Source organism: Burkholderia sp. Bp9015, from assembly GCF_003853505.1.
In the GTDB taxonomy this organism is placed as follows: domain Bacteria; phylum Pseudomonadota; class Gammaproteobacteria; order Burkholderiales; family Burkholderiaceae; genus Burkholderia.
Genome location: NZ_QTPZ01000012.1, coordinates 111,635 through 199,839, shown reverse-complemented (window position 1 = coordinate 199,839; position 88,205 = coordinate 111,635). Strand labels below are relative to the sequence as shown.

The following is an 88,205-nucleotide window of genomic DNA, read 5'->3' as shown; positions in this document are numbered from 1 at the left end:
TCAGGTGTGTAAGCGCAGTAATGCGTTCAGCTAACTGATACTAATTGCCCGTAAGGCTTGATCCTATAACAAGTCTGTTTCGCGCTACAGAGCGCGTCGGACGGTTGAATTCTCGTGTGTGATACACACAACTCAAAATTACTGCTTCTTCCCAGATTGGTCGCGTTGCCAAGCAACGTGACAACCCTCTTTGCCTGATGACCATAGCGAGTCGGTCCCACCCCTTCCCATCCCGAACAGGACCGTGAAACGACTCTACGCCGATGATAGTGCGGATTCCCGTGTGAAAGTAGGTAATCGTCAGGCTCCCTAAGCCAGAAACCCCCGCCCGAAAAGGCGGGGGTTTTTGCATTTGCACGACCGAAATGCACGGTACGCCTGGCATGGGTTGCAGCTCGTGCTGAAAGACTACACGGCAGCGGGCCTGAGTGGCCGGCCCGCTGCGATTGCAGCACGATCGTCGCTTGTCACAGTTACTAACGGTGCGGAGTATCGGGCACCGAGCTACCTAGACGGATGGTGACTTGCGACGCCCACCATGGGCAATGCGCCGCTCACATCGGCGTGATGATGAGTCGCTGGTGCTCGACAGTAATCCGGACGCGTTCTCCCGCCTCGAATCCGGCATCCTCAAGCCATACTCCAGCCAACTTGATCCACGGGTAATACGTTGTGTTCAGTTTCCGGTGTGCTCTGATGGCACGGAGGACTCTAGTCAAGGAGTGATGGCGTGCTGACTCTTGAATCTTGACGAAGCGTTCCGTTACGACGGGGCGTGACTTATGATTGGCGTTAGCCATTTCCGACTCCTGTTGCGAGTTGGTTGTGGTCAGCGGGTCGTGTGGGTGGCAGCCCATGCGGCCCGCGCTTTTTCGCGGTGATGCCGTTTGAGTCTACCTAACTGGGCATCTCGAAATATGGAGAATTCGAGGGATGGCCAACCGGCATAGCTTCTTGAGTTTTTTGCCGCAGGAAATTACGGCGTAGGCGCTGCCAGGCTTGATCGTGATGGCCGGGGGAGTGGTTGACGTGAACGACTACGTCCCGCCGGCAAGCGACAGAATTTCACTCCACCGAACGCTGATGGGTTCGCCATACTCTAGCCCTAGATTTTTGACATAGGTATCGATCGAATGTGGCGAAAGACTTTGAAGCCACTGATCATGAGCGAGCCACTGAATCTGCACACACCAGTAGTTTCCGCGAGGTACTGGATAACCAGATTCGCTCATCCCGGCTTCTGAGATCTTCTCTGCACCGGAAACGATGCGAGTCAACGCCACTTCCTGTGTCGACGGGCAGTAAAGAAGTAGAAGCTGGCTACTTAGTAAGGCTGCGCCAGCGTGAACACCACCGCGACGACCTTCAGCTCGTACGTTGTACGACCTCCGTTCTTGAATCCAGCTCCAGTGTTCGGGGCTCTTCACGAAACCCAGAAGGACGCTTGCCTCTGGCGACGGTGAAGTGAGTGCTTGGGTCGATCGCCCACGAAGTGATGTGTCATAGGCTTCGCTCAGCCAGTACCGGCCGCGCTCATGTCTGGTCAAACGCGTTGCTACGTGATCGAGCACGTCACTGATAAAACGTTGTAGCGCGGATGTGCCGCTCGCAATACCAGTATCTGTTGGCCGCAACACGAATGCCCCCAGTCCTGGCAGAAGTTCGTGATATTCCGGATATCTGAGCCCATCTCCTTCATCGTCGCCACCTGGATACAGAACATATGCCCCGGCGGTCCGATGGATAGCATCGCGGTATGCGTGCATCTTCAGTAGGTCATCGCGGAGCGGGCCGCCGCGCTGCAAGCGTGTCGGCGATTCGGAACCGACGGCGTTTTCCTCTTCATTGTCGGCGCCGAAAATTTCTCGAACGAAATCGATCCGATACTTAGCGTCGAAATGGAGCACAATTGGCTCAAAAGGTGACTGTTCGTCGTCGGCCGGGCTGATCAACAACGAATAGTCCGGCCGCATAGGTCTCGTCCATGATGCAATACCTGCTGAACCTCGCCGATAGGTCCGATTGAAGCAGAGCTCCACTCGCATGCGTCGCTCAAGGCGGTTAACCTCTCCGGCTAGAACAGTTTCTACGCCGGTACGGATGCCGACAGTTAATCCGTCGGATCGGGTCTGTACCAACGGGCTCAAGTCGAATGAGTGGCCAACAAGATTGGCCACCACCTGTGATAGCTGAACGAATGCCCAGTACTCGTAAAGTGTCGCGACGTCGCGCTGACCGGCACCGTAGACGTCGGGCGACGACTGCCAAGAGAGACGCGCCGCAAACTCCGTTTCCACGTAGGCCTTAAAGATATCCCGATAGCCTTCGCGCTTCTGGAGCACCTGATTGTCAGCAGGAAATCTCGTGAGTCGTCCAACGTCGGTAAACACGTCGTGATGTAGCACTTCTTCTAACTGAGACGTTACAACCGAAATTTCCCGCCGTCCGCGCGTTGTCGCTGGTGTCGCTTGGATCTTGGAAAGACCTCGATCGATGTCTCCGAGTATCCGAAGCCAATGCTCCAGGGCAAATTTAACGAAGCGATTTGGGACGGTGTCGTGCGTCGCTTCGGTCTGCGCAAGCTCGAAGTAGGACGGGACGGACTTGAGCGCCCCGTCAGGCCAAGCCGACCGGGATCCGCCCTTGGCGAATTGCCGAAGGACATGTGAGTCCGCTCGTATACCTGCACCAGCACGCACCATTTCGTTTGTTGTTTCCCACGCGGTGTGCGGACGACGAGTGATTTCGTGAAGTGCTCCTTGGAAGTTTTCGCTTTCGAACAAGGCGCGCAGAAACGTGAAGCGTTGATAGAGCGTGACGGCATCGCGGGTGTCGTCGAGTTCGAAGCTTGCATCGCTCACCGCAAAGCGGTCCATCACGAGCTCGGTCATTCGCTCGGCGATATCGCGCAGCATCCAGCGATACTCGGAGAGGTATGAGAGTTTGCGGGATCGGACTTCGAGCTCCAACTGGCCGAGTGTGCTGATGTCGGTACGTAGCACAACACGTATGGTGCCAGTCGAGAGCCCTGGACGTAGGCGACCCGACGTACCATACACGGTATCGGGTTGAAATACTTCTTCGGGATCGGCGAACAGCGGACTATCGCCCGGGCCGATGATCTCCCAGGTATACCGATATTCCGTACCCTCCAAGAGCTCGACCGTACCCGCAGAGCCGTTTTCCGTGCCGGCGCCGTCTAAGCTCCAAAGCGTTGCACGAGGAGCCCCAGAGCGACGAGGTAACACCGCAACGTGTAACTTTGCAGTGATGTTCCCCGTCGAATCGCGAAGGGGGGCAATAGCTTCTGAAACAGCGAGCACGGCTTATTCCGTAAAGCTAGCGAATTGATTGGCGCGCAGGCTGCGGAGCATGCGCTCCGCGTGTACGTGATGCTTCGCCGGGACGGCTGGCGAGACAACCATAAACGCGTCGAACGCGTGTGTATCGGGAACTGGGGCTTTTGTTGTGCCACAAACGACCTCACGCAACAAATCGGCTCGGCGCAGGCAGCCCAAACAGTCCGTCAATGCAGTCAATGAGGTCTGGAGTATGGATTGTGTGGCGGAAGCGCTGTTCGACGGCCGTCGGTTACGCACGCTCACGATCGCGGACAACTACACGCGGGAATGTCTGGCCATAGAGGTCGACGGCTCATTGCGTGGCGAGCACGTTGTCGCCGCGCCAACTTGGCTTGCGCAGCATCGTCCGCTTCCCCGCTATATCAAAAGGCAGACAATGGCAGCGAATTGATTTCGAAGGCGCTCGACAAATGGGCGTACGAGAATGGCGTGGAGATTGACTTCTCGCCTCCTGGCAAGCCGACCGAAAATGCGAAGAATGAATCCTTTAACGGACGCTTTCGGGAGGAATGCCTCAACGCACACTGGTTCTTGTCGCTTGAGGACGCCAGACGCAAAATCGAAACCTGGCGCGAGTACTATAACGAGGCGCGCTCTCACTCTGCACTGCAGTGGATGACACCGGCGGAATTCGCCCGCCAGTGCACCGATCGGGCCGATTCGGCCTTTTGTGCCTCGATAGGCTAATCACAGAAACTTAGTCGCACAGTTGCAAACATATGGCGCCAGTCACACTTACTCTGGCGCCCCACGGCTGGCAGGGCGTTCAAACGTCAATATTCCCCGCCCGCAACGCATTCGACTCGATAAACGCCCGCCGCGGCTCGACATCATCCCCCATGAGGGTAGTAAAGATCCCATCCGCAGCGATCGCATCTTCGATCTGCACACGCAGCAACCGCCGCACTGCCGGATCCATCGTCGTTTCCCACAGCTGCTCGGGGTTCATCTCGCCGAGCCCCTTATAGCGTTGTTTGGAGACGTTGCGTTCAGCATCGGCCAGCAGCCACTTCATCGCGCTCTTGAAGTCCGCCACGGCCATGCTGCGCTCACCGCGCTTGATGACCGCGCCTTCCCCAATCAGCCCCTTGAACGTATTCGCGGTGGTCACGAGCTGCTGATAATCCGCCGTGTGCTGGAATTCCTGGTCGATGACCGAAACCCGCACGTTGCCGTGATGGGTACGTTCGACATGCAGCGACCGCTGTTCGCGAACCGGGTCATACGAAGGCACGACACGAACTTCGTTCTTCAGCGCTTCATCATGCAACGCAGCGTGCAGCGCTTTAGCCGAAGCCTCAGTCGAAGTCTCAGTGGAAAGATCGATCACCACCCCATCCATGACCGCTTCCAGCGCAGCCGGGTCATACAACCGGCTCAACCGCTCGATCACGCTTTGCGACAGCAGATACGACCGTGCCAACTCCCCAAGCGCATCACCCGAAATCGCCGCAGCATTCTCACCCGGCACCAGCTCCGACCCTTGCAGCGCCAACCGCAGCATATGCGCGTTGAGCTCCACGTCGTCCTTCAGATACCGCTCGTCCTTGCCCGCCTTGATTTTGTAAAGCGGCGGCTGCGCGATATACACGTACCCGCGCTCGATCATGTCCGGCATCTGGCGATACAGGAACGTGAGCAGCAGCGTCCGGATGTGCGCCCCGTCGACGTCCGCGTCGGTCATGATGATGATGCGGTGATAACGCAGCTTCTCGAGGTTGTAATCTTCCTTGCCGATCCCGCACCCGAGCGCGGTCACGAGCGTGACGATCTGTTCCGACGACAGCAGCTTGTCGTAGCGTGCCTTTTCGACGTTCAGCACCTTGCCGCGCAGCGGCAGGATCGCCTGGAACTTGCGATCACGCCCTTGCTTCGCCGAGCCACCTGCCGAGTCACCCTCGACGATGTAGATTTCGCACTTCGCCGGGTCTTTCTCCTGGCAGTCCGCGAGCTTGCCCGGCAGGCCAACGCCATCGAGCACGCCCTTACGGCGCGTCATCTCGCGTGCCTTCCGCGCTGCATCACGTGCGCGAGCAGCCTCAACAATCTTCCCGCAGATGATCTTCGCGTCGATCGGCGTTTCGAGCAGGAACTCTTCCAGCGCCTTCGCCACAACCTCTTCAACCGGCGCACGAACCTCGGAAGAAACCAGCTTGTCCTTCGTCTGCGAGCTGAACTTCGGCTCCGGCACCTTCACGGACAGCACGCACGACAGCCCTTCGCGCATGTCGTCGCCGGTCGTCTCGACCTTCGCCTTCTTCGCGATTTCGTTGTCGGTGATGTACTTGTTGATGACGCGCGTCATCGCGGCCCGCAGGCCGGTCAGGTGCGTGCCGCCGTCGCGCTGCGGAATGTTGTTCGTGAAGCACAGCACGTTTTCGTTGTAGCTGTCGTTCCACTGCATCGCGACTTCGACGCCCACGCCATCCTTCTCGCCGTTGGCGAAGAACACCGTCGGGTGCAGGTTGGTCTTCGTCTTGTTGATGAACTCGACGAAGCCCTTCACACCGCCGGCGAACGCGAAATCGTCTTCCTTGCCCGAGCGCAGGTCCGTGAGACGAATCCGCACGCCGTTGTTCAGGAACGAGAGTTCACGCATCCGCTTCGCGAGGATGTCGTAGTGATACTCGACCGTGCCGAAAATGGTCGGATCGGCCATGAAGTGCACTTCGGTGCCGCGGTTCTCGGTGTCGCCGGTGATCAGCATCGGCGAAACTTCCACGCCGTCCACCGTCTCGAGCACGCGCTCCTGCGCGACGCCGCGATGGAACTCCATGAAATGCTTCTTGCCGTTCCGGCGCACGGTGAGGCGCAGCCAGCTCGACAGCGCGTTCACGCACGACACGCCCACGCCGTGCAGGCCGCCCGACACCTTGTAGCTGTTCTGGTCGAACTTGCCGCCGGCGTGCAGCTCGGTCATCACGATTTCAGCCGCACTGCGCTTCGGTTCGTGCTTGTCGTTCATCTTCACGTCGGTCGGAATCCCGCGGCCGTTGTCGGTCACGGAAATCGAGTTGTCGGCGTGAATCGTCACGTGGATGTCGTTGCAGTACCCGGCCAACGCTTCGTCGATCGAGTTGTCGAGCACCTCGAACACGAGGTGGTGCAGACCGGTGCCGTCAGACGTGTCGCCGATGTACATCCCGGGGCGCTTGCGCACCGCTTCCAGACCTTCGAGGATCTGGATCGACGAGGCGCCGTAGCTGCTGTTATCGGGTTGCGAATTGTGCTGTTCACTCATGGATATCTTCCGGTTCTGCGAGGCCACTCAGGTGGCGGCGCGGTGCGTTTCAGCGAGAAATCGCCGGGCCGCTCCAGTTTCCTGGCCCGCCCGAAGTGCCGAAAAGGCACTAAAAGGGCGGGTTGTCGGTTCGCCATAAAAACGCCAAAGGGGCTTGCCGCCCCCTGGTGTGTGTCGCGATGTCGTGCGCGTCAGATGCGCATCGGCATCACGACATACTTGAACTCGTCGTTCTCGGGCACGGTAATCAGCGCGCTCGAGCTGGCGTCGCCGAGGCTCACCTGCACGGTGTCGACCTTCAGGTTCGCGAGCACGTCGAGCAGATACGTGACGTTGAAGCCGATGTCGACGGTATCGCCCTGGTAGGCGATTTCGAGTTCTTCCTGCGCCTCTTCCTGATCGGCGTTGGTCGACATGATCTTCAGCTGGCCCGGTGCGATGATGCAGCGCACGCCCTTGAACTTGTCCGAGGTCAGGATCGCCGCGCGCTGCAGCGAACGCTGCAGTTCTTCACGGCCGATCTCGAACGTGTTCTTGTGCGCCTTCGGGATCACGCGCTGGAAGTCGGGGAACTTGCCCTCGACGAGTTTCGACACGAGCTCGACCTGGCCGAACGTGAACTTGGCCTGGGTTTGCGCGATGTCGATGGTGACGGTGTCGTCGATGTCTTCGAGCAGGCGCTGCAGCTCGAGAATCGTCTTGCGCGGCACGATGACTTCCTGGCGGCCGAACGTGCCGCCTTCGAGCTTCATCGACGAGAACGCGAGGCGGTGGCCGTCGGTGGCCACGGCCATCAGCTGGTCGCCGTCGACGACGAGCAGCATGCCGTTCAGGTAGTAGCGGATGTCCTGCTGCGCCATCGCGAAGTGAACCATGCCGAGCAGCTGGCGGAACGACTTCTGCGGGACGGTGAGCGTGGCGCCGAAATCCTTCGCCTGCGCGACGGTCGGGAACTCGTCGGCCGCGAGCGTCTGCAGTGCGAAGCGGCTCTTGCCCGATTGAACGGTGAGGCGCTTGTCGGCGAGCGACAGCGTGACCTGGCCGTCAGGCATCGCGCGCAGGATGTCGAGCAGCTTGCGCGCGGCGACGGTGGTCGCGACCTGGTCGCCGCCGACGCCGAAATCGGCGCGCGTGGTGATCTGCAGCTCCAGGTCGGTCGACAGGAACGAAACGTCCGGGCCGTTCTTGGTGATCAGCAGGTTGGCGAGGATCGGCAACGTATGGCGGCGTTCGACGATGCCGCTGACCGTTTGCAGCGGCCTGAGGAGTGTGTCTCGTTCGGTCTTGACCAGTTGCATAGAGTTCCTTCGTTGAGTAACGGCCTGCAGCGCAGCAGCCTCGCAGCGCCCCGCCGGCCGGGCTCTTGGCCCGCCACCACCGGGGCGGTCAAACCAGTATTGTGCCTCAAAACCGAACCGCCCCCCTTAAATTGGGGCGGAGGCCGAATTATCAAGCGCGGTGCGCGCGCTCAGCCCTTCAGCGTCTGTTCCAGCACGTGCAGCTCATGGTTGAGCTGCGCGTCCTTGCTGCGCTCGTCGGCGATCTTGCGCACCGCGTGCAGCACGGTAGTGTGATCGCGCCCGCCGAACAGCTCGCCGATTTCCGGCAGGCTCTTCTGCGTGAGTTCCTTCGCGAGATACATCGCAATCTGCCGCGGCCGCGCGATGTTCGCGGGGCGCTTCTTCGAATACATGTCGGCGACCTTGATGTTGTAGAAGTCGGCGACGGTCTTCTGGATGTTCTCGACCGAAATCTGCCGGTTCTGCACGGTCAGCAGGTCCTTCAGCGCTTCCTTGGTCAGCTCGATCGAGATCTCGCGGCCGTGGAACTTCGAATACGCGAGGATCTTGCGCAGCGCGCCTTCGAGTTCGCGCACGTTCGAGCGCAGGTGCTTCGCGACGAAGAACGCGACGTCTTCCGACAGGTTCACGCCTTCCGACTGCGCCTTGCGCATCAGGATCGCGACGCGCATTTCCAGCTCGGGCGGCTCGATCGCGACGGTGAGGCCCGAGTCGAAGCGCGAGATCAGGCGATCGTCGATGCCCGAGATTTCCTTCGGATACGTGTCGCTGGTGATGATCACCTGCGCCTTGTTCGCGACCAGCGCCTCGAACGCGTAGAAGAATTCCTCTTGCGTGCGCGACTTGCCGGAGAAGAACTGGATATCGTCGATCAGCAGCAGGTCGAGTGAGTGGTAGTAGCGCTTGAAGTCGTCGAACGCCTTGCGCTGGTACGCCTTCACCACGTCGGACACGTACTGTTCCGCATGGATGTAGCGGATCCGCGCGCCGGCCTTGTCGAGCAGCAGCTGGTTGCCGATCGCGTGGATCAGGTGGGTCTTGCCGAGGCCGACGCCGCCGTACAGGAACAGCGGGTTGTACGAGATGCCCGGGTTGTCCGCGACCTGGATCGCGGCGGCGCGCGCGAGCTGGTTCGCCTTACCGGTCACGAAGTTGTCGAACGTGAGCACGGGGTTCAGCTTCGAGCGCTCGTACATCGAATCGGCTTCGCCGCCGTTCGCGGGTGCCGCACCGGGGCCCGGACGCCACGTGCGGCGGCCGGCCGCCGCTTCGTGCGCGGGCAGGCTCGGCAGGTCGATGTCGGCGTCGTCGGCGTTCAGGTGATGCGCGGCGGCAGCCGATGGCGTCATCGGCACGTCGGCCGGCGCGCTCGGTGCGGCCGATGCATTCGCGGTCAGATTGGCGGCGATCGCGGCCACCGTGGCGGCCGTGGCGGCCGGGCCGCTCGGTGCGAGCGGCGCACGCGGCGCGGCTGCGCCCGGTGCGGCGCTGGCCGCTGCACTGCGCATGCCTGCCTTCGGATCGAGGACGAACTGGACTTCGATCGGCGCATTCCAGAAATCTCGGGCCAGATCTGAGATCCGTCCCGAAAACTGGCTCTTGACCCAGTCCAGCTTGAAGCGGTTCGGCGCGGCGATGGACAGCGTGTTCGCCGACGCATCGAAGGCCACCGGGGCCAAGGGTTTGATCCACGTCACGTACTGCTGGGGCGTCAGCTCGCGCTCCAGCAGTGCGGAACAGTGTTGCCAGAAATCGTTCATCAAGTAACTGTCGTTTTTTGCGTGCACAGCGCGGCTCGCCGGCGCCCTTGTCGCGGTTGCGCAACAAGGCCCGAAGCGGTCGTGCGAGCGTGCCTCGGACGCCTGCGTCACAGTGTTGGAGGGGCAGGCGCGGGCCGAGGCGGCGTGCGGGATTCTTGGAGATAAGGCGAGATTCTACCGCCAAACGCGGCCACAGCGCGAGTTATCCACAGGCCGGGATTGTGGGTCGCGGGGCCGGATCGGCGCGGGCCGGCACAGGCGAGCGACTCCTAAAGTATTGACCGTCAAGAGAAAAACGGTTTAAATAGCGGGTTCCGCGAAAACCAATCCTGTATTCCCGGCGATTGCGTTCGCCCGAATGCCTCCGGTTAAGGGCACGCGGTCCCCTGAATTTCGACATTCTCGAACAAGTGAGAACATCATGAAACGTACTTACCAACCGTCCGTGACGCGCCGCAAGCGCACCCATGGCTTCCGTGTCCGCATGAAGACGGCAGGTGGCCGCAAGGTCATCAACGCTCGCCGCGCGAAGGGCCGCAAGCGCCTCGCCATCTAAGGCAGGTTGCGCGCTGTGTCCGCCGTCCGCAGTCCTGCGGAAGGTGCCGTCGAGCCGGGTGCGAATCCGTCGCAGACGAAAGCCGCCTTCCCGAAAGCTGCGCGACTTCTGAAAACGGATGAATTTTCATCCGTTTTTCGTTTGCGCCCCTGGCGGCGCTCCGCGCACTTCGTGATCTACGGCAAGCCGACCGGTCAGCCCGCGCGTCTGGGGCTCGTCGTCGGCAAGAAGTATGCGCCGCGTGCAGTAACACGTAACCTCGTGAAGCGGCTGGCGCGCGACGCGTTTCGCCTGCGCCGGACCGAATTCGCCGGTTACGACCTGCTGCTGCGGCAGCACACGCGCTTCGACAAGAAAGCGCTGCCGAGCGCGGCTTCCGCCCCGCTCGCGGCGATGTGCGCGGCCGAGATCCGCGAACTGCTCGACAGGGCAGTCCGGGAAATCGCCCGCCGGGCGTCGAAGCCCGCGTCCGAGTGACGCATCCGTGTCCGGTGCGGCGTTCGCGCCTGCCCGGCCGGTTTTGACGCGGCGTCTTACGGCGCCGCCCAAGGTATGGAAACGGTATTGATCGCCTTGCTGCGCTTCTACAAGGTTGCCGTGAGCCCGATGCTCGGCAACCGTTGCCGTTTTTATCCTTCCTGTTCGGATTACGCGCGCGAGGCAATCCAGTATCATGGCGCCGCGCGCGGCACGTATCTCGCCGTCAGGCGCGTGTGCCGATGCCATCCGTTTTCCGCGGGCGGCATCGACCTCGTCCCGCCGCCCAACTCCGACACTCGCGCTCGCGGCGAAGCCGACGCGCGGTCCCATCGACTCTGAGACAACGCATGGATATCAAACGCACCGTCCTATGGGTGATCTTCTTCATGTCAGCTGTCATGCTGTACGACAACTGGCAGCGCGACCATGGACGCCCGTCGATGTTCTTCCCGAGCGCCACGCAAACGGCCCCCGCGGCTGCGGGCGGTGCATCGGGCACGGGCGCGACGACGACGACCGTAGGTGACGCACCTGCCGCAGCCGCAGGCACCGCACCGTCGACGACGGCACCGGCCGCGCAGGCGCAGCTCGTGAAGTTCTCGACCGACGTGTATGACGGCGAAATCGACACGCGCGGCGGCACGCTCGCGAAGCTGACGCTGAAGAAGCAGGGCGACGGCAAGCAGCCCGACCTGTACATCACGCTGTTCGACCATACGGCCGGCCACACGTATCTCGCGCGCTCGGGCCTGCTCGGCGGCGACTTCCCGAACCACAACGACGTCTACACGCAGGTCAACGCGGGCCCGACGTCGCTGACGGGCGACCAGAACACGCTGAAGCTGTCGTTCGAATCGCCGGTGAAGGGCGGCGTGAAGGTCGTGAAGACCTACACGTTCACGCGCGGCAGCTACGTGATCGGCGTCGACACGAAGATCGACAACGTCGGCACGGCACCGGTCACGCCGACGGTCTACATGGAACTGGTGCGCGACAACACGGCCGTCGAAACGCCGATGTTCTCGCATACGTTCCTCGGGCCGGCGGTCTACACGGACGCGAAGCACTTCCAGAAGATCGACTTCAGCGACCTCGACAAGAACAAGGCGAACTTCGAGAAGTCCTCCGACAACGGCTGGGTCGCGATGGTGCAGCACTACTTCGCGTCGGCCTGGATTCCGCAGCAGGGCGCGAAGCGCGACATCTACGCTGAAAAGATCGATCCGGCGCTGTACCGCGTCGGCGTGAAGCAGCCGGTCGCCGCGATCGCGCCGGGCCAGTCGGCCGACGTGCAGGCGCGCCTGTTCGCCGGTCCGGAAGAAGAGCGCATGCTCGAGGGCGTCGCGCCGGGCCTGGAACTCGTGAAGGACTACGGCTGGGTGACGATCATCGCGAAGCCGCTGTTCTGGCTGCTCGAGAAGATCCACGGCTTCGTCGGCAACTGGGGCTGGGCGATCGTGCTGCTGACGGTGCTGATCAAGGCGGTGTTCTTCCCGCTGTCGGCTGCCAGCTACAAGTCGATGGCGCGCATGAAGGAAATCACGCCGCGCATGCAGGCGCTGCGCGAACGCTTCAAGAGCGATCCGCAGAAGATGAACGCCGCGCTGATGGAGCTGTACAAGACCGAGAAGGTCAATCCGTTCGGCGGCTGCCTGCCGGTCGTGATCCAGATCCCGGTGTTCATCTCGCTGTACTGGGTGCTGCTCGCGTCGGTCGAAATGCGCGGCGCGCCGTGGATTCTGTGGATTCACGACCTGTCGCAGCGCGACCCGTTCTTCATCCTGCCGGTGCTGATGGCCGTCTCGATGTTCGTGCAGACGAGCCTGAACCCGACGCCGCCGGACCCGGTCCAGGCGAAGATGATGAAGTTCATGCCGATCGCGTTCTCGGTGATGTTCTTCTTCTTCCCGGCAGGTCTCGTGCTGTACTACGTCGTGAACAACGTGCTGTCGATCGCGCAGCAGTACTACATCACGCGCAAGCTCGGCGGCGGCAAGAAGGCCTGACGCCCTTGGCACACGCGGGCGGCCAGCCGTCCGCGATGCACGTAAGAAAGCCGCATGGTTTCATCCATGCGGCTTTTTTGTTTCTGTCGCGTGGCGGCGCGGGGGCGTTGACCGCTGCCGTTCAGGCTTTCTTCGCTTCGATTTTCGTGTCGCCGCCGTAGAACTGCTCGATCAGTTCCTGAACGAGGTAACGCTGATGCGGCGGCAACGCCTCGATCTTCGACGCGAGTTCGATCGTCTCGGGTGTTGGCGGATAACGCTCGTCGCGCGGCAGCGGTTGCGGCGTCGTGTGTTCGGTCACGCTCGGCGACGGGCCGTAATGCAGCCAATGCAGTTCGACGCGCAACCAGTCGGCGAGCGTTTCGAGTTTGTCCGGCGTCGGAATCGTGCGGCCCGTCAGCCATTTGTGCGCGGTTTGCGGCGAAACCGGCTGCGCACCGCGGTGACGCAGATTGAACCGGTTCGCGAGTTCCGTCGCGCCGGTGACCTTGTCCGGGCTGCGCCGCAAGGCGAATTTCAGGCGTTCCGAGAACGCTGCTTTTTCTTCGGGTGTCGGCATGGGGGTGATTGTGCAATTCCGCCGACACGTCTCAGACAACCATATAGGCTAAACATAGCCTATACGGACGAATCCCAACCTGCCGTGGACCGTGCGGCGGAATTGGGGCCGCAGTGTCGGACCGTTCGGAAAGGCATACTCGTCCGAAATGGACAGGACGTGATTGTCCGGCATTGATACTCGACTTATCCCCGTCGGGATAAATTCGGGTAAGTTCGACGCCGATCAGGCGTCCGGTGGCGTGCGGGCCGGCAGGCTACAATGCCGGCGTCCCGATGCCCGAACTGTTGTGCGGGCGCACCACTGACGCTCTGTTCACCCGATTCATCCGATTCCCATGCTCGCTACCGATTCCGATCCGATCGTCGCCATTGCCACTGCTGCCGGCCGGGGGGGCATCGGCGTCGTCCGCGTGTCGTTCGGGCGCGGCGGCGAGGCGGCCGCGCTGCCGCTGATCGACGCGTTGTGCGGGCAGCGGCTCGCGCCGCGCCATGCGAGCTATGTGCCGTTCCTCGACGCGCACGGCGCGCCGCTCGACCGCGGAATCGCGCTGTATTTCCCCGCGCCGCATTCGTACACCGGCGAGCACGTGCTCGAGTTGCAGGGGCACGGCGGGCCGATCGTGATGCAGCTGCTGCTGCAGCGTTGCCTCGATGCGGGGCGCGGCTTCGGGTTGCGGCTCGCGGAACCGGGCGAGTTCACGCGGCGCGCGTTTCTGAACGACAAGCTCGACCTCGCGCAGGCCGAGGCGGTGGCCGACCTGATCGAGGCGAGTACTGAAGCGGCGGCGCGCTCGGCCGGGCGCTCGCTCGACGGCGCGTTCTCGCGGCAGATCCACGCGCTCGTCGAGGATGTGATCACGCTGCGGATGCTGGTCGAGGCGACGCTCGATTTCCCGGAAGAGGAAATCGACTTCCTGGAAGCGGCCGATGCGCGCGGCAAGCTCGCGAGGATCCGCGAGCAACTGGCGCACGTGCTCGGTGACGCGCGGCAGGGCGCGCTGCTGCGTGAAGGGTTGTCGGTCGTGCTCGCGGGGCAGCCGAACGTCGGCAAGTCGTCGCTGCTGAATGCGCTCGCCGGCGCGGAGCTGGCGATCGTTACGCCGATCGCGGGCACGACGCGCGACAAGGTCGCGCAGACGATCCAGGTCGAAGGGATTCCGCTGCACATCATCGATACGGCCGGGCTGCGCGAGACGGAGGACGAAGTCGAGCGGATCGGGATTGCGCGCACGTGGAGCGAGATCGAGCGCGCCGACGTCGTGCTGCATCTGCTCGATTCGCGCACGGGGATGACGGCGGACGACGAGACGATCGCGGCACGGTTCCCGGATGGCGTGCCGGTGGTGCGGGTGTTGAACAAGACGGACCTCACCGGCGTGCCGGCGTGCGTCGAGCATCCGGCGGCCGAAGGCGACCTGACCGAGGTGCATCTGTCGGCCAAGCGCGGCGACGGCATCGACATGTTGCGCGCGGAACTGCTGCGGATCGCGGGGTGGCAGGCGGGGGCGGAAGGCGTTTATCTGGCGCGCGAGCGGCACTTGATTGCGCTGCGGGCTGCGCAGGAGCATCTGGCGCAGGCGGCGGATCACGCCGAGCAGCGCGCGCAATCGCTCGATCTGTTTGCGGAGGAACTGCGGCTCGCGCAGGAGCAACTCAATGCGATTACCGGGGAGTTCACTTCGGATGATCTGCTGGGCGTGATTTTCAGCAGGTTTTGTATTGGCAAGTAGGCGGGCATTTCAACGGAACACCGGCGCTTCGAATTCCCGTCCCCAGCGATCCGGATCAATGGACTGATCCGGACTGCGTCGTCGCGACAGCCGGGGTGCAATGCATCAATCCCAATGCCGATGATGATGGTGGTAATACCCGCCATCACCGTAATACCCATACCCGCCACCATCCGGCACCACGATGCAGCCGCTCAACAGCACGGCGACACCGGCAATCAGCAAAAGGGTTTTCTTCATCACGCTCACCTGCTCGGATTCGACATGAACCCAGCATAGCGAGCGCCTTCAACACCGGCTGTAAGCGATCGTTTCCCTGTGCGGCAATCCGTAACGGCGGATTATTCCGGTCACAATGACCGTAACAAATCCCCAATCCGCAGACGTTTTCACGCCGCCACGACGCGGTTTCTCCCCGCATCCTTCGCACGATACAGCGCGGCATCGGCGGCTTCGATCAACGCATCGGGCGTCGACAGGTCGTCGGCCGACACGGTCGCGCAGCCGACGCTGACGCTCACGCGCCCGGCCGGCGACCCGGGCATCGCGAGATCGATCCGCAGCACCGCTTCGCGCGCTTCCTCGGCAACGACCCGTGCCCCGCGCGCACCGGTGTTCGGCAGCACGATGGCAAACTCCTCGCCGCCGTAGCGCGCGACGATATCGGCCGGCCGCCGCACCGCGCCGGCCAGCGCATTCGCGACCGCGATCAGGCACGCATCGCCCTTCACGTGACCGAACGCGTCGTTGTACGCCTTGAAGTGATCGACGTCGACCATCAGCAGCGACAGCGGCTCGCCTTGCCGCCGCGCCTGCAGGAACAACGTGTGGAAGTGATCGTTGAAGTGGCTGCGATTGAACGCGCCGGTCAGCCCGTCGCGCGCGGACGAACGAACCAGCGTCGCGTGCGCCTCGAACAGCTGCTGATACAGCTTCGTCACTTCCCAGGCGAGCACGCACACCAGCACGCCCGGCGTGAACATGCTGAACACGCGTGCGAGATACCAGCCGACCGTGAAGCGGCTCGTGGTCAGCAGGTTCAGCGTCGTATCGGTGAGGCAGGCGAGCACCGCGATCGCGAGCCACAGGTCGAGCGTCGTGCGCAGTCGGCCGGAAGCCAGCACGGCGACGAGCGCGAGCGCATTGAGCAGCCACACGACCAGCGCGATCCCGTCGACGGGCAGCGCGGCTGCATCGCCCGGCGGATGGAACGCGGGCGGCAGGGCGACGTTCAGCGCGAGCACGCACAGCAGCGCGGCCGCGACGGCCGGGCCGCCGACCAGCGCGAAGGTCCACAGGCGCGTCTGCGCCGCGCCGACCGGCGCATGCGTGAGCCGCTCGCGCGCGAGCAGCGCGGCCATCACGAAGCACGGAAAGCCGGCGTGCCAGAAGACCCACATCCACGCGGCGCTTTGCGGACGCGCGCCGAGCAGGCCTTGCGGCGCGAACACGCCGGGGAAGGTGAGCAGCTGCAGCGCGACGGCGAGTGCGGTGAACGCATAGGCGCCGCCGAGCGCACCGAGCACGGGCTGGCGCGTGACGGTGAACTGCGCGCCGAGGAAGAAGGCGGCGATGCTCGCGGTGGTGAACACGGTCAGCGCGCACATCGGCATGAACGGCTCGACGGCCGGCAGCGTGACGTTTGCGTGCGGCACGGCGATCGCCAGCGCGAGCATGATGACGAGTGCCGTGAGCGCGCCGAACCAAAGCTGACGACGCGTCGTATGCTGGATCAGGATGCCTTCCATGGATTCCCCCGGGCACTCGTGCGGTCACGCCCGGTCTTGGCGCCGGGCAGCATGCATCCGGCCGCAGCGCAACCGGTGCGGCCCGATCCTATCGCGTTATTGGCGTGCGCTCAAATACCGAGGCCGGGGCCGAAGTTGCCTGCGACCCAGCGCGTGACGGCATCGACGTCCGCGTAGTCCTGTTCGGGCAGGCCGTCGAGCATCGACAGCACTTCGTTACTGGCGCCGGCGTCGCGTGCGGCGTCGACGATCGCATCCTTGTTGGCCGGGTAACGGACGGCCGCCAGCACGTCGGCAATCTGCAGGTCGATCGCTTCGCCGGGGATATCGTGCGGAGGGAGAGCGGGTTTGTCGTTCACGGCGGCGGCTCGCTGGTTGGACGGGATTCGGTTCGACGCGGTTCGTGGCGGAAAGCGGTTGCACCGTTTGCACCGTGTGCAGCGCCCCGCCCGCGCGGGTGCGCTGCGGGGATGGCGATCGGCTCAGTGTCCGCGCCGCACCCGGCGCCACGGATGTTTCCAGTCGATATGCGGTGCATTTTCGTCGCGCGGATGCTGGCGCCGATGTTCCTGCCACAGTTCGTCGGAGAACAGCGCAGCCACGATCATGAGTGGCAGCACGAGGAAGATGCCGAGTATGACTTGCTCGATCACGATAGCCTCCTTGCGGTGGCAGGAACCCTTGTGTCCATTCTAGGCTCTGACCTTCGCCCGCGGTCAACTTCTTACAGCGCGGAACGCGCCCCGTTCGCGGCGCCGCCGCACGGGTGTTTCATGCGCGCGCGGGCATCAAAAAGGACACGAACATGCAACTCCAGAACGACAAGCACACGCTTGCACTACGGCCGCTGGAGCGCCAGGACCTGCGCTTCGTTCACGAGCTGAACAACGACGCGAAGATCATGCGCTACTGGTTCGAGGAGCCGTACGAAACCTTCTCCGAGCTGTCGCAACTGTATGACCGTCACGTGCACGACCAGCGCGAGCGCCGCTTCGTCGCGGTCGATCCGCAGGACGAGCTGGTCGGCCTCGTCGAGCTGATTGAGCTCGACTACATTCACCGTCGCGGCGAATTCCAGATCATCATCGCGCCCCAATGCCAGGGGCGCGGCTATGCGGGGCAGGCGACGCGCCTCGCGATCGAATATGCGTTCAAGGTGCTGAACATGCGCAAGCTGTACCTGATCGTCGACACGTCGAATGCGGCGGCCATCCACGTGTACGAGAAATGCGGATTCCAGCACGAGGCGGAATTGAAGGAAGAATTTTTCGGAAACGGCGCGTATCACAACGCTTATCGCATGTGCATTTTCCAGCGCGATTATTTCGAGCGTCCGCAAGCGATCTAAATAAGGTGGGGTAAAAATACTGGCGAACGCCCGCTGCGGCTCCGCTGCAGCGGGCGCCAAGCCTGCCCGGAAAAATACGGGTAAATACGAGTGCGCTTATACCTGGCATTTTTCTTGTATCAGGTAAATCCGGTGCCGCACTGCGGTAAATTCAGATCATTTCGGATGACTTTATGTGCAACGCATCAAAACGGTCCCGCTATTGAAATGAATTATCCAAACCGTTCAGCCGATGGACTGTAGTTTCTCCGAAAGGCTTGCCGGATGAGGCTTTGCTTCCGGCGGCGCGGGCGAATCCGCCGGACGGCAGACGCCGCAGCAAGTGAAAAACCGGGCGCGCGCAGGGTGCGACAATTCGCCGCTATTGCGATCGCACAACAAATGTGCTTGATATCGCTTGCCGGTCTTCTAAAGTGAAAAACGCGGGTTCACGATCACCTTTAAACACATAGCTAACCGAGCCTGGTGCCCGCAAGCCTGGAGACAGAACATGATGAAGCGTACCGGTGTCCTTTTTGCCCTCGTCGGCGCATTTTCCGTGGTGTCGATCGCCCAGGCGGGCGGCGATGCGGCTGTCCAGCCGAAGCAGGAAATCCAGCTGACGAAGAATGCGTGGGGCTGTCTGTCGAAAGACAATCTGGACTCCGTACTGAGTCACGAACGTGACGGCAAGTCGCAGGCGAAGCAGCAGTACTTCGACGACTACCGTTGCCTGTCGGTGCCGGAAGGCCAGCGCTTCCGCGTGGTGTCGGTCGATCAGGGCGACGTCCAGTTCGTCAGCGCCGACAACAGCGACCAGCAGGGCCTCTGGACCGATTCGCGCTTCGTCAAGCAGTAACCCGCACGCGCACCTCTCGCCCCCGCGCGCCTGCCGCAACCGCCGGCGGCGCGACCCGAACGCGGCCCGGCCGATGCCGGGCCGTCGTGCTGTGGCGCGCCCGTCACGCGCCGGGCGGCGCGCATTCGGTATCATCACGGCCCGACCGAACCGAATGCCCGCCCGGGCCGTATCCGCATGGCGCTGAAATCCACGATCTACAAAGCCGAGCTGCAAATCGCCGACATGGATCGGCACTACTACGCCGATCACGCGCTGACGGTCGCCCGTCACCCGTCCGAAACCGACGACCGGATGATGGTGCGCATCGTCGCGTTCGCGCTGTTCGCGCACGAGCGTCTCGAATTCTGCAAGGGGCTGTCGGACGTCGACGAGCCCGATCTGTGGCAGAAGGACCTGACGGGGGCGATCGACGTATGGATCGAGGCCGGCCAGCCCGACGAACGGCGCATCTCGAAGGCGGCCGGCCGCGCCGGGCAGGTCACGGTGATCGCGTACGGCGGCAAGACCTCGGATATCTGGTGGCAGGGCGTGCGCAGCAAGGTGGAGCGGCTGCGCAACGTGCAGGTGCTGTCGCTGGCCGATGGCGTCGCGGCCGCGCTCGGGCGTCTCGCCGAGCGCACGATGCGCCTGCAGTGCACGGTGCAGGACGGCGCCGCCTGGATCTCGAGCGCCGACCACGATCCGGTGGCGGTCGAATGGACGGTGCTGAAGCCGTTCGCCGACGCTTGACCGCCGGCGCGCCGCTCAGCCGAACGCGGCGGGCGGCCCCTTGAATTCCAGCATGTTCCCTTCGGGATCGAACAGATAGATCGACGGCCCGTAGCCGCCGGCGCCGTAGCGATCGGCGGGGGCGCCGGGGCGCGCGCCATGCGCGGCGAAATGCTCGATCAGCGCGTCGGCGTCGAACGGCTCGACGCGCAGGCACAGATGGTCGAGGTTGCGGCCGGTGCCGGGCGGGCCGCTGTCGGGACGATCGATCGGGCCGCCGACCGCCAGCAGGTCGATCAGCGCGTCGCCGGCGCGCAACTGCACGAGGCCCAGGTCGGGCTGTTCCTTCTCCACGTGGCAGCCGACGGCATCGCAGTAAAAGCGCGTCATCGCAGCCATGTCGGTCACGCGCAGCACGACGTGATCGATCGCGCGGATGGTCGGTTTCATGAGCGGGGCACTCCTTCGGATGGCGTGCACCGAGTGTAGACCGCGCCGGCTAAGGATGCCGCAATGCTGCACGATCGACGGACGAAAAAAAGCCCGTTCACGCAGAGCGGAACGGGCTTAATCCATATCAGGAGGAGACATGGAGGAGACAGTTCCAACTATACACACGGCGATGGTGCGTTGCAATATTCCGAGTGTAAAAAATGGTCAGGACGGCGATTGGTCGCAGCCGCACTGCAGCAAAAGGGTGACGCGCCGATGACGAAAGCGGTGCCGGAGCAGCGCTTTGCGCGGTGTTTCGTCCGATTGATCGATTGCGATGTGCCCCCGGTTTCGCCGGTGCGAATCACAGAGCAAGATTCAGGGCGCGACGGCCCATGCCGATGTCTAGAGTAGGCACCATCTACACTAGAGAGTGCGAGGTTCAGATGAAAACCGCCTATCCGACCGACGATGCCCGCTGGGGCGCCGTGACCGCCCGCGACCCGCATGCGGACGGCGCGTTCTTCTACGCCGTGCGCACGACCGGTGTGTTCTGCCGCCCGAGCTGCGCGTCGCGGCTGCCGCGGCGCGAGCATGTGTCCTTCTTTGCCAGTCCGGCCGACGCGCGCGCGGCCGGTTTTCGTCCGTGCAAGCGCTGCCAGCCGGAAGGGCTGCCGCGCGAGCTCGAGATCGTCAATCGTGCCTGCGCGGTGCTCGACGCGCATGCGGAGCGGCTCACGCTGCAGCAACTGAGCGACGCCGTGCACGTAAGCCCGTTCCACCTGCAGCGGCTGTTCAAGCGCGTGGTCGGCGTGTCGCCGCGGCAGTACCAGGCCGCGCAGCGCGGCGCCGCCTTGCGCGAGGCGCTGCAAAGCGGGCAGCCGGTCACGCAGGCGGCCGTCGACGCGGGTTTCAACTCGCCGTCGCGGCTCTACGCATCGGTGCCGCGCGAACTGGGGATGGCGCCGTCCGCGTTCCGTCGCCAGGGCGCCGGCCTGCGGATCGACTACGCGACCGCGTCGACGCCGCTCGGCACGGTGCTCGTCGCCGCGACCGAACAGGGCATCTGCCGGATCGCGTTCGGCGACGAGCCTGCATCGCTCGTCGGCGAACTGACGGATGCGTTCGCGCGTGCCGAGCTGGTCGAATCGCCTTCGCGGCTCGCGCCGTTCGTCGCGCAGATCCGCGCCTACCTCGACGGCACGCGGCACGCGTTCGACCTGCCGCTCGACATCGCGCCGACCGCGTTCCAGCAGCGCGTCTGGGAAGCGTTGACGCACATCCCGTACGGCGAAACGCGCAGCTACTCGGAGATCGCCGAGGCACTGGGCGCGCCGCGTGCGGTGCGGGCCGTCGCATCGGCCTGCGCGTCGAACCCGGTCGCGCTCGCGATCCCGTGCCACCGTGTCGTGCAGAAGGGCGGCGCGCTCGCCGGATATCGCTGGGGCGTGCGCCGCAAGGCGACGCTGCTCGCGTCCGAGGCGCGCCATGCGCACGACGATGAAACCGAAGCCGTTGCGGAGGGCAACGCAGTTTGAGCATCGAAAAAAACACGATTACGTCGATCGCGGATGGCGGCCAGGTGCCGCCGTCCGCGCAGATGGAACTGCGCTTCAAGGCGCCGTACGACTGGGCGCGCGTGCTGCGCTTCTTCAGCGGACGGGCGATTCCGGGCGTCGAACAGGTCGTCGACGGCGTGTATCGCCGCATCGTCGACCTGCACGGCGACGCGGGCCGGCTCACCGTCACGAAGCATCCGCGCAGGCATTGCCTGATCGCGACGGTCGACGGGGCGGCCGCGCGGCATGTCGACGATGCATTCGCGCGCCGCGTCGCGTCGATGTTCGACCTCGGCGCCGATCCGGCCGCGATCGGGAGCGGGCTTGCACGCGATCCGTGGTTCGCGCCACTCGTCGATGCAGCCCCGGGGCTGCGCGTGCCGGGCGCATGGTCGGGATTCGAGCTCGCGGTGCGCGCGATCGTCGGCCAGCAGGTGAGCGTGAAGGCGGCGACGACGATCGTCGGCCGGCTCGTCCAGCGGGCCGGCGAGCGCGTCGCGCACGACGACGGCATGGCGGCGTCGGACGGCGTGCCCGCCTGGCGTTTCCCGACGCCGGACGCGCTCGCAGCCTGCGATCTGGAGAAGATCGGAATGCCCGGCAAGCGGGCCGCGGCGCTGACGGGCGTGGCGCGCGCGGTGGCGGCCGGCCACGCGCCGCTCGATCCCGCCCAGGCCGATCTCGCGACGCTGCGGAGCGCCTGGCTCGACCTGCCCGGCATCGGCCCGTGGACCGTCGAATACATCGCGATGCGTGCGTGGCGCGACCCGGACGCATGGCCGGCGTCCGATCTCGTGCTGATGCAGTCGATCACCGCGCGCGATCCGTCGCTCGACCGGCTCACGAGCCAGAAGCGCCGCACCGAAGGCTGGCGGCCGTGGCGCGCGTATGCGGCGCTGCATCTGTGGAACGACGTGGCCGACCGGGCCGGCGGCGCGCGCGGCGGATGACGGTCGCCGCGGCCGGCCGGCGGGTGCGCGGGGCAGGGCCGCGCTGCGACCCGCAAACGGCGCCGGGCCGGCAGCGATCGGTCGGTGGTGCTCACGGTTGCGACGCTTGACGGCGATCACCCCGTTCCGGCGGCCGTCATCCCCCGGCGTGCGGACGGCTCGAGCGTGACGGCGACGCATCGCGGGTTCGGCTGCGCGGGTTGCACCTGGCGGCGCCGTGGCGTGCACGGCTCATGTTACTTCCGACGAATTTCGCGTGATCGTCGCGTCCGGCGGTGCCGACGGACGGTCCGCCGCGCGCGCGGCGATCGTCGTCATCGGCCCGCCCGGCGGCCCGCCGCGGCGGGCGCGCACCACCCGGAGTCACCTCAAGCGCGCGTGACGGCGAGATGTTAAAGTGCCCGCTACCAACGAAGCGACCAATAATCCAGCCGGCCGCGCGGCATCCTGCGCGCGGCCGTCACGCACTTGCGTCTCCATGTCGAACACCATGACTCACCGCCAGTCCGAACTGCTGCTGAATCGTCTCGAAGCGCTGAGCTCGGGCCCGACGCGGCAGCATCTGCCCGACGGCCTGCGCGGCATCGAAAAGGAAAGCCTGCGCGTGACGCGCGACGGGATGATCGCGTTCACGCCGCATCCGCGCGCGCTCGGTTCGGCACTCACGCACCCGTCATTGACGACCGACTATTCCGAAGCGCTGATCGAACTGATCACGCCGGCGGAAGCCGACGCGTCGATCACGCTCGAACGCCTCGACGATCTGCACCGCTACGTGTATGCGTCGCTCGGCGACGAGATGCTGTGGAATAACTCGATGCCGGGCCAACTGCCGGCCGACGACGAAATCCCGATCGCCGACTACGGCACGTCGAACATCGGCCGCCTGAAGACGGTGTACCGGCGCGGCCTCGCGTATCGCTACGGCCGCACGATGCAGTGCATCGCCGGCATCCACTACAACTACTCGCTGCACGAGGAAGTGTGGCGGCGCCTGCATGCGGAAGAGGGCTCGACGGCCACGCTGGTCGACTACCAGTCCGAGCGTTATCTCGCGCAGATCCGCAACTTCCGCCGCCGCAGCTGGCTCTTGATGTACCTGTTCGGCGCGTCGCCCGCGCTTGACACGAAGTTCCTGCGCGGCAAGCCGCACAAGCTCGACACGTTCGACGCCGATACGCTGTACCGGCCATATGCGACGAGCCTGCGGATGAGCGACCTCGGTTACTCGAACACGACCGCGCAGGCCGCGCTGCAAGTCGACTACAACACGCTGCCCGGCTATCTCGACGCGCTGTCGAAGGCCGTGAGCGAGCCGTATCCGCCATACGAGGCGATCGGCACGCATCGCGACGGCGAGTGGATCCAGATCAACACGAACGTGCTGCAGATCGAGAACGAGTTCTACTCGACGATCCGGCCGAAGCGCGTCACGTATTCGGGCGAGCGCCCGCTGCATGCGCTCGCGTCGCGCGGCGTGCAGTACATCGAAGTACGCTGCCTCGACATCGATCCGTTCGAGCCGACCGGCATCGCGCTGGAGACCGCGCGCTTCATCGACGCATTCCTGCTCGCGTGCGCGCTCGACGAGAGCCCCGCGCTCGACTGCGACGCGTACAAGGAAGCGAACGCGAACTTCGGCAGCGTGACGATGGACGGGCGCAAGCCCGGGCTGACGCTGACGCGCGACGGCCAGCCGGTCACGCTGCAGGCGTGGGCGGACGACCTGATGACCGATATCGAAACCGTCGGGCGCCGTCTCGACGAGATCCGCGGTGGCGACGAGCATGTGCGTGCGATTGCCGCGCAGCGCGAGAAGCTCGCCGATCCGGAGCGCACGCCGTCGGCGCGCGTGCTGCGCACGATGCGCGAGAACGGGCAGTCGTTCCTCGCGTTCGCGTGCGCACACAGCGAAGCGCATGCCGCGCATTTGCGCGCGAACCCGCCGTCGGCGGAGACGATGCGCGCCGAGCAGGCGCTCGCCGCGAAGTCGCTGGCCGAGCAGGCCGAGCTGGAAACGAAGGAGGCCGGATCGTTCGACGCGTTCGTCGCGGCCTATCGTGCGTATACGCTGAACCGCTTCAGCGTTTGATGGCCGCTGCCCGCTGCCCGCTGCGCATTGCGCGGCGGGCAGGCCGGTTGCGCAGTCACGCGCCCGGCCCGGTTTCGTCCACTTCAGTGATGCGCGTACGTGTCGCGATCGACCACGTGCGGCAGTGCCGGTTTTCCTGATTCCACATTCGCATGGCCGTTGCTGCCGTAGCCGGCCGCGTCGCCGCGCGCCTGCGCGGCGCGCTGCATGACCGCCTGCATGTTTTGCGGAAAGTCCGGGCTGCTGGCGAGACTCGGCCGGTAGCCGGCGGCCTGCAGTTCCGCGAGTTCCTGGCGAACTTGCGCGCGCGTCAGCGTCGACGCTGCCTGGGCCTGGGCGGCGACAGCCGAGCCGATCAGCAGGAATGCGCACGCCGCAAGTTTTATGGTCTTCATCGTGTTTGCTCCGTGAGGTATCCGGCGCCGCGCCCTTCGTCGGCGCGGGCGGAATCGATGCAGCCAGTCTAGGCTTCGGACGCCAAACGAAACACCCCGCGTGCCGTCAGTCACCTTTGTCGCCTGAGCAACATTGCGCCGGCGGCATGCTGGCGTGCGTGTCAGTGCGGCGCCAGCCGCCGTTCAGCGTGCGGCGGATTCCGTGTGTCGACGCCGCGCGCATCGGGCTTGCCCTCCTTGTGCAAGCGCGATGCGCCTCCTAACCTTTTTTAAGCGACCGATCGGTCGGCGCTGCGGCATGGTTGCATGCGCAAGCGTCGGGTGATCTTCGCCGTCGTGGAACGCACGTTTGATACGGGACAGGAGCAAGCGCTAAAGCGCCAACTCCTGTTGACCGCGAAGCATGGGACAGGAGCAAGCGCTAAAGCGCTAACTCCTGTCGACCGCGAAGCATGGGACAGGAGCAAGCGCTAAAGCGCCAACTCCTGTTGACCGCGAAGCATGGGACAGGAGTAAGCGCTAAAGCGCTAACTCCTGTCGACCGCGAAGCATGGGACAGGAGTAAGCGCTAAAGCGCTAACTCCTGTCGACACGGAGACACGATGAATCCCACCGCAACCCTGCCGCCCGGCATCCTGTTCGCGCAGCCGTTGACGCCCGTCGCCAACTCGCTGTTCCTGTCGTTCCTCGTTGCCGTGATCCCGATCGCGGTCGCGCTGATCGCGCTCGGCGTGCTGCGCCGGCCGGCATGGCAGGCGTCGCTCGCCGGCCTCGTCACCGGCCTCGCGGTCGCGATCGGCGCGTGGGGCATGCCGGCCGGCCTCGCGTTCAACGCGGTCGGCGCCGGCATGGCGCTCGCGGTCGTGCCGGTGATGTGGATCGTGTTCAACGCCTTGCTGCTGTACAACATCGCGGTGAAGTCGGGCCGCTTCGACCAGTTCCGGCAGTGGATGCTCGACCACCTGCCCGACGACCGCCGCCTCGTGCTGCTCGTCGTCGCGTTCTCTTTCGGCTGCCTGCTCGAAGGGATCTCCGGGTTTGGCACGCCGGTCGCGATCACCAGCGCACTCTTGATCGCGCTCGGCTTCCCCGCGCTCGAAGCGCTCACCTACACGCTGCTGTTCAACACGGCGCCAGTCGCGTTCGGCGCGCTCGGCGTGCCGATCACCGTGCTCGGCGCGGTCACGTCGCTGCCGCCCGCGACGCTCGGCGCGATGGTCGGCCGGCAACTGCCGTTCTTCGCGCTGCTGCTGCCGTTCTACGTGGTCGGCGCGTACGGCGGCCTGCGCTCGATCTCGAAACTGTGGCCCGCGCTGCTCGTGTCGGGTGCGAGCTTCGCGATCGCGCAGTTCGTCACGTCGAATTTCCTCGGCTACCAGCTCACCGACGTGCTGTCGTCGCTCACGTCGCTGATCGTCACGATCGGCTTCCTGCAGGTGTGGAAGCCGCAGCCCGATCCGCAATACGCGCTCGCGCGCAGCGTGCCCGCGACGGCCGGCGCCGCGCGCGCGGGCTTCGGCGGCTGGCTGCCGTGGATCGTCGTGTCGGTGGTCGTGATCGTCTGGGTGCACGCGAACATCGCGGCGATCGGCGACGTGAAGATCAAGTGGCCGGGCCTGCACAACGCGGTCTTCGTGTCGCTGTACCACAAGCCGTATGCGGCGATCTGGGACTTCCAGCCGCTCGGCACCGGCACCGCGATCCTCCTGTCGGCGATCATCACGGCCGTGCTGACGCGCACCGGCGCCGGCGCGTTCCTCGAATGCGTGGTCAAGACGTGGCGGCAGACGTGGATCGCGATCATCACGGTGATGATGATCGTCGGGCTTGCGTACCTGCTGAACTACTCGGGAATCAGCTACACGCTCGGCACCGGTGTCGCGTCGACCGGTGCGCTGTTCCCGCTCGTGTCGGCGTCGCTCGGCTGGATCGCGGTGTTCCTGTCCGGCAGCGACACGTCCGGCAACGCGCTGTTCGGCAACCTGCAGGTGGTCGCCGCGCGGCAGCTCGGCCTCGATCCGGTACTGATGGCCGCGACCAACTCGTCGGGTGGCGTGATGGGCAAGATGATCTCGCCGCAGAACATCGCGACGGGCGTCTCGACGACCGACCTGAAGGGGCAGGAAGGCATCGTGTTCGCGCGCACGTTCTGGCACAGCGTGATCCTCACACTGTTGCTCGGCGTGCTCGTGTTCCTGCAGCAGCACGTGCTGACGTGGATGATCCCCGCGCTGCCGAAGTGACGCGCGGCGGGAAGCGGCAAGGAAGGCACGAGGAACACAACGACGGAAGGCGCGGGAACAACGCGGGAACAACGCGGGAAACGCGCCCGGAAAAGCGCCGGGAAGCGCGAAGGGAAAAACGCGAAGCCGACGAACGCGCGGCGGCTCAGCGCGCGTTCACCGGCCGCGTCGCGTGCGTTGCGTCGCGGGTCGCGGACTGCGCCGGTACGATGCACGCGAGGAACGCATCGATCGCCGGGCTTTGGCGGCGCGCCTTCAGGTAGTACACGTATTCGTCGATCGTCGTGTCGACGCCGCGCAGCGCGACGACGCGCAGGTCCGGGTGACGCTCGGCCTCGCCGCGCGGAAACAGGCTTCCGCCCACGCCATGCAGGATCGCCTCGCGGATCGCTTCGCGGCTGCCGATCTCGGCGACCGACGTGGCCGCGACCCCGGCCGCCGCGAGGATCGTCTCCGTGCAGCGACGCGTGACCGACCCTTCCTCGCGAATCAGGAGCCGCACGTCGGCGAGCTGCGCGGCGTCGATCGCGTCGAAGCGTGCGAGCGGATGGTCGCGATGCACGACGAGCACGAGCGGATCGGTCGAGATCACCTTGCGTTCGAGGCCGTCCGCGTCATTGCGCTGCGACGACACCGCGAGGTCGATGCGGAATTCGTGCAGCGCCTGCAGGATTTCCTCGGAATTGCCGATCCGGCACGTGAGCGCGATCGACGGATGCGCGTGCGAGAAGCGGCCGACCGCGTCCATGATGTAGTACGGCCCGGTCGCGCCGATCCGCAGATGGCCTTCGAACAGGCCGCCGACGTTGCGCAGCATGATGTCGGCCTGCGCCTCGAGCGCGATCATCTTCTCGACGAGCGGCAGCAGCTCGATGCCGGTCTCGGTGACCTCGAGCTTGCGGCCGCTGCGATAGAACAGCTCGACGCCGTACAACTGCTCGACCTGCCGGATCTGCGCGGCGATCGTCGGCTGGCTCACGCCCAGGTGGCGCGCGGCGCGCGTGATGCTGCCCTGCCGGACGGTCGCGTGGAACGCCTTCAGCTGATCGAACACGACTCGGCTTCTCCCCCCTCTTCATCGCGCGTCAGCGTAGCGCATGCGTGTGTCGGCCACGTGAAAGGTGCGTCGTGCGCCGCTTCGAAAAAAAGCTGGGGGTGACCGCAAGAAACCTGCTGGAACCGGTCACGGCCGGGACATGCCGGTGCGGAGTAATAGCGGCAACGCACCGACCGCCGGCCCCGCTCGACCGGCGCCACCCTTACCGACCCACAGGATCCTCCTCATGTCCGCCACCAATCGACGCGATTTCCTGCGCCTCGCCGCCCAGTCGGCCGGCGCGATGGCCGCCTACGCCGGCTTCCCGCCGGCGATCCGCAAGGCGCTCGCGATGCCGGCCGCCTATCGCACCGGCACGATCCGCGACGTCGAACACGTCGTGATCTTCATGCAGGAAAACCGCTCGTTCGACCATTACTTCGGCGGGCTGCGCGGCGTGCGCGGCTTCAACGACCCGCGCCCGCACCTGCTGCCGAGCGGCGCGCCGGTGTGGCAGCAGCCGCCGGCGTCGGTGTTCACGAAGAACTACCACTCGCGCGGGCTCGACCCGTCCGCGCCGTACGTGCTGCCGTTCTACCTCGACCCGAAGCAGACGACCGAATTCCAGCCGGGCACCAACCACGGCTGGAGCAGCGGCCACCTGTCCTGGAACAACGGCCAGTGGGACCAGTGGGTGAACCAGAAGCAGGACGTGCTGACGATGGGCTACCTGAAGCGCCAGGACCTCACGTACCACTACGCGCTCGCCGACGCGTTCACGATCTGCGATTCGTACTTCTGCTCCGCGCACGCCGACACGGCGCCGAACCGCATCTACCTGTGGACCGGCACGATCGATTCGCGCAACGTCTACGGCACGCAGCCGAACGGCCCCGGCATCGGCGAGCGCAACAACACGAACGGCTACACGTGGACGACCTACGCGGAACGCCTCGAGAACGCGAAGATCAGCTGGAAGCTGTACCAGGGCGGCACGGGCATCCCGGGCGACCCGACGGACAACTACACCGACAACTCGCTGATGTTCTTCAAGCGCTTCCAGGTGAAGGAAGGCGCGAGCGGCCCGCTGGTCGACAAGGGCGCGTCGGACCACACGCTCGCCGAGCTGAAGGCCGACGTGCAGGCGAACCGGCTGCCGCAGGTGTCGTGGATCGTGTCGCCGTACAAGTACAGCGAACACCCGCAGGCGTCGCCGACCGACGGCGCGTTCTACATCAACATGGTGCTCGAGGCGCTGACGTCGAACCCGGAGGTGTGGGCGAAGACGGTGTTCATCCTCAATTACGACGAAAACGACGGGCTGTTCGACCACGTCGTGCCGCCGGTGCCGCCGGTCAGGAGCGGCGTGGGCGGCCAGGGCATCGTGTCGTCGAACCTGCTGTCGAACCTCGGCGACGAGCTGCTCGACCTGAACAAGTACCCGGGCGAGATGAGCCCGCTCGTGCCGGGTGCGGACCCGGGCGGCATCCAGCCGATCGGCCTCGGGCCGCGCGTGCCGCTGATCATCATCTCGCCCTGGACGAAGGGCGGCTGGGTCTGCTCGGAGACGTTCGACCACACGTCGGTGCTGCGTTTCCTCGAAGCGCGCTTCGGCGTGCAGGAGCCGAACATCAGCGCGTGGCGCCGCTCGGTCTGCGGCGACCTCACGTCGGCATTCGATTTCTCCGCGCGACCCGATACGCGCACGGTGAGCTTCACGGTGCCGCAGCACATCCAGACGGCCGGCCAGGCGTACCAGGTGCCCGCGCAGCAGTCGATGCCGGCGCAGGAGCCCGGCACGCGTCCGGCGCGGGCGCTGCCGTACGAGCTGTTCGTGCATGCCCGCGTGAACGGCCGCGACGACAGCGTGTCGCTCGATTTCGCGAATTCGGGTGACGCGGGCGCCGCATTCTACGTGTACGACCGCCGCAATCCGGCGACGCCGCCGCGCCGTTACGCGGTGTCCTCGCACGACCGCTTCGCCGATACCTGGAGCACGTCGGCCGCGCGCGGCGACTACCATCTCGCCGCCTATGGCCCGAACGGCTATCTGTGCGAATTCCAGGGCAACACGCGGCTGGCCGCGGACGGCCGCCACGCGAACCCGGAAGCGAAGATCGGCTACGACGTGCGCAACCGCCACGTGTACCTGCAGCTGCGCAACAGCGGCGGCGCGGCGTGCCGCGTGGTCGTCGACAACGCGTACAGCCATGCGCATGCGCGCAGCTACACGCTGGAGCCGGGCGAGCGCATCGAGGATCACTTCGAGCTGTCGTCGAGCCACGGCTGGTACGATCTGACGATCACCGCGACCACGCTGCGCGGTGGCGACGACAAGGTCGTGCGCCGCTTCGCGGGCCACGTCGAGACGGGGCGGCCGAGCCAGAGCGACCCGGGGCCGGTGAAGCAGACGGCCTGACGGCGGGCCCGCATCGAGCGGTTCGGCGTGCTCACGCCGGCCGCACGATGCCGCGTGCCGGTTGCATTCCGGCACGCGGAACCGGTTTTTGGAAACTGAAAACTGTTGACAATATATCGGGCCGAGGGTATATAACGATCATTCGCCGACATGGCGCCCTCGTTTTTCTTCCGCAGCGTCGCTGCCTGCCCGACCATGACTGCCCCGAACGCGCTCAACGCCATCGAACTCCTGCAAAGCCAGTCGCTCGCGATGATTGTCCAGGACATGCTCGAGCGCGCGATCGTGTCCGGCGAATATGCGCCGGGCGAGAAGCTCAACGAAGTCGATATCGCGACGAAGCTGAACGTGTCGCGCGGCCCCGTGCGCGAAGCATTCCGCGCGCTCGAGCAGGCCGGGCTGCTGCGCAACGAGAAGAACCGCGGCGTGACGGTGCGCGTCGTGCCGCTGCGCGAGGCCGAAGAGATCTACGAAGTGCGCGCGATGCTCGACGAGTCGGTCGCGCGCGCGCTCGCGAAACGCATTTCGCCCGACACGCTGAAGGTGCTGAAGGGCATCATCCAGTCGATGAAGGATGCCGCGAAGACGCACGACGTCACGCGCTATACCGAGCTGAACGTGCAGTTCCACGACGCGATGGTGGTCGGCGTCGGCAATACGCATCTCACCGACACCTATCGCCGGCTCGTGCGCCAGCTCGGGCTGCTGCGCCAGGCCGCGATCGAGGCCGAGGAGGATGCGATCGCGGTGTCGGCGGCCGAGCACGACAAGATCGTGCAGGCGCTCGCGAGCGGCGACGAGGAGAAGGCGGTCGCACTGGTGCGCGAGCATGTCGCGCACGGCCTCGCGCGGATGCGCCGCACGCACGAGCAGGGGTTGCCTGCGGCGGGGAAGGCGGCGCGGGAGAAAGCCGGCGCGTGAGCGGGTTGCGGCGCGGGTTTCACCGCGCGTCGATGGCGACAGGGCGCTGAACCGATCGGTCAGCGCCTTTTGTTTTTTGCATCGCTGGCGCGGTTACTTGCGGTGCGTGATGTTCGTCGCGCCTGACGGGTTCAGTTCCCGCCGAAGGTGACGAGATCCGAGCCGATGGTGGTGATCGTCGGCGCGTTGATCATTTGCCGCTCCGTTTATCGAAGAGATCGTCCAGAACCCAGCCGGTGCCAGTCTCGCAGCTCACCTGTGTGTAGGCGTAAATTTTTGCGGCGCGATCCGTCAATGGCACGCAGGATTCGCCTTTCTTGATCGTAAAGACGGGCTGGGTTCGATCGTCATTCGGCTCGGCGAAGGCAGGCATGTCTTGAAGCGCCATCCATTTTTCATCTATGTGTTTCGAGCATGCGCTGATCATCACGATGAGTGCGGGCAATAGAAGAAACCGTGTCATTTCTTCGGATGTCGTCGGACGAGTTGATGAGGGAGTCGATGGTATCGCGTTGCATGCCGATTTGTTGGCAATGCAGATAATTCAAGACGCTATCGATGCAACGCCCCGCTTCGAACGTTTTCTGCTCGTACGACTCCATCGAACCCGATAGCGGCATGTTGGAATCGTGGACCCGAAGATATGGATCGTGTGCGGCAGGACGCGTCCTATATTCATGCGGCTATTTGCATGCAGCGCCGCCGGTTCGAGAGAAGACGCCACGCTGGTGATTTGACTTGTTCTATCGAAGGTTTTCGCGTGTTCGCGATCTGGTGAGGTGATACACGCGTTTCGATAAAAATTGGCGATGCCGCAACGTTCACGAGCGCTGTGCGTTACTTGCCCCTTTATTGCATGGCGCCCGCCATCACGCCTTGTCCGCCTTCCCCGCCGCGCTCGCGAACTTCGCGAGCCACGTATCGACCATCGCCGGCCGCCGGCTTTCGTCTTCCGCACGCTCCTTGCGACGAATCGCATTGCGCACCACGTGCGCGCCCACATAGCGGATCGGCTCCGGCGGGAAATGGCCGAGTGGGCCGCGCACGATCGGGCTGCGCGTCCACGCGTTGTCGAGGCCGAGCACCAGCGACGACAGGATCTGCCCGCCCATGTAGGTCGGCCCGACGCCGTTGCCTGAATAGCCGAAGCCGTAGAACACGTTCGGCGCGCCATCGAGGCGGCCGAAGAACGGGAAGCCCGTCACCGAGCGGTCCGACGGGCCGTTCCAGCTCGCGGTGACCGGCACGCCCGCGAGCGACGGGAAGAATTCGCGCAGGCTCTGCGAGAGCTGCGCCTCGTACGGCGAGCGCCGGTCGAACACCGGCGCGATGCGGCTGCGCCACGAGAACGTGTTGCCGCCCTTGCCGAGCATCAGCCGGCCGTCGGCGGTCGTGCGGTAGTAGTACACGAAGATCCGCGAATCGAGCACCGACACGCCGTCGACGAGCCCGGTCCGTTCCAGCAGTTCCGGGCATTTCTCGGTGATGACCATGTCGCTCGACACGACCGCGATCGTGCGCTCGAACTGCGGGAAACGGCTCGCCATCCACGCGTTGATCGCGAACACCAGCTTGCCGGCGCGCACGCTGCCGGACGGCGTCCGAACGACGGCCGGCTGCCCTGGCGTGAAGTCGACGAGCGGCGTGCGCTCGTAGATCCGGATCCCCATCTCGAGCGCGACGCGGCGCAGCCCGCGCACGAGCTTGCCCGGATGCACGGTCGCGGCGATCGGCGAGTACACGCCGTCGAGATTGCGGGCCGAGCCCGAACGGCGCGCGACTTCAGCTGCCGGCAGCGGCTCGTAGCTGTGGATACCGCACGCGGCGAGCGCGTCGAGCACCGGCGCGAGCGTGCCGACCTGCGCGCGCGACGTCGCGGTGTACAGCGTGCCGTCGAGCCGCAGTTCGGCATCGATGCGATGCGTGCGACAGAAGTCGGCGATGTGCTGGACGGCCGCCTCCGACGCCTTCACGAGCCGGATCGCCTCCGCTTCGCCGAACAGGCGCCGCAGCGTCAGGAATTTGGCTGACCACGTGAGCAGGCACCCGCCGTTGCGCCCGCTCGCGCCGGCGCCGCACAGGTCGGCCTCGAGTATCGCGATGTCGAGCGCCGGGTTCTGCTGCTTCGCCTGGATCGCGGTCCAGAGCCCCGTGAAGCCGCCGCCGACGATGCAGACGTCGGCCTCTATCGTGCCCTGCAGCGCGGGGGCGAGATCGCCGTCGTTGAACAGTGCTTGTTCGATCCAGAAGGGTCGCATCGGATGTCGTGCCGGTAAGGGTCGAGAGAATTGCCGTGCCGCACACGGCGGTAAAACGCAAAACGAAAGCGAACCCGCCGCACCGCAACGCACGGCGACCGGCCGCGCGCCGCGGTACGGCGGATGCAGCGCGTCAGGCCGCCGCTTCGGCCGACACGCGCCGCACGCCCATCGCCTTCAGCGTGTCGGCGATCGCGGCGACCGCGCCTGGAATGCCGGCCTCGCCGAAGTGGCCGATGCAGCCGACGCGGAACGTGTCGACCTCGGTCAGCTTGCCCGGATACAGAATGTAGCCGCGCTTTTTGACCTCCTGATAAAACCGCTTGAAGTCGTAGTTCGGATCGTCCGGCGCATGGAACGTGACGATGATCGGTGCCTGGATCGCGGAATCGAGGAACGGCCGGAACCCGAGCGCGCGCATTCCGTCGATCAGCGCGCGCGTGTTGCGCTGGTAGCGGCCGCCGCGCGCGGCGAGCCCGCCTTCGTCGACGTATTGCGCGACGGCCGCATCGAGCGCCGCAACCACGTGCGTGGGCGGCGTGAAGCGCCACTGCGTCGTGCGCTGCATGTAGACCCACTGGTCGTACAGGTCCATCGCGAGCGAATGGCTGTTGCCTTCGCAGCGTTCGAGCGCGGTGCGCTTCGCGATCACGAAGCCGAGCCCCGGCACGCCTTCGAGGCACTTGCCCGACGCGGCGATCACCGCGTCGAACGGCGTCGTGCGCGCATCGATGTCGATCGCGCCGAACGAGCTCATCGCGTCGACGATCAGCCCGCGGCCGTGTTTCGCGACGACCTGCGCGACCTCGTGCAGCGGGTTCAGCACGCCGGCGCCGGTTTCGCAGTGCACGAGCGCGACGTGCGTGATGGTCGGATCGCCGGCGAGCGCGCGCTCGACGTCGGCCGGATCGACGCGGCGGTCCTCGCTGTAGTCGATCGTCGTGAGCTTGCGGCCGAGCACGCGGCAGATCTTCGCGAGGCGCTGGCAGTACGCGCCGTTGTTCGGCACCAGCACGTGGCCGTCGCGCGGCACGAGCGTGCCGATCGCCGCCTCGACCGAGAACGTGCCGCTACCCTGCAGCGGCACGCATTCGTGCGTGCCTTCGCCGTGCACGATCTGCAGCAGCCGTTCGCGCAGCCGTGCGGTGATCGCGTTGAAGTCGCTGTCCCACGAACCCCAGTCGCGCAGCATCGCGTCGCGCGTGCGCTCCGAGGTCGTCAGGGGGCCGGGGGTGAGCAGGATGGGCTGGGTGGCGAGCGTCATGGTGTCTCCTTGGTGAAGTCGGGACGTCACGTGAATGCGGCGAACGGATCAGCGGCGGTGCGGGGTGCGCCAGGCCTGCGTGCGGCGCAACAGGCGGTGCGAGATGCAGGCGAACAGCACGCACGCGAACGACGAGGTCGCGAGCACGAGCGTCGCCATCGCGGCGGCCGGACCCATCTGGCCCGCGTCGTCGAGGTTCAGGATCGCGACGGAGGCGGGCTGCGTGTCCGGCGAGTACAGGAACGCGACGGCGGAGACCGTCGTCATCCCGTTGACGAACAGGTAGCGCGCGATCAGCAGGATCGCGGGCAGGCACACGGGCACGGTCACGCGCAGGAAGGTCTTGTAGAACGGCACCTTCAGCGACGCGGACACGGCCTCGAACTCGCTGTCGATCTGCCGCAGCGCGGTGACGGCGGTCAGGTGGCTCGACGCGTAGTAGTGGACGACCGTGACGATCGCGAGCAGCCACAGCGACCCGTACAGCCCGTTGAGCGGATTGCCGGGCGCGTTGAACAGGAAGATGTAGCTGATGCCGAGCACGAGGCCCGGCACGCCCATCGGCAGGATCGCGCACAGGCTGATGAAGCCGCGCAGCCAGCGTGCGCCGCGGGTCTTCTCGATCAGGTAGGCGCCGCCGAACACGACGATCGTGCCGCCGAGCGCGACGGTCGCGGCCATCCGCAGGCTGTTCTTGTACGCGTCGAAGATGCCGGCGCCGATCAGTCCCATCTCGTAGTGCTGCAGCCCGACGCTCATCTGGTACGGCCAGAACTTCACGAACGACGCGAACACCGAGATGCCGACCACCGCGATGAAGAACGCGCACACCAATGCGCAGTACGCGAGCATCGCGGCGTCGAATCCGCGTGACGGCTTCGGCTGGTACGGCGTCGAGCGCGCGCCGAGCTGCGACTGCTGGCGGCGGCGGATGAAGAAGTCGACACCGAACGCGACCAGCGCCGGGCACAGCAGCATCAGGCTCACGACCGCGCTGCGGTTGAAGTCCTGCAGCCCGATGATCAGCTTGTAGATGTCGGTCGACAGCACGTTGTACGAGCCGCCGATCACGACCGGCACGCCGAAGTCGTTGATGCACATCGTGAAGGCCACCATCGTCGCGCTGATCAGCCCGTACTTCGCGCCCGGCAGCGTGATCGTGAAGAACTTGCGCACGCGGCTCGTGCCCATCGCGTCGGCGGCTTCGTAGAGCCGGCCGTCCGCGAGCGACAGCGCGGTGACGAGGATCATCAGCACGTGCGGAAACGATGCGTACACCATGCTCAGCACGATCCCCGGCAGTCCGTAGATCGAGTGGCCGTGCAGCAGCGGCTTGAGCAGCCCCGCGTTGCCGAACCAGTAGATGAACGACACGGCGGACAGCAGCGTCGGCGCGAGCAGCGGCAGTAGCGCGATCGTGCGTGCTGCGTTCTTCAGCGGCATGCACGAGCGTGTCAGCGCATACGCGAACGTGAACGCCATCGGCACGACGATCATCGTGACGAGCGCGCCGACCGTCAGCGAATGAAGCATCGAGCGCAGCACGCCGCTGTCCTCGAGATACTCGACGAAGTTGTGTGCGCCGACGAAGCGGCCGTCCGTATCGACGAAGCATTTCTGCACGACGAGCGCGAGCGGCAGCAGCAGGAACAGCGACATCAGCGCGGCCATCGCGACGAGCGCGAGCTGTGCGAGGCGGTCGTGCCAGTGCGTGAGCTGCCGCACGTCGGCGGAGGCGGCCGCGCCGCGGCGGCGTTCGGTGAGGACGGCGCTCATTGCAGTCGCTCCTTCGCGCTCGGGAACACGCGGACATGCTCGCGATCGAGCGCGAGGTCGATGCGTGCGCCGGCCTGCACGCCGGTGCGGTCGACGTCGTGATACGACAGGTCGGCGACGACTTCCTGGCCGTCGAGCCCGTCGATCCGGAAGCTCACGCGACAGAACGCGCCGAGGAACTCGAGCTTCTCGACGCGGCCGGCCAGCACGTTGTCGGCCGTCTCGCCCGGAATGCGGATGCGCAGATCCTCGGGCCGCACGTAGACCGACACGGCCGCGCCCTGGGCCGGCCGGTTCGCGCCATGCCGGCAGTCGAAGCCGATGCCGCCCGCGCGCAGCGTGCCGTCCTGCGCGACTTCGGCGGGGATCGTGTTGACGCGGCCGATGAAGTCCGCGACGAACGGCGACGCGGGCTGGCGGTAGATTTCGAGCGGCGTGCCGATCTGCTCGATCACGCCGTGATTCATCACGACGATGCGGTCGGCCATCGACAGCGCCTCTTCCTGGTCGTGCGTGACCATGATCGTCGTCACGCCGAGCCGCTGCTGCAGCGCGCGGATCTCCTGGCGCAGCCGCACGCGCACGCGCGCATCGAGTGCCGACAGCGGCTCGTCGAGCAGCAGCAGGCCGGGCGACGTCGCGAGCGCGCGCGCGAGTGCGATGCGCTGCTGCTGGCCGCCGGACAACTGACCGGGATGCTTGCGATGGCTGTCGGGCAGGCCGACCAGCGCGAGCAGCGTATGCACGCGCTCGTGGATCGCGTCGCGCTTCATCCTGCGGTTCACGAGCCCGTACGCGACGTTGTCGAAGACGGTGAGGTTCGGAAACAGCGCGTACGACTGGAACACGATCCCGTAGTCGCGCAGTTGCGGCGGCAGCCGCGAGATGTCGCGGCCGTCCTGCATGATGTGGCCGGCGCTTTGCGCCTCGAGCCCCGCGATGATCCGCAGCAGCGTGGTTTTCCCGCAGCCGGACGGCCCCAGGAAGCAGATCATCTCGCCCTTCATCACGCTGAGGTTGATGTCGGTGAGGACCTGTGTGTCGTTGTACCGCTTTTCGATGCGTTCTACGCTCAGATAGGGTGCCATGCACGCCTCCACGCTGCGGGCGGCCCGGATGCGGGCCGGATACGACGATCGGAAGGGAGGCGGGGCGGCGCGTGTCGCGGCCCCGCTGCCTGGTGCGGCGTTATCGCCGCGTCATTGCTGTGCTTTCGCCCCGTAGCGCTTCTGCCAGGTATCGAGGATCGACTGACGGTTCTTCGCCGACCACACGAAGTCGTTCTTCACGAGCAGGTCCGCGTAGTTGTCGGGGATGCCGGCCAGCTTGCGCGCGACGCCCGGGTACGCGACGATCGCCCACCAGCGCGCGGTGATCTGGTTCGCGTCCTTGCTCGCCATGAAGTCCGCGAGTTTCTTCGCGGCGTCGGGCTGCCTGGTCGTCTTCATGATCGCGGTGCCTTCCATGTCCCAGCCGAGCCCTTCCTTCGGGAACACGAGATCGATCGGCGCGCCCTGCGCCTGCAGTTCATGACCGCGGAACTCGAACGAGATGCCGATCGGGAATTCGCCGGTGCCGGCGAGCGTGCACGGCTTCGAGCCCGAATGTACGTACTGCGCGACGTTCTTGTCGAGCGCGTCCATGAATTTCCAGCCGCGGTCGTCGCCGAAGGTCTGCAGCCACGCGGTGACGTCGAGATAGCCGGTGCCCGACGACACCGGGCTCGGCATCACGATCGCGCCTTTGTAGACCGGCTTCGTCAGGTCTTCCCACGACGTCGGCTTCGGGATGTTCTTCGCCTGCGCGGCGACGCGGTTGTAGCAGATCGTCGCGCCCCACACGTCCATGCCGACCCAGTGCGGCGGCGTGTTCGCGTCGCTGTACTTGCGCGTGAGCTGGTCGAAGCCCTTCGGCGCATACGGCATCAGCATCCCCTGCAGGTCGAGCAGCGTGAGGCTCGATGCGGCGAGGCCGAGGATGACGTCCGCGCGCGGGTTGTTCTTCTCCGCGAGCAGCTTCGCGGTGACCGAGCCGGTCGAGTCGCGCACCCAGCGGATCTCGATGTCGGGGTTCGCTTTCTCGAAGGCGTCCTTGTAGGGCTTCATCGCCTCGTCCTCCAGCGCGGTGTAGACGAGCAGCGACGTCTTCGCATGCGCCGCCTGCGCCGCGCCGAGCGCGACCGCGGCGGCCAGCGCGACGCGCGCCGCGCCCGTCGCCCATGCATTGAAACGCTTCTGTACCGGCACTTCGTTCATCTTCAGACCCCTTGACCGTGGCGCCGCGGCATGCGGCGGATGAGTGGAGACCAGCCCTCTTCGTACTGCCTCGTGTTTCCGTCTTTTGCTTTCTGTTCTCTGCATGTTGTTGACAATCTACAAATCATCAATTTTAATGTCAAGCATGGAAAACACCTCCTCGGCGCGGCGCGGGCGCCGACAGCTCAACCCCTTCGAACCGAAAGGACTGAACGTCATGACTGAAACGCCTGTATCCGTGGAAGTGAACGGCCGCCGCTACAACTGGATGCGCCGCCCCGTGGTGGTGGTCTGCGTCGACGGCTGCGCCTATGAGTATCTCGAGATGGCGGCCGAGGCCGGCGTCGCGCCGTTCCTGCGCACGCTGCTGAAGCCGGGCACGGCGCTCAAGGGCGAGTGCGTGGTGCCGAGCTTCACGAACCCGAACAACCTGTCGATTGTTACCGGCGTGCCGCCGGCGATCCACGGGATAAGCGGCAACTACTTCTACGATCGCGACACCGGCGCCGAGGTGCTGATGAACGATCCGAAGTACCTGGTCGCGCCCACCGTGCTCGCGACCTTCGCGGAACAGGGCGCGCGCGTCGCGGTCGTCACCGCGAAGGACAAGCTGCGCCGCCTGCTGGGCAAGGGGCTCAAAGGCATCTGCTTCTCGTCGGAGAAGGCCGACGAGGCGAGCCTCGAGGAAAACGGCATCGACAACGTGCTCGAGCTGGTCGGCAAGCCGGTGCCGAGCGTGTACAGCGCGGACCTGTCGGAGTTCGTGTTCGCGGCCGGCGTGCGCCTGCTCGAGACGCGCCCGATCGACCTGATGTACCTGTCGACGACCGATTACGTGCAGCACAAGTGCGCGCCCGGCACCGACGGCGCGAACGCGTTCTACCAGATGATGGACGCGTACCTGAAGCGGCTCGACGAACTCGGCGCGATCGTCGCGATCACGGCCGACCACGGGATGAACGCGAAGCACGACGGCGAGACCGGCGAGCCGAACGTGATCTATCTGCAGGAGCTGTTCGACGACTGGCTCGGCCACGACGCGGCGCGCGTGATCCTGCCGATCACCGATCCGTACGTCGTGCACCACGGCGCGCTCGGCTCGTTCGCGACCGTCTACGTGCCGGACGACGCCGATCCCGACGCGCTGCGCGCGCGGCTCGCCGCGGTGGACGGCATCGAGGTCGTGCTGACGGGCGCCGAAGGCTGCGCGCGCTTCGAGCTGCCGCCCGAGCGGATGGGCGACCTGATCGTGATCTCGAAGCAGGACGTCGTGCTCGGCACGCGCCGCATCAAGCACGACCTGTCGGGCCTCGACGTGCCGCTGCGCTCGCACGGCGGGATCTCCGAGCAGATCGTGCCGCTGATCTTCAGCAAGCCGGTCGCGACCGACGTCGCGGGCCGCGCGCGGCTGCGCAACTTCGACATCATCGACATCGCGCTCAACCATCTGCAGTGACGCGGACGCATCCGCCAGGAGACACTCATGAACGCCATTGCAGCATCGACGAAGGTTCGCACGGTTCATCGTGAAGCACTGCGAATCGATGGTGAAAGGATTCAGCGCGATGCGGTGATCGAGGTACGCAACCCGTACGACGGCTCGCTCGTCGGCACCGTGCCGAAGGCGACGCTCGACGACGTGCGGCGCGCATTCGCGGTCGCGCGTGCGTACCGGCCGTCGCTCACGCGCCACGAACGCGCGGCGATCCTGCGCCGCGCGGCCGACATCGTGCGTGCGCGCACCGCCGGGATCGCGGCGCTGATCACGGCCGAGGCCGGCTTGTGCATCAAGGATTCGACGTATGAAGCCGGGCGCGTGGCCGACGTGCTCACGTTCGGTGCGGGCGAAGTGCTGAAGGACGACGGACAGATCTTCTCGTGCGATCTGACGCCGCACGGCAAGAAGCGCCGCGTGTACACGCAGCGCGAACCGCTGCTCGGCGTGATTTCCGCGATCACGCCGTTCAACCATCCGATGAACCAGGTCGCGCACAAGGTCGTGCCGTCGGTCGCGACCAACAACCGGATCGTCGTGAAGCCGTCGGAGAAGGTGCCGCTGTCGTGCTACCTGTTCGCGGACATCCTGTATGAAGCCGGCCTGCCGCCGCAGATGCTGCAGGTGATCACCGGCGACCCGAAGGAGATCGCCGACGAGCTGATCACGAATCCGGCGATCGACCTGATCACGTTCACCGGTGGCGTGTCGATCGGCAAGTCGATCGCGGCGCGGATGGGCTACCGGCGCGCGGTGCTGGAACTCGGCGGCAACGATCCGATCATCGTGATGGAGGACGCCGATCTCGACGAAGCGAGCACGCTGGCGGTGTCGGGTTCGTACAAGAACTCGGGGCAACGCTGCACCGCGATCAAGCGGATGCTCGTGCACGAGGCGGTGGCCGATCGCTTCACCGAGCTGGTCGTCGAGAAAACCCGCGCGTGGGCCTACGGGAACCCGGCCGATCCGTCGGTCGACATGGGCACCGTGATCGACGAAGCGGCCGCGAAGTTCTGCGAGCAGCAGGTGAACGACGCGATTGCGCGCGGTGCGCGGCTGCTGGTCGGCAACGTGCGCGACGGCGCGCTGTATTCGCCGACGGTCGTCGATCGCGTGACGCCCGACATGCCGCTCGTGAAGTACGAGACGTTCGGGCCCGTGTCGCCGATCATGCGTTTTCGCGACATCGACGAGGCGATCCGGATGTCGAACAGCACCGACTATGCGTTGTCGTCGTCGGTCTGCACGAACCGCTTCGACAGCATCACGCGCTTCATCACGGAGCTGGAAGTCGGCAGCGTGAACGTGCGCGAGGTGCCGGGCTACCGGCTCGAGCTGACGCCGTTCGGCGGCGTGAAGGATTCGGGCCTCGGCTACAAGGAAGGCGTGCAGGAGGCGATGAAGAGCTTCACGAACACGAAGACCTACTCGCTCCCGTGGTAGGCGGTGTGTGATGCACACGCGCCGGCTCGAAGGCCGGCGCGTGCAATTTCCCCATGGCGGGAGGCGGCCGTGACGGCCGCCTCGCGACGGTCAATCGTCGTCGTGATGGTGATGACGCCAGCCGCGATGCCAGCCGTTGTCGTGCCGGTAGTAGCGGTAACGGTATTCGCCGTAGTACGGGCCGTAATAGACCGGCGCCGGCTCGTACACGACGGGCGGCGGCGGCGCGTAGTAGACAGGCGGCGGCGCCTCGATCACGGGCCCCGGCACGCCGAAATACACGCCGACGTCGGCACGCGCGAACGCACTTGCCGACAGGCAGGCGGCCGCGATGCCGACGGCACTGGACAACAGGATGCGTCTCATTTGCCGTTCACTCCGTCCGCGGGGACCAGGCCCGCGAGCAATCGTTTTACCTGCCTTCATGGTACGTAGCGCATGCCCAATGGGTGATACCGCAGTGTCGCTTCTGTAACCGCAGGTAACGGTTCGTCAGACGATCGCCGCGCTGCATCGCGTGGGATTTCGTCTGCGGAATGGGCGCGGCTCGCCGGCGCGTTATTCGACGCGCTCATATCGTTAGCGGATTTGCGTTTTTGCCGGATATCGGCGCGTCGGTAGAATTCGCGGACCTCTCGCGCGGCCGTTCGGGCCGGCGGGTCCACTCCCTTCCATCGTTCGGGGTCCGCACCATGAAATTCCTTCGCTCCATCCTGGTCGTCGCATTGCTGCAGGCCACTGCCGTCACGAGCGCGCTGGCGGCCGACGATCTCGCGCAGATCAAGTCGGCCGGCGTGTTCCGGGTCGGCACCGAAGGCACGTACGCGCCGTTCACGTATCACGATGCGTCGGGCAAGCTGACCGGCTTCGACGTCGACATCGCGAGCGCGATCGCGCAACGGCTCGGCGTGAAGGCGGAGTTCGTCGAAGGCAAGTGGGACGGGCTGATCGCGGGCCTCGACGTGAACCGCTATGACGCGGTCGTCAACGAAGTGTCGATCACCGATGCGCGCAAGGCGAAATACGATTTCTCGACGCCGTACATCACGTCCCGCGCGGTGCTGATCGTGCGCGCGGACAACACGTCGATCCGCTCGTTCGACGACCTGAAGGGCAAGAAATCCGCGAACACGCTGACCAGCAATTTCGGCAAGCTCGCGGCCGCGCACGGCGCGGACGTGGTGCCCGTGCAGGGCTTCAACGAATCGATCGACCTGCTGAGCGCGGGACGCGTCGACGCGACGATCAACGATTCGCTGTCGTACCTCGATTTCCGCAAGCACAAGCCCGACGCGAAACTGAAGATCGCGGCGACCGACACGAGCGGCGCCGGCGATGCATCGGGCGTGCTGCTGCGCAAGGGCAGTCCCGCGCTGGTGGCGGCGATCGACAAGGCGCTCGCGGACATCAAGGCCGATGGCACCTACGCGAAGATCTCGCAGAAGTACTTCGGCCGCGACGTGTCGCAGCCGTGACGCGAGGCTGACCGATGCCGCCCTGGCTGCACTTGATGGCGGAATCGCTGCGGCCCCTGCTGGTGGCAGGGCTCGTGTTCACGGTTCCGCTCACGCTCGCGTCGTTCGCGATCGGCCTGCTGCTCGCGTTCGGCGCGGCGCTCGCGCGCCTGTTCGGGCCGCGCTGGGCGCAGGCCGCCATACGTTTCTACATCTGGCTGTTTCGCGGCTCGCCGCTGCTCGTGCAGCTGTTCGTGATCTTCTACGGACTGCCAAACGTCGGCATCGTGCTCGATCCGCTGACCGCCGCCGTGATCGGCTTCTCGCTGAACGTCGGCGCGTACAACGCCGAGGTGATCCGCGGCGTGATCGAATCGATCCCGAAAGGGCAGTGGGAAGCCGCGTACTCGATGGCGATGACGCGCGCGCAGGCGCTGCGCCGCGCGATCCTGCCGCAGGCCGCGCGCGTCGCGCTGCCCGCGCTGTCGAATTCGTTCATCTCGCTGGTAAAGGACACGTCGCTCGCGGCCGTGCTGACCGTTCCCGAGATCTTCCAGGCCGCGCAGCGCATCGCGGCCGTCACCTACGAGCCGCTGATCCTCTATACCGAAGCCGCGCTGATCTATCTGCTGTTCAGCTCGGTGCTCTCGTCGCTGCAGCGTCGGCTCGAGCTGCGCTTCGGGCGCCATGCGCTGTTCCATGCGGAGTTGCGATGATCCGTCTCGAACGCATCGACAAGTCGTTCGGCGCGCAGCGCGTGCTGACCGGCATCGACCTCGCATTGCAGCCCGGCAGCGTGACCGCGTTGATCGGGCCGTCCGGCAGCGGCAAGAGCACGCTGCTGCGCTGCGTGAACCTGCTCGAAGTGCCGGAGGCGGGCGCGCTCACGGTCGGCGACGCCCGCATCGACTTCGCGGCGGGGCGCCGCCCGTCGCGCGATCACGTGTTCGCGGTGCGCCGTCAGACCGGCATGGTGTTCCAGAACTTCCAGTTGTTTCCGCACCTGAGCGTCGTGCAGAACGTGATGGAAGGGCTCGTGACCGTGCAGCGCTGGCCGCGCGAGCAGGCGCGCGAACGGGCGCTCGCGTTGCTGGACAAGGTCGGTATCGCCGACAAGGCCGACGCATGGCCCGCGACGTTGTCGGGCGGCCAGCAGCAGCGCGTGGCCATCGCACGCGCGCTCGCGCCGTCGCCGCAGGTGTTGCTGTGCGACGAGCCGACGTCCGCGCTCGATCCCGAATTGTCCGTCGAAGTCGTCGAAGTGCTGCGCCAGCTCGCGCGGGAAGGCACGACGATGCTGATGGCCACGCACGACCTGCGCCTGGCTGCGTCGGTCGCGCACGATGCGGTGTTTCTCGCGGATGGCCGCGTGGTCGAGGCCGGTGCGTCGCGCGAGCTGTTCGGGCGGCCGCGCGATCCGCGCACCGCGAAGTTCGTCGCGACGCTCGCGCAGGGCGTGCCGGCCTTCTGATTTGCTACGCTACGCGGCTGCGTGGGCGATCAATCCTGTCCGTGCGCGTCGAGCACCGCGGCGACGATCGCCTCGGGCGCATCCTCCTGGACCAGGTGCCCCGCGCGCGGCACGCGGATCAGCTTTCCGCCCGTGATGCGATCGGCGAGCGCCTGCCCCTGTTCGCGCGGAATCCACGCGTCGTCCTCGCCCCACACGATGCGCACCGGAAAGTCCGGCGGCGCATAACGGGCCTCGGCTTCCTCGATATAGCGTTGGCGCATCTGCGCGATCTGCCGATAGAACGCCGGCTGGCCGGCCGGCGTGAGCCACGGCGAGCGGTAGATCGACAGCACGTCGTCGCTCAACGGCCGTGCGACCGCATTGCCGATATAGGCCGACACGAGTGCGTGATGCGCGTACGCCGGCAGCCCGGTGAACGCGGCTTCGTGCTGCGCGACGTGACGCACGAACGGCGAGCCTTGCGGCGCGATCGCGACGGGGTTCACGAGTGTCAGGTCCGAATACGCGATACCGTCGAGGAAATGCGCGCGCAGCACGGTTGCGCCGCCGTAGTCGTGCGCGAGTACGCGCGGGCGTGAAAGTTTCCATTCGGCGAGCAGCGCGCCGAACAGCACGTTCTGCCGGCCGAGCGAGACGTCCGTGTCGGGCATGTCCGACTGGCCGTAGCCGAGCAGGTCGTAGAAGAACACGCGATGACGCCGTGCGAGCCACGGCGCGATGCGGCGCCACACCTGCGACGAGAACGGCGTCCCGTGCACGAGCACGAGCGGCGGCCCTTCGCCGAGCGTGCCCCATGCGATCCGGTGACCTTCAAAATTGTAGCGATTGGCGAGCTCGAGCATCGGCGCCTCCGTGCTAACCTGTTTTGGTTGTTAACAGGTTACGCCTGTTCGCTCGGATGTGAAACCGATAGGTGAAAATAAATGGTTACTCGACACGAGCCTGCGCGAGCGGCGCATACATGGCGTGCGGCCGATTTCGTCGGCGGCCATCCGGCGCTCGATTTCCTGAACACGGTGGCCGACACGGGCAAGACGCGCGATGAGGACAAACTCGTCGACTGGCCGGCCGTGCGTGCCTGGGCCGGGAAGTCGGGGTTGCTGGCGGAGGCCGACCTGACGCGGTTTCTGCGTCATCCCCGGCAGGACGGCGCGGACGAACTCGTCGCGCTGCACGGTTTTCGCGAGGATGCGTATGCGGCGCTCGCGCACCTGACCGCCGGCGAAGGCGGCAGTGCCGGCGCGCGAGCGGCGGACCGGCTCGCCGAGGCGATTCGCGATGCGATCGGGCGCAGCAGATTCGACGCGGTCGACGGCCGCTTCGCATGGCGGCCCGATGCGCGCGCCGCGTCGCGCTGGATCGACGCGGCCGCGCTCGGGTTCGAGCATCTGCTGCGCGGCGACGATTTCGCGCGCGTGCGCCAGTGCGGCCGCTGTACGTGGTTCTTCGTCGATCGCGGCCGCGGCGTCGGACGCCGCTGGTGCGACATGCGCACGTGCGGCAACCGAGCGAAGGTGGAGGCGTTCAGGGAGCGGTGAAGCCGTGGTCGCGACGTTGACGGCCCGGTTTTTCCGCGTTCGTCATTCGGCGAGTTCGTGCGGCCGAGGCTCGGGCCACAGCGCCCCGACGACGAACAGTCCGGCGACGAGGAACGGCGCGCCGATCGCGAACAGGATGGCCGTGAGCCCCCACCGGTCCCAGAACCGGTCGATGACCGCGCGCTCGGGCGTGACGGGGTCGTACAGCACGTCGACCACCTCGCCTTCGTACAGTCCGGGGCGCGACGAGGTCGAGCCTTGCGCGAACGTGACGGGGCGGCCGCTGTCGGTCGTGAACGCGATGGTCGCCGAATAGAGCGACGTGCGCGTGCGGGACGACTGGGCGGTTTCGGCGATCTCGACGACATGGCCGGTCGAGTGCGCGTAATGGCGGGCGATCTGCCACTGGCGCAGCCCGGCGGCGCCGGCGCCGGCCAGGAAGCCGGTGCCGATCGCGATCGGAATCAGCACGATCGCGATGTTCCAGCGGCGCCGGACCCCTGTGCGGGCGGCCGGCGCGGGCAGCGCGTCGGCCTGCCGGCCGCGGCGCGCACTCACATACAGCAGGCTGCCGATCGCCAGCGATGCGACTGCAAGCAGCGCCGGCACCGCGACGGGCAACCAGCGTTGCGTGAAATCGTCGATCAGTGCGGGACGGTTCGGATGGGCCGGATCGACCAGGACGTCCACGCTTTCGCCGATGTCGTAGGCCGGGACCACCGATGCGGTATTGCCGGCGACTTCGCGGCGGCGGCCGTCGTTCGCCAAATAGGCGACGATCGGGCGGTATGCACGCATCGCGTCGCTGTCCTGCACGATGCGCACGACCGTGCCCGGCGTACGGATCAGGTCGCCGGCCGCATGGCTCGCGGTGACGGCGAGCATGGCTGCGACCACGAGCAGCGCAACGCCGAGCGCGAGTGCGACGAGCGCGTCCTTACGCGGCATGGCCGGATCCGTAGTGCGCGTCACGCGACGGGCCCGGATGCGATCGGGGGAAGGAGGCGACACGATGTGCGTGCCGTTGTCGGCGTGACCATGCCCTCTGAATGGTCGCGTCTCGTTCACATGATTCCATGTCTGACGTCCCATGCTCTCTCAGTGCCGGCGGCGATACGGCGATCGCCGTCCCGGTCGTGTGATATTTTGTCGGACGATTCTAGCGGAAAGTACCTCGGCGAGGCATCAATGTGATTGCGTGTCGCGAGGAGGGGCCGAGGCCGGGCGGCGCCGGAAATGGAAAAAGGCCGGTCAGCTTGCGCTGACCGGCCTTTGGAATTCCTGGTGGGGCGTGAGTGACTCGAACACTCGACCTACGGATTAAGAGTCCGCTGCTCTACCAACTGAGCTAACGCCCCCAACAGAAGAAAGATTATGCCCGTGTATTTTGGACTTGGCAAGCCCTTTCTGCGAATTTCCTCAAAATATTTCGTGGCGGCGACGGCCGCCGTCGCCGCGGTAATGAGCCATCGCAGTTGGCGCGCTCCCGGTATGATGACGTCCACACCCGTTGCGCGGCGGTCGCGCAACGTTTTCTGGACATTCGAAGATGGACGAAAACGCAGTCCGCGAATTGCTGGATCGCCTGCTGGCCCCGTGGGTCCGCTCGCTCGGTCTGGTCCCCGTATCGATCGGCGACGACAGCGTCACGATGCGCCTGCCGTTTTCCGGCGAATTCCGTCATTCGGGCGGGGTCATCTGCGGCCAGGTGTTCACGGCCGCCGCCGACACCGCGATGGTGGTCGCGATCTCGGCCGCGCTCGGCGAGTTCCGGCCGATGACCACCGTCTCGCTGAACACGAACTTCATGCGTCCGGTGCGCAAGGGCGACGTGCTCGTCACCGCGCGCGTGCTGCGGATGGGCCGCAACCTGGTATTCGGCGAAGTCGAGCTGTTCGACGAGGACGGCAAGATGGCCGTTCACGCGACGTCGACCTACGCGCTCGTCAGCTGAGCGGCGCCATGTTCGACCAGATCGTCTTCGCGGGCGGCGGCAATCGCTGCTGGTGGCAGGCCGGCTTCTGGGACGTCGCGCAGCCGGCGCTCGGCCTGCGCCCGCGCGTGATCGCGGGGATCTCGGCCGGCGCGGCGACCGCCTGCATGCTGTATACACGCGACGCCGCGTGGGTGATGCGCTATTACGAGGAAGCGCTGCGCCACAACCGCAAGAACGCGTACTGGGGCAACCTGTTCGGCCGCGAGCCGGTGTTTCCGCATTACCGGATCTACCGTCAGGCGCTGCTCGACATCTACGGCGAGCCGTTCGCGCGGCTCGCCGACGCGCCGGAGATCCGCATCGGCGTGTCGCACGTGCCGCGCTGGCTCGGCGCGCGCAGCGCGGTCGCCGCGGGCCTCGTCGCATACAACATCGAAAAGTACCTGCGCAAGACGCTGCACCCGACGCTCGGGCGCACGCTCGGTTTCCGGCCCGAGTTCGTGCGCGCGCAGGCGTGCGCGAGTGTCGAGGAACTCGCCGACCTGATCCTGCAGTCGTCGTGCACGCCGCCGTTCACGCCGGTGCTGCGCCGCGGCGGCCGGCCGGTACTCGACGGCGGGATGGTCGACAACGTGCCGGTCGACGCGCTCGACACGTCGCCGGGCGACGTGCTGGTGCTCGTCACGCGGCTGTATCCGCGCCCGCAGATGTTCACGGTCGCGCACGGCGACCAGCGGCGGCTGTATGTGCAGCCGTCGAGCAAGGTGCCGATTTCGAGCTGGGATTACACGAGTCCGTCGCAGATGCGGCATGCATACGATCTCGGACGGCGCGACGGCGAGCATTTCCTCACGCGCGTCGACGCAATGACGGGCGGCCGCGTGGCCGCCTGAAGGCGGGGAAGGCGGGAAGCCCGGCAGCAGAGCCGCGCGGCGAGCGCGGCCCGTGCCGGTCAGCACCGGTCGGAGTCGGTCAACGCACGCGGCGCGGCGTCAGCGCTTCCGGATTGACGACGCTCGACATATCGCCCTGGTCGAACGCGAGGATGTTCTTGAACGCCGCGCTGAAATAGAGCTCATAGCTTTCGCGCTCGACGTAGCCGATGTGCGGCGTGCAGATCACGTTTTCCATCCGCAGCAGGCTGTAGCCCTGCAGGATCGGCTCGCTCTCGAACACGTCGATCGCGACCATCCCCGGACGGTTGTGCGACAGCGCGTTGACGAGCGCGTTCTCCTCGAGCAGCTCGGCACGGCTCGTGTTGACGAGCAGCGACGTCGGTTTCATCCGCATCAGGTCTTCCTGCTTGACGATCCCGCGCGTGTCGTCGTGCATGCGCAGGTGCAGCGACAGCACGTCGCTCTGCTCGAACAGCGCTTCGCGGCTCTCGGCGGCCGTGTAGCCGTCGGCGCGCGCGGCCTCGAGCGAATGCTCGCGGCCCCAGATCAGCACGTTCATCCCGAACGCCTTGCCGTAGCCGGCGACCAGCCGGCCGATCTTGCCGTAGCCCCAGATGCCGAGCGTCTGGCCGCGCAGTACCTGGCCGAGGCCGAAGTTCGGCGGCAGCGCCGACGTCTTCAGGCCCGACTGCTGCCACGCACCCTGCTTCAGGTTCGCGACGTATTGCGGAATGCGGCGCTGGGCGGCCATCACGAGCGCCCAGGTCAGCTCGGCGGGCGCGACCGGCGAACCCGTGCCTTCGAGCACCGCGATGCCGCGGTCGGTACACGCTTCGAGGTCGATGTGGCTCGAGATGCGGCCGGTCTGGCTGATCATGCGCAGGTTCGGCAGCTTGGCGAGCAGTTGCGACGAAATCGGCGTGCGCTCGCGAATCAGCACGAGCGCCTCGACTTCCGCCAGGCGGCTCGCGAGTTGCCCCAGGCCGCGTACCGTGTTGTTGAAGACCTTCACGTCGTGCTCGGCGAGCATCTCGAAGCAGTTCAGCTTGCGGACGGCGTCCTGGTAGTCGTCGAGGATGGCAATTTTCATGATCAGCGGGAGTCGCGCGTTGAAAGCGGCAGCGGCGGCGGCGCAGGTCGCGCACCCGTCCCGCCCGGCCGGGGCCGACATGATGCTACGTCGGCGCACGTCGTGGTGTCTTTTTAACAGGTTGTTACGCTCCGCCGCAATCGGCGCCGGCCTGAGCCGGCGCCGCTCCCCTCGGACGCGTCGGGATGCGATGTTGTGTCGCATCAGACACGTCCTTTCTGATTCGGCAGCTTACCGGAGGAGGTTCACCCAATTGTTGCTTCAATCAGAATAATTGGATCATCCATTCGCGATGAGTGAGGATTTTTGACTATTTTTATCGTCAAGGCGGCCCTTGTTGAGCAACTCTGCATCATTTCCGCTGTCGTAGGAGAATTACGCATTTGCTTCAACTTTTTGAAGTTGTAACAGCGGCAGGAGTCGTTATGGATCATTTGCAGTCGATGCGCGTGTTCGTCAAGGTTGCGGATCTCGGCAGTTTCGCGCGGGCCGCGAGTGCAATGGATATTTCCAACGCGGTCGCGACGCGTCACGTCGCCGATCTGGAAGGCCGGCTCGGCACGCGCCTGCTGAACCGCACCACGCGCAGCCTTTCGCTGACGGAGTCGGGCCAGGTCTATCTGGAGCGGGCGCGCCAGATTCTCGATGAGCTCGAGGATGTCGAGCAGATGGTCGTCGCGCGCAATCACGAGCCGGTCGGCACGTTGCGCATCGTCGCGCCGGTCGTGTTCGGCCTGCACAACCTTGCGCCCGTCCTGCAGTCGTACACCGAGAATTTCCCGAAAGTGGTGCCGGATCTGACGCTGGTCGACCGCCAGGTCGATCTCGTCGAGGAAGGTTTCGACGTCGGCATCGTCGTGACGCGCCAGATGCGCAGCGCGAGCATCGTCACGCGTCGGCTGACCACGGGCTGCATGACCGTGTGCGCGACGCCGAGCTACCTGGAAAAGCACGGCGTGCCGACCCATCCGGAGCATCTCGCCGAACACCCGGCGCTGAGCCTGCCGACCGAATACTGGGGCGACGAGCGCGTGTTCACCGGGCCCGACGGCGAAGTGCGCGTGCGCCCGACCAACGTGATCGTCGCGAACAATACCGCGATGCTGCGCCAGTTCGCGCTGCTCGGGATGGGCGTCGCGATCCTGCCCAGCTACCTGATCGGCAGCGACATCGCGCGCGGCGCGCTGGTCCGGCTGCTGCCGGATTTCCGGCTGCCGCAGGTCGAGATCAACATCGCGTATCCGAGCCGGCGCCACCTGCCCGCGAAGGTGCGCACGTTCATCGACCACCTCGTCGAATATTTCAGCCACTCGACCGACGCGATGATGGGCGAACAGTGGGCCGCACAGAGCGCGGCGCCTGCGCCGATCGGCGTCGAGATGCGTGCCGAGCCGCCCGGGTCGACCGACCCGAACCTGCAGCCGCGGCTCGCGCGTTCGCCGCGCGCGCGCGTCGCGGTGCCGTCGCCGCTGTAACGGCGCGGCGGCCGCGCACCGGCACGGCCGGCAGCAGGCACCAAGAAAAAACGCGGATCGAGTGATCGATCCGCGTTTTTTTATCGACGGTTCACCGGCGTACTGCGGGCCGGGCAGACCCCGGCGCTTGGTGCGTCAGGAGCCCGTCTTGCGCGCCGTCGTCTTGCGGGCGGCGGTCTTGCGCGCCGGTGCCGGTTTCTCGTCGGCGCCTTCCGTCACGGTTTCGGCGTCCTTCGTCGCCGATTTTGCCGTCTTCTTCGCGGCCGCGGCCTTCGGTTCCTTCTTCTCGAACTCGAAACCGATCTTGCCGTCCGGCTGCTTCACGAGGAATGCCTTGAAGTTGCGGCCCGTGCGCGACGACTTGAAGTTCGGCAGCAGATCCGTGCGGCCGTCGGCCAGCAGTTTCGCCATCTGCTCGCGCGTGATTTCCTGCTGCAGGATCACCTTGCCCGAACGGAAGTCGCAGGTCTTCGGATTCGCGACCGAGTGCTCGCACACATAGCTCATCCCGTGCTCGAACACGCGGCCCTTGCACTTCGGGCATGCGCCGACCGGTTCCTGCGCGGAGAAGTCGGGCGCTTCGCCTTCCTCGCCGCCCTGGTCCTGGCCGAAGTCGAACTCGAGCTTGTAGTTCTTCGTTTCGTCGTCGAACGAGAGCTTCAGGATCGCCGAGAACGGACGGCCCATCTTGCTGCGGAAGCCGGACAACGGGCCGATGGTTTTTTCCCGCAGCAGCTCCTCGACTTCCGCGATCTCGAACTGCCGGCTGCCCGGAATCTTCGAGATCGAGAACTCGCACTTCGTGCATGCGAAGCGGCGGTAGTTTTCCTTCACCTGGCCGCCGCAGTTCGGGCACGGCGTCTCGAGCGTCGCGTAATCGCCGGGGATCGTGTCGGAATCGTATTCCTTCGCGCGCTTGACGATCTGCTGCGTCATGCGGGCGATTTCCTGCATGAACGCGTCTCGCCCGAGGTTGCCGCGCTCCATCTGCGACAGCTTGTATTCCCATTCGCCAGTGAGCTCGGGCGCGGTCAGCTCCTTCACGCCGAGCCCGCGCAGCAGCGTCATCAGCTGGAATGCCTTCGCGGTAGGGATCAGCTCGCGGCCTTCGCGCACGAGATACTTCTCGCCGAGCAGGCCTTCGATGATCGCCGCGCGCGTCGCCGGCGTGCCGAGGCCCTTCGCGGCCATCGCCTCGCGCAGCTCGTCGTCCTCGACGAGCTTGCCCGCGCCTTCCATCGCGGACAGCAGTGTCGCTTCCGAGTAGCGTGCGGGCGGCTTCGTGACGAGCGCGACGGCGGCGATCTCGTCCGTCTTCACCTTCTCGTCCTTCTGCACCGGCACGAGGTTCGCGTCCGCGCCTTCGGCGTCGCGGCCGTACACCTGCAGCCAGCCCGGCTCGACGAGCACCTTGCCTTCGGTCTTGAAGTGATGGCCGGCGACTTCGGTGATCCGCGTCGTGACGCGGAACTCGGCCGCCGGGAAGAACACCGCGAGGAAGCGCTTCACGACCATGTCGTACAGCTTCTGCTCCGGCTCGGACAGCGACTTCGGCGCCTGCAGCGTCGGGATGATGGCAAAGTGGTCGCTGATCTTCGAGTTGTCGAAGATCCGCTTGTTCGGCTTCACCCAGCCCTTGTCGAGCACCTGCTTCGCATGCGGCAGGTAGTTGTGGCTCTCCTTGAGCATCTCGAGCGTGGACTGCACCGTCGAAATGTAGTCTTCCGGCAGCGCGCGCGCGTCGGTACGCGGGTACGTGAGTACCTTGTGCTTTTCATACAGCGCCTGCGCGAGGCCGAGCGTGTTCTTCGCGGAGAAGCCGAAGCGGCTGTTCGCTTCGCGCTGCAGGCTCGTCAGGTCGAACAGCAGCGGCGACAGCTGGGTCGACGGCTTCGATTCCTCGGACACCGTGCCGACCTGGTCGCGGCACGCGGCGACGATCGTTTCGGCGGCCGGCAGGCTCCAGAGGCGCGAGTCGCGCTTTTCCGGATCGAATTCGTCGCGCTTGAATTTCGGGTCGAACCACTTGCCTTCGTAGAAGCCGCCCGCGCATGCGAACTCGGCCTTCACTTCCCAGTAGTCGCGCGGGATGAAGCGGCGGATTTTCTCTTCACGTTCGACGACGATCGACAAGGTTGGCGTCTGAACGCGGCCGACGGTCGTCAGGAAGAAGCCGCCGCCCTTGCTGTTGAACGCGGTCATCGCGCGCGTGCCGTTGATCCCGACCAGCCAGTCGGCTTCCGAGCGGCAGCGTGCGGCGTCGGCGAGCGGCTGCATGTCCGAGTCGGTGCGCAGGTGCGCGAAACCGTCGCGAATCGCCTGCGGCGTCATCGACTGCAGCCACAGGCGCTGGACCGGCTGCTTCGCCTTCGCGTGCTGCACGATCAGGCGGAAAATCAGCTCGCCCTCGCGCCCCGCGTCACATGCGTTGATCAGGCGATCGACGTCCTTGCGCTTCATCAGCTTGGTCAGGACTTTCAGGCGCGACTCGCTTTTTGCGATCGGATTCAGGTCGAAATGCGGGGGGATGACGGGCAGATGAGCGAAGCTCCATTTCCCGCGCTTGACCTCGTACTCTTCCGGGGCGGCGATTTCCAGCAGGTGGCCGACCGCGGACGACAGGACGAATTCGTCGCTCTCGAAGTATTCGTCATGCTTGGTAAAGCCGCCCAAAGCGCGCGCGATGTCGTTCGCGACAGAAGGCTTTTCCGCAATGATCAGAGCTTTGGACATGACAGATGTGTGTTGGTAGACCGGGTTCGCCGGCGTGGGTCCCTTTTACGACGGCTTTATAGCACACGCCGCAGCGACGGCGGCTCGGCGTGCAAAAAGCGGCTCATCATAGAGGGGGGGCGCAACGGCGGCAAGCGCGCCCGGCGCGGCGGCACGCGCAACGGCGCGAAAAGCCGCCCGGCCGGTGCGCGGTTCACGCCTCGACGTTCAGGATATTGCGCAATTTCGGTGCGTGCGGCGCGCCGGGCACGGCGCTCAAGTCGGACAGCATCCGTTCGACGATCGTCGCGTGCGGCAGCACCGTGCCGAAGAAGCGCGCGGTGTTCGCGTCCTCGATCAGGATCGTCGGGAAATTCTCGACGTCGAGATCGTCGAGCCGGTCGGCATGGGTTTCGATGTCGATCCACGCGAAGCAGGCGTCGGGATGGCTATCGGCGAGCTGGTCGAAGGCCGTCCGGTAGTCGCGGCAAGTGCCGCACCACTCGGCGCACAGGCAGGCGACCAGCAGCGTGTCGGGATCGGCGAGGCGCTCGGCGATCCGATCGGCATCGGTGTCGAGATTCAGCGCGGGCATGGAATTCCTTGGGTAGCGTCGGCGGCACGGGCCGCCCTATGCGGGGGACTGTAGCACGCCGGACGCGGGCGGAGTGGGCGCCACGTCAAGCCGCGCGAAGCGTCCGCCGGGCACGCTCGCGACGCGGCCGGCCAGTTCGAGCGCGAGCAGCGCGCGGTGCAGCGCGTCATCCGACAGGCCGCTGTGCTCGGCGAGCCACTCGTAAGTAACGGGGCCGTATCCCAGTGCGGCGAGCACGGATCGCTCGGTCGGGTTGTCGGGCGGCACGCCTTCGTTTGCGGCCGATGCGATGGATGGAACGGCGCAATCCGGTTTCCCGACATGCTCACCCGCGCGTCGCCCCAGCGTGCCGGATGTTTCGCCGTTATCGGGGCGCGTACCCGAATTCGCCGCGGCGTGGGCGGTGTGCGCTGCCGGTTTGTCCAGCCCGTACTCCTCGAGCACGTCGAGCGGTGTCGCGGTGAGCTTCGCGCCGTCGCGGATCAGCGCGTGGCAGCCCTGCGCGAGCGGCGCGTGGATCGAGCCCGGCATCGCGAACACGTCGCGGCCCAACTCATTCGCGAGGCGTGCGGTGATCAGCGAGCCGGAGCGCGGCGCGGCTTCGACGACGAGCACGCCGAGCGCGAGCGCGGCGATCAGCCGGTTGCGCTGAGGGAAATGCGACGCCCGCGCGGGCGTGCCGAGCGGCCATTCGGACAGGATCACGCCGCGCGCGGCAATGTCGTGCGCGAGCGTGCGGTGCCGCGCCGGATAGACGAGATCGGTGCCCGTCGCGATCACCGCGACCGTGCCGGCGCGGCCGTCGAGCCCGCCGCGATGCGCGGCGCCGTCGATGCCGAGCGCGAGGCCGGAGACGATCGCGAGCCCCGCGTCGGACAGCGCATGGGCGAAGCGCGTGGCGTCGGCGAGCCCTTGCGGCGTCGCATGGCGGCTGCCGACCACGGCGAGCCCGCGTGCGTGCAGCAGGTCGAGCCTGCCCTTTACATATAGCAGCGGCGGCGGGTCGTGCAGGTCGCGCAGCCGTGGCGGATAGACGGGATCGTTGAGCGTGACGATCGCGTTGCCCGGTGTATCGAGCCATGCCAGTGCGGCGTCGGTGCAGGCGTCGAGGTCGTCCCGCTCGCTGGCGCGCACCGCCCGCGCGGCGGCGGCGCTGCTCGCCGCGCCGATGGCCCGGTCGGACGCGGCGAGCAGCGCCGCCGGCGAGCCGAATGCGTCGAGCAACGCATGCAGCACGGCGGGTGAGATGCCCGGCGCATGCGCGAGCTGCAGCCACGCGCGCAATGCGGAAGTCGTCAGCGCTTGCGGCGACATGAGGTTCCCCTCGAACGCGGCGGCCAGCGGAGCGCGTGGCGCCATGATAAAATTTTCATCATCCGAAATACTCGACAGGGCCGCGCGCACGAGCGCCCGGCCAATTGCAGGAGGCATGACCCGCGGCGTTGATATGCCGCGCGTCTGCCTCATCTTCATTGCATCCCGGCGGCGGCGCCAGCCGGCCGGATGGCCGATGCGGCACGCCGCTCCACCGAATACCGAACACCATGGCTTTGCTGAACATTCTTCATTACCCCGACAAGCGACTGCACAAGGTCGCGAAGCCCGTCGACAAGGTCGACGACCGGATCCGCAAGCTCGTCGCCGACATGGCCGAAACCATGTACGCCGCGCCGGGCATCGGCCTCGCGGCGACGCAGGTCGACGTGCACGAGCGCGTGATCGTGATCGACGTCTCCGAGGAGAAGAACGAGCTGCGCGCGTTCATCAACCCCGAGATCATCTGGTCGAGCGACGTGAAACAGGTCTACGAGGAGGGCTGCCTGTCGGTGCCCGGGATCTACGACGAAGTCGAGCGTCCCGACCACGTCCGTGTACGTGCGCTCAACGAGCACGGCGAGACTTTCGAGCTCGACTGCGAGGGCCTCCTGGCCGTGTGCGTGCAGCACGAGATGGATCACCTGATGGGGCGCGTGTTCGTCGAATATCTGTCGCCGCTGAAGCAGACCCGCATCAAGACGAAGATGAAGAAACTCGAACGCGCGATGTGACGCGCGTGTGCCCAGCCCGATCCCGAACGCTGTCATGACCCATACGTTGCGCGTGATTTTTGCCGGCACGCCGGAATTCGCCGCGGCCGCACTCGCCGCGATCCACGAGGCCGGTTTTCCGGTGCCGCTCGTGCTCACCCAGCCCGATCGCCCGGCCGGGCGCGGGATGAAACTGCAGGCGAGCGCCGTGAAGCGCTATGCCGTCGAGCACGGGATGCCCGTCGCGCAGCCGCCGTCGCTGCGCCGCGCGGGCAAGTACCCGGCGGAGGCGGCCGACGCGATCGAGCTGCTGCGCGCGACCCCGCACGATGTGATGGTGGTCGCCGCATACGGCCTGCTGCTGCCGCAGGAAGTGCTCGACATTCCGCGTGCCGGCTGCATCAACATCCACGCGTCGCTGCTGCCGCGCTGGCGCGGCGCCGCGCCGATCCACCGCGCGATCGAGGCCGGTGACGCCGAGACGGGCGTCACGCTGATGCAGATGGACGTCGGCCTCGACACCGGCGCGATGATCGAGGAAGCGCGCGTCGCGATCGCGTCCGACGACACGACCGCCACGCTGCACGACCGGCTCGCCGCCGACGGCGCGCGGCTGATCGTCGATGCGCTGGTGCGGCTCGAGCGCGACGGCACGCTGCCCGCCACGCCGCAGCCGGCCGACGGCGTGACCTATGCGGAAAAGATCGGCAAGCACGAAGCGGCGCTCGACTGGCGCAAGCCGGCCGACGTGCTCGCGCGCCAGGTGCGCGCGTTCGACCCGTTCCCGGGCGGCGTCGCCACGCTCGACGGCGCGGCAATCAAGCTGTGGGCGGCCGAGCCGGTGGCGGCGCGCGGCACGACTGTCGACATGGCGCCCGGCACGATCGTCGAGGCTGCGCCGGAGGGCGTGGTCGTCGCCTGCGGCAGCGGCGCGCTGCGCGTCACGCAACTGCAGAAACCGGGCGGCAAGCGGCTGCCCGCGCGCGAATTCCTGGCCGGCTCGCCGCTCGCCGTGGGCCAGCGCTTCGCGTTGCCTGACGCGGCCTGAGCGTCATTCGACACGGCATCGCGTCCGCGCGCAATCGGCCGGATGGCCGAGTCGCGCAGCGCGGCGGGCGCGCGTAGAATTTCCCTGCGCATTCCGGTTTCGAGGTTCTCATGCTTGGCATCACCCATTTCGGCTTCTTCGTGCTCGCGGTCTTCCTGCTGAACGTCACGCCCGGCCCCGATACGGCGTACATCGTCGGCCGCAGCGTCGCGCAGGGCCGTGGCGCGGGGCTGATGTCGGCGCTCGGCATCTCGGCCGGCTGCTGCGTGCACACGCTTGCGTGTGCATTCGGCCTGACCGCGCTGCTCGCGGCGTCGGCGGCCGCGTTCACGGCGATCAAGCTGGTCGGTGCCGCTTACCTGATCTACCTCGGCGTGCGCATGATCATCACGAAGCAGGCCGCCGCGCCGGCAGGCGCCGAGGCGGCGCAGGCCACGGCCGCGAAGCCGCTGCGCCAGTTGTTCATGCAGGGTTTCTGGACCAACGTGCTGAATCCGAAGGTCGTGCTGTTCTTCGTGTCCTTCTTCCCGCAGTTCGTGTCGGCCGACAGCCCGCACAAGGCGCTGGCGTTCCTGGCCCTCGGGTCGGTGTTCCTCGTGATGAGTACCGTCTGGAGCTGCATCGTCGCGTGGGTCGCGGGTAGCGTCACGCAGCGCTTTTCCGGCAAGCCGGGCGTCAGGAAATGGCTTGATCGCACGGTGGGCAGCGCCTTCGTCGGCCTCGGGCTGCGGCTCGCGGCGACGCAACGCTGAAATTGAATTTTTCCGGCAAGACCTTATCTAACAAATCGCTTACAATTTTCCGCCGTGCATTGTGAAGTCGGCGGGTCCCCTGACGGATAAGGAGTGGGTATGTTCAATTGGGTCAAAACGGCGATGCTGATGGCCGCGATCACGGCCCTGTTCATCGTGATCGGCGGCATGATCGGTGGCTCGCGCGGCATGACGATCGCGCTGCTGTTCGCGCTCGGCATGAATTTCTTCTCATACTGGTTCTCCGACAAGATGGTGCTGCGCATGTACAACGCGCAGGAAGTCGACGAGAACACGGCGCCGCAGTTCTGCCGGATGGTGCGCGAGCTCGCCACGCGCGCGAACCTGCCGATGCCGCGCGTCTATCTGATCAACGAGGACGCGCCGAACGCGTTCGCCACGGGCCGCAACCCCGAGCACGCGGCAGTCGCCGCGACGACGGGCATCCTGCGCGTGCTGTCCGAGCGCGAGATGCGCGGGGTGATGGCGCACGAGCTCGCGCACGTGAAGCACCGCGACATCCTGATCTCGACGATCACCGCGACGATGGCGGGCGCGATTTCGGCGCTGGCCAACTTCGCGATGTTCTTCGGCGGCCGCGACGAAAACGGCCGTCCGGCCAACCCGATCGCGGGGATTGCGGTCGCGCTGCTCGCGCCGATCGCCGGTGCGCTGATCCAGATGGCGATCTCGCGGGCGCGCGAGTTCGAGGCCGACCGCGGCGGCGCGCAGATCTCCGGCGATCCGCAGTCGCTCGCCACCGCGCTCGACAAGATCCATCGCTATGCGGCAGGCATCCCGTTCCAAGCGGCCGAAGCGCATCCGGCCACCGCGCAGATGATGATCATGAACCCGCTGCACGGCGGCGGCCTGCAGAACCTGTTCTCCACGCACCCGGCGACCGAGGAACGCATCGCGCGCCTGATGGAGATGGCCCGTACCGGCCGCTTCGACTAAGTCGCGCAGCGCTCGACACATCGCCCCGCATGCCCCGCGCTGCGGGGTGTTTCATTTGTGCGCCCCGTAAAGGGGCCGCATGACCTCACGCTACAATGCGCGGTTTGGAATCGCGGCGGCCATGCGGCCGCAGGGTTCCCGCCGCTCGCGGCACCCGTTTGCCGATTTTGCTCCGATGACACGAACCCGTTCCTCCGCCCCGTCTTCCTCCGGCCGCCCGGCGCGCCCGTCCGCGCTGCATCTCGCGCCCGATTCGCTGGGCTTCGCGCTCGACGCGGCCGCGCAGGCAGTCGATGCGGTGCGGCGCGGCACCGCGCTGCCGGCGGCACTGGCCGCGGTGTTCGCGCAGATGCCGGCCGGCACGCAGGCGCTCGCGCGTGGCGCGACGCAGGACGTTGCATACCGGACGATGCGTCGTCTCGGGAGCGCCGATTGGCTGATCGGCCGGCTCGTCAGCAAAGCGCCGCCCGCGCATGTGCATGCGGTGCTCGCCGGCGCATTCGCGCTGCTGCTCGATCCGGAGGAAACGGCTGCATATCCGGCGTTCACGATCGTCGACCAGGCCGTGACTGTAATCGGCGCGCGACGCGAATACGCGTTCGCGAAGGGGCTGGTCAACGCGGTGCTGCGGCGTTTCCTGCGCGAGCGCGACGTGCTCGTCGCGGCGCTGCAGGACGATCCGGTCGCGCGCTGGAATTACCGCACCTGGTGGGTCGACGCGGTGAAGCGCGCATGGCCCGACGCATGGCAGGCGATCCTCGCGGCCGGCGAGCGCCAGGGGCCGCTGACGCTGCGTGTGAACGCGCGCCGCGCGAGCGTCGACGCGTATCTCGACACGCTGCGTGCGAGCGGGATCGACGCGACCGCGATCGGCCGTCACGCGGTGCGGCTCGCGTCGGCGCTGCCGGTCGATCGCATTCCGGGCTTCGCCGATGGCGTCGTGTCGGTGCAGGACGCAGGCGCGCAGCTCGCGGCCGAATGGCTCGGTGCGCGCGACGGCATGCGCGTGCTCGACGCGTGCGCGGCACCGGGCGGCAAGACCGGGCATATCCTCGAACTGGCCGACGCGGAAGTCGTTGCGCTCGAAAGCGACGCGACCCGCGCGGCGCGCATCGGCGAGAACCTCGCGCGCCTGTCGCTCGCGGCGGACGTGCGCGTCGGCGACGCGGGCGCACCGGACGCGTGGTACGACGGCCGTCCGTTCGATCGCATCCTGGCCGACGTGCCGTGCTCGGCGTCCGGCATCGTGCGCCGTCATCCCGACATCCGCTGGCTGCGCCGCGAAGCCGACATCGCCGCGCTCGTCGCGGAACAGCGCCGCATCCTGAGCGCGTTGTGGCCGCTGGTGAAACCGGGCGGCGAACTGCTCTACGTGACCTGTTCGATCTTCCCCGAGGAAGGTGAATTGCAGGCGCGCTGGTTTGAAGCGGCCTGTGAAGATGCGGTACGATTGGACGCGCCCGGCCAACTGCTGCCGGGCGGCGTGCACGGCGGGGCGGCCGGCGCACGCGACCAGAACACCGATCACGACGGATTTTTCTACGCGCGGTTTCAGAAACGGTGACGATCAAACACCTTTTTCCACTTCGGCTTGCGGCCGTCCTGCTGGTCGCGTTGACGCTGTGCCTGACGGTCGTTCGGCCGGCGCGCGCCGAGTCGATCGCCGTGCAGCGTGCATCGCTGCAGGCTGACGGAAGCGGCTGGAGCCTCGATGCCCGCTTCGATTTCGAGCTGAATCCGAACCTCGAGGATGCCGTCAACAAGGGCATTCCGCTGTACTTCACGACCGATTTCGAACTGGGCCGCGCGCGCTGGTACTGGTTCGACGAGCAGCCGGTGTCGGTGTCGCAGACGATCCGGCTGTCGTTCCAGCCGCTCACGCGCGAGTACCGCGTGTCGACGGGCGGCCTGCAACTCGGCTTCCCGTCGCTGAAGGACGCACTCGCGGTCGTCCGGCACATCACGTCGTGGCACGTGATCGACCGCAACCAGGTGCGTGCCGGCGAAACCTACACGGCCTCGGTGCGGATGCAGCTCGATACGGCGCTGATGCCGAAGCCGTTCCAGGTCGACGCGGTGAACAACCGCGACTGGACGCTCGGGTCGGACTGGAAGCGCTTTACCTTCACGGTGACCGAACGTGCTAAATAAAGTGCGCCGCGCGGCCAGCGGGAAGAGCCTCCTCGTTCGCGTGATCGTCTCGACCGTCGCGATCACCGCATTGCTGCTGCTCGTGCTGCTCGCGGCCGCGAGCGCGAACACCGAATTCTTCGACCGCTACTACTCGTGGCTGTACGCGACGAATATCGTCGTCGCGCTCGTGTTCCTGCTCGTGGTGCTCGGGCTGATCGGGATGATCGTCGTGCGCCTGAGGAAGGGCAAGTTCGGCACGCGGCTGCTCGCGAAGCTCGCGGTGTTCTTCGCGCTCGTCGGCGTGGTGCCGGGCGGGATCATCTACATCGTGTCGTACCAGTTCGTGTCGCGCAGTATCGAGTCGTGGTTCGACGTGAACGTCGAGACCGCGCTGACGGCCGGCCTGAACCTCGGCCGCGGGATGCTCGACGCGTCGCTGTCCGACCTGCAGACGAAGGCGCGGCTGATGTCCGACCAGCTCGCGAGCGTCGATGCGAACACGAACGGCACGACGCTCACGCTCTTGCGCCTGCGCGACCAGTTCGGCGTGCAGGATGCGACGATCGTCGAGCCGAGCCGCGGCGGCTCCGGCGCGGCGCCCGACCTGCACATCGTCGCGCAGGCATCGGGCAATTTCGCCGCGCTGATTCCGGACGACCTGCCGACACCGCTGATGCTGAGCCAGGCGCGCGAACACGGCGCGTATGCGGCGATCGAGGGCGAGGTCGACGGCGACCCGCGCGCGCATGGCGCGAAGGGCGCGCTGCGGCTGCGCGTCGTGCGGCCGATTCCCGATGCGACGACGTCGCTGCTGCAGCCGGCGGAGCGGTTCCTGCAGCTCACGCAGCCGGTGCCGCCCACGCTCGCGCACAATGCGGACGCAGTGCAGCGCGCGTATCGCGAGTACCAGGAAAAATCGCTCGGCCGCACGGGCTTGCGCAAGATGTACATCGGCACGCTGACGCTCGCGCTGTTCCTCGCGACCTTCATCGCGATGATGCTCGCGCTCGCGCTCGGCCAGCAGCTCGCGCGGCCGCTGTTCCTGCTCGCGCAGGGCACGAAGGAGATCACGGAAGGCGACTACACGCCGAAGCGCGAGATCAAGTCGCGCGACGAGCTCGGCTTCCTCACGCAGTCGTTCAATGCGATGACGCGCCAGCTGTCCGAGGCGCGGCTCGCGGTCGAGAAGAACCGCGTCGCGCTCGAGCATTCGAAGACCTATCTCGAGAGCATCCTCGCGAACCTGACCGCCGGCGTGTTCGTGCTCGACCGCCAGTTCCGGCTGACGACGGCCAACCGCGGCGCCGAGCGAATTTTCCGCCAGCCGTTCGGCGCGATGATCGGCACGGCGCTCGACCGGATCGGCGTCGTCGCGGAATTCGGCGCGATGGTGCGCAAGGCGTTCGCCGATCGCGAAGCGGCGTCCGACGACGGCGGCGGCGACCGCGGCCACTGGCAGCAGCAGTTCGCGATCGAAGTGCCGGGCGAAGCCGATCCGCTGACCTTGCTCGTACGCGGCACGCGCCTCGTATCGACCGTCGAGGGCGAGGCCGACGATCCGCAGACGTCCGGCTACGTCGTCGTGTTCGACGACATCTCCGACGTGATTTCCGCGCAGCGTTCGGTCGCATGGGGCGAGGTCGCGCGGCGGCTCGCGCACGAGATCAAGAACCCGCTGACGCCGATCCAGCTGTCGGCCGAGCGGCTGCAGATGAAGCTGTCCGACAAGCTCGCGCCGCCCGATGCCGACGTGCTCAAGCGCGGCGCGACGATGATCGTCAACCAGGTGGCCGCGATGAAGCGGATGGTGGACGACTTCCGCGAATATGCGCGCACGCCGCCGGCGGTGCTCGCCAACCTGCAGCTGAACGAACTGGCGAGCGAGGTGCTCGGGCTGTATGGTGTCGGCGAAGGCAAGAGCGCGATCGTCGCCGAACTCGCGCCGTCGCTGCCGGTGATCCGCGGCGACGCGACGCAACTGCGCCAGGTGATTCACAACCTGCTGCAGAACGCGCAGGATTCGGTCGCGGAAGTCGCGCATCCGCGTGTGTTGATCGAAACCAAGACAGTAGAATATGGCGACCCCGACGCCGAGGGCAAAACGCGCGTCGCGGTACGTCTTACCGTGTCCGACAACGGGCCCGGTTTTCCGGCACGCATCCTGACCCGTGCGTTCGAGCCTTACGTGACGACGAAGGCGAAGGGCACGGGGCTCGGATTGGCCACGGTCAAGAAAATCGTCGATGAGCACGGCGCGCGGATCGATCTGCGCAATCGCATGCACGGCGAGACCGTCGAGGGTGCGCAGGTGTCGATCCTGTTCCTGCAGATGGCGAGCGATACGCCAGGCGTCGAATCCGGCGCGCAGGGCGGGGCGGCTCCCGCCAAGACAAAAGCAAGTGTGCAGACAAAGGCAGCGTAAATGGCAACCATCCTGGTGGTAGATGATGAAATGGGCATCCGGGAATTGCTCTCGGAGATCCTCAGCGATGAAGGACATGTCGTCGAGGCGGCGGAAAACGCGCAGGCCGCGCGGGAATACCGTCTGAATCAGGCGCCCGATCTCGTGCTGCTCGATATCTGGATGCCCGATACCGACGGCGTCACGCTGCTCAAGGAATGGGCGGCGCAGGGCCTGTTGACGATGCCCGTGATCATGATGTCCGGGCACGCGACGATCGATACCGCCGTCGAGGCGACGAAGATCGGCGCACTCGATTTCCTCGAGAAGCCGATCGCACTGCAGAAGCTGCTGAAGTCCGTCGAGCACGGTCTCGCGCGCGGCGCGGCACCGGTGTCTGCCAATGCGGCGGCGAAGGCGGGTGGCGGCCAGGCATCGGGCCAGGCGGCGGTCGCGTCCGCGGCCGCGCTGCCGACGCTCGGCGACGACATGGCCGCGGCGCTCGGCCTCGCGGGCCAGACGGCCGCGATTTCGTTCGACATCCCGTTGCGCGAAGCGCGCGACGCGTTCGAACGCGCGTACTTCGAATATCACCTCGCGCGCGAGAACGGCAGCATGACGCGCGTCGCGGAGAAGACGGGCCTCGAGCGCACGCACCTGTATCGCAAGCTCAAGCAGCTCGGCGTCGAGCTCGGCAAGAAGCCGTCGGAAGGGGCCGTATAAGAAATTTCACGAAACCCCTTGTGCGACTCAATAAAGCTCGATATACTTTGTTTCTTCGTTGGCCCGGTAGCTCAGTTGGTAGAGCAGCGGATTGAAAATCCGCGTGTCGATGGTTCGATTCCGTCCCAGGCCACCAGCAGTTCCAACCCCAAGAATCGGAAGGTTCTTGGGGTTTTTCGTTTGTGGTGGGTTCGCGCGGCGTCGGCGGTGCGTCCGGCAGCATTCGCCGGGGCGTGATAAAATCCGTGCCCGCTCAATGACTTAGCGCATCGCTTCATGCGCACGGCAAGGTTGCCCGCAGGCGCTGCCGTGATGTGCGGCAACGAAGCCGCGCGATGGGCGGTATAAGCGCTCCGCCGCGTTCGCGGCCGACCGCGCTGCCTATACTGGTCGAGCCGGCGCAGGCCGGCACGCGTCGGGCCGCCCGGCGGCAGCCGGCCCCGGGGCGCAGCGCGACGCGAGCCTACACATTCACGGAGTATCACGGTGATTCGGACAGACGCTAAAGACGGCGCGCTCGTGTTGTTTTCCGGCGGGCAGGACTCGGCCACGTGCGTGGCCTGGGCCCTCGAACGCTACCAGACGGTCGAGACGCTCGGCTTCGATTACGGCCAGCGCCACCGCGTCGAACTCGAATGTCGCGAAGGCGTGCGCGACGCGCTGAAGCGTCAGTTTCCCGCCTGGGCCGACCGCCTCGGCGACGATCACATGGTCGACCTGTCGGTGCTCGGCGCGATCAGCGATACCGCGATGACCCGCACGATCGAGATCGAGACCGCGGCGAACGGCTTGCCGAACACGTTCGTGCCGGGCCGCAACCTGCTGTTCATGACGATCGCGGCCGCGATCGCCTATCGCCGCGGCTTGCGCGTGCTGGTCGGCGGGATGTGCGAGACCGATTTCTCGGGCTACCCGGACTGCCGCGACGATACGATGAAGGCGCTGCAGGTCGCGCTGAACCTCGGCATGGACACGCGCATGGTGCTCGAGACGCCACTGATGTGGCTCGACAAGGCGCAGACCTGGCAACTCGCCGAGCAGCTCGGCGGCGAGGCGCTCGTCGAGCTGATCCGCGTCGAGACGCACACGTGCTACGTGGGCGAGCGCGCGGAACTGCACGACTGGGGCTTCGGCTGCGGCGAATGCCCGGCCTGCAAGCTGCGCAAGCGCGGCTACGAGGCCTACCTGAAGGGCGAGCGCGTGACCGAAGCACCGCTGTGACGCGGGTGCGCCGGCAGTGCCGGATGGATAACGGATTCTGATCGACAACGAGCGGCGCGAGCCGGACGAAGCACGATGACTTACGCGGTCAAGGAAATTTTCTACACGTTGCAGGGCGAGGGCGCGAACGCGGGCCGTCCGGCCGTGTTCTGCCGGTTCGCCGGCTGCAATCTGTGGTCGGGTCGCGAAGAGGATCGGGCGGACGCCGTGTGCCGCTTCTGCGATACCGACTTCGTCGGCACCGACGGCGAGAACGGCGGCAAGTTCAAGGACGCCGACGCGCTCGTCGCGACGATCGCCGGCCTGTGGCCGGACGGCGAGGCGCACCGCTTCGTCGTCTGCACGGGCGGCGAGCCGATGCTGCAGCTCGACCAGCCGCTCGTCGACGCGCTGCACGCGGCGGGCTTCGAGATCGCGATCGAGACCAACGGCTCGCTGCCGGTGCTCGAGACGATCGACTGGATCTGCGTGAGCCCGAAGGCCGACGCGCCGCTCGTCGTCACGAAGGGCAACGAACTGAAGGTCGTGATCCCGCAGGACAACCAGCGGCTGGCCGATTACGCGAAGCTCGATTTCGAGTATTTTCTCGTGCAGCCGATGGACGGCCCGTCGCGCGATCTCAATACGAAGCTCGCGATCGACTGGTGCAAGCGGCATCCGCAATGGCGGCTGTCGATGCAGACCCACAAATATCTGAACATTCCCTGAGCCACGGCTTTTGACATCGTGCTGATTACCCGAAAACTCGAATTCGACGCGGGCCACCGCATTCCCGATCACCGCAGCCAGTGCCGCAACCTGCACGGCCATCGCTACGTGCTCGAAGTCACGCTGCGCGGCGATCTCGTCGATACCGAGGGGGCGCCCGACCGCGGCATGGTAATGGACTTCGCCGACGTGAAGGCGCTCGCGGTCGAGCACCTCGTGAACAAGTGGGATCACGCGTTCCTGGTCTACGCGCGCGACGAAGTCGTGCGCTCGTTCCTCGAGCAGATGGCCGACCACAAGACCGTCGTGCTCGACCGGATCCCGACCGTCGAGAACCTCGCGGCGATCGCGTTCGACATCCTCGCGAACGTGTACGACGCGCACTACGGCGTGAACCTGCGCCTGGAGCGCGTGCGCCTGTACGAAACGCCGAACTGCTGGGCCGACGTCGAGCGCCAGCCCGGCCGCTGATCCTGCCTTCCCGGCAGCCCCGCCAGCCGGCGCGGGCTGCCTGCCGCCACGCCGCGCGGCCTCGCCCGGCGCCGTTCCCCGCCTGTTCCCACATTCCGCGTGACGCCGCGCTATGATCGTTGCGTGGCACCGGAAAACGCATCCGTGCGACATCGCGCGGCCCGCGCTGTCAGATCCGCTGCTCACGACCGACTGACGTTCCAGGGCCCGGTCCGGCGCCGCCGGGCATCGCGGCCCGGCGCATTGCGCCCGCTTCGCCCGTTGCTTGTCCCGTTCGATTGCCGTTCCGTCCAGGAGCCCGTATCGATGAGCACGCTCACCAATTCCCTCAAACAACGCCTGCACGACGGCGACGAGCCGCTGTACGGCCTGTGGCTGTCGCTCGGCTGCGATTCGGCCGCGGAAGCGCTCGCCCACGCCGGCTACGACTGGCTCTGCATCGACATGGAGCATGCGCCGAACGACAGCCGCGACGTCGCGTCGCAACTGCGCGCGCTGGCCGCCGCGCACCTGCCGAGCGAGCCCGTCGTGCGTGTGCCGGGGCGCGAGCCGTGGCTCGTGAAGCGCGCGCTCGACGCCGGCGCGCGCACGCTGATGTTCCCGTGCATCGAGACGCCCGACGAGGCCGCGCACGCGGTGCGGCTCACGCGCTTCCCGTCGCCGGATTCCCCCGACGGGTTGCGCGGCGTGGCCGGCATGGTGCGTGCGGCGGCGTTCGGCATGCGCCGCGATTACCTGCAGACGGCGAACGCGCAGGTCGCGGTGATCGTGCAGATCGAATCGGCGCGCGGTATCGACGAAGTCGAGCGGATCGCCGCGACGCCGGGCGTCGACTGCCTGTTCGTCGGCCCGGCCGATCTGGCGGCAAGCCTCGGGCACCTCGGCGACAGCCGCCATCCGGACGTCGAAACCGCGATCGCGCGCGTGCTCGCGGCCGGCAAGCAGGCCGGCGTCGCGGTCGGCATCTTTGCGAGCGATACCGCAACCGCGCGCCAGTATCGCGAGGCCGGCTTCCGGATGATCACGCTGTCGGCCGACGTGAGCTGGCTGCTGCGTGCGACGCGCCAGGCATTGCAGGAGGTGCGGTCATGAACGATGGCGACGGCGCGGGGCACGATGGTGTGCGGCTTGCGGCCGGTGTACGCGGGCGGATCGGCGCGCTGCTCGGGCTGTGGGCCGTATGCGTCGCGGCGGTTGCGCAGAATGCGCCGCACGCGAAGCCGGACCCGGCGCGCGAGACGCAATCCGCAGTGGCCGACTACAACGCGGGCGACTATCGCGCGGCGCTGGTGCAGTTCCACGACGCGGCCGAACGCGGCGACCGGCTCGCGCAGTTCAACTACGCGATGATGCTGCTCACGGGTGTCGGCGTGACCGCGAACGTCGACGAAGGGCTGCGCTGGCTGAAGCGGGCGGCCGACGCGAACATGTCGCATGCGCAGTACGTGTACGGGCGCATGTTCGACGACGGCGAGTTCGTTGCGCGCAACCCGGCCGAAGCGCACCGCTGGTTCCTGCGCGCGGCGAAGCAGGGGCACGTGCAGGCCGAGCTGTCGCTCGCGAACCAGTTCCTCGACGGGCGCGGCACGCCGCGCGACAACCGGCGGGCGTTCGAGTGGTACAAGCAGGCGGCCGACGCGGGCGAGCCGACCGCGCAGTACGTGACCGCGTCGTTCTACGAGCGCGGTGGCGACGGCGTCACGCAGAACCTGAACATCGCGCGCGCGTATTACGCGGCCGCGGCCGCGCAGGGCGACGAGACGGCCGGGCTGAAATTCAAGGAACTGAGCGCGCGGCTCAAGGCGCAGGAGCCTGCATCGGGCGCCGGTGCGGATCATGGGAGCCCGCGCGCGACGCCACCGCAGTGAGTAGGCAGCGCCGGCGCCATGCGATACGCGCAGAACGAAAAAACGGCGCCGAGGCGCCGTTTTTCATTACTTGCGACTGCGTGCCGTGTCGCGCCGCGCCGTCAGCTCTTCATCAACCGCCGCTGTCGCCCGACGCTCATGATCATGCCGATCGCGACACCGAGCGTCGCGAGTGCGGTGCCGCCGTAACTCATGAACGGCAACGGCACGCCGACGACGGGCAGCACGCCGCTCACCATCCCGATGTTGACGAATGCGTAGACGAAGAACGCGAGTGTGAGCGAGCCCGCGAGCAGCCGGCCGAACAGCGTCGCGCCCTGCGCGGCGATATAGAGTCCGCGTGCGATCAGCGCCATGTACAGCGTCAGCAGCACGAGGCCGCCGGCGAGCCCCCATTCTTCCGAGAACACCGCGAAGATGAAGTCGGTGTGCTTCTCCGGAATGAATTCGAGGTGGGCCTGGGTGCCCTTCAGGTAGCCCTTGCCGAGCGCGCCGCCCGAGCCGATCGCGATCACGGCCTGGATCGTGTGGAAGCCCTTGCCGAGCGGGTCGGAGGTCGGATCGAGCAGCGTGCACACGCGGTGCTTCTGGTAGTCGTGCATCAGCGGCCACTGCACTTCGGGCTGGCAGATGCGCTCTTCGAACACGGCGATCGAGCCGACCGCGATCACGCCCGCGACGAGCACCGGCACGATCAGCTTGAACGACAGGCCCGCGAGGTAGATCACGAAGAAGCCGGCCGCGAACACGAGCAGGCCCGTGCCGAGGTCGGGCTGCTTCGCGATCAGGCCGACCGGCACCAGCAGGATCGCGAACGCGGCGATGAAGTCGTACCAGCGCAGCCCGCCTTCGCGGCGCTGGTAGTACCACGCGAGCATCAGCGGTGTCGCGATCTTGAGGATTTCCGACGGCTGGATCACGACGCCGACGTTCAGCCAGCGCTTCGCGCCCTTCTTGGTCATCCCGAACAGCGCGACGGCGACCAGCAGCGTGACCCCGAACGTATAGAGCGGGACCGCGAAGCGCATCAGTGTCGTCGGCGGGATGTTGGCGATCACCCACATCAGCACGAACGTCAGCAGGATGTTGCGCAGCTGATCCTCGACGCGGCCCGGCATGTCGATCGACGCGCTGTACAGCGTGACGATGCCGACGCACAGCAGCAGGAACACGATGAGGGCGAGCGGGCGGTCGAAGCCCGCGAACATCTGCTTGATCTTGTCGAGCCAGGCGCGCTTGTCGAATTGCATGCCTTTCTCCGTTAATGAGCGGTGCCGGCGTTCACCGCTTTCGCGGAGGCCGTGACACGGAAGTTGTCGTCGCGCGGCGCGGCGGCGAGCGGCTGCGCGTCGCTGGCGGGCCGGCGCGGCCGGTGCGGGCGCCGGATCGGCGGCAGGCTCGCGGCCCTCGGCGCCGCGGCGCTCGCGTCGGCGGGCTGCGCCGCGCTTGCCGCGGCCGCACCCGACGCATCGGGCGCCGACGCGGCCGATGCCGCATCCGCCGCGCTGGCCGCGGCCGGCACGACGGGCTGCGGCAGCGCCTTGAAGCCGGCCGCGACGGACACGGCCTTCGAGGCATCGCCGATCACCGGTGCGCTGATCGGCTCGGTCGCCGACGCGGCGGCGGCGACGGCGGCCGCCTCGTTCTCCGGTTTCTGGCGCTCGACGAGATAGAAGTCGAGCACGCGGCGCGCGATCGGGCCCGCGGCCTGCGCGCCCCAGCCTCCGTTCTCGACGACCAGCGCGAGCGCGATCTGCGGATGGTCGACCGGCGCGTACGCGATGAACAGAGCGTGGTCGCGCAGGTGCTCGGCGAGCAGGTGGCCCTTGTAGTTCGAGCCCTGCAGCGAGAACACCTGCGCGGTACCGGTCTTGCCGGCCGCGAGGTACGACGCGCCGCGGAACACCTTGTACGCGGTGCCGGACGGATTCTCGATCACGTTCTCCATCCCGCGCTTCACGACATCGATGTCGGCCTGCTTGAGCGGGATCGTTTCACTTTCCTTCGGCACGGTCAGGTGGCGCCCGCGCGTGATCGGATCCTCGACTTCCTTCACGAGGTGGGGCTTCATCACGACGCCGTTGTTCGCGAGCGTCGCGGTGGCATGCGCGAGCTGCAGGATCGTGTACGAGTTGTAGCCCTGGCCGATCCCGAGGCTGATCGTCTCGCCGTCGAACCACTTCTGCTGCGCGGCCTTCTTGAACGCTTTCTTCTTCCAGTCGGTCGACGGCAGGATCCCGCGCGCCTCGCCCTGGATGTCGATGCCGGTGATCTGGCCGAAGCCGAACGGCTTCATGAAGTTCGCGATCGCGTTCACGCCGAGATCGCGCGCGAGCATGTAGAAGTAGGTGTCGTTCGACACCATGATCGCCTTGTTCATGTCGACCCAGCCCTGGCCCGAGCGCACGTCGTTGCGGAACGTGTGCCCGCCGAACGTGAAGTAGCCGGGATCCTGGAAGCCCCAGCCCGGCGTGCGCTTACCGAGCGTCAGGCCGGCCAGCGCCATGAACGGCTTGTACGTCGAGCCGGGCGGGTAGGTGCCGTGCAGCGGGCGGTTCAGGAGCGGCTTGTCGGGCGAGTTGTTCAGTTCGTCCCAGGTCTGCTGGTCGATGCCGTCGACGAACGAGTTCGGGTCGAAGCTCGGCGACGACACGAACGCGAGCACGTCGCCCGTCTTCGGCTCGATCGCGACGAGCGCGCCGCGCTTGCCGGCGAACGCCTGCTCGGCGACCTGCTGCAGCGCGATGTCGAGCGACAGCACGAGGTTGTTGCCGGGCGTCGCCTGCGTGCGCGACAGCGTGCGCACGGGCCGGCCGCCGGCCGTCACCTCGACTTCCTCGAAGCCCGTGAGGCCGTGCAGCTCGGTTTCGTAGCTCTGCTCGACGCCGATCTTGCCGATGTAGTCGGTGCCCTTGTAGTTGTTCGCGTCGCGGCGCGGATCGTAGTGTTCCTGGTCGCTGTCGTTGTCGTCGCTCATCGCGTCGATGCGATCCTGGTCGCGCTTCGAGATCCGGCCGATGTAGCCGATCACGTGCGCGGCCGTCATGCCGAGCGGGTACTGGCGGAACAGCCGCGCGCGCACGTCGACGCCGGGAAAGCGGAAGCGCTGCGCGGTGAAGCGCGCGACTTCCGCGTCGGTGAGGCGCGTGCGGATCGGCAGGCTCTCGAAGTTCTTCGAGTCTTCCTGCAGCTTCTTGAAGCGGCGGCGGTCGCGCGCGTCGATCGGGATGATCTCGGACAGCTTGTCGATCGTGTTGTCGAGCGTGTCGTCGAGCTTCGACGGCGTGATCTCGAGCGTGTAGGCCGAATAGTTCTTCGCGAGGACCACGCCGTTGCGGTCGGTGATGATCCCGCGGTTCGGCACGATCGGCGCGACCGAGATGCGGTTTTCCTCGGCCTGCAGCGCGTATTTGCCGTGCTGCATCAGCTGCAGGTAGAAGAAGCGGCTCGCGAGCAGCCCGAAGCAGACGAACACGAACACGCCCGCCGCCGCGACGCGCAGGCGGAACTTCGAGAGCTGCTGTTGGGTGTCGTTGAATTCGGTCATGCGGTTACGATCGATCTGGCCCGTGCGCGGCGAGCGCGCGCGGGCGAGGAGCCGCCCCGGAGCGCGGCGCGCGGGCGTGGGGGCGGCGGGTATTCAAGGTCGGTCCGGCTCAGATGGGGCGCGTATCGTCCGGGTCGACCGGGCGGCGTTGCGGCATCAGCAGCAGGTGGCTCGCGATCGGCCACAGCGCGGCCTCGACGAAGCCGTCCACCAGATAGCGCCAGCCGGGAAACGCGGCGCCCATCACGAGGCGGATCACGAACGGCACCAGCTGCGCGACGACGAGCAGCGGCGTGACGTACAGCACCTGCACGCCGATCGGCATCCACAGCACGCGGCGGTGGATCGTGATCGCGCCGTACGACAGCAGCGTATAGGCGAGCGCATGCTCGCCGAGCAGCCCCGCGTCATGCACGTCCATCAGGATGCCGAGCGCGAACGCGACGCCCATTCCGACCTTGCGCGGCTGGTGGATGTTCCAGAACAGCAGCACGAGCGCGACGAAGTCGGGCACGCCGGGCAGGCGGCCCCACGGCATCAGGTTCAGCAGGAACGCGGCGGCGAGGCTGAAGACGATGAAGTACGGGTTGACCGGCTGCAGGATGTATTGCGGGCGGTTCATCGCTGGGCTCCTGGTTGCCCGGCCGCGGGCTTCGCGGGCGCGGCGGCGGGCTTGGCCGGAGCGGCGGGGGCGGCAGGTGCAGCCGGCGCCGGTTTCGCGCCGGGTGCGGCCGCGGCGGCCGGCTTCGCGTTCGCGTCGGCCTTCTCGGCCTTGTCGCCCTTCGAGGCGGCCTTGGCGCCCTTCTTGCCCTTCGCGTTCTTGTCGGCCGGCTCGGGCTCGGCCGGGCGCGGCGGGACATCGTTCTGGTAATGCAGCACGAGCATCTGCCGCGCGCCGCGCACGGCGGCGACCGGCGCGCAGGTCACGCGCGCGAACGCGGTATCGGCGAGCTTGTCGACCTTCGCGACCTTCGCGACCGGCAGGCCCGGCGGATAGACGCCATCGAGGCCGCTCGTGACGAGCTCGTCGCCCGCGACGAGGTCCGAGCTCGTCGGCACGAAGCGCAGGTCGAGCGAATCGCCCTTCGGCGTGCCGTAGATCACGCTGCGCAGGCCGGTGCGCAGCACCTGCACGGGAATCGCGAGATCGCGGTCGGTGATCAGCGTGACTTCGGCCTGCAGCGGGAACACGCGCGTGACCTGGCCGATCACGCCGTCCTCGCTGACGACCGGCGCGCCGTTCTGGATGCCCTGCTGCGAACCCTGGCCGATCACGATCTTCTGCGTGAACGGGTCGCTGGTGTCGTACTGGATCTCGACCGGCGTCGAATGCGTCGCGATGTGCTGGCGCAGCTCGAGCACCGCGCGCAGATGCGTGTTCTCCTGCGCGAGCACCGCGGCCTGGTTGGCCTGCGTGGACAGCTGCAGGTTGCGCTTGCGCAGCGCGTCGTTCTCGTGGCGCAGCGACGCACCGGTGACGGCGATGTCGGCCGCGCCCATGAACAGGTCGCGCGGCACGAGCGCCGCGCGCTGCAGCGGGTACAGCACGGTGCCGAGCACGCCGCGGACGATTTCGAGCGTGCTGAAGCGCGCGTCCGATACGAGAAGCGCGATGGCGAGGGCGACGAAGAAGATGAGCCGCGCGAGCGCGGGCGGACCTTGCTTGAAGAGGGGCGGCGGACTGTATTCCATGGTCGGCGCCGGGCGCGTGGCGATCGGTTAAATAATGCTCAGACGCGCGAACGGCGTGGCGGTTCGTTCTGAACGAGCGATCCGGCCACGCCGCGGGTGCGCCATATCAAACGGGACTGCTTAGGCGATCACTCGTCGATCACTCGTACGAGAAGATGCTGCCCAGCTTGTCCATGCGTTCGAGCGCCATGCCCGAACCGCGTACGACGCAGGTGAGCGGATCTTCGGCGACGAGCACCGGCAGGCCGGTTTCTTCCGCGAGCAGGCGGTCGAGGTCGCGCAGCAGTGCGCCGCCGCCCGTCAGCATCATCCCGCGCTCGGCGATGTCGGCGCCGAGTTCCGGCGGCGTCTGCTCGAGGGCGATCTTCACCGACGACACGATCTGGTTCAGCGGATCGGTCAGCGCTTCGAGGATTTCGTTGCTGGAGATCGTGAAGCTGCGCGGAATGCCTTCCGACAGGTTGCGGCCCTTCACTTCCATTTCCTTGACTTCGGAGCCCGGGAACGCGGAGCCGATTTCCTTCTTGATCGCCTCGGCGGTTTGTTCGCCGATCAGCATCCCGTAGTTGCGGCGGATGTAGTTGACGATCGCTTCGTCGAACTTGTCGCCGCCGACGCGCACCGAGCCTTTGTAGACGATGCCGCCGAGCGAGATCACGCCGACTTCCGTGGTGCCGCCGCCGATGTCGACGACCATCGAGCCGGTGGCTTCCGACACCGGCAGGCCGGCGCCGATCGCGGCCGCCATCGGCTCCTCGATCAGGTAGACCTGCGATGCGCCGGCGCCGTGCGCGGCTTCCTTGATCGCGCGGCGCTCGACCTGGGTCGAGCCGCACGGCACGCAGATGATGATGCGCGGCGACGGCGAGAACATGCGCGACTCGTGCGCCGTCTTGATGAACTGCTTGATCATCTGCTCGGTGACGGTGAAGTCGGCGATCACGCCGTCCTTCATCGGGCGGATCGCCTCGATGTTGCCCGGCACCTTGCCGAGCATCTGCTTGGCTTCCTTGCCGACTGCCTGGATCGTCTTCTTGCCGTTGGGGCCGCCTTCCTGGCGGATCGACACGACCGACGGCTCATCGAGCACGATGCCCTTGCCGCGCATGTAGATCAGGGTGTTTGCGGTGCCGAGGTCGATCGCCAGGTCGTTGGAGAAGTAGCTGCGCAAAAAACCGAACATTCAGAATCCTGTTTCGCTCTGGGCCGGCCCTGCATAGCGAACGCTGAGGGCGGGCAGCGGAAAAAATAACAGCCTCGGGAAGCGTGGCGGAAGCGGCCGCCGCGGCGCACGAAGCTGCGAGTGATGTCTACCGGGAATCGCACGAAGCACGCACGGCTTGCCGAAGCGGGGCGAAACGGTGCGGGAAAAGGCTGCCGGGTTTGGGTCGAACGCGTAATGATACCTTATAATTTCGCGGTATTTGAATCGAAACGGACGGTATTTTTGCCGCTTCGGCCCTGATTTTTGAGGGTGGGATCGTACCCTCCAACCCCCCGCCGCAGCGCGCTTTTCGATGCGCTGCGCAGCCTTGTTTTTCCGGTGATCGCATGGCCCTGACCCTGACCGATGTGAAACGCATCGCGCACCTCGCGCGACTCGAAATGGCCGACGCCGACGCCGAGCATACGCTCGGCCAGCTCAATGAATTCTTCGGCCTCGTCGAGCAGATGCAGGCGGTCGACACCGCCGGCATCGCGCCGCTCGCCCACCCGATCGAACAGATCCAGGAAGTCGCGCAGCGCCTGCGCGACGACGCCGTGACGGAAGTCGTCAATCGCGACGACAACCAGCGTCCGGCGCCGGCCGTCCAGGACGGCCTCTATCTCGTGCCGAAGGTGATCGAGTAAGCATTCGATGAGAAGCGCGCCGGCCGGCCTGCGCCGCGCGCCACCCAGAATTCCCAGGAAAACCACTCAATGCACGCAAAAAGCCTGACCGAACTGCGCGCCGCGCTCGCCGCCAAGGAATGCTCGGCCGTCGAGCTCGCGCAGCTCTACCTGAAACGGATCGACGCGGCACGCGACCTGAACGCGTTCGTCCATGTCGATGCCGACCTCACTCTTGCGCAGGCGAAGGCCGCCGACGCCGAGCTCGCGCGCGGCGCGGGCGGCGCGCTGACCGGCCTGCCGATCGCGCACAAGGACGTGTTCGTCACGCGCGGCTGGCGCTCGACCGCCGGCTCGAAGATGCTCGCGAACTACGAAAGCCCGTTCGACGCGACCGTCGTCGCCCGCCTGCAGGCGGCCGGCATGGTCACGCTCGGCAAGACCAACATGGACGAGTTCGCGATGGGCTCGTCCAACGAGAACTCGGCGTTCGGCGCGGTGAAGAACCCGTGGGACACGAACGCCGTGCCGGGCGGCAGCTCGGGCGGCAGCTCGGCGGCCGTCGCCGCGCGCCTCGCGCCGGCCGCGACCGGCACCGACACCGGCGGCTCGATCCGCCAGCCCGCGTCGTTCGCGGGCGTAACGGGCATCAAGCCGACCTACGGCCGCGTGTCGCGCTACGGGATGATCGCGTTCGCGTCGTCGCTCGACCAGGGCGGCCCGATGGCGCAGAGCGCGTCCGACTGCGCGCTGCTGCTGAACGCGATGGCCGGCTTCGACGAGCGCGACTCGACGAGCCTCGAGCGCGACGACGAGGATTTCACGCGTCACCTCGGCCAGCCGTGGGCGGCCGGCAACGATGCGGGCAAGCCGCTCGCGGGGCTGCGCATCGGCCTGCCGAACGAGTATTTCGGTGATGGTCTGGCCGACGACGTGCGCGCGTCGATCGACGCGGCGCTCAAGCAGTATGAAGCGCTCGGCGCGACGCTCGTGCCGGTGTCGCTGCCGAAGACGGAACTGTCGATCCCCGTGTACTACGTGATCGCACCGGCGGAAGCATCGTCGAACCTGTCGCGTTTCGACGGCGTGCGCTTCGGCCACCGCGCCGCGCAGTACGGCGACCTGCTCGACATGTACAAGAAGTCGCGCGCCGAAGGCTTCGGCCCCGAGGTGAAGCGCCGGATCCTGGTCGGCACCTACGTGCTGTCGCACGGCTACTACGACGCGTACTACCTGCAGGCGCAGAAGATCCGCCGCATCATCGCGAACGATTTCCAGGAAGCGTTCAAGTCGTGCGACGTGATCATGGGCCCGGCGTCGCCGACGGTCGCATGGGATCTCGGCGCGAAGGGCGACGATCCGGTGCAGATGTATCTCGCGGATATCTACACGCTGTCGGTGAGCCTCGCCGGTCTGCCCGGCATGAGCGTGCCGTGCGGCTTCGGCGCCGGCGCGAACGCGAAGCGCCCGGTCGGTCTGCAGATCATCGGCAACTATTTCAACGAAGCCCGGATGCTGCAGGTCGCCGACGCGTTCCAGCGCGCGACCGACTGGCACAAGCAAGTTCCGGCAGGGGTGTAAGCAATGACTACGCAATGGGAAGTCGTCATCGGTCTCGAGACGCACGCGCAACTGTCGACCGTCTCGAAGATTTTCTCGGGCGCGTCGACGCAGTTCGGCGCGGAGCCGAACACGCAGGCTTGCCCGGTCGACCTGGCGCTGCCGGGCGTGCTGCCGGTGCTGAACCGCGGCGCGGTCGAGCGCGCGATCCGCTTCGGCCTCGCGATCGGCTCGACCATCGCGCCGCGCAGCATCTTCGCGCGCAAGAATTACTTCTACCCCGATCTGCCGAAGGGCTATCAGATCAGCCAGTACGAGATTCCGGTCGTGCAGGGCGGCCAGATCACGATCCAGGTGCCCGCCAACGAAAAGGCCGGCAAGGAAGCGTACGAGAAGACCGTCAACCTGACCCGCGCGCACCTCGAGGAAGATGCGGGCAAGTCGCTGCATGAAGACTTCGCCGGGATGACCGGGATCGACCTGAACCGCGCGGGCACGCCGCTGCTCGAGATCGTCACCGAGCCGGAAATGCGCAGCGCGGCCGAGGCCGTCGCGTATGCGAAGGCGCTGCACGCGCTCGTCGTGTGGCTCGGCATCTGCGACGGCAACATGCAGGAAGGCTCGTTCCGCTGCGACGCGAACGTGTCGGTGCGCCCGGTCGGCCAGGAAAAGTTCGGCACGCGTGCCGAGATCAAGAACCTGAACTCGTTCCGGTTCCTTGAAGAGGCGATCAACTACGAAGTGCGCCGCCAGATCGAGCTGATCGAGGACGGCGGCGAAGTCGTGCAGGAAACGCGCCTCTACGATCCGGACAAGCGCGAGACGCGTTCGATGCGCAGCAAGGAAGACGCGCACGACTACCGCTACTTCCCCGACCCCGACCTGATGCCGCTCGTGATCGGCCGTGACTGGGTCGAGCGCGTGCAGGCCGGCATGCCCGAGCTGCCGGCCGCGATGCAGCAGCGCTTCGTCGAGCAGTACGGCGTGTCCGCGTACGACGCGGGCGTGCTGACGTCGAGCAAGGCGATGGCCGCCTACTTCGAGGCGGTGGTCGCGAAGGCCGGCGCGGCGAACGCGAAGATCGCCGCGAACTGGCTGATGGGCGACGTGTCGTCGCAGCTGAACCGCGACGGCATCGAGATCGACGCGATTCCCGTGTCGGCCGCGCAGCTTGCGCTGGTGCTGCAGCGCATCGCCGACGGCACGATCTCGAACAAGATCGCGAAGGAAATCTTCGCGACGATCTGGGACGAGAAGGCGACCGACGAAGGCGCGGCCGACCGCATCATCGACGCGAAGGGCCTGAAGCAGATTTCCGACACCGGCGCGCTGGAAGCGATCATCGACGAGGTGCTGGCGGCGAACGCGAAGTCGGTCGAGGAGTTCCGCGCCGGCAAGGAAAAGGCGTTCAACGCGCTGATCGGCCAAGCGATGAAGGCGACCAAGGGCAAGGCCAATCCGCAGCAGGTCAACGAGCTGCTGAAGAAGAAACTCGGCTGAGCATGGCCGCGCGCCTGAACCGCGCCTGACCACGGGCCGCCGCCGAACCTGTTCGGGGCGGCCCGTCGTTTTGGTGCATGCGTTATCGTGTGCGCGTGTGCATCGCACCGTCCAACGGAGGAACGAATGGCGAAACAACCGTCGCTCGACGATTTCCGCGTGCCGTACAGCACGCGCGAGAAGGAAGCTGCCGCATTCAAGCTCGATGCGTTCGATCCGGCCGCGAAGCCGTTTTCGTCGGGGTCGAAGGACGCCGACCGCGAACGGCTGTCGGCCGTATCGACCGAGCTCGACGTCCAGCAGGAGCGCCTGCACACGCAGCAGAAGAAGCGCGTGCTGCTCGTGCTGCAGGGGATGGATACCAGCGGCAAGGACGGCACCGTGCGCGCCGTGTTCCGCGAGGTCGATCCGCTCGGCCTGCGCGTCGTGTCGTTCAAGGCGCCGACGCCGATCGAGGCCGCGCACGACTTCCTCTGGCGCGTGCATGCGCAGGTACCGGCCGCGGGCGAGCTCGCGATCTTCAACCGCAGCCACTACGAAGACGTGCTCGTGCCGCGCGTGATCGGCGCGATCGATGACAAGGAATGCGAGCGCCGCTACCGGCAGATCCGCGATTTCGAGACGATGCTGTTCGAGAACGGCACGACGATCGTCAAGTGCTTCCTGCACATCTCGAAGGACGAGCAGCGCGAGCGGCTGCAGGCGCGCATCGACGATCCGACCAAGCACTGGAAGTTCGACATCGCCGATCTCGACGCGCGCAAGCACTGGGAGGCGTACCAGTCGGCGTACCGCGATGCGCTCGCCGCGACGTCGGCCGAGCATGCGCCGTGGTACGTGATCCCGGCGAACTCGAAGACGCACCGCAACGTGATGATCGCCGAGCTGCTGCTGCGCACGATGACCGACATGAAGCTCGAATTCCCGCCGCCGAAGCCGGAACTCGAAGGCGTGAAGATCCGCTAGGCTGCGAACCTGCAACCACATCGAACTGAACTGAACAACGGAACCCGACATGATGCGAGTGATTACCGCCAACCTGAACGGCATCCGCTCCGCCGCGAAGAAGGGCTTCTTCGAATGGCTCGGCGAACAGAATGCCGACTGCGTGTGCGTGCAGGAAATCAAGGTATCGGCCGACGACCTGCCGGCCGAATTCGTCGAGCCGCACGGCTTCAGGAGCTACTTCCATCACGCCGAGAAGAAGGGCTACAGCGGCGCGGGCGTGTACAGCCGCCACGAGCCCGATGACGTGATCATCGGCTTCGGCAGCAGCGAATTCGACTCCGAGGGGCGCTACGTCGAGGCGCGCTACGGCAAGCTGTCGGTCGTGTCGGTGTATGTGCCGTCCGGCTCGAGCGGCGAAGAGCGCCAGCAGGCGAAGTACCGCTTCATGGACGAGTTCATGCCGCACCTCGCCGAGCTGAAGAAGAAGCGCGAGGTGATCCTGTGCGGCGACGTGAACATCGTGCACAAGGAAATCGACATCAAGAACTGGAAGAGCAACCAGAAGAATTCGGGCTGCCTGCCGGAAGAGCGCGCGTGGCTCACGCAGCTGTTCGACGATGTCGGCTACGTCGACGTGTTCCGCACGCTCGATCCGCGCCCCGAGCAGTACACGTGGTGGAGCAATCGCGGCCAGGCGTACGCGAAGAACGTCGGGTGGCGGATCGATTACCAGATCGCGACGCCGGGCGTGGCCGGCACCGCGAAGCGCACGTCGATCTTCAAGGACATCAAGTTCAGCGATCACGCGCCGCTGACGGTCGATTACGACTACAAGAAGTGAGCGTCGGCGCGACGCGCTGCGCGTCGCCGTCGAGTCGTCCGGTCGCCGGACGCAAAACGGGGCCGCATGTCGAACATGCGGCCCCGTTTCGTTTGGTGCGTCGCTTACTGCTTGATCGACGCCATGTCGATCACGAACCGGTACTTCACGTCGCTCTTCAGCATCCGCTCGTAAGCGGCATTGATCTGCTGCATCGGAATCGTTTCGATATCCGACGTAATGCCGTGCTCCGCGCAGAAGTCGAGCATTTCCTGCGTTTCCGCGATCCCGCCGATCAGCGAGCCCGCGAGGCGGCGGCGCTTGAAGATCAGGTTGAACACCTGCGGCGACGGATGGTCGTGCTCCGGCGCGCCGACGAGCGTCATCGTGCCGTCGCGCTTCAGCAGGTGCAGGAACGGATTCAGGTCGTGCTGCGCGGCGACCGTGTTCAGGATGAAGTCGAAGCTGTTCAGGTGCGCGTTCATCTGCGCTTCGTCCTTCGAGATCACGACCTCATGCGCGCCGAGACGCTTGCCGTCCTCGATCTTCGACGGCGACGTCGTGAACAGCACGACGTGCGCGCCCATCGCGCGCGCGAGCTTCACGCCCATGTGACCGAGGCCGCCGAGGCCGACGATCCCGACCTTCTTGCCGGGCCCGACGTTCCACTGGCGCAGCGGCGAATAGGTCGTGATCCCCGCGCACAACAGCGGCGCGGCGCCGGCCGGGTCGAGTGTCTCGGGCACGCGCAGCACGAATGCCTCGTCGACGACGAGCTGCGTCGAATAGCCGCCGTACGTGACGTCGCCGGTCACGCGGTCCTGGCCGTTGTAGGTGCCGACGAAGCCGTTCTCGCAATACTGCTCGAGGCCTTCCGCGCAGCTCGGGCAGGTGCGGCACGAATCGACGAGACAGCCGACGCCGACCAGCTCACCGACCTTGAAGCGCGACACTTGCGGGCCGGTCGCGGTCACGCGGCCGACGATTTCATGGCCCGGCACGACCGGGTAGATCGTGTTGCGCCATTCGTTGCGGGCCTGGTGCAGGTCCGAGTGGCAGACGCCGCAGTAGAGCACCTCGATCTGGACGTCGAGGTCGCGCAGCGCGCGGCGCTGGAATTCGAACGGGGCGAGCGGCGAGCGCGCGTCGGTCGCCGCGTAAGCGTAGGTTGTGCTCATGCAGGGGGCTCCTTGTCCGGCAAAAAGTCCGGCGAATCAGACTGCCGCCGCATCATGTGGCGACGCGGCGAGACAGGTGCCCATCGTAAGGAGCGGGCCGCGTCGGCGAAATACACGAAGGTCTCGAAGATTTGCCTATTCCTCTCGAAGTGCACGCGAACGGCCGTCAAAACGCTTTCAAGGTGCTACATTGCGAGCCTGATTCTCTTGCCGGACATGACGACGCCCGTGAGCTTCCAACCCCTTTTCGACGACACGGGCGACCGTGTGCGGCGCCGCATGATCGAGCTGCATGCGCGTCTCGCGCCGAACGAGGGCGATACGCCGGCGGCGCTCGACGGCGTGCGCTTCTTCCGCGTGAACCGCCCCGTGCCGCGCATGCCGGTGCTGTACGAACCGAGCATCATCGTCGTGTGCCAGGGCCGCAAGCTCGGCTATCTCGGCGACCGCTCGTTCGTCTACGACGCGCAGCAGTATCTCGTGCTGTCGGTGCCGCTACCGTTCGAATGCGAGACCTTCGCGAGCATGGACGAGCCGTTTCTCGCGATCTCGATCCGCGTCGATCTCGCGGTGATCGCCGAGCTCGCGATCCTGCTCGACGAGACGCTGGGTGCTTCAGTCAGCGAGCCGCACGGCGTCTATTCGACGCCGCTCGACGCGCCGCTCGCCGACGCGGTGGTGCGGCTGCTCGAAGCGCTCGCGTCGCCGCACGACACGTGCGTGCTCGGGCCGGCGATCATGCGCGAGATCGCATACCGCGTGCTGACGGGGGCGCAGGGCGACGCGATTCGGGCGGCGCTCGTCCAGCAGCATCATTTCGGCCGCATCGCGAAGGCGCTGCGGCGCATCCATGCGGACCTGAAGGCCGATCTCGACGTCGAGACGCTCGCGCGCGAGGCCGGGATGAGCGTTGCGGTGTTCCACGCGCAGTTCAAGCACGTGACGGCGACGTCGCCGATGCAGTATGTGAAGGCCGCGCGCCTGCACCAGGCCCGGTTGATGATGGTGCAGGACGGTCTCGGCGCGGGTGCGGCGTCGGCACGGGTCGGTTATGCGAGCGCGTCGCAGTTCAGCCGCGAGTTCAAGCGGCTGTTCGGCCGCAGCCCGGGAGACGAAGTACGCTGGATGCGCGAAATCGGCAGCCGGCCGGTCGAGTCGGAAGTCGGCGCGTAGCGCCTGGCCTCGTGCGCCGGTGATGCGTGCCGGTGATTCCCGGGGAAGCCGCCGGGTGCGGCGCTCAGCGCCGTACGACCTTGCGCCGCTGCGCGCTGATGCCCGCGTAGTCGGGCAGCGTGTCGACGCGTTTGGCCGTCGCCTTCGCATACAGCGGCATCAGGTCCGGCAGGCGGTTCAGCAGATCCTGCCGCCGCGCGGCGCTGTACGGATGCATGTAGATGAAGCCCGACGTCTTGTTCGCGCGCGTCGCCGCCGCGAGCTTGTCCCACAGCGTGATCGCCGCGCGCGGATCGAAGCCCGCGCGGGCGGCGATGTCGCCGCCGATCACGTCGGCTTCGGTTTCGTCGGTCGGGTCGTAGCGCAGCGTCTGCAGGCGTTCGCCGAGGTTCAGCGCCTGCGGCAACGGATCGCCGACGCCGAACAGCGGCGGCAGCGTGGCGGCGCGCAGCGACGTTTGCGACGTCGCGCTGAAATTGCTGCGCGCGTGTTCGCGCAGCGCATGCGCGATGCCGTGTGCGATCAGCACGCCGAACTCGTCGTCGTTCAGGCGGACGCGATCGAGCAGCCCGCCGTACACGAGCACCTTGCCGCCCGGCAGGCAGGTGATGCGGATGTCGCGCGAGCGGATCACGTTGACGTCCCACGCCCAGCTCTTCACACGATCGTTCCACTTCACCGAATACGGCGCGAGCTTCATGACGATCGCGCGCAGCCGCTTCACGCGCGGCTGGTTCGCGGGCAGCAGGCGGTCGCTGTCGGCGGCGGCCTGGACGATCTGCGCGTATTCGTTCGCGGTGAGTTGTTCGAGCAGCGGCGACGGGATCAGCGTGCGGAACGCGATCGCATTGCCGTAGCGAACCTGCTGCGGCGCCGGCGTATAGGCTTTCGCGGGCACGGCGGCGCCGGTCGGCTGCGCGGCTTCGGCTGCAGGCGGGGGAGCGGATGCAGCCGGTGTGGACGGCGATGCCGGGGCAGCGGGCGCGGAGCCGGCCATGGCCGCAACGGTGTCGGACGCATGAGCGCTTCCCGCCGCGCCAAGCGTCGCGAAGCCGACGCCCAGCGCGGCGGCGACGCGCGCCACGCGATGCAGGCGGTCATTGCGCACGGCTGGCCTCGCCGTTGCGCGCGGTGCCGTTCCACGGCGCGATCTTGAACAGCAGCAGCATGCCGGGGATCGCGAGCGCGGTGCACACGATGAAGTAGTCGAACCAGCCGATCTTCGCGACGATGAAGCCGCTCGCGGCCGATGCGAGGGTGCGCGGCACGGACGCGAGGCTCGTGAACAGCGCGAACTGCGTGGCCGTGTAGCGCGGATCGGTCGTGCTCGCGATATACGCGACGAACGCGGCCATCGTCAGGCCGGTCGTGAAGGTTTCGACGCCGTAGACGATCGCGAGCGCGACCGTCATCGGGCTGAATTGCGGCGTGACCGCGACGCCGAACACGGACAGCGCCGCCGCGATCGCATGGCTCGTCGATACCGTGAAGTCGTACAGCATCGCGAGCACCGGCGAGCCGGGGCCGAGTTGCGCGAGCCATGCGAAGCCGAGCGTCGACACCATCTGCAGCGCGCCGAAGATCCACAGCCCGCGGCCGATCCCGATCTTCACGAGCCAGACGCCGCCGATGATGCCGCCGGCGACGCTCGCGACGAGCGCGGTGGTCTTCGCGACGATGCCGATCTCGGTGCGCGTGAAGCCGATGTCGAGGAAGAACGACGTCGACAGCGTGGTGGCCATCGTGTCGCCGATCTTGAACAGGAAGATGAACGCGATGACGAGCAGCGCGCCGCTCCAGCCGTCGCGCTGGATGAATTCGCGGAACGGCAGCACGATCGCGTCGCGCAGGTTGCGCGGCGGCGCGCCGACGACTTCCGGTTCGCGCACGAGCAGCGTCATCAGGATGCCCGGCAGCATGAACGCGCCGGTGAGCGCGAACACGGCGTCCCATGGCATGTGGTCGGACAGGATCAGCGCGAGCGAGCCGGGGATCAGCGCGGCGAGCTTGTATGCGTTCACGTGCACCGCGTTGCCGAGGCCTTGCTCGGTGTCGCGCAGCAGTTCGCGGCGATAGGCGTCGATCACGATGTCGGAGCTTGCGCCGAAGAACGCGACGAGCGTCGTGAGCGCGGCGACCGTCCAGATCGAGTCGCGCGGCGACACGAAGCCGAGCGCGGCGATCGCGCCGGCGACCAGCACCTGCGTGAGCAGCATCCAGCCGCGCCGGCGGCCCGGCCGCCAGCCGGGCAGGCGCGGGATGTAGCGGTCCATCAGCGGCGCCCACAGGAACTTCCACGTATACGGGAACTGGATCAGCGCGAACAGGCCGATTTCCTTCAGGTTCACGCCCTCGGAGCGCAGCCATGCCTGCACGAGGTAGACGAGCGTGAACAGGGGCAGCCCCGACGTGAAGCCCAGGAACACGCAGATCAGCATGTGCGTGTTCAGATAGGCGCGCCAGCCGGGGTGATCCTCGTGAGCGGTGAGTGCGGGCGCCTCGTGTGGCGTTTTGGACATGGACGGAAACTGGGTAGCGTTGACTGATGGCGGCGGCAGCGCAGGCGGCGGCGCGGGTAGCACAGGAGCGCGGCCGTACGTGCGTGCGGGCCGTCGGCGTCCGTCAACGGCCCCCCGGCTCAGCTGCGCTTGACGCGATAGACAGCAAGACTACCACGCCAGTTCGCTCCCCATCGAATCGGCTGGCCTTCGTGCAGCACGATGCGGTCGAGGATCGTGACGCCGACTTCGGGCGCGAGCGCCTCGAAATCCTTGATCGTCAGCACCCGGACGTTCGGCGTGTTGTGCCACTGGTAAGGCAGCGACTTCGACACCGGCATCCGGCCGCGCAGCACCGACAACCGGTGCGCCCAGTAGCCGAAGTTCGGGAACGACACGATGCATTCGCGTCCGACGCGCGCGGTTTCGCGCAGGATCGCGGCCGTCTGGTGGATCGTCTGAAGGGTTTGCGACAGGATCGCGAAATCGAAGCTGTGATCCTCGAACAGGCGCAGGCCGTCCTCGAGGTTCTGCTGGATCACGTTGATCCCGTTCTTCGCGCTGGCGAGCACGCCCGCGTCGTTCAGTTCGATCCCGTAGCCGGACACGTCGAGTTCTTCCGACAGCAGCGACAGCAGCGAGCCGTCGCCGCAGCCGAGGTCGAGCACGGTCGCGCGCGGTTCGACCCAGCGGGCGATCGCGCGGAAGTCCGCGCGGGCGGACAGGGAATTCAGTGCTTGCTGGTTCATGCCCCCACCTCGATGGCGATTCGTTCGTAATACGCGCGGAGCAGGTTGTGATAGCGCGCGTCGTCGAGCAGGAACGCGTCGTGGCCGTGCGGCGCGTCGATTTCCGCGTAGCTGACCGTGCGCTTGTTGTCGAGCAGCGCCTTCACGATCTCGCGCGAACGCGCCGGCGCGAAGCGCCAGTCGGTCGAGAAGCTCGCGATCAGGTATTTCGCCTGCGTGTGCGCGAGCGCGGCCGTCAGGTTGCCGTCGAACGCCTTCGCCGGATCGAAGTAGTCGAGCGCGCGCGTGATCAGCAGATAGGTGTTCGCGTCGAAGTAGTCGGCGAACTTGTCGCCCTGATAGCGCAGGTACGACTCGACCTCGAACTCCACGTCGAAGCTGAAGTTGTACGCGTCGAGCGCGCCGTCCGCACGGCGCAGCGCACGGCCGAATTTCTCGGCCATGTCGTCGTCGGACAGGTACGTGATGTGGCCGATCATCCGCGCGACGCGCAGGCCGCGCTTCGGCTTCACGCCGTGTGCGTAGTAGTCGCCGCCGTGGAAGTCGGGATCGGACAGGATCGCCGAGCGTGCGACCTCGTTGAACGCGATGTTCTGCGCGGACAGCTTCGGTGTCGACGCGATGTCGATGCAGTGCGCGACGCGCTCCGGATACATCAGGCTCCACGCGAGCGCCTGCATCCCGCCGAGGCTGCCGCCCATCACGGCGGCGAAGCGCTCGATGCCGAATGCGTCGGCGACGCGCGCCTGCGCGTGCACCCAGTCCTCGACGGTGACGACGGGGAAGCGCGCGCCGTACGGCTTGCCGGTCGACGGATCGATGCTCATCGGGCCGGTCGAGCCGAAACACGACCCGAGATTGTTCACGCCGATCACGAAGAAGCGGTTGGTGTCGAGCGGCTTGCCGGGGCCGACCATGTTGTCCCACCAGCCGGTGCTGCGCGGATCGTCCGCGTAGACGCCGGCGACGTGGTGCGACGCGTTGAGCGCGTGGCAGACGAGCACCGCGTTCGAGCGCGCGGCGTTGAGCTCGCCGTACGTCTCGACGACGA

The 88,205-nt window shown here is 66.5% G+C and carries 80 protein-coding genes, 2 tRNA genes, 1 rRNA gene and 1 pseudogene (1 of these 84 cut by a window edge); 46 read left to right on the top strand and 38 right to left on the bottom strand.

Annotation, left to right across the window (positions count from 1 at the left end):
* The first annotated feature begins 193 nt into the window (after positions 1-193).
* A 5S ribosomal RNA gene (gene rrf / locus DIE12_RS15710) occupies positions 194-306 on the top strand.
* A gap of 248 nt (positions 307-554) precedes the next feature.
* On the opposite strand, the gene DIE12_RS15705 is transcribed toward rrf, so the two are convergent.
* On the bottom strand, positions 555-800 hold the full coding sequence (locus DIE12_RS15705; protein WP_124521010.1) for a SymE family type I addiction module toxin: 246 nt from the start codon (positions 798-800) through the stop codon (positions 555-557).
* A 237-nt stretch (positions 801-1,037) separates the two neighbouring features.
* Positions 1,038-3,323, bottom strand: coding sequence for a DUF2357 domain-containing protein (locus DIE12_RS15700; RefSeq protein ID WP_124521008.1), 2,286 nt, complete (start codon positions 3,321-3,323; stop codon positions 1,038-1,040).
* A gap of 51 nt (positions 3,324-3,374) precedes the next feature.
* Here DIE12_RS15700 and DIE12_RS15695 point away from each other — a divergent pair.
* A pseudogene (locus DIE12_RS15695) lies at positions 3,375-4,049 on the top strand (IS3 family transposase); the annotation flags it as partial.
* 79 nt (positions 4,050-4,128) lie between these two features.
* On the opposite strand, the gene gyrB reads toward DIE12_RS15695, so the two are convergent.
* The 3 genes from gyrB to dnaA all read right to left on the bottom strand — a co-directional run bounded on the left by gyrB (position 4,129) and on the right by dnaA (position 9,664).
* On the bottom strand, positions 4,129-6,603 hold the full coding sequence (gene gyrB, locus DIE12_RS15690; protein WP_124520607.1) for a DNA topoisomerase (ATP-hydrolyzing) subunit B: 2,475 nt from the start codon (positions 6,601-6,603) through the stop codon (positions 4,129-4,131).
* Between the two features lie 191 nt (positions 6,604-6,794).
* Complete coding sequence (dnaN, locus tag DIE12_RS15685; RefSeq protein ID WP_006756934.1) at positions 6,795-7,901, bottom strand: DNA polymerase III subunit beta; 1,107 nt, start codon at positions 7,899-7,901, stop codon at positions 6,795-6,797.
* A gap of 170 nt (positions 7,902-8,071) precedes the next feature.
* Positions 8,072-9,664, bottom strand: coding sequence for a chromosomal replication initiator protein DnaA (gene dnaA, locus DIE12_RS15680; protein ID WP_221623843.1), 1,593 nt, complete (start codon positions 9,662-9,664; stop codon positions 8,072-8,074).
* 421 nt (positions 9,665-10,085) lie between these two features.
* Between dnaA and rpmH the strand changes: the two genes are divergently transcribed.
* The 4 genes from rpmH to yidC all read left to right on the top strand — a co-directional run bounded on the left by rpmH (position 10,086) and on the right by yidC (position 12,706).
* Positions 10,086-10,220, top strand: coding sequence for a 50S ribosomal protein L34 (gene rpmH / locus DIE12_RS15675; RefSeq protein ID WP_004198824.1), 135 nt, complete (start codon positions 10,086-10,088; stop codon positions 10,218-10,220).
* Positions 10,221-10,235: 15 nt separating this feature from the next.
* Entirely contained in the window at positions 10,236-10,697 is a 462-nt protein-coding gene (rnpA, locus tag DIE12_RS15670) for a ribonuclease P protein component (protein WP_069746674.1), read from the top strand.
* Positions 10,698-10,772: 75 nt separating this feature from the next.
* Positions 10,773-11,039 carry a membrane protein insertion efficiency factor YidD gene (gene yidD, locus DIE12_RS15665; RefSeq protein ID WP_006750110.1) on the top strand — a complete coding sequence of 89 codons (267 nt, stop codon included), beginning with the start codon at positions 10,773-10,775 and terminating at the stop codon, positions 11,037-11,039.
* Between the two features lie 8 nt (positions 11,040-11,047).
* A complete protein-coding gene (yidC, locus tag DIE12_RS15660) occupies positions 11,048-12,706 on the top strand; it encodes a membrane protein insertase YidC (RefSeq protein ID WP_124520590.1) in 1,659 nt (552 codons plus the stop codon).
* A gap of 121 nt (positions 12,707-12,827) precedes the next feature.
* On the opposite strand, the gene DIE12_RS15655 is transcribed toward yidC, so the two are convergent.
* Positions 12,828-13,265, bottom strand: coding sequence for a helix-turn-helix domain-containing protein (locus tag DIE12_RS15655; protein ID WP_124486743.1), 438 nt, complete (start codon positions 13,263-13,265; stop codon positions 12,828-12,830).
* Between the two features lie 337 nt (positions 13,266-13,602).
* On the opposite strand from DIE12_RS15655, the gene mnmE reads away from it, so the two are divergent.
* Positions 13,603-14,997 (top strand): tRNA uridine-5-carboxymethylaminomethyl(34) synthesis GTPase MnmE, encoded by a 1,395-nt coding sequence (gene mnmE / locus DIE12_RS15650; RefSeq protein ID WP_124520589.1) that lies wholly within the window; start codon positions 13,603-13,605, stop codon positions 14,995-14,997.
* Positions 14,998-15,102: 105 nt separating this feature from the next.
* Here mnmE and DIE12_RS38630 read toward each other — a convergent pair whose 3' ends face one another.
* From DIE12_RS38630 to DIE12_RS38080, 4 genes are all read right to left on the bottom strand, one after another.
* A complete protein-coding gene (locus tag DIE12_RS38630; protein WP_257773917.1) occupies positions 15,103-15,237 on the bottom strand; it encodes a hypothetical protein in 135 nt (44 codons plus the stop codon).
* Between the two features lie 149 nt (positions 15,238-15,386).
* Positions 15,387-16,745 carry a sensor domain-containing diguanylate cyclase gene (locus tag DIE12_RS15645; protein ID WP_124520582.1) on the bottom strand — a complete coding sequence of 453 codons (1,359 nt, stop codon included), beginning with the start codon at positions 16,743-16,745 and terminating at the stop codon, positions 15,387-15,389.
* 110 nt (positions 16,746-16,855) lie between these two features.
* Positions 16,856-17,104 carry a DUF2795 domain-containing protein gene (locus tag DIE12_RS15640; protein WP_006756942.1) on the bottom strand — a complete coding sequence of 83 codons (249 nt, stop codon included), beginning with the start codon at positions 17,102-17,104 and terminating at the stop codon, positions 16,856-16,858.
* Between the two features lie 123 nt (positions 17,105-17,227).
* Positions 17,228-17,398, bottom strand: a complete 171-nt coding sequence (locus tag DIE12_RS38080) for a hypothetical protein (RefSeq protein ID WP_044848668.1) — start codon at positions 17,396-17,398, stop codon at positions 17,228-17,230.
* A 152-nt stretch (positions 17,399-17,550) separates the two neighbouring features.
* On the opposite strand from DIE12_RS38080, the gene speG reads away from it, so the two are divergent.
* The 3 genes from speG (at position 17,551) to DIE12_RS15625 (ending at position 19,663) form a co-directional block, all read left to right on the top strand.
* Complete coding sequence (speG, locus tag DIE12_RS15635) at positions 17,551-18,093, top strand: spermidine N1-acetyltransferase (protein WP_124520581.1); 543 nt, start codon at positions 17,551-17,553, stop codon at positions 18,091-18,093.
* Positions 18,094-18,583: 490 nt separating this feature from the next.
* Positions 18,584-18,931 carry a surface attachment protein Sap1 gene (gene sap1 / locus DIE12_RS15630; protein ID WP_044848669.1) on the top strand — a complete coding sequence of 116 codons (348 nt, stop codon included), beginning with the start codon at positions 18,584-18,586 and terminating at the stop codon, positions 18,929-18,931.
* A gap of 177 nt (positions 18,932-19,108) precedes the next feature.
* Positions 19,109-19,663: a YaeQ family protein gene (locus DIE12_RS15625; RefSeq protein WP_124486733.1), complete on the top strand. Its 555-nt coding sequence runs from the start codon at positions 19,109-19,111 to the stop codon at positions 19,661-19,663.
* 15 nt (positions 19,664-19,678) lie between these two features.
* Here DIE12_RS15625 and DIE12_RS15620 read toward each other — a convergent pair whose 3' ends face one another.
* Positions 19,679-20,092 (bottom strand): VOC family protein, encoded by a 414-nt coding sequence (locus DIE12_RS15620; protein WP_124520580.1) that lies wholly within the window; start codon positions 20,090-20,092, stop codon positions 19,679-19,681.
* 428 nt (positions 20,093-20,520) lie between these two features.
* Between DIE12_RS15620 and ada the strand changes: the two genes are divergently transcribed.
* From ada to gshA, 4 genes are all read left to right on the top strand, one after another.
* On the top strand, positions 20,521-21,612 hold the full coding sequence (gene ada, locus DIE12_RS15610; protein WP_044847321.1) for a bifunctional DNA-binding transcriptional regulator/O6-methylguanine-DNA methyltransferase Ada: 1,092 nt from the start codon (positions 20,521-20,523) through the stop codon (positions 21,610-21,612).
* Positions 21,609-22,583, top strand: a complete 975-nt coding sequence (locus DIE12_RS15605; RefSeq protein ID WP_124520579.1) for a DNA-3-methyladenine glycosylase — start codon at positions 21,609-21,611, stop codon at positions 22,581-22,583. Before ada ends, DIE12_RS15605 begins: the two co-directional genes overlap by 4 nt.
* A 256-nt stretch (positions 22,584-22,839) precedes the next feature.
* The gene (locus DIE12_RS38625; RefSeq protein WP_260426209.1) at positions 22,840-22,965 is read left to right on the top strand and encodes a hypothetical protein; all 126 of its coding nucleotides are present in this window, start codon (positions 22,840-22,842) and stop codon (positions 22,963-22,965) included.
* A gap of 96 nt (positions 22,966-23,061) precedes the next feature.
* Positions 23,062-24,675, top strand: coding sequence for a glutamate--cysteine ligase (gene gshA / locus DIE12_RS15600; RefSeq protein WP_185500353.1), 1,614 nt, complete (start codon positions 23,062-23,064; stop codon positions 24,673-24,675).
* Between the two features lie 83 nt (positions 24,676-24,758).
* Here gshA and DIE12_RS15595 read toward each other — a convergent pair whose 3' ends face one another.
* Positions 24,759-25,070, bottom strand: coding sequence for a DUF4148 domain-containing protein (locus DIE12_RS15595; RefSeq protein ID WP_124520577.1), 312 nt, complete (start codon positions 25,068-25,070; stop codon positions 24,759-24,761).
* A gap of 602 nt (positions 25,071-25,672) precedes the next feature.
* Here DIE12_RS15595 and DIE12_RS15585 point away from each other — a divergent pair.
* The gene (locus DIE12_RS15585) at positions 25,673-27,313 is read left to right on the top strand and encodes an L-lactate permease (protein ID WP_124486726.1); all 1,641 of its coding nucleotides are present in this window, start codon (positions 25,673-25,675) and stop codon (positions 27,311-27,313) included.
* Positions 27,314-27,458: 145 nt separating this feature from the next.
* Here the strand turns inward: DIE12_RS15585 and DIE12_RS15580 are convergent, their stop codons facing one another.
* Complete coding sequence (locus tag DIE12_RS15580) at positions 27,459-28,367, bottom strand: LysR family transcriptional regulator (protein WP_124520576.1); 909 nt, start codon at positions 28,365-28,367, stop codon at positions 27,459-27,461.
* Positions 28,368-28,596: 229 nt separating this feature from the next.
* On the opposite strand from DIE12_RS15580, the gene DIE12_RS15575 reads away from it, so the two are divergent.
* The gene (locus DIE12_RS15575) at positions 28,597-30,768 is read left to right on the top strand and encodes a phosphocholine-specific phospholipase C (protein WP_124520575.1); all 2,172 of its coding nucleotides are present in this window, start codon (positions 28,597-28,599) and stop codon (positions 30,766-30,768) included.
* A 195-nt stretch (positions 30,769-30,963) separates the two neighbouring features.
* Positions 30,964-31,689 carry a phosphonate utilization associated transcriptional regulator gene (locus DIE12_RS15570; RefSeq protein WP_044847361.1) on the top strand — a complete coding sequence of 242 codons (726 nt, stop codon included), beginning with the start codon at positions 30,964-30,966 and terminating at the stop codon, positions 31,687-31,689.
* Positions 31,690-31,879: 190 nt separating this feature from the next.
* Here DIE12_RS15570 and DIE12_RS15565 read toward each other — a convergent pair whose 3' ends face one another.
* The 7 genes from DIE12_RS15565 to DIE12_RS15535 form a co-directional block, all read right to left on the bottom strand.
* Positions 31,880-32,077: a hypothetical protein gene (locus tag DIE12_RS15565; RefSeq protein ID WP_124520574.1), complete on the bottom strand. Its 198-nt coding sequence runs from the start codon at positions 32,075-32,077 to the stop codon at positions 31,880-31,882.
* Positions 32,078-32,084: 7 nt separating this feature from the next.
* Positions 32,085-32,309, bottom strand: coding sequence for a hypothetical protein (locus DIE12_RS15560; RefSeq protein WP_124520573.1), 225 nt, complete (start codon positions 32,307-32,309; stop codon positions 32,085-32,087).
* A 249-nt stretch (positions 32,310-32,558) separates the two neighbouring features.
* Positions 32,559-33,947 carry an FAD-dependent oxidoreductase gene (locus DIE12_RS15555; RefSeq protein WP_124520572.1) on the bottom strand — a complete coding sequence of 463 codons (1,389 nt, stop codon included), beginning with the start codon at positions 33,945-33,947 and terminating at the stop codon, positions 32,559-32,561.
* A gap of 133 nt (positions 33,948-34,080) precedes the next feature.
* Positions 34,081-35,211: a 2-aminoethylphosphonate--pyruvate transaminase gene (locus DIE12_RS15550; protein ID WP_124486721.1), complete on the bottom strand. Its 1,131-nt coding sequence runs from the start codon at positions 35,209-35,211 to the stop codon at positions 34,081-34,083.
* Positions 35,212-35,259: 48 nt separating this feature from the next.
* Complete coding sequence (locus DIE12_RS15545) at positions 35,260-36,987, bottom strand: putative 2-aminoethylphosphonate ABC transporter permease subunit (RefSeq protein ID WP_124520571.1); 1,728 nt, start codon at positions 36,985-36,987, stop codon at positions 35,260-35,262.
* Positions 36,984-38,075 (bottom strand): putative 2-aminoethylphosphonate ABC transporter ATP-binding protein, encoded by a 1,092-nt coding sequence (locus DIE12_RS15540; protein ID WP_124520570.1) that lies wholly within the window; start codon positions 38,073-38,075, stop codon positions 36,984-36,986. The genes DIE12_RS15545 and DIE12_RS15540 overlap by 4 nt, the downstream gene beginning before the upstream one ends.
* Positions 38,076-38,186: 111 nt before the next feature.
* Entirely contained in the window at positions 38,187-39,242 is a 1,056-nt protein-coding gene (locus DIE12_RS15535) for a putative 2-aminoethylphosphonate ABC transporter substrate-binding protein (protein WP_124520569.1), read from the bottom strand.
* 217 nt (positions 39,243-39,459) lie between these two features.
* Between DIE12_RS15535 and phnA the strand changes: the two genes are divergently transcribed.
* Positions 39,460-40,698, top strand: a complete 1,239-nt coding sequence (phnA, locus tag DIE12_RS15530; protein WP_124520568.1) for a phosphonoacetate hydrolase — start codon at positions 39,460-39,462, stop codon at positions 40,696-40,698.
* Positions 40,699-40,725: 27 nt separating this feature from the next.
* Positions 40,726-42,180 carry a phosphonoacetaldehyde dehydrogenase gene (gene phnY, locus DIE12_RS15525; protein WP_124520567.1) on the top strand — a complete coding sequence of 485 codons (1,455 nt, stop codon included), beginning with the start codon at positions 40,726-40,728 and terminating at the stop codon, positions 42,178-42,180.
* 90 nt (positions 42,181-42,270) lie between these two features.
* On the opposite strand, the gene DIE12_RS15520 is transcribed toward phnY, so the two are convergent.
* Positions 42,271-42,546, bottom strand: a complete 276-nt coding sequence (locus DIE12_RS15520) for a hypothetical protein (RefSeq protein WP_124486715.1) — start codon at positions 42,544-42,546, stop codon at positions 42,271-42,273.
* 326 nt (positions 42,547-42,872) lie between these two features.
* Here DIE12_RS15520 and DIE12_RS15515 point away from each other — a divergent pair, with 326 nt between their 5' ends.
* Genes DIE12_RS15515 through DIE12_RS15505 form a run of 3 tightly spaced genes read left to right on the top strand, consistent with a single transcriptional unit; the run spans position 42,873 to position 45,105 of the window.
* Positions 42,873-43,655 carry an amino acid ABC transporter substrate-binding protein gene (locus DIE12_RS15515; RefSeq protein WP_124520566.1) on the top strand — a complete coding sequence of 261 codons (783 nt, stop codon included), beginning with the start codon at positions 42,873-42,875 and terminating at the stop codon, positions 43,653-43,655.
* Between the two features lie 14 nt (positions 43,656-43,669).
* Positions 43,670-44,350, top strand: coding sequence for an amino acid ABC transporter permease (locus tag DIE12_RS15510; RefSeq protein WP_044847337.1), 681 nt, complete (start codon positions 43,670-43,672; stop codon positions 44,348-44,350).
* Entirely contained in the window at positions 44,347-45,105 is a 759-nt protein-coding gene (locus DIE12_RS15505) for an amino acid ABC transporter ATP-binding protein (RefSeq protein ID WP_124486713.1), read from the top strand. The genes DIE12_RS15510 and DIE12_RS15505 overlap by 4 nt, the downstream gene beginning before the upstream one ends.
* 29 nt (positions 45,106-45,134) lie before the next feature.
* Here DIE12_RS15505 and DIE12_RS15500 read toward each other — a convergent pair whose 3' ends face one another.
* Positions 45,135-45,950: an alpha/beta fold hydrolase gene (locus tag DIE12_RS15500; RefSeq protein WP_124520565.1), complete on the bottom strand. Its 816-nt coding sequence runs from the start codon at positions 45,948-45,950 to the stop codon at positions 45,135-45,137.
* A gap of 81 nt (positions 45,951-46,031) precedes the next feature.
* On the opposite strand from DIE12_RS15500, the gene DIE12_RS15495 reads away from it, so the two are divergent.
* Positions 46,032-46,646, top strand: coding sequence for a CGNR zinc finger domain-containing protein (locus DIE12_RS15495; RefSeq protein ID WP_124520564.1), 615 nt, complete (start codon positions 46,032-46,034; stop codon positions 46,644-46,646).
* A gap of 42 nt (positions 46,647-46,688) precedes the next feature.
* Here DIE12_RS15495 and DIE12_RS15490 read toward each other — a convergent pair whose 3' ends face one another.
* Both DIE12_RS15490 and DIE12_RS15485 read right to left on the bottom strand, forming a co-directional pair.
* On the bottom strand, positions 46,689-47,738 hold the full coding sequence (locus DIE12_RS15490; RefSeq protein ID WP_124520563.1) for a DUF3592 domain-containing protein: 1,050 nt from the start codon (positions 47,736-47,738) through the stop codon (positions 46,689-46,691).
* Between the two features lie 190 nt (positions 47,739-47,928).
* Positions 47,929-48,004: transfer RNA gene (locus tag DIE12_RS15485), tRNA-Lys, on the bottom strand.
* Between the two features lie 191 nt (positions 48,005-48,195).
* On the opposite strand from DIE12_RS15485, the gene DIE12_RS15480 reads away from it, so the two are divergent.
* Both DIE12_RS15480 and DIE12_RS15475 read left to right on the top strand, forming a co-directional pair.
* The gene (locus tag DIE12_RS15480) at positions 48,196-48,600 is read left to right on the top strand and encodes a PaaI family thioesterase (RefSeq protein WP_044847342.1); all 405 of its coding nucleotides are present in this window, start codon (positions 48,196-48,198) and stop codon (positions 48,598-48,600) included.
* A gap of 8 nt (positions 48,601-48,608) precedes the next feature.
* Positions 48,609-49,475: a patatin-like phospholipase family protein gene (locus DIE12_RS15475; protein WP_124486709.1), complete on the top strand. Its 867-nt coding sequence runs from the start codon at positions 48,609-48,611 to the stop codon at positions 49,473-49,475.
* A gap of 79 nt (positions 49,476-49,554) precedes the next feature.
* Here the strand turns inward: DIE12_RS15475 and DIE12_RS15470 are convergent, their stop codons facing one another.
* Positions 49,555-50,568: a D-2-hydroxyacid dehydrogenase family protein gene (locus DIE12_RS15470; RefSeq protein WP_044847344.1), complete on the bottom strand. Its 1,014-nt coding sequence runs from the start codon at positions 50,566-50,568 to the stop codon at positions 49,555-49,557.
* Between the two features lie 425 nt (positions 50,569-50,993).
* On the opposite strand from DIE12_RS15470, the gene DIE12_RS15465 reads away from it, so the two are divergent.
* Positions 50,994-52,043, top strand: a complete 1,050-nt coding sequence (locus DIE12_RS15465; protein ID WP_124520562.1) for a LysR family transcriptional regulator — start codon at positions 50,994-50,996, stop codon at positions 52,041-52,043.
* Between the two features lie 135 nt (positions 52,044-52,178).
* Here the strand turns inward: DIE12_RS15465 and DIE12_RS15460 are convergent, their stop codons facing one another.
* The 3 genes from DIE12_RS15460 to dprA form a co-directional block, all read right to left on the bottom strand.
* The gene (locus DIE12_RS15460; RefSeq protein ID WP_044847346.1) at positions 52,179-54,776 is read right to left on the bottom strand and encodes a DNA topoisomerase III; all 2,598 of its coding nucleotides are present in this window, start codon (positions 54,774-54,776) and stop codon (positions 52,179-52,181) included.
* Between the two features lie 193 nt (positions 54,777-54,969).
* Positions 54,970-55,350, bottom strand: a complete 381-nt coding sequence (locus DIE12_RS15455; protein ID WP_124520561.1) for a thioredoxin family protein — start codon at positions 55,348-55,350, stop codon at positions 54,970-54,972.
* A gap of 36 nt (positions 55,351-55,386) precedes the next feature.
* Positions 55,387-56,664 (bottom strand): DNA-processing protein DprA, encoded by a 1,278-nt coding sequence (gene dprA, locus DIE12_RS15450; RefSeq protein WP_409364552.1) that lies wholly within the window; start codon positions 56,662-56,664, stop codon positions 55,387-55,389.
* Positions 56,665-56,894: 230 nt separating this feature from the next.
* Here dprA and def point away from each other — a divergent pair, with 230 nt between their 5' ends.
* From def to DIE12_RS15380, 14 genes are all read left to right on the top strand, one after another.
* Positions 56,895-57,398: a peptide deformylase gene (gene def, locus DIE12_RS15445; RefSeq protein WP_057924826.1), complete on the top strand. Its 504-nt coding sequence runs from the start codon at positions 56,895-56,897 to the stop codon at positions 57,396-57,398.
* A 34-nt stretch (positions 57,399-57,432) separates the two neighbouring features.
* Positions 57,433-58,425 (top strand): methionyl-tRNA formyltransferase, encoded by a 993-nt coding sequence (gene fmt / locus DIE12_RS15440; protein ID WP_124486706.1) that lies wholly within the window; start codon positions 57,433-57,435, stop codon positions 58,423-58,425.
* A gap of 110 nt (positions 58,426-58,535) precedes the next feature.
* Entirely contained in the window at positions 58,536-59,177 is a 642-nt protein-coding gene (locus DIE12_RS15435) for a LysE family translocator (protein WP_124520559.1), read from the top strand.
* A 99-nt stretch (positions 59,178-59,276) separates the two neighbouring features.
* On the top strand, positions 59,277-60,134 hold the full coding sequence (htpX, locus tag DIE12_RS15430; RefSeq protein ID WP_124520998.1) for a zinc metalloprotease HtpX: 858 nt from the start codon (positions 59,277-59,279) through the stop codon (positions 60,132-60,134).
* Between the two features lie 175 nt (positions 60,135-60,309).
* Entirely contained in the window at positions 60,310-61,698 is a 1,389-nt protein-coding gene (gene rsmB / locus DIE12_RS15425; protein WP_124486705.1) for a 16S rRNA (cytosine(967)-C(5))-methyltransferase RsmB, read from the top strand.
* Positions 61,695-62,285 (top strand): DUF4390 domain-containing protein, encoded by a 591-nt coding sequence (locus DIE12_RS15420; protein WP_044847362.1) that lies wholly within the window; start codon positions 61,695-61,697, stop codon positions 62,283-62,285. Before rsmB ends, DIE12_RS15420 begins: the two co-directional genes overlap by 4 nt.
* On the top strand, positions 62,275-64,689 hold the full coding sequence (esaS, locus tag DIE12_RS15415; RefSeq protein ID WP_044847353.1) for a sensor histidine kinase EsaS: 2,415 nt from the start codon (positions 62,275-62,277) through the stop codon (positions 64,687-64,689). The genes DIE12_RS15420 and esaS overlap by 11 nt, the downstream gene beginning before the upstream one ends.
* Entirely contained in the window at positions 64,690-65,391 is a 702-nt protein-coding gene (gene esaR, locus DIE12_RS15410) for a response regulator transcription factor EsaR (protein ID WP_124520558.1), read from the top strand. It begins immediately after the preceding gene.
* 60 nt (positions 65,392-65,451) lie between these two features.
* Positions 65,452-65,527 (top strand) — tRNA-Phe (locus DIE12_RS15405).
* 350 nt (positions 65,528-65,877) lie between these two features.
* Positions 65,878-66,612 carry a 7-cyano-7-deazaguanine synthase QueC gene (gene queC / locus DIE12_RS15400; protein WP_044847355.1) on the top strand — a complete coding sequence of 245 codons (735 nt, stop codon included), beginning with the start codon at positions 65,878-65,880 and terminating at the stop codon, positions 66,610-66,612.
* A gap of 75 nt (positions 66,613-66,687) precedes the next feature.
* Positions 66,688-67,320 (top strand): 7-carboxy-7-deazaguanine synthase, encoded by a 633-nt coding sequence (gene queE / locus DIE12_RS15395; protein WP_044847356.1) that lies wholly within the window; start codon positions 66,688-66,690, stop codon positions 67,318-67,320.
* 18 nt (positions 67,321-67,338) lie between these two features.
* On the top strand, positions 67,339-67,791 hold the full coding sequence (gene queD, locus DIE12_RS15390) for a 6-carboxytetrahydropterin synthase QueD (protein ID WP_044847357.1): 453 nt from the start codon (positions 67,339-67,341) through the stop codon (positions 67,789-67,791).
* A 306-nt stretch (positions 67,792-68,097) separates the two neighbouring features.
* Positions 68,098-68,883: an HpcH/HpaI aldolase/citrate lyase family protein gene (locus tag DIE12_RS15385; RefSeq protein WP_044847358.1), complete on the top strand. Its 786-nt coding sequence runs from the start codon at positions 68,098-68,100 to the stop codon at positions 68,881-68,883.
* Positions 68,880-69,659, top strand: coding sequence for a tetratricopeptide repeat protein (locus DIE12_RS15380; RefSeq protein WP_124520557.1), 780 nt, complete (start codon positions 68,880-68,882; stop codon positions 69,657-69,659). Before DIE12_RS15385 ends, DIE12_RS15380 begins: the two co-directional genes overlap by 4 nt.
* A 101-nt stretch (positions 69,660-69,760) precedes the next feature.
* Here DIE12_RS15380 and rodA read toward each other — a convergent pair whose 3' ends face one another.
* From rodA to DIE12_RS15355, 5 genes are all read right to left on the bottom strand, one after another.
* A complete protein-coding gene (gene rodA, locus DIE12_RS15375) occupies positions 69,761-70,909 on the bottom strand; it encodes a rod shape-determining protein RodA (protein ID WP_044847360.1) in 1,149 nt (382 codons plus the stop codon).
* Positions 70,910-70,920: 11 nt separating this feature from the next.
* The gene (mrdA, locus tag DIE12_RS15370) at positions 70,921-73,206 is read right to left on the bottom strand and encodes a penicillin-binding protein 2 (protein ID WP_124486701.1); all 2,286 of its coding nucleotides are present in this window, start codon (positions 73,204-73,206) and stop codon (positions 70,921-70,923) included.
* Positions 73,207-73,315: 109 nt separating this feature from the next.
* Positions 73,316-73,828 (bottom strand): rod shape-determining protein MreD, encoded by a 513-nt coding sequence (gene mreD / locus DIE12_RS15365; RefSeq protein ID WP_009687274.1) that lies wholly within the window; start codon positions 73,826-73,828, stop codon positions 73,316-73,318.
* The gene (mreC, locus tag DIE12_RS15360) at positions 73,825-74,898 is read right to left on the bottom strand and encodes a rod shape-determining protein MreC (RefSeq protein ID WP_124520556.1); all 1,074 of its coding nucleotides are present in this window, start codon (positions 74,896-74,898) and stop codon (positions 73,825-73,827) included. The genes mreD and mreC overlap by 4 nt, the downstream gene beginning before the upstream one ends.
* 139 nt (positions 74,899-75,037) lie before the next feature.
* The gene (locus DIE12_RS15355) at positions 75,038-76,081 is read right to left on the bottom strand and encodes a rod shape-determining protein (RefSeq protein WP_004189550.1); all 1,044 of its coding nucleotides are present in this window, start codon (positions 76,079-76,081) and stop codon (positions 75,038-75,040) included.
* A gap of 368 nt (positions 76,082-76,449) precedes the next feature.
* On the opposite strand from DIE12_RS15355, the gene gatC reads away from it, so the two are divergent.
* From gatC to DIE12_RS15330, 5 genes are all read left to right on the top strand, one after another.
* A complete protein-coding gene (gene gatC / locus DIE12_RS15350) occupies positions 76,450-76,749 on the top strand; it encodes an Asp-tRNA(Asn)/Glu-tRNA(Gln) amidotransferase subunit GatC (protein ID WP_006407213.1) in 300 nt (99 codons plus the stop codon).
* Positions 76,750-76,818: 69 nt separating this feature from the next.
* The gene (gene gatA, locus DIE12_RS15345) at positions 76,819-78,309 is read left to right on the top strand and encodes an Asp-tRNA(Asn)/Glu-tRNA(Gln) amidotransferase subunit GatA (protein WP_124486699.1); all 1,491 of its coding nucleotides are present in this window, start codon (positions 76,819-76,821) and stop codon (positions 78,307-78,309) included.
* Between the two features lie 3 nt (positions 78,310-78,312).
* Positions 78,313-79,788 carry an Asp-tRNA(Asn)/Glu-tRNA(Gln) amidotransferase subunit GatB gene (gene gatB, locus DIE12_RS15340; RefSeq protein ID WP_044847823.1) on the top strand — a complete coding sequence of 492 codons (1,476 nt, stop codon included), beginning with the start codon at positions 78,313-78,315 and terminating at the stop codon, positions 79,786-79,788.
* 126 nt (positions 79,789-79,914) lie between these two features.
* Positions 79,915-80,754 carry a polyphosphate kinase 2 family protein gene (locus tag DIE12_RS15335; RefSeq protein ID WP_124486698.1) on the top strand — a complete coding sequence of 280 codons (840 nt, stop codon included), beginning with the start codon at positions 79,915-79,917 and terminating at the stop codon, positions 80,752-80,754.
* Between the two features lie 49 nt (positions 80,755-80,803).
* The gene (locus tag DIE12_RS15330) at positions 80,804-81,577 is read left to right on the top strand and encodes an exodeoxyribonuclease III (protein WP_044847825.1); all 774 of its coding nucleotides are present in this window, start codon (positions 80,804-80,806) and stop codon (positions 81,575-81,577) included.
* Between the two features lie 104 nt (positions 81,578-81,681).
* On the opposite strand, the gene DIE12_RS15325 is transcribed toward DIE12_RS15330, so the two are convergent.
* Positions 81,682-82,734, bottom strand: coding sequence for an NAD(P)-dependent alcohol dehydrogenase (locus DIE12_RS15325; protein ID WP_124520555.1), 1,053 nt, complete (start codon positions 82,732-82,734; stop codon positions 81,682-81,684).
* Between the two features lie 228 nt (positions 82,735-82,962).
* Here DIE12_RS15325 and DIE12_RS15320 point away from each other — a divergent pair, with 228 nt between their 5' ends.
* Positions 82,963-83,907: an AraC family transcriptional regulator gene (locus DIE12_RS15320; RefSeq protein ID WP_044847827.1), complete on the top strand. Its 945-nt coding sequence runs from the start codon at positions 82,963-82,965 to the stop codon at positions 83,905-83,907.
* 64 nt (positions 83,908-83,971) lie between these two features.
* Here the strand turns inward: DIE12_RS15320 and DIE12_RS15315 are convergent, their stop codons facing one another.
* The 4 genes from DIE12_RS15315 to DIE12_RS15300 all read right to left on the bottom strand — a co-directional run.
* Complete coding sequence (locus DIE12_RS15315; protein ID WP_124520554.1) at positions 83,972-85,015, bottom strand: M48 family metallopeptidase; 1,044 nt, start codon at positions 85,013-85,015, stop codon at positions 83,972-83,974.
* Positions 85,005-86,426 (bottom strand): AmpG family muropeptide MFS transporter, encoded by a 1,422-nt coding sequence (locus DIE12_RS15310; protein ID WP_124486695.1) that lies wholly within the window; start codon positions 86,424-86,426, stop codon positions 85,005-85,007. The genes DIE12_RS15315 and DIE12_RS15310 overlap by 11 nt, the downstream gene beginning before the upstream one ends.
* A 119-nt stretch (positions 86,427-86,545) precedes the next feature.
* The gene (metW, locus tag DIE12_RS15305) at positions 86,546-87,154 is read right to left on the bottom strand and encodes a methionine biosynthesis protein MetW (protein ID WP_044847830.1); all 609 of its coding nucleotides are present in this window, start codon (positions 87,152-87,154) and stop codon (positions 86,546-86,548) included.
* Positions 87,151-88,205, bottom strand: the 3' portion of a protein-coding gene (locus DIE12_RS15300) for a homoserine O-acetyltransferase (protein WP_044847831.1). It continues 91 nt past the right edge of the window; 1,055 of the gene's 1,146 nt are visible here — the last part of the coding sequence; its start codon lies beyond the right edge, outside the window — the gene reads right to left on this strand; its stop codon occupies positions 87,151-87,153. Before DIE12_RS15300 ends, metW begins: the two co-directional genes overlap by 4 nt.

What these genes read in the sequence shown, in the direction of transcription:
- gatB (WP_044847823.1), top strand. Translation starts at nt 78,313, where the DNA reads ATGACTACGCAATGGGAAGTCGTCATCGGTCTCGAGACGCACGCGCAA.
- DIE12_RS15545 (WP_124520571.1), bottom strand. Translation starts at nt 36,987, where the DNA reads ATGAGCGCCGTCCTCACCGAACGCCGCCGCGGCGCGGCCGCCTCCGCC.
- DIE12_RS15460 (WP_044847346.1), bottom strand. Translation starts at nt 54,776, where the DNA reads ATGTCCAAAGCTCTGATCATTGCGGAAAAGCCTTCTGTCGCGAACGAC.
- DIE12_RS15385 (WP_044847358.1), top strand. Translation starts at nt 68,098, where the DNA reads ATGAGCACGCTCACCAATTCCCTCAAACAACGCCTGCACGACGGCGAC.
- DIE12_RS15380 (WP_124520557.1), top strand. Translation starts at nt 68,880, where the DNA reads ATGAACGATGGCGACGGCGCGGGGCACGATGGTGTGCGGCTTGCGGCC.
- DIE12_RS15560 (WP_124520573.1), bottom strand. Translation starts at nt 32,309, where the DNA reads ATGCCGCTATCGGGTTCGATGGAGTCGTACGAGCAGAAAACGTTCGAA.
- htpX (WP_124520998.1), top strand. Translation starts at nt 59,277, where the DNA reads ATGTTCAATTGGGTCAAAACGGCGATGCTGATGGCCGCGATCACGGCC.
- rsmB (WP_124486705.1), top strand. Translation starts at nt 60,310, where the DNA reads ATGACACGAACCCGTTCCTCCGCCCCGTCTTCCTCCGGCCGCCCGGCG.
- DIE12_RS15355 (WP_004189550.1), bottom strand. Translation starts at nt 76,081, where the DNA reads ATGTTCGGTTTTTTGCGCAGCTACTTCTCCAACGACCTGGCGATCGAC.
- DIE12_RS15505 (WP_124486713.1), top strand. Translation starts at nt 44,347, where the DNA reads ATGATCCGTCTCGAACGCATCGACAAGTCGTTCGGCGCGCAGCGCGTG.
- DIE12_RS15575 (WP_124520575.1), top strand. Translation starts at nt 28,597, where the DNA reads ATGTCCGCCACCAATCGACGCGATTTCCTGCGCCTCGCCGCCCAGTCG.
- DIE12_RS15455 (WP_124520561.1), bottom strand. Translation starts at nt 55,350, where the DNA reads ATGCCCGCGCTGAATCTCGACACCGATGCCGATCGGATCGCCGAGCGC.
- mrdA (WP_124486701.1), bottom strand. Translation starts at nt 73,206, where the DNA reads ATGACCGAATTCAACGACACCCAACAGCAGCTCTCGAAGTTCCGCCTG.
- fmt (WP_124486706.1), top strand. Translation starts at nt 57,433, where the DNA reads ATGACCCATACGTTGCGCGTGATTTTTGCCGGCACGCCGGAATTCGCC.
- esaR (WP_124520558.1), top strand. Translation starts at nt 64,690, where the DNA reads ATGGCAACCATCCTGGTGGTAGATGATGAAATGGGCATCCGGGAATTG.
- DIE12_RS15490 (WP_124520563.1), bottom strand. Translation starts at nt 47,738, where the DNA reads ATGGGACGTCAGACATGGAATCATGTGAACGAGACGCGACCATTCAGA.
- DIE12_RS15645 (WP_124520582.1), bottom strand. Translation starts at nt 16,745, where the DNA reads ATGGAAGGCATCCTGATCCAGCATACGACGCGTCGTCAGCTTTGGTTC.
- mreD (WP_009687274.1), bottom strand. Translation starts at nt 73,828, where the DNA reads ATGAACCGCCCGCAATACATCCTGCAGCCGGTCAACCCGTACTTCATC.
- dnaN (WP_006756934.1), bottom strand. Translation starts at nt 7,901, where the DNA reads ATGCAACTGGTCAAGACCGAACGAGACACACTCCTCAGGCCGCTGCAA.
- DIE12_RS38630 (WP_257773917.1), bottom strand. Translation starts at nt 15,237, where the DNA reads ATGAAGAAAACCCTTTTGCTGATTGCCGGTGTCGCCGTGCTGTTGAGC.
- phnY (WP_124520567.1), top strand. Translation starts at nt 40,726, where the DNA reads ATGAACGCCATTGCAGCATCGACGAAGGTTCGCACGGTTCATCGTGAA.
- ada (WP_044847321.1), top strand. Translation starts at nt 20,521, where the DNA reads ATGAAAACCGCCTATCCGACCGACGATGCCCGCTGGGGCGCCGTGACC.
- queE (WP_044847356.1), top strand. Translation starts at nt 66,688, where the DNA reads ATGACTTACGCGGTCAAGGAAATTTTCTACACGTTGCAGGGCGAGGGC.
- DIE12_RS15705 (WP_124521010.1), bottom strand. Translation starts at nt 800, where the DNA reads ATGGCTAACGCCAATCATAAGTCACGCCCCGTCGTAACGGAACGCTTC.
- gatC (WP_006407213.1), top strand. Translation starts at nt 76,450, where the DNA reads ATGGCCCTGACCCTGACCGATGTGAAACGCATCGCGCACCTCGCGCGA.
- DIE12_RS15540 (WP_124520570.1), bottom strand. Translation starts at nt 38,075, where the DNA reads ATGGCACCCTATCTGAGCGTAGAACGCATCGAAAAGCGGTACAACGAC.
- gshA (WP_185500353.1), top strand. Translation starts at nt 23,062, where the DNA reads ATGTCGAACACCATGACTCACCGCCAGTCCGAACTGCTGCTGAATCGT.
- gyrB (WP_124520607.1), bottom strand. Translation starts at nt 6,603, where the DNA reads ATGAGTGAACAGCACAATTCGCAACCCGATAACAGCAGCTACGGCGCC.
- DIE12_RS15310 (WP_124486695.1), bottom strand. Translation starts at nt 86,426, where the DNA reads ATGTCCAAAACGCCACACGAGGCGCCCGCACTCACCGCTCACGAGGAT.
- DIE12_RS15495 (WP_124520564.1), top strand. Translation starts at nt 46,032, where the DNA reads ATGGTTACTCGACACGAGCCTGCGCGAGCGGCGCATACATGGCGTGCG.
- DIE12_RS15435 (WP_124520559.1), top strand. Translation starts at nt 58,536, where the DNA reads ATGCTTGGCATCACCCATTTCGGCTTCTTCGTGCTCGCGGTCTTCCTG.
- rpmH (WP_004198824.1), top strand. Translation starts at nt 10,086, where the DNA reads ATGAAACGTACTTACCAACCGTCCGTGACGCGCCGCAAGCGCACCCAT.
- DIE12_RS15585 (WP_124486726.1), top strand. Translation starts at nt 25,673, where the DNA reads ATGAATCCCACCGCAACCCTGCCGCCCGGCATCCTGTTCGCGCAGCCG.
- yidC (WP_124520590.1), top strand. Translation starts at nt 11,048, where the DNA reads ATGGATATCAAACGCACCGTCCTATGGGTGATCTTCTTCATGTCAGCT.
- def (WP_057924826.1), top strand. Translation starts at nt 56,895, where the DNA reads ATGGCTTTGCTGAACATTCTTCATTACCCCGACAAGCGACTGCACAAG.
- DIE12_RS15555 (WP_124520572.1), bottom strand. Translation starts at nt 33,947, where the DNA reads ATGCGACCCTTCTGGATCGAACAAGCACTGTTCAACGACGGCGATCTC.
- DIE12_RS15335 (WP_124486698.1), top strand. Translation starts at nt 79,915, where the DNA reads ATGGCGAAACAACCGTCGCTCGACGATTTCCGCGTGCCGTACAGCACG.
- DIE12_RS15515 (WP_124520566.1), top strand. Translation starts at nt 42,873, where the DNA reads ATGAAATTCCTTCGCTCCATCCTGGTCGTCGCATTGCTGCAGGCCACT.
- speG (WP_124520581.1), top strand. Translation starts at nt 17,551, where the DNA reads ATGCAACTCCAGAACGACAAGCACACGCTTGCACTACGGCCGCTGGAG.
- DIE12_RS15500 (WP_124520565.1), bottom strand. Translation starts at nt 45,950, where the DNA reads ATGCTCGAGCTCGCCAATCGCTACAATTTTGAAGGTCACCGGATCGCA.
- DIE12_RS15595 (WP_124520577.1), bottom strand. Translation starts at nt 25,070, where the DNA reads ATGAAGACCATAAAACTTGCGGCGTGCGCATTCCTGCTGATCGGCTCG.
- DIE12_RS15565 (WP_124520574.1), bottom strand. Translation starts at nt 32,077, where the DNA reads ATGGCGCTTCAAGACATGCCTGCCTTCGCCGAGCCGAATGACGATCGA.
- DIE12_RS15620 (WP_124520580.1), bottom strand. Translation starts at nt 20,092, where the DNA reads ATGAAACCGACCATCCGCGCGATCGATCACGTCGTGCTGCGCGTGACC.
- DIE12_RS15550 (WP_124486721.1), bottom strand. Translation starts at nt 35,211, where the DNA reads ATGACGCTCGCCACCCAGCCCATCCTGCTCACCCCCGGCCCCCTGACG.
- DIE12_RS15520 (WP_124486715.1), bottom strand. Translation starts at nt 42,546, where the DNA reads ATGAGACGCATCCTGTTGTCCAGTGCCGTCGGCATCGCGGCCGCCTGC.
- DIE12_RS15480 (WP_044847342.1), top strand. Translation starts at nt 48,196, where the DNA reads ATGGACGAAAACGCAGTCCGCGAATTGCTGGATCGCCTGCTGGCCCCG.
- DIE12_RS15470 (WP_044847344.1), bottom strand. Translation starts at nt 50,568, where the DNA reads ATGAAAATTGCCATCCTCGACGACTACCAGGACGCCGTCCGCAAGCTG.
- mreC (WP_124520556.1), bottom strand. Translation starts at nt 74,898, where the DNA reads ATGGAATACAGTCCGCCGCCCCTCTTCAAGCAAGGTCCGCCCGCGCTC.
- DIE12_RS15330 (WP_044847825.1), top strand. Translation starts at nt 80,804, where the DNA reads ATGATGCGAGTGATTACCGCCAACCTGAACGGCATCCGCTCCGCCGCG.
- gatA (WP_124486699.1), top strand. Translation starts at nt 76,819, where the DNA reads ATGCACGCAAAAAGCCTGACCGAACTGCGCGCCGCGCTCGCCGCCAAG.
- DIE12_RS15655 (WP_124486743.1), bottom strand. Translation starts at nt 13,265, where the DNA reads ATGCCGACACCCGAAGAAAAAGCAGCGTTCTCGGAACGCCTGAAATTC.
- dprA (WP_409364552.1), bottom strand. Translation starts at nt 56,664, where the DNA reads ATGTCGCCGCAAGCGCTGACGACTTCCGCATTGCGCGCGTGGCTGCAG.
- DIE12_RS15465 (WP_124520562.1), top strand. Translation starts at nt 50,994, where the DNA reads ATGGATCATTTGCAGTCGATGCGCGTGTTCGTCAAGGTTGCGGATCTC.
- DIE12_RS15535 (WP_124520569.1), bottom strand. Translation starts at nt 39,242, where the DNA reads ATGAACGAAGTGCCGGTACAGAAGCGTTTCAATGCATGGGCGACGGGC.
- phnA (WP_124520568.1), top strand. Translation starts at nt 39,460, where the DNA reads ATGACTGAAACGCCTGTATCCGTGGAAGTGAACGGCCGCCGCTACAAC.
- DIE12_RS15570 (WP_044847361.1), top strand. Translation starts at nt 30,964, where the DNA reads ATGACTGCCCCGAACGCGCTCAACGCCATCGAACTCCTGCAAAGCCAG.
- sap1 (WP_044848669.1), top strand. Translation starts at nt 18,584, where the DNA reads ATGATGAAGCGTACCGGTGTCCTTTTTGCCCTCGTCGGCGCATTTTCC.
- mnmE (WP_124520589.1), top strand. Translation starts at nt 13,603, where the DNA reads ATGCTCGCTACCGATTCCGATCCGATCGTCGCCATTGCCACTGCTGCC.
- DIE12_RS15325 (WP_124520555.1), bottom strand. Translation starts at nt 82,734, where the DNA reads ATGAGCACAACCTACGCTTACGCGGCGACCGACGCGCGCTCGCCGCTC.
- DIE12_RS15625 (WP_124486733.1), top strand. Translation starts at nt 19,109, where the DNA reads ATGGCGCTGAAATCCACGATCTACAAAGCCGAGCTGCAAATCGCCGAC.
- dnaA (WP_221623843.1), bottom strand. Translation starts at nt 9,664, where the DNA reads ATGAACGATTTCTGGCAACACTGTTCCGCACTGCTGGAGCGCGAGCTG.
- metW (WP_044847830.1), bottom strand. Translation starts at nt 87,154, where the DNA reads ATGAACCAGCAAGCACTGAATTCCCTGTCCGCCCGCGCGGACTTCCGC.
- yidD (WP_006750110.1), top strand. Translation starts at nt 10,773, where the DNA reads ATGGAAACGGTATTGATCGCCTTGCTGCGCTTCTACAAGGTTGCCGTG.
- DIE12_RS15475 (WP_124486709.1), top strand. Translation starts at nt 48,609, where the DNA reads ATGTTCGACCAGATCGTCTTCGCGGGCGGCGGCAATCGCTGCTGGTGG.
- rodA (WP_044847360.1), bottom strand. Translation starts at nt 70,909, where the DNA reads ATGCAATTCGACAAGCGCGCCTGGCTCGACAAGATCAAGCAGATGTTC.
- DIE12_RS15510 (WP_044847337.1), top strand. Translation starts at nt 43,670, where the DNA reads ATGCCGCCCTGGCTGCACTTGATGGCGGAATCGCTGCGGCCCCTGCTG.